The following is a 114,127-nucleotide window of genomic DNA, read 5'->3' on the forward strand; positions in this document are numbered from 1 at the left end:
GGCTTCGGCTTTGCCTGGGGAGATATCCACTTCAGGTCCGAATCGGGCGCGGTGGTCAACAGCCAGCAAAGCGCGCGCGACAATAGCGTGCGTATCGGCCCATCCACCAACAGCGCATTCGGCGGCGGCAACGCGCTGTTCAATGCGCAAGGCAACATCGGCGTGAACATATCCGCGGGCGCGGGCAACGGCCAGTCCAACCAGGCCGCGCTGGCCAGCATCGACGCGTCGGATGTCTTCGCCTCGGCGCAGGTGTTCTCGAGTCAGAAGACCGCGAATAACGGCATGCACATGGTCGGCGCCGCAAACAGCGCCAGCATGGGCGATAACATGCTGGCCGGAGCCAAGGGCAACGTCGGCGTGAACATCGCCGCGGGCGCCGGCAACCTGCAGAGCAACGCGCTGGCGGCCTCGGTCAATATGGGCAGCGGCAGCACCGGCCGCAACGGGGGAGCCCCCGTCGGCGCGCTGGCCAAGGCCACCGCGTCCAATGACCAGGCCACCTACGGCAATGACCTGTCGATGTGTGGCTGCAGGCCGAACAACGCCGCCACGCTCAACGGCGGCGCCCTGGCCAACGCAGTGGGCAACATCGGCGTGAATATCGCCGCCGGGGCCGGCAACGCGCAGAGCAACGGGCTCGCCATTTCCACGGCGACCCACTAAGCACTGCGGCAACAGCACGAACGCGGTAGGAGAGCCGGGACCCGGGGGTCACCGGCTCAACCCGCCCAAGGGGGAGTGTCATGCGCGCGCTATTCCGCGTGGCCGGGGCATGCATGCTGCTAGCGGCGGCATTCGGTGCCAATGGCCAGAGCACGATGACGATCGACATCGACGGACAGCCGATGCTCAGGAAGCCCGTCAAGAGCATGCTCGAGATGCGCTACCAGAACATGATGCGCCAGCAGCTTGACTTCAGTTGCGGCGCGGCCGCGGTAGGCACGCTGTTGCGCTACGGCTACGGCTATGACCTGGCGGAACCCAGGATCGTCGAGGACATGCTGCGCATCTCCGACGCCGACACCGTGGTCAAGAACGGCTTTTCCATGCTCGACATGCGCAACTACGTCGAAACACTGGGCTTGCGCGGGCGGGGGTTCCGCGTGGACTACAGCGCCCTGCGGCAACTCAAGATCCCGGTCATCACCTTGCTCGACGTCAACGGCTACCTGCATTTCGTGGTGGTGCGCAAGGCCATCGACGGGCGCGTGTTCGTAGCCGATCCGGCACTGGGCAACCGCATCATCAAGGAGGAGGATTTCGCGGCGAACTGGAACGGGCTGGTGTTCGCCATCGTCGGCCGGCCGTTCGATCCGAACTCGCCGCTGCTCGATTTCGCCGCGCCCGCCTTGCGCGACCGGACAAACGCCGCGCTGGCGGGGGGCATGGTGCCCGCGGCGCTTGACTTTGGCCTGATACGGATGGACTACTTCTGACATGGACACCGCACGGCGCCTCCTCTGCCTGAGCTGCTCCGCCGGCATGGCGCTGGTCACGCCAACGCTTGCGCTGGCATCCACGGCGGCTGACGATGCCAGCGACGTGATGGCCTCGCCCGCAATGGCGGAACTCGTCTCCGATGCGGAGATGGCCGGCGTGCGCGGCAAGTACCTTGGCGCGAGCCTGGTCAGCGGCTTTGTTGTGGAAATGGTTTCGCGCTGGCAGAACGATACGGCGATCGCCACGGCGACCGCCCGCGTCGCCGCCGCCAACCTCGCCACCAGCAACGCGGTGGCGCAGGCCACGGCGAGCTTGTCGGCTCACGTCCAGAGCCTTGCCCCGGGCAATGTGCAAGGCAATGGCGGCACGGCCAGCTCCGCGGTGCAGGTGGCGGGCGTGGGCCAGGTCGCGCAGATCGTCGGCGATGGCAATTCGGCCAGCAACGTCAGCACCATCGCGACCCAGACCACACCCATCGCGGCGGCGCCCACGACGAACGTGGCAGGCAACAACCCGGCGGCACAAGTGGCACACGCCAACGGCATCACCGCCAGCGCCACGGCCGCGCCAGGCGGCGGCGTGTCGCTGGCCATCCAGTCGGCCGCGGGCAGCGCCACGCAGAATGCGCAAGGCGGCAGCCTGATGCAGACAGCACGCATCACGGGCGACGCGCAGCAAGTGCTCAACCTCACCAACATTACGCTGCAGGTGCAGCAACTGACGATCCGGCAACTGACGCAAACCAGCATGCGGGACGCACTAGCGGCGATCGCAACGATGCGACGATAATCCAGCATGCGCAGGGCTGGCGCACCCGCTTCGCGCCCATTCAGATTTCCGGGGGGAAAGATGAAGACCGAACTCGCTCTGATGGGTACCTTGGCGGGTACGCTGATCTCGGCTGGCGCGTGGGCGCAGGTCAGCGCCCAGCCCAGCGCCGACGAGCGGATCGAACGGCTGACACAACTGGTCGAGCAACAAGACAAGACCATCAAGGCTCTCGAACAGCGCCTGAACGACCTGGAAATGGTCGGGGCGCGCGGGCGGGGGGTAGTAGCAGGAACGGGGAGCAGTGCCAACGGGAACGCCGGTGGCGGAATGACCGCCGCCGGTGTTCCCTCCTTGGCACAAAGCGCAAGCCCTGCCGCGAGCGGCACGGCCACCGCAACGCCCGCTGGCGACACGCCGGTGGTGGGTTCGGATGCGCGCGAGACACAGCAACAGGCGCGCGTGCAGAGCAAGGACCTGGTCTACCAGAGCGAGCATGCGCCATTGTTCGAGCGGCGCCTGACCATCGACAGCGGCTTCATCTACAGCTACTACGACCGGCGCGCGCTGTCGCTGTCCGGCTTCCTGGCGCTGGACGCCATCTTCCTCGGCACCATCAACCTCAACCAGACCAAGTCGCACACGCTCACGTACGACACCATCGCACGCTACGGCCTGTCCGACCGCCTGTCGATGGACTTCGATCTGCCGGTGATGTACCGCAACACCAATTTCATCTCCGGCGGCGCGGGCGGCTCCGCCTCGAGCTTGTCCGATGCCACGCTGAGCACGACGGCGCTGGGCGATATGAGCATGGGCCTGTACTACCAGTTCCTGCGCGAGAGCGGCGCCGCGCCCGATGTGGTCGGCAGCATCCGCGTGCGCGCGCCCACCGGGCGCTCGCCGTTCGGCATCAAGCTGGTGTCGGCGGATCCCAATAACAACAACCTGAACATCGCCGACCAGTTGCCGACGGGCAACGGCGTATGGGCCGTGACGGCCGGGTTGTCGCTGCTCAAGACCTATGACCCCGTGGTGTTGTTCGTCAATGCCAGCTACACCTACAACATCAAGCGCTCGGTGAGCGATATCTCCTCGGTGCAGGGGCAAGTCACGCCGGCCGACGTGAAACTGGGCGACACCATCGGCTTCGGCGGCGGCCTGGCTCTTGCGCTCAACGACCGCACGTCGATGTCAATGGCCTTCAATGCCTCCATCTCATCGAGCACGCAGGTCACCACCGCGGGTGTCACGCAGACTGTGATCGGCAGCCGGGCCAACGTGGCCACCATGACATTCGGCTTCAATCACGTGATCACCAAAGGCTTGTCGGTGAGTACCGCGATCGGCCTCGGACTCACCCCGGATGCGCCGAACTACACGGTGACGCTGCGTTTTCCCTATACGTTCTGAGCGCCCCCCGGCCGGACAAGAAAAGCGGGCCGTAGCCCACTGTACTGTGCTGGCAGGCTAATCGCCGGCGCCGGGATGCGCTTCGATCCGGATATTGTGCTTGTGCATCAGCCGGTACAAGGTGACACGCGAGACGTTGAGCTCGCGCGCGGCGGGTACTACGTGGAAGCCGTGGCTCGCCATCACGGTACGGATCGCCTCACGTTCCGCCTCCTCGCGGATCGCGTCCAGGGTCTTGCGTGGCGAATCGCTGCCGCCGTGCAATTGCAGGTCCTCCGCGGTAATCTTGCGGTTATCGGTCATCACGATCGCGCGCCGTACCCGGTTGATCAGTTCGCGCACATTGCCCGGCCATTCGTATTGCATCATGGCCTGGGTGGAACATGGCGAGAATCCGCGAATGCGCCGATGCGCCTCGTGGCCATGCTCGGCAAGCACCGAGTTGGCCAGCAGCAGGATGTCCTCCCCGCGCTCGCGCAGTGGCGGGATCGACAAGGTCAGAACGCATAGCCGGTGGAACAGGTCGGCACGGAAGCGTCCGTCGGATTGCGCCGCCACCAGGTCCACGTGCGTCGCCGAGATGATGCGCAGATCCAGCGGGATCGACTGGTGCCCGCCAAGCCGGGTAATGGTGCCTTGCTGCAAGAAGCGCAACAGGGCTACCTGGCTTTCCAGCGGCAGGTCGCCGATTTCATCGAGAAACAGCGTGCCGCCCTGCGCCTGCTCAATCCAGCCGATCTTGCGCTGGTTGGCACCGGTGAACGCCCCCTTTTCATAGCCGAACAGCTCGGATTGCACCAGGTGCGGGGGAATGGCGCCGCAGTTGATCGCCACGAACGGGCCTTTGCGCCGGCTCGAGGCTTCATGGATGGCTTGCGCCGCCAGCTCCTTGCCGGTGCCGGACTCGCCGGAGATAAAGACGGGCGCCTCGTTGTGCGCGACCTTGGCGAGCGAGCGGAACATGCTGCGCATCACCGCGCACTCGCCGATCATGGGGCCGTGGCCGATCAGTTCGTGGCTGCGCGCGCCATGCAGGCAGGCCATGCCGTGGGCATGTTTCAGCGTGTAGAGCAGTTCGCTGAACGAAAACGGCGTGCGCACGTAGTCCACGCAGTAGTCGCGTATCAGCCGCCTCACGCGTTCGTCCTCCAGCATGCGCGACGACGTGATCGCCACCCACATCACGTGCAGGTACTGAAGGCTCTGCTCGAGCTGCATCAGCTCGGCATCGCTGTATTCCGTCTCGAGATCGAGCACGCCAGCCATTGGCGCGCTGCCTCGCACCACCCGGCTAAGGTCCCGGATCTGCTGGATGTGGCGAATCTCCCAGCCGGAGCCGAACTGGGCCGGATCAAATCCATAGGGTTCGTGGCGAGATACGACCAACACCTGTGCGGTGCGTGTCGCCGCCTTGCACAGTCGGTCCATAACGTTCTCCCTGACGTTGAGCATCTTGACTACTCCGGCTTGCACCGCGGTCCCGCTCTCGTGCGGGCCCCGTGTGCGGTCAAGCTGAGTCGGTTGGGGGAGATCCCCCACGCGCAACGTCGGCATTACGGCTTGGACAAACTGCGGGACTGCTCTCCAAGAATAGCGCTGTGGTCGCTACCGGCATGGAGCTGGTCGCGAATACGTCGGCGCACCTGGTCTTTTTCGCGCATCAACTCAGCGCGTGGTGCTTCAGGCGATTGGCCGGAATACCGGTAATAGAGCGCCTTGTAGGTCAACTGGCTGAGAATCCATTCCTGCAGCAGCGCGCGCTGGCGGGACAACTCGCCATCCATCGATTGTTGTCGCTGCAGCAACTGTTCGATCGCGGCACGCGCGTAGGCCGGCAACGCCTGTTCCTGGCTCAGGAACGCTTCGACGATACTGGCGGCAGGGTCGCCGCGCTCGCTGGCGCGGCTTCGGTGCGGTGCCTCGGCTGCGGCTTCTCCCAAAGCCGCCCAGGCACGGTGAATGGAAAGACTAGCAGACTCGCTGATGGGCCCCATGGCGGGTCGCCGGATTTCTCCTGCAGTCATGATTGATCCCCGTTGAACAACACCCCCGGCACTACACGTTCGCGATTACCACTTTTGTTTAGTCTTATTGTTTGCTTTTGTCGGGCGGGCGTGTCTCCGCTCGCTCCTTTCGTGGTGGCGAAGCCATCTTGGCGATGGTCTGCTCATTCAGTCCTTGCCCTCTTGCTTGAGATGGACTTGTTGTATCGCTACTGCAGGCCTGAAGACGCTGAGTCAGCTGGCGCAGCCCCGGAATGCCGGAGTCAAGAAGGGGCGCCTTGAAGCGCCCCGCAATCTGCCACGCCTCTAGTTCAGTGCATTTAGGCCGGTTTGTCCAGCCCTCAGTATGGGTACTCAGCCGAATATCATCCTTTAGTATGAGCGCCTTGGCACACACAATCTGCCACGCGAGGTAATTGGTCACTTACATTCCGCGCAGAAATGGGTACGCGAATTTTGTCCCGGGGGTACGCGCCAGCTACGCAGAAACAGGTACGCCGCCGATTCGAAGGGCAGGGCGGGAGGCTCGCGCCCGGCCACGCAGAAACGGGTACGCCTTTCTCGTCACCTGGCCCAGTTCCACCAGTCCGCGCGGCAGGCTGGACACGTAAAGCAGGGCCGGCGCGGTTGAGACGACACCAGCGGCGAATAGGATTCATCTGAAGAACATGATGATCCGACCGTGGCTCGCAGTGGATCCAGGCAGACATCCAGAATGACCCTACCTTGACGCTGGCGCTAATCCGCCGTATAAACCCCGCTAGATTCAAGCGACGAGGCAACAGCACATTCGTTAGCCACCGTCATGGTACTTCCGTTGTCCATGGTGTCCTTTCCTTGAGTTGCTTTGCTCGGATATGCGTGAGCTATCCGTTTCTTTTAAATTTTTCCCAGGAAAAGCAATACCATGCAAACCGGTATCGTTAAATGGTTCAACGACGCCAAGGGCTTCGGTTTCATCAAGCCGGACGCTGGCGGTGACGATCTCTTCGCGCACTTCTCTGAAATCCGCTCCGACGGTTTCAAGTCGCTGCAGGAAAACCAACGCGTGTCGTTCGAAGTCAAGAACGGCCCGAAGGGCCTGCAAGCTGCGAACATCACGCCGCTGTAAGCAGTAGACTGGCACCCCACTAGGGGTGCGCCCAGTCAGGAAAACCCCGCCTCTTGAGGCGGGGTTTTTTTTGTCCAGCAATCCCTCCCGGCCTCGCCCGGATCCCGCGCCACAGCGGGATCGCCATGGGAGCGGCGCCACCGTTCTCACCTGGCGACGCCATCGCCCTGACCCCCACAGAGCACGCAGAAACGGGTACGCACCGATCCCCGCGGCCAATTCGTTTCCGGAATGCCTCCGAATCCCCACGCAGAAATGGGTACGGCCCATCCCCGAAACCGCCATTTCCTAGCCCGTTGCCGCCTATCCTGAGGCCAGGCGGCGATCAAGGCACGCAGAAACGGGTACGCAAGGCGTGGGATTCCACCGCGCGCCGGCATCCGAGCGCTGGGAGCATCTCCACAGGCATCGCGCAAGGGGTTGACTGACGCAATATCGCAACGCAGAAACGGGTACGCCATTTTTTTTTCTTCCCGCTGCCCCAACAGCTCAAACGCCTGAAATTGCGCAGAAACGGGTACGCCTAAGGACCCGGATCGCGTTTTCTGGCACTCAGCGGGCGCCTTCACGCGGCCCCTCGACCGTATTCCACGCCTCCTCCCCTCCCAAAGTCCTTGTCCAAGGGCGACTTGGCTCTTTTCCCGCAGAAACGGGTACGCATAGCCCCCTTTCCGGCCGGGTCGTGGCCGCAGAAACGGGTACGCACAACGGACGGGTGCCCGCGGCGTACGACCGCGTCAGCACCAGCCTCATCGGGAACACGCGCAGAAACGGGTACGCCCACAAAAATCCCTTTGCTTATTCACTATTTTTGAGTGCAAGCACTCGCTTTCAATACAAAGCTTGTGTATAATAGAAAGAAGGGAATTCTGTGTTTGGCGGAACCGGTTCCGAGGGCGCAGAAACGGGTACGCGTGTCGGAAAACGAGGTCGCAGGGAGTCCGCAGAAACGGGTACGTTTTTGGCGCAAGGCGATTCGGAACGCGGGTTCGCAGAATTGGGTACGCCGCAGAAACGGGTACGTTTTGGGTGAGTGGTCCCTGAAAAACGGGTTTTCAAATGCCGCAGCGCAGAATTGGGTACGCAAATGGAACGACAGGGGCGCTCGCTACGCAGAATTGGGTACGCGAGGTGACGGGGCCAGCCTTGGTAAACCTGGGTGCGTACCAAATTCTGCGGGGATAACTACTCCGGAATACCGGTTTACGCGGTATACGTGGTGAAAAGCGCTCGGCGTCCGCAGAAACAGGTACGCTTTTGGTACCTCCGGCTGTGGAAAAGCCTGTGGGAACAGGGAGTTATCCACGCAGAAACCGGTTCGGGCTTTGCGCTGAAACGGGTTCGGTATACCGCAGAATCTGGTACAGCACTTCGCAGAATCGAGTACGGTTTCACGCAGAATCGGGTTCGCAGAGGGTGTTTTTCCTCATAAGAATCAAGGCCCTGGGTCTCCCGTATACGGTTTACAAGTAGTTAACCCGTACTCTTAACGTTTACCGGTAGCTGATGGCTGGCCTTCCGTGGACAACCCTTCGGGATTGCCCACCGCAGTCCACCATGCAATCAGCCATGAGACCCAGCACACCCAAAACACGCGGCATTGCAGGAAATTCGTCAACCGAACCCGTTTCTGCGTGACAAGGCGGATTGCTTCGCGTAAAAAGTCGTGTATTCCGAAGCACGCCAATATGCCCATCAAACGCAGCCAGACCATCCTTGGGTCCCGCGGTCCAGCAGATATGGACAGTGAGCCCTCCCGCATCATCGTTCCCGGCGACGAGAACAGTCTGGTTCCGTCCGAGAAATTCCAGCGCCTGTTCGACGAAGCCCAGGCCATGGAGCGTGAAGATGCGTGGCAAAGCGGCGAAGTCGGCTTTTTGAGCCGAGCCAGTGTGCAGGTCACCTTGCCTTACCGGGCGCCAAAGGGCGCTCCACCCGTGTGGACGCGAACCAGCGGAAATATTTCGCTGATGATCCAGCCTGGATACTTCACCCAGCAGCGTTCAGAAAAGGCCAGCAACGGACGCCAAAAACTCGTGTCCGAAACGGTCTCGCTCGGCTATCCCTACGGCTCCTATCCGCGCCTGATGCTTGCCTGGATCGGCAAGGAGATCATGGCCAAGAAAAAGCGCGGCGAGTTTACCGGTACGGTCGAGGACCGCCGCATCTCGCTGGGCAATTCGCTGTCGGAGTTCATGTACAACCTGGGCATTCCGATGGCCACTGGCGGCAAGCGTGGCACCATGACCCTGGTGCGACAGCAGATGATCCGCCTGTTCTCCGCCACCATTGCGATCGTCCAGAACAAGTCCACGCCGAGCCAGAATCAGAACCAGAGCCACGAGCCGCTTTCGATCGATCGCGTCGGCTATCTGCTGGCAGACCAGCTGTCGACCTGGTGGGATCCCATGCAGCCGGGGCAGGGCTCGATGTTCGAGAGCTTTGTGGTGCTGTCAGAGCCATTTTTCAATGAGCTGGTTAACCGGCCCGTTCCGGTTGACATGCGCGCGCTGAAGGCACTCAAGCAGTCGCCGTTCGCGCTGGACGTATACTCCTGGCTGACCTACCGCTTCTTCACGATCCAGCGGCGTACCGAGATTCCGTGGGAAGCCTTGCAAATGCAGTTCGGCACTGAAACCGAAAGTGAGCGGAAATTCCGTGCACTGTTCCGTAAGGCGCTCAAGGATGTGCTGGTTGTCTATCCGGGTGCCAAGGTGGATGCGGATTCGTCCAAGGCTCTGATTCTGCAGCCTTCCCGTACGAGCGTTCGCAAGCTCGCCTGAGGCTGGCCGCACCATTGCCGAACCCGCCTGCTGAATGAGCTGGCGGGTTTTTCGTTGGGCCCCCAGAAATTGCGTAAAGGTGCCTGGTTGCAGCGCAGACATTGTTTGCCCTGCAAGAAGCACAAAAGGCAAGTGTAAAACGCTTGCCTTTTGCTTTGCCTACCGCGTCAAGCCCGAGAGCCAGGCGCAGTCTGCGATTTCGGCGTGATTCGTGAGATCAGGCCGGCTTGATGGCGGATGCCTGCAAGCCTTTCGGGCCCTGCTTTACTTCAAACGTGACGCGCTGACCATCCTTGAGCGTCTTGAAGCCCGAACCCTGAATTTCGGAGAAGTGCGCGAACAGATCCGCACCGCCGTCGTCCGGGGTAATGAAGCCAAAGCCCTTGGTCTCATTGAACCATTTGACCGTACCGGTTGTCATGTGAATTTCCTTTCGAAGCAAGTTCTTGTACACAACGCAAACAACGCTAACAACCGTTCAAGCACGCTAAGTTCTCGTAGTTACCGAACGGACGCCGCGAGGTGACACGACTTGACTCGACTGTTGCGGGCATCATAACCAGTTTGTCTAGTTGTGTCATGTGCGCCGAAAGACGCACTATCGCTACTTTAGGCGTATTCCGTGCCGCATTTCAAGTGGAAATCTTTCGTTTCCATAACGCGAAATATCTTCGCTAATTTTATATTTAAAATAAAAATTCAAAAAACAGTTGAGCCAGCACGTCACTTTGACTAAAGTTGCGGCTAGCGATAATCGCGCTTTCAGCGCTGAAAGAGAGGTCGTAGTGCCAGCTAAAATCATCACGGTCTTCAACCAAAAGGGCGGCTGCGGAAAGACCACGGTCAGCATGCATCTCGCAGGTACGCTCGGATTGCGCGGCGCGCGATCGATGCTTGTCGATATGGACGAGCAGGGCACGGCAACGCGCTGGGCCGCGCAAGCAAGCGACGAGCGGCCTTTTCCTGCATCCGTGATCGGCCTGGCGCCGTCCGGCGGTGCAATGCACCGCGAAGTGAGGAAATTCATCCAGGACTACGACTACATCGTGGTCGATTGCCCTCCCGCAGTACATTCGGCAGCACCCTCAAGCGCGCTGCTGATATCCGATCTGGCAATCATCCCTGTCGTCCCATCACCTCCAGACCTCTGGGCGGCGGTGGCCGCGAAGACCCTGGCCCAACATGCTCAGGTCCAGAACGAAACGCTGCGTATCCGCGTCATGGCAAACATGGTGCAGCGGCGCGTTTCCATTGCGCGCCAGGCGATCGAGATTCTGGGGGACGATCTGGAAATCCCGCTGATGCAATCGATGATCGGTTCGCGCTCGCCGTTCCGTGAATGCCAGGCGATTGGATGCACCGTGCACGGCGTGGCCGGCGCGCGTGAGTCCGTGCAGGAAGTCGACATGATGGTCGACGAAGTATTGTCTTTGATTGAGCACTAGGTATGGCGACAAAATTGAAAAGCCTTAAAGCAGGCATGTTGGCCGGAATGGCGGCAGAAAAGACACGAGGGGACGCGATCGATCGCTTTGCCCGCGCCGAAGCGGCAATTTCGCAACACCCCAACGGCTTGCTTCAGGCGCGCGGCAGAGAGCCGAGCCCCATTTTCAGCGCTGAAAGTGAGTCTGAGGAGGAGGGCGGCCGGATCCTGATGAAGGTGCCGCTGGCGCAGCTCCACGACAATCCGTTCAACGCCCGCCGCATCTACGACCCTGTGGTGGTGCAGGAACGCGCGGCGTCGATTGCCACCCATGGCCAGAAGACACCGGGCCTGGCGACGCCGGATCCGGCCCGGCCGGGGCACTACATCCTGATCGATGGCCACTACCGCAAGCGGGCGCTAGCCTCCGCGGGCAAGCTCGAGATGGAGTGCTTCATCGAGAGCAACCTGAATGACCTGGATTTCTACCGGCTGTCGTTCCTGCTCAATGAGCAACGCTCGGACCAGTCGGCGCTGGACAACGCGATTGCCTGGCGGCAACTGCTGGACGAAGGCAAGGTCCAGAAAGAGGAAGACATCTGCGAACTGACAGGCATGTCAGCCGGCACGGTTAACAAGACACTGGCGCTGCTCAGACTGCCCGAGTCGGTCCTGGGCGTCATGCGCGAGCGTCCCAGCGCAATCGGGATTGCCACCGGCTATGAGCTGACGCTCTATTGCAAGATTGTTGGAGAGGACCGCACACGGGACTTGGCCACGCGCATCATGGCGGAGGGCCTGTCCAGCCGTGAGGTCGAGGCGATTCGCAAGCACGCGCAGGAAGGCAAGGCACGCAAGATCAAGGAGATCAGCCGCCAGTACAAGATCCGCAGCGACGCTGGGCAGTTGCTGGGCACGATCAAGGAGTGGGATTCCGGGCGCGTGGTGCTGGATGTGCAAGTGAACGACCGAGGCGCGCGCGAAGCGCTGGTCGAAACCCTCAAGGCGCGCTTCGGCCTGGAAAAGACCGCTAGCTGACAGCCTGCATAGTCATAGTCCATAGTCGAGAGGGGAGGGCAGCGATCACCCACCCCGCCCGGTCACTCCGGGGCCGCAACGACATGAACATCATCCGCCGTGCCGGCCCCGGATTGCTCAGGGGCCTCGCCTCCCGCCCCATTGCGCTTCACCCGGGTTCTTCGCCCCGCCAGGTCGCGCGGCGAGCGAGCCGCAAACTCGGCATCTTCGGCTTCCCGATACCGCTCGATCACCTGGCTCAGCAAGGCATGCAATCCCCTTACCGAGTAGCCCGAGCCCGGCGACTTCTCAGCCTTACGCCGGGCACGACCGGTAGGCGGAAGCCGGGGTGGGCCGACGAGCACGATCGGCTGGCCGGCCAGGCTACCCCAATCCAGCCCGCGGTCTTGCCAGTGACGCTCCAGTGAGCCGCGAGCGGCTTCGCTAAGACCCTCGTCCTTGCGGTGTCCATCCCCGGCACCGGGCGTACCAACTTCTTCATGCGTACCAACTTCTTCGTGCACGCCGAGCTTGTCGCGCGTGAACGTCGCCAGGCTTGCAAATCCGATCGGCTGTTCCTGCAACAAGCGGACTGCGGCCTCGGCGGCGCGATACCGAATGCCTTCCGGATCCCGGCCCTGGGCAGCTAGCCAGTCAAGGAATCTGGCCAGCGATTCGGGTTCGAGGGTGCTCCCAGTGGCCACTGGCACAGCCATGCGCAACGCCGCCCTCTTCGACTGGCTCTCGGGCTGCCAGACATGCTCCGCAATATGTCCCTGGCCTTGCAGCCATTCAAACAGCGCGCCCAGGATGCGCGAGGCATGGAGCACGCTGCTCTCCGACAACGGTCCGGTGAATGGCCGCCATGCCACCGACTCCCTTGGTGCACGCGGCCCGACCCACAATCGTACGGGGGCGGGATGACGAAGGAACGCGAAATAGTCCTCGCGATCCTGCCGATCCAGCATGGCCAGCGGCTTGCGCCGCTCCGTTGCCGTCCAAAGCAAAAGCCGCTCGGCCTCCTTGCGGTAGGCTAACCAGGTACTTTGCTGCGCCCGATTCGCTGCGAGCCAAGCCCGAACGGCGGCAAGATCGCTAACAAAAGCGCCTTTTGCATCACTATTAAGCGAAGTCGCGGTTACCGTACCCGATTCTTCTTCGCGCATCAGCTCAAACGGCACCAGCTGGTGCAAGCGCGGGCCAAGCGTGGCTTCGACCAGGCGGCCCCGCGCGAAAACGTGCTCCCGCAGCAAAGGCTCCCCCCGCGCATCTCGGACGACATCGCGATGTTCGGCCAGCCACCGGTTGATCGCCGCCCCGGCAAGGGCGCCGATGCGCGGTACCGAGCGCCACCACGCATTGCCGTGGCGGTTGGCAAGGTCCACTAAAATATGCAGATTAGATATCTTTTGTGCCCGCAAGCGTCTCGCCAGGGCGGGGGAAAACCAGAGCTCGATGCCATGATCGGCTCGGGGCTGGGCGGTACCGAGCCGTTCCAGCTCGGCCAGGGCTTCGACCCGGCGATCCATGCCCCGGTTGGAGCGGCCGGGACCACCTTCCAGCAGTTCAGCCAGATCCTGCCGGCTATGCAGGTGCGCCAACTGCACCATGCGGTCGCGCAGCCCGAGCAGCACCCGCAAGGCGGATTCGCCACCTGCGTCGTCGTCGTCGCTGTCATCACTGAGATAGCGCCCGGCTACCATGGCAGCCGGCATGCCCTGCACGTAGGCCCGCACAGCGGCAAACTCGCTGCGGGTGAGGCTCAGGTTAGGGGCCTTACCGGGTTGCATGACAACGCTCGATTTGGTCGCTAAGATCTTGATTCATAAGGCACTTATTCAATCGCTAAATGCATCCGGGTATAAATGCATAGTGAAGTTCAATGCCGATAATTATACCGGCGAAATGCCCCGTTTTCCTCCTGCTTTCCTCTGTAAGCCGCCCGGGGCAGCCCGATCCGGACGCTTCGCCCAGCGCCGTTGGTATTGCACGACAGGCTTTGCCGGGTGTAACCCTGACTTGCATTCACCCCCGCCAGTGCATATCCTGAGACCCAGAGTTAGATTTTTTAAACTCTGAGTTAAGAAACATCTACAGCGTAAAAAAGCGCAAACGGGGCGATTCGAAAGCGACTCCACGGGATGGTCAGTCGGGCAGCCGGACCTGGACGGGTACGCTGCCACGGCCTGGAGACGAAACGGATCGTATGGAAATGCAACCGCAGCATAGTGGGCATTTCCGTTAGCATGTGCGGGTTGTCGCGGGGCTCGCCATGCCGTAACAAAAAAAGAGAGCGGCCATGGCCACAATCCTCTTGATCGAGCCTCATCCCCTCCTGCGCCTGGGTCTGCGCCATTTGTTGACCCAGGCCGGCCTCCACGGCGACCTTGTCGATATCGATCCAGGCACACTGCCTTATCCTGCCGAGTGGCTCTGCCATGCCGACCTGATGATCTATGGATTGTCGGCGGACCCGGCGTTGAGCTGGCAGGAACTGGACCAGGCCTGCCAGACACTGATGCCGAAGCGGGTTCTGGTGCTATCCGAGCAGATCTTGTCGCCGCAGAACGGCGCCACCATGCCCGACAGCGTGCGCGGCCTGTTGTCCAAGGCCTGCAGCGCAGACATGCTGGATGCGGCGATCCGCCTTGTCCTTGCGGATGGCGAGTGCTTTCCCGCCCGGGCCCAGGCAGCGCGCGCCGACGCGAGTCCTGTGCCGTGGCCCTCGATCCCGGCCAGGCCGTCGCCGGCCACGCTGCATCTGCACGCCGGACCGACCCAGGCAGATGGCGAACATGGCGCTGCCGCCCATGCGGCACAGCACTTGCCGGGCGACGCCGCCCCCGAGCCGGAAACGCCTTCGGCCGGATCGCACCTGCTTAATATTACCGAGCGCCAGTACGAGGTGCTGGCGCTGCTGGCGCGCGGCTATCCGATCAAGACCGTTAGCCGCCTGCTGAACATCTCGGTGGCTACCGCCAAGACCCATGCCTGCACCCTTTACCAGCGGCTGCACGTGCGCAACAAGGGCGAGGCAGTCTACGTAGCGTTGCAGCGTGGCGCTAAGTTGAGCTGGCCGGGCCCGGCAACCGCCGCCGTGCCGGTTGGCGGCGCGGGGCTGTCGCCGGTCGAGCTGGCCGGTGTCTGCCAGGCGGCCTGATTGTTAGTCCCGCCGGGCGCGCGAAGTGGCGCCCGGCGGCCCAGAGCACCAGCGACTCCATCTTCCGCAACACGCCGCCTCATCCGAATGCACGAGGCGGCGTAGTGCTGTACTTGCTACCCTGATCAACAAACACGTGGCTCTTGCGGGAAGCTTGGCCTGGCACTCGCTGGCTTAGCGAAACCCGCGCAGCCAACGCAACCAACGCAACCCGCTGTCGCCCACAGCCGATGACAACGCTCCTGCTTGCCCACAACATGATGCTGCGCCGGGGTGTGCTGCGTCACCTGCGCGAGCTTGCCGCGCTCGCCCCCGTGCTATCGCAGACCCCCGAATGGCTGCTGGAGGCAACCTCGGCCGAATTACCCCCGGGTCCCATCGATTTCGCGCTGCTTGACTGCAGCGGCACCGATACCGATTCTTTCCGCCTGCTCGATGCACTGCACTCCCGCCTGGCGCCCCGGCGCTGGCTGGTCATGTGCGAGTCCCCCGACCCCGAGTTCGCGCGCTACGCCGCTGGCCTTGGCGCTAGCGGCTGCCTGCCGGTGCCAGCCTCGCCCGAGCAAACGCGGGCTGCGGTGGCGCTGGTGCGCGCAGGGGGCCAGTGTTTTCCGCGCCGGGCTTTTGCCATGCCACCGCCCTCCCCCATCGGTTCAGGTGGGTCTACGGCAAGGGGATGATGCGCGCGCCGGTGCGGCTGCCTATGCTGAAAGTGCGCGGATAACGAAGCCGGGACGTTCAATGTCAAGCCGGCCGCCGCGCGATGCACAGGGGGTCGTATGGAAAACGGGCTGGATATCCTGGTCGTGCGCGGCTTTGCCGTGCCGGAGGGCCGGGGCAAGTGGGCGTGCTGCTACGAAATCAGGTTGACTACCGGGCGCGATGAACCGCTGCTGTATCGCGGAGAGTTGCATGGCAGGCGCTACGCCTGCGAGGCCGCCGCGATCGCGGCAGCTACCTTTGCCGGTGAGCAGGAAGCACGCAGGCAGATGGCATCCGTGTGGGCCGGACTGCTCGCGCGCCACGAGTACTGCGTGGTGGTGGCGAGCGAACCGGCGCTGGAGCACGTGCATGAGCCGGCGGCCGGCTAGGCCGCGGCCGCTATTTGGGGTATCCCGGTAGCAGCGCGGGATGCAATCGGCTGTTCATCCGCCGCAAGATAGAGAGAGTAAGGCAAGAGGGGGCGACGACGAGCGCGTGTTCGGGGGACCGGAGCTTTTTCCGGTGCGCATGCCGGCATGGATGCGCGCACGCGTGTTTCGGTCGCAGCACCTGCTGCGCCGGATCTTGATGGCTACGGTCGAGCCAGCCCGCAGAGGCGGCAAACCGTGGCCTGTTTCTTTTGCCGCCGGCGGTGGCTGCCCGCGAAATTGCCGAGATCCGAGGGGGCCGCACAAAAAACCGCACAAAAAAAAGAGTCCGCCGACCGGGGGACCATGCGGACTCTAAAGTGGCCGGCTCGATTCCGCTCGGCGGGCCACTCTCCGACGATAGCCAAACACCGGCGGTAGCTGTATCGACCAGAAGATGCATCTGCCACATGGCTGAAGGGCTGGCCCGCCAGTTCCCACGGAAACCCGCCAGCCCAGCGCATGCTTCGTATTGCCGCATGGCCCGCGGGTGGCACCGTGGCCGCCTCATGCTTCTGGCTGGGTTGAGGCCGACCCGAAAGCCTGCGCAGCAGGCTTGCCTGCTGGCAAGTCCGTTACGCAACTGTGTTACTTTGCTCGCGTGCTCGATCCCCAAACAGCCACCATGATTGCCTGGCATCTCATCTCCCGCTTCGGCGAAACCTCGCTGCTGCTGCCCTGCGCGGTGTTGATCGCCGCATGGCTGTTCCATGCCGGCGCCGTTGCCAGCGCACGCCGGTGGGTGCTGGGTTTCGGTGTGACCGCCGCGGTGGTGCTGGCCTCCAAGCTGGCCTTCATGGGCTGGGGCATTGGCTGCGCGGCGCTTAACTTCACGGGGTTTTCCGGGCATAGCATGATGTCGGCGTCGGTATTGCCGGTGCTGCTCTACCTGATCGTGTCGGCCCGCCATCCTCGTCTAGCCGTTGGCGCCGGCGGGATCGGCCTGCTGCTAGCGTTGCTGGTGGGCGTCTCGCGGCTGAAGCTGCAGGCGCATTCAGGCTCGGAAGTGCTGGGCGGGCTTGCGCTCGGATTTGCCGTCAGCCTGAGCTTCATCTTCCGGGGCCGGCGGCCGGCGCGCTCCGCGCCGGCCCTGGCAGCCGCGCTGGTGGTCGTCCTGATGCTGGGCGTGCCGGCGGTTGGTGTCGCCGCGCCCACGCATCACTGGCTCGAAATCCTTGCCGCCCGGCTGGCCGGGCGCGACAAGCCGTTCCAGCGCGGGCAATGGCGCGAATGGGCCGGGCAGCGCGAGGGATCCGCGGTGCTGGCCTGCCTGCCGCCCGCCTCGCTGCGCTGAGCCGGGAGGCCCGGCCCGCCAGCAAGTGCCCCGTGCGCGTGTGTGCGCAAGCAAACAGACGGTACCGCTGCCGCGGCGCAACCATGATCTGCATAACAAGTCCGGCTCGCCGGATGGAGGCAAATCATGTCGACGGTCCGCGCATTCGTTGCCGAGAGGCAGGCCGCCCTGCAAATCCTGTATCGCTTCGCCGATGCGGCTATCGTTGCCGCCTGCGGCGCGGTGGTTGGCGAGCTGCTGTTCCCCCAAGGCCTGCGTAGCGCCGCCCCCGTCCATGGCTTCATCACCGTGTTGTGTTCGGTCAGCACCTTGCTGGTGTTCCCTGCCTGTGGCCTGTACAACTCCTGGCGGGGCCGCAGCCGCGCCGCGTTGGCGGTGCGCACGCTCGCGGCCTGGGGCGCGGTGTGCATGCTCGGCTTGGTCACTGCGTACCTGATGCACCAGTCGGCCGCGCTGTCCCGGCTTTGGTCGATGGGTTGGGTCCTGAGCGTGGCCGTCATGCTGCTGGCCTCCCGGGTGGTGCTCTACGGCATGCTCGGCAGCGTGCGCGAGCACGGCATCAACGCCAAGCGCGTGGTGATCCTGGGCTACGGATCGCTCGGCCACGAGATGTACCAGCGCGTACGGAACAATCGCGGCGCGGGCTACGACGTGGCCGGCATCTACGACGAAGGCACCGAGCAGCCGGTGCCCGCGGGCGTAACGCGGCTGGATTCGCTGCAGCAGGTCTGCACGTTTGTGCGCAACAACGGCGTGCGCGAAATCTGGCTGACGCTGCCGATGGCTGCGTGCCGCGATCTCTATGACGTGGTGTCCCATTTCCGCAACGACCTGATCGACATCCGCTGGGTGCCCGACATCATGTCGGTCGAACTGCTCGGCCATCGCTTCAGCGACTTCCTCGGCCTGCCGGTCATCGACCTGAACAGCCCGCCGCAGTCGGGCATCACGGGTTTGCTCAAGGGCAGCTTCGACCGCGCTTTCGCGCTGGCGGCGCTGGTCGGGCTGTCGCCGCTGCTGCTGCTGATCGCCGTGCTGGTCAAGCGCTCGTCGCCCGGCCCTGTCCTGTTCCGCCAGACTCGCCTGGGCATGGATGGCCGGCCGTTCCACGTCTACAAGTTCCGCACCATGGTGCAGCACCAGGACGCGGGCAGCGTAACCCAGGCCGTTCGCGGCGATGCCCGCGTCACGCGCATCGGTGCCTTCCTGCGCCGCACCAGCCTGGACGAGCTGCCGCAGTTCATCAACGTGCTGCGCGGCGAAATGTCGGTGGTGGGTCCGCGCCCGCACGCCATCGAGCACAACGAGATCTACAAGGAGGTCATCGATCGCTACATGCTGCGCCACCGGGTCAAGCCCGGCATCACGGGCTGGGCGCAGATCAACGGCTTTCGCGGCCAGACCGACACGGTAGAGAAGATGCGCAAGCGCATCGAGTTCGACATCTTCTACATCCGCAACTGGTCCTTCAGCCTGGACCTGCACATTATCTTGCGCACCGCGCTGCATGGCTGGACGGGACGCGAGGCGTTCTGAGCAATTCGTCCCCCAAACACCCGCGCCGCCAACCCACATGCGAAGTTGGTGGGCCAGCGCACCGAAACGGGCCAGCAGCTGCGGCCCAATGATGAAACCCGACCATCCTCACCGAGGAGAACCAGAGATGAAGGCAACCATTCGACAAATCCTTGCCGATGTGGCGCGGCTCGACGTGTCGGTAGATGCGCTCGACGACCAGGCCGATCTTTACGAAGCCGGATTGTCATCGCTTGCGACCGTCCATGTGATGCTGGCAATCGAGAATGCATTCAATATCGAGATCCCGGACGCCATGCTGACCCGGCAACTCTTTCGCAGCGTCAACTCGCTGGCAGCGGCGGCCGAGCAGCTAAGACAGCAACAGGAGGCAGCATGAGCCCCCCACTAGCCAGCGTGGACCTGGCACGCCCGATGGTCGCGCATACCACCGCCGCCGAGCTGATGGCGGCGGCGCAGCTTGCCGCGCTCGAAGCGGCCAAGCACGCCGATCAGGTTGACCGTGACGCAGCGTTTCCGCACGACGCGTTTGCCGCGATCCGCCAGCACCGGCTGCTCAGCGCCATGGTCCCCGCGGCGCACGGCGGTGCGGGCGCGTCGCTCGACACGGTCGCGGCTATCTGCCGCGTGCTGGGGGCAGCCTGCTCCTCGGCCGGCATGGTCTACGCCATGCACCAGATCCAGGTGGCCTGCATCGTCGAGCACGGCACGGGCAATCCCTGGCATGAGCAGTTGCTTCAACGCATTGCCTCGGAGCAATTGCTGCTTGCCTCGGCCACCTCCGAGGAAGCGATCGGCGGCGCCCTGCGCAACAGCGGCTGCGCCGTCAATGTCGAGAACGACCGCTTCCATCTGCTCAAGATGGCGCCCACGATTTCCTACGGCGCGCATTCCGACGCCATCCTGGCTACCGCGCGCCGCCATGCCGATGCCTCGCCCTCGGACCAGGTCATGGTGTGCCTGCTCAAAGACGATTTCACGTTGCAGAGCCTCAGCACCTGGGACACGCTTGGCATGCGCGGTACCTGCAGCAACGGCTTTCGCCTGGAGGCGCGCGGCGCCTGCGAGCAGATCCTGCCGGTGGCGTTCGGCGAGATCGCGGACGGCACCATGACGCCGGTTTCGCACATCCTGTGGGCCGCCTTGTGGACCGGCATCGCCGGCGATGCCGTGCAGCGCGCCAAGGCTTTCTTCCAGGGCCAGGCGCGTGCGCGCCCGGGCTCGCTGCCGCCATCGGCCACGCGGGTGGCCGATGCGGTGGCGATGGTGCAGATGATGGAAGGGCGGCTTGAGCTCGCATTGGCGCACCAGCGCCAGCGTCACGCGGGGCTCTCGGTGTCGGCGCTGTTCTCGCTCGCCGCGGAGATGAACGGCCTGAAGACCAGCGTGAGCACGATGGCGATCGAAGTGGTGCAGCAAGCGATGATGATCTGCGGCATGGCCGGATACAAGCAAGGCACGCCTTACAGCCTCGGGCGTCACCTGCGCGATCTCTGGTCCGCGCCGCTGATGATCAACAACGACCGGATCCTGACCAACACCGCTAGCTTGCTGCTGGCCGAGCGTTCCAGCTAAGGAGCACGATATGGATGCCAACGTCAGCGTGGAAGATCGCGCCAATTCCGCGCCCGCGGACGCCGCCGGCGCGTCGGCCGCTACGCCTTCGTACAGCGATCCGCAGGCAGGCCAGCGGCGCTACCAGCAAGCCTTGATCGAGGCGGGCCTGCTGATCCCAAGCGGGGTCGATGGCGTCTATGGCCGCAGCGCGGTGTTCGAGGCCATCGCAGACGGCCTGAACGTGGCCGTCACCGCGCTCGGCGCCGACCAGCGTGCGGAAGTGATGCGCTTTCCGCCCGCCATGTCGCGCCAGGATTTCGAGGCTAGCGACTACCTGAAGAGCTTTCCGCAGCTAGCCGGCACCGTGCACAGCTTCTGCGGCAGCGATCGCGACCATCATCGCCTGCTTGCGCGGATGGAGGCGGGCGAGGAATGGGCCGACGAGCAGCGGCCGACCCGCGTGGTGCTCACGCCGGCCGCCTGCTATCCGATCTATCCGGCGGTGGCGCGGCGCGGCCCGATGCCGCCGCAGGGGCTGGTGGTGGACGTGCTGTCGTATTGCTTTCGCCACGAGCCTTCGATCGATCCGGCGCGCATGCAGATGTTCCGCCAGCGTGAGTATGTGCGCCTGGGCAATGCCGGGCAGATCATCGCCTTTCGCCAGTTGTGGATGGAGCGCGGCCAGCAACTGGCCACCATGCTCGAGCTTCCGCACGAGGTGGAGGTGGCCAATGACCCGTTCTTCGGGCGTGGCGGCAAGATCGTGGCGGACAGCCAGCGCGAGCTGAAGCTCAAGTTCGAGTTGCTCATCCCGATCAACGAGGGCGCCCCGCCCACGGCGTGCATGAGCTTCAACTACCACATGGACCACTTCGGCCAGGTGTGGGCGCTGCGCACCGCCGACGGTGAGCCGGCACACACCGGCTGTGTGGGATTTGGCATCGAGCGCCTGACGCTGGCGCTGCTGCGCCACCACGGCTTCGACCTGTCGCTGTGGCCCAAGGACGTACGCGCCACCCTGGGAGGGCTGTAATGCTCGTTGACCCGCGAACCCTGGAGCGCGGCATGCACGTGTCGCACGCCTTGCACAATGGCAATCCCGTCTGGCCGCAGACCAACTGCTATGTGGACTTGTGGATCGAACTGCTGCACGGCTGGGGGCTGGACCCGGTTGCGGCGCTCGGGTTCACCGTGTCGCAGGATTTCGAGGGCGATCAGTTCACCTTCTTCAAATACCCGCCGGACGATCTCGAACGTCTCTACGGCGTGGTGGTGCAGGAGCTGTCGCTGTATGAGTCGATGGAAGACCGCGTCGCCGGGCAGACCTGCCGCGGCCACGTGGTGCTGCTCGAGGTGGATGGCTTTTACCTGCCGGACAACCGGGCTACGTCGTACCGGCGCGAGCATACCAAGACCACCATCGGCATCGATGTGATGATGCCCGAGGCGCAGTCCGTGGGTTACTACCACAACGAGGGCTATCACGTGGCCACCGGCGAGGACTACGCCGGGTTGTTCCGCCGCCTGCCCGCGCTGGCGGACGACGTGAACCTGCTGTTCCCCTACGCCGAGGTGGCGCGCCGCCGGTTTCCCGCGCTGGAAGGAACGATGCTGGTGCGCGCCTCGCTGGCGCTCCTGCGCAAGCACCTGGCACGCCGTCCGCGTCAGAATCCCATCACGGCTTTCCGCACGGCGTTTCCCGCGCATCAGGAAGCGCTGATGGCCGGTGGCGAGCAGACCTTCCATCCCTACGCTTTTAGCGTGCTGCGCCAGCTCGGCGCCAACTTCGAGCTGCTCGGGCAGTACCTGCGCTGGCTGGCGCAGCATGGCCAGCCGATGCCCGAGAGCATAGCGGGTGCGTGCCAGAAGCTCGCGTCCGAGGCCATGGTGATGCAGTTCCGCCTGGTGCGCTCCATCATCAGCCGCCGCGTGGATCGTTGCCAGGATTGCCTGGACCAGCTCGAGGCCTCCTACGAGGCGGCGGTGCCGGCGCTGGCGGGCTACGTGGGCGAAGCCGAGTACTGAGGGCCGCCCGCCATGCATGCGCCGCTTGGCTTGACACCTGTCCCCGGGCGACCTGTGCACCGGCAGCCGATCGCCGGCGACTGGGCCTTGCTGGAGACGCCCGCCGGCGCCGTGGCATCGCCCGCGGCGCTGGCCGGGCGCGGCCCGTGGATGGCGGCCCAGGTGCCCGGGACCGTGGCGCAGGCGCTCCAGGCTGCGGGGCAATGGCAGGCGGCGGCGCCGCGCCCGCTGCACGATCACGACTACTGGTACCGCGTGACGGTGTCCGGCGCGGGCGCGTACCGCCTGCGCCTGCACGGCCTGGCGACCGTGGCCGAGGTCTGGCTGGATGAGGTGCGCGTGCTCGACGCGCAGAACATGTTTACGGCGTTCGAGGCCGAGCTCCATCTCGATGGCGAGCATGTGCTCTGCCTGTGCTTTCGCTCGCTGCACCGCTGGCTGCGCACGCAGCGCGGGCCGGTGCGCTGGAAGCCGCGCATGATCACGCCGCCCACATTGCGCCTGGTCCGCACCACGCTGCTTGGCCATATGCCCGGCTGGTGCCCAAGCGTGCACACGATCGGGCCCTGGCGCGGCATCGACCTGCTGCCCCTTGCCACTGACGCGAGCCCGCTGCTGACGGCGCGCCTGGACCTGCAGGCAAGCCTGGCCGGCGATGCTGCGCAGGGTGGCGTCATCCGGCTGCGTCTGCGTGACGTGGCAGCACTGCCGTCGGCGACGACGATCATGCTGTGCGCCGATGGCCGTGAGGCACCCATGAAGGCAGTGGACGCCGGCACCGGCGGCATCGTCTACGAGGGCGAGCTGTCCGTGGCCGAGCCGCGCTTGTGGTGGCCGCACACGCACGGCGCGCCCGAGCGCTATGCGGTGCATCTGCGGCTGGGCGAAGAGCGCATCGCGTGCGGGCAGGTCGGCTTTCGCCGCATCGAGCTCGACCGAACCGTCCAGGGCAGCACCGACGGCCTGGCGGACCGAGAAGAGGACGCCCAGGGGTTTGCGCTGCGCGTCAACGGCGAGCGTATCTTTTGCCGCGGGGCCTGCTGGACCAGCCACGACCTTGCCAGCCACGCCGACGCTCCCGACGAAATACAGAAGTGGCTAGTGCTGGCGCACGGCGCGGGCATGAACATGGTGCGTGTGAGCGGCGTCACCTGCTACCAGGGAGAAGCCTTCTTCGACGCGTGCGATGCGCTTGGCCTGCTGGTCTGGCAGGATTTCATGTTTGCGAACTTCGATTACTCGGCCAGCGCCGAGGCCGCGCGCCCGCTGATGGCGCAGGCCAAGCGCGAGGTCAGCGAGTGGCTGGCGGCGCATCGCCACCATCCCAGTGTGGCGGTGCTGTGCGGCGGCAGCGAAGTCGAGCAGCAGGCCGCGATGATGGGCACGCCCGCGGCCACCTGGCGCCAGCCTTTGTTCGACGAGATCATTCCGGCGTGCATTGCGGCCTGGCATCCCGACGCGGTGTATGTGCGCAACTCGCCGTGCGGCGGCGCATGGCCCTTCCAGGCCGACAGCGGCGTGACGCACTACTACGGCGTGGGCGCCTACCAGCGCCCGCTTGACGACGCGCGCCGCGCCAATGTGCGGTTTACCTCGGAGTGCCTGGCGTTTTCCAACGTGCCATGCGCGCGGACCATGGCGGACGCGCTCGCGGTGCCGCCCGTGCATGATCCGCGCTGGAAGGCCCGTGTGCCGCGCGACGCCGGCAGCGGCTGGGACTTCGAAGACGTGCGCGACTTCTATCTGCGCGAATTGTTCAAGGTGGACCCGCCGCGCCTGCGCTACGAGGACACGGCACGCTACCTGGCATTGTCCCGCGCCGTGGTGGCGGAGCTGATGACCGACGTCTTCAGCGAATGGCGGCGAGCGGGCTCGACCTGCTCGGGTGGCCTGGTGTGGCAACTGCAGGACCTGCTGCCCGGCGCGGGCTGGGGCATTGTCGATGCGCTGGCCCGGCCCAAGTCGGCCTGGCATGCCTTGCGCCAGGTGTGGCAGCCGCTACAGGTGCTGATCACCGACGAAGGCCTCAATGGCATTCACCTGCACCTGATCAATGAGAGCGCCGCGCCGCGCAATGTGCGCCTGCAGCTGCAATGCTGGCGTGACGGCGAGACCGTGTTGCTCGATGTCGCGCGCGATCTGTGCCTGGCCCCGCGCTCCACGCGGCGCATCAGCGGCGCCGCGCTGGCAGGGGCCTTTTTCGATTTCACATACGCCTATCGCTTCGGACCGCGCCTGCATGACGTGGTGCGCGCCGCGCTGCTCGATCCCTGCGACGGCGCCCTGCTGAGCCAGGCCTGCTACCTGCCCGATCGCAGCGCGGCCGCGCTCGAGCCGCCGGAGCTGACGGTCGGCGTGGCGCGCGAGGACGGCGACTGGTGGCTCACGGTGTCGACCCGGCGCTTTGCGCGCTGGGTGCACATCGACGATATCGCCTTTCGCGCCGAACACGACTGGTTCCATCTCGCGCCCGGCAGCCAGCGGCGCGTGAAGCTCTTACCCGATAACGGCCCGAAAGGTGGAGGCCGTGAAGGCGCGCAGGGTCTAGGCCTTGCGCAGGCAGATCCCATCCCGATGGGGGAGGTCCATGCCCTCAATGCGCGCCGCGCGATTGCCTACAGCGCGCCAGGCGCCTGAAGAGGCGGAAAAGCGCTAGGCGATGGCGGCGCGAAGCGCCGCCTGGCCGTCATTGCCGCGCACCGGCGAAGCGGCCCGGCGGCGCTCTCACACCTACCGAAGGATGATCAGGTTTCAGCCGTGCGGCTACTGTTGGCAGGGCCACATATGGCACTTAATACAAGCACAAATGCCGTGCGAACCAGGGTCAAAGAAAAGGTGGTCGGCGCGGGTCCTCCGGATCACGGTGGGCCGGCTTCGGTCGAGGTGTTCGTACGGCTGGTCACGGGGAGAGAGAAATGATCAGTCAGCGTTCGGATCTGCACGTCAATCATGTGCTTGGCGCCTTGCCGCGCAAGGATTGGGAATCACTGTCGTCGCATCTCGAGCTGGTACGCATGCGCGCCGGACAGTTGCTCACCGATTCCGGCCAGCGCATCCATCATGTCTATTTCCCCACGACGGCCATCGTCTCGATGCTGTCGCTGCTGGAGGATGGCGCCACCGTCGAGATCGCTGCCATCGGCAATGAAGGCCTCGTCGGCATTCCGGTGCTGACCGGTGGCGACACCATGCCCTGCCGCGTCGAGGTACGCACGCCGGGCTTTGCCTACCGCCTCTCGGCCGCCACGCTCAAGCAGGAATTCACGCACTCTCCGGCCATCCAGCGCGTCACCTTGCTCTATGTGCAGGCCGTGCTCACCCAGATCGCGCAGACCGCCGTGTGCAATCGTCACCACTCGCTCAACAAGCAACTTTGCCGCTGGCTGCTGCTGGCCCTCGATCGCATGGCGTCCAACGAGCTGGTGATCACCCAGCAGGTTATCGCCAACATGCTGGGCGTGCGCCGCGAAGGGGTGACGGAAGCCGCCGGAAAGCTGGAGGACCTGGGACTGATCCAGCATAGCCGCGGGCACATCACGGTGCTCGACCGGCATGGGCTGGAGGCGCATTCCTGTGAATGCTACAAGCTCGTCAAGCGCGAGTTCGATCGTTTGCTGCCGGCGCTTGCCAGTGCTTGAGGCGGGAGCGGGGTTGGGTCAGGGAGATTGCCGTGAACAGGTTGTCCTTCGCCGGTGCGTCGCCGGCTGCAAATGAGCCGGCGCAGCCGCGAGCGCGCGGCTCGCGCGCACTTGTCGATCACCTTGGCTGGATCGTTGCGCTGACGCTCGCCGGTGGCGCCATCGGTGCGCTGGTTGCGTTGTCCATGCCGCAGCACTATCGCGTCGAGGCGCTGGTGCAGGTAGAGCCACGCGACGCGGGCCAGAATGCCGGTGGGCGCGGCGGGGTGCAGGCCGGCCCCGCCGCTCCATTCGACGCTGGCATGCTGACCAGCCGCGCGGTGGTCGGGCCCGTGGTGGAGCGGCTGCACCTGGACGTCTCGGCGACGCCGTTGCGCGCGCCGCTGGTGGGTGCGCTGGTGGCGCGTTTTGCCGAGCCCGGGCAGGCCGTGGCGCCTTGGCCGGCGGGCCTGGGCTATGCCTGGGGCGGCGAGCGCATCCAGATCGACAGCCTGGCGGTGCCCGAGCGCCTGCTTAACGTGCCGCTGATGCTGGAGGCCCAGCCGCAGGGCCACTATCGCCTGTATGCCGGCAATGCGCTGCTGTTCGACGGTGTGGTGGGCGAGCCGGCCGCGGGCAACGATGTGGAGCTGCAGGTGGCCAAGCTCGATGCCCTGCCGGGCACGCGCTTCGCACTGATCCGCCATGATCCGCTTTCCACCGTGGATGCCATCTCGCGCGAGCTGGTGGTGGACGAACACACGCGCGACGCCGGCACGGTGCGCATCTCCTGGCGCTACCCCGACCGCAAGCTGGCCGCCGCGCTGGTCAATGGCGTGGCGCAAGCGTATATCGACAGCCAGACCACCCAGCGCCGCGATGACGCGGCCGGCAGCCTTGCCTTCGTCACCGGCGAACTGCCGCGCGTGCAGGGCGAGCTGGAGCGCGCGGAGGCCGCGCTCACGCGCTACCGCACCCGTAGCGGCACCATGGCGCCGACCCAGGACGCACAGTCATACCTGAACGGCAGCATGGACTACCAGCGCCAGATCGCCGCGCTGCGGCTGGAGCGTACCCGCCTGCTGCAACGCTTTACCACCGACAGCAATGAAGTGCGCACGGTCGACACCCAGATCCAGGAGCTCAGCAAGGTGCGCCGCGACATGGATTCGCGCATGCAGAACCTGTCGGAGACGGAGCGCGAGTCCGTGGCGCTGACGCGTGACGTGAAGGTGGCCGAGGACATGTACATGACGTTGCGCAACCGGGCGCAGCAGCTCTCGCTGGTGCAGTCGGATCGCTCCAACAACATGCGCATTGTCGATGCGGCGCTTCCGCCCGCCCGGCCCGACGGCGTTGGCCCGTGGCCGCTGACCGGCGGCGGCGCGCTGCTTGGGCTGTGCCTCGGGCTGGCCGGCGTGGCCGCGCGGCAGCGCTACAGGCCCTCGGTGGCGGATGCCGCTGACGCCGAGGCGCGGCTGGGCATGCCCATGCTCGGCGAGATCGCGTTCAGCAGCGAGCAGACCGAACTTGAGCACCAGTCCGAGGTGCATCGCCGCCTGGGCATGATGATGGGCTTCGCCGCCCAACCCAGCCCGCGCCTGTACGCGCCGGCGCCTGGCAGCGCATTGGCCGAACCCGGCGGGTTCTCCACCGGCGACGCAGAGCGGCTGGTGCGGTGCGGGCTGCATGACCGCTTCCTGCTGGCACGGCGTTCGCCGCATGCGCTCGCGGTGGAGGGCCTGCGCAGCGTGCGCGCGGCCCTGCATTTCGCCGTGCGCAACGCGCCCGATGCGGTGCTGGCCGTGACCAGCCCGGCGCCGGGCACCGGCAAGACCTTTGCCTCCGTTAACCTGGCCGTGCTGTTTGCCGAGGCTGGCCAGCGCGTGCTGCTGATCGACGCCGACCTGCGCCGCGGCAAGGTCGCCAACTGGTTCGACCAGGCCGCCGAGCCGGGGCTGGCCGAACTGCTCGCGGGCCAGGCCGAACTCGCGGCCGTGGTGCGGCCCACCGTGGTGTCGGGGCTCTCGGTGATCACCGCCGGATCCATGCCGCCCAATCCCTCCGAGCTGCTGATGATGCCGGCGCTGGCCGAGACGCTGCAGGCCTGCAAGGCCCGTTTCGACCTGATCATCATCGACACGCCGCCGGTGCTGGCCGTGGCCGATGCCACCCTGGTCGCCAACCTGGCCGGCTCGACGCTGCTGGTGGTGCGCGCCGATGTTACGCCCGCCGCGCAAGTGGATGAGACGCTAAAGCGCCTGGCTCGCGCCGGGGCGCGGCTGGCTGGCGGCATGCTCAATGGTGTCACGCCCCGGCGCAGCACCCGCGCGGACTTCGCCGCAATGAGCCCGTACCTGGGGCTGCCGCTGCCGGCCGCGCAGCCCGAAGCGCTGGCACTGGAGTCGCGCCCGGCCCGGCCCGGCCCGGCAGAGCAGCAGGCGGGCCAGGGCTCCATGCCGGCCTCCTGATATCCGGGGACGCCAGGGAAACCTCCATGAGCGTACCCGTTTCTGCGTGCGGCAGGACCTTGTGAAACGCCGCCTCGCAACCAGCGCGCAACGTGCCCTGCACGTTGCGCGTTGTCGTGAACACCGCAGCCTGTGGTGGCCAATCGGGGCCGTTGGGCGGGCCGCGACACGGATCTTGATGGGTTGTGCCAGGCCGGGAGCCGCCGGCGGGCATGGCGCAAGGGCACGTACAACCAACAACAGAAGGCAAAGCGTACCCGTTTCTGCGTGCGCCAATGCCTGGGGCCAGCGCCCCGTTTTTCCTTGGGAGAGGTCATGAAACCGGTCTTGTTCGAAGGCTGTGCCGGCTGGCTGCACGAGGCTGCAGGCACCACGGGCGTGGTGCTGTGCAACCCGCACGGCCACGAGGCGATGTGGTCGCACCGTGCGTTTCGCCACCTGGCCGCAGACCTCGCCGCCGCGGGCTTGCCGGTGCTGCGCTTCGACTATCCCGGCACCGGTGACTCCGCCGGCACCGACGCCGACGGCGAGCATATCGCCTGGTGCGTGCACGGCATCCTGGGCGCGGTAGCCGCGCTGCGCGAGCAGGCCGGAGTGAGCCGGGTCGTGCTGTGCGGCCTGCGCCTGGGGGCCACGCTGGCCGTGCTCGCCGCCGAGGCGCTGGCCGCGCGCGAGCCCGATGTCGTGGCCGGCCTGGTGCTGCTGGCGCCGGTGGTGAGCGGGCGCGCCTATCTGCGCGAGCTGCGCGCGTTGCACACCAGTTGGGTCAACAACGTTATCCCGGACATCGAGCTCACGCCGCCCACCGACGGATCGCTCGAAGTGCTGGCCTACCGCTTCCAGCCCGACACAGTAACAACGCTCGAAGGCTTGCGCCTGGCCCGCCGCAGGGGCTGCCCCGCGCCGCGCGTGCTGCTGCTGGACGCCTGGCCGGGGGCCACATCCCCCGTCGCAGAAATGGGTACGCTTTATCGCGGATCGGGGGCAGAGGTCACGCTGGGCACCTTTGGCGAGTATCCCGGCATGATGCAAGCCGCCGAGTACGCGCAGGTGCCCGAGAGCGCCTGGCAAGAGGTGCTGACCTGGGTGCGCCCGGCCGTTGCCGCCGGGCGCCGCGGCCTGCCTGCGCCAGGCAACGATAGCCCCGCGCTGGAATGCGAGGTCGACGGCGTGCGCGAGCAACGGGTATGGCTGGACCGCGGCCGCCAGTTCGGCATCCTTTGCCATCCCGCGCGGCGCGGCGCGAGCGATGTCGCGGTGCTCTTCCCCAATACCGGCGGCAACCACCATGTGGGCGACGGGCGGGTCTTTGTGAGCTTGTCGCGCGAATTGGCCCGGCACGGCGTAACTGCATTGCGCCTGGATCTCTCCACGCTGGGCGATAGTCCGGCCCCGGCACGCCAGATGAGCATTCCCGCGGTCTACGCGCAGAGCGCCTGCGACGATGCCAGCGCCGCCGTCGACTGGCTGCGCGCGCAGGGGTACAAGCGCATCGTCATGTCCGGGGTTTGCTCGGGCGCGTTCATCAGCCTGCACGTGGCGTTGCGCAATCCGGCGGTCAACGGCCTGGTTCTGGCCAACCTGGCGAAATTCCGCTGGGACGATGCCGATACCGCTGCCGTGAACGAACGGGTGCAGTCCATGCGGGGTTACGTGGCGGCTGTGCGCCGCGCGCAGAACTGGCAGCGGCTGTGGCGCGGCCAGGTCAAGGTCTGGCCGATCCTGTCCGGCTTCGTCCGCCGGTGCACGCGGCGCGTGGTGCAGCGCGGCGCAGCCGCCGTGGCGCGCTGGCGCGGCGGCGACGACACCACCACCGTGACCGGCTTCGCGCGGGCCGCCATGCGGGAGCTCGACCGGCGCGGCGTGCAGACGGATTTCCTCTACGGCATGAGCGATATCGGGCTGGAAGAAGCCAAGGACCGCTTTGGCAGCAACCTCGAAGCGCTGCAGGGCCTGGGCAACATCCGCGTACGCACCCTGCCAACGTTCGATCATTCGCTGTTTCTTGCCGACAGCCGCGCCGCGCTGGGCGCGCATCTGGTGCGTTACATCGAGGTGCAGCTGGCGCGTGGCGAGCCGGTCGAGGTGAGCGAGGCGAGCGACGACGGGGCCGGCGCGCTGGCGGATGCGGTGTCAGGCACCGCGAGCGCCTGAGCACGGGCGGCAAGCCGGCCGCGCACGACAAAAAGGCGCCGGAAATCCCGGCGCCTTCGATTGCGCGCTGCGCGCGGCAGCCCTACCGGCTTTGCACCGTATCCACGTCCTGGTACCGATAGTTCAGATACCGGTACTTGCCGAAGTTGTAATGCGCCCGATACCATCGCCCTTGCACATTCAACCCGTTGAACAGCACTCCTTTCACTTCCCCGCCCACCTGCCTGATCGCCCTGCCCGCGGCTTCCAGTTCATCCACGGTAGTCGAGTCCGCACGGGCCACCATGAAGACCGCATCCGCCTTGGTGGCGAGGATGCCGGTATCCGAGGCGGCCAGCACTGGCGGCGTGTCGATCAGCACGATGTCGTAGTTCGCCTTTAGCGCATTGAGCAGCGCGTCCATCGCGGGACTCAGCAGCAGGTCCGCGGGATGCTCGGGCAGCGTCCCGGTGGGAATGAAATCCAGCCCGGGCACAACCTGCCTGCGCACGGCGGGCTCCACCGGCGCGCCCTGCAGCAGCTCGGTCAGGCCGGGGCCACGGTCGGTGTCGAAGCGCCGGTTCAGGTTGCCCCGCCGCAGGTCGGCGTCGATCAGCACCACGCGCTTGCCACCGGCGGCGAGCACCGCGGCGAAGTTGGCGCAGATGAAGGACTTTCCGACACCCGGCGCCGGGCCCGTCACCAGCACCACCGGATGGCGGTTGCCAAGCAGCGAGAACTGCAAGGCGGTGCGGAAGCTGCGCAAGCTCTCCATGGCGGGATCGTCGGGCATCCGGCATGCCAGCAGCGCGGCCTTCGGGTTGCCCTGCGTGGCCAGGCGCGACTGTTCCGGGCTGAACGGGATGGTGGAGTACACCGTGAACCCCGTCTGGTTCTCGATATCGTCGGCCTCGGCGACACCGCCGTCCAGCATGTGGCGCAGGCACACGACGATCAGCGCGCCCACGGTGCCAAGCATGGCCGCGAATATCACCAGCAGCGACCGGTTGGGCCGCACGGGTTGCAAGGGCACGTCGGCCGGGTCGACCATGCGCGCGGTGCCCACCTTGCTGGCCTTGGTCAGCTTGAGTTGCTGGGCGTCGTTGAGCAGCGACTGGTAAAGCTCGGTGCTGACCTTGACATCGCGCAGCAGGCGCAGCACGTTTTGCTCCACTTCGGGCAGTTTCTGGATACGCGTGGTCACGCCGGCGAGCGCGGCATTCAGGCTGCCGATCTGCTCGTCGATGATGCCGATGCTGGGATGGTTGCCGGTAAAGCGTGTCACCAGTTCCTGGCGTTTCGCGCGCAGCTCCTGCAGGCGTGTCTGGATCTGCACGGACTGCGAGAGGATCAGCTTCGACTCTTCGCCCAGGTCGATCGTGCCGCGCTGGTTGCGCAGCGCGTTATAGCGCGTCTCGGCGGTTTCCACCTGCTGCTTGACCTGCGGCAACTGCTGGTCGAGGAAGGCCAGGGATTTCTCGGCCTCTTCCGCCCTGCGGCGCACGTTCTGGTCCACATACTCGCTGCCGATCTCGTTGAGCGTTGCCGCGATGAGGTCCGGGTCCGGGCCTTCAAGGGTGATGCCGATCACCCCGCTCGACTTGCCGCGCTCGGCAATCTGCAAGGATTGCTGCAGCTGCGCGATGGCAATGGCCCGAGGCAGCCGCGTCACATTGAAGGTGGCGCCAGGGTTGCCTTCCAGTTCCGTAATGAGGATCTCGACGTTGCCGCGTGAGGTTGGCACGAGCAGCGGCTGGCCGACGGTGCCCGTTGCCATGGTCTGCTCGCCCTTGACGTTCAGCCTATACCGTTTGCCGTCAAGGGCCGTCACCGTCATCCTGGTGCCTTCCAGCCGCGTCGGCATGTCGAGGCGGCCTACCGTAATGCGCTCGTCGCCCCAGACAAAGCCGCCCCAGCCAAAGAGGCCGGGTTCCGACAGGCCAGGGTTGTAGCGTGCCAGCGCCTGGCCGATCACCGGAAAGTAGCTCGGCTTGGCATCGATGAACAGCTTCAGGCTTTCCACGGCCTTGCCCACCACCATGCGCGAGTGCAGCAGCTCGATCTCCGCGGCGGCGGCCGGCTTGACGTCGAAGACCGGCGCCACGCTGCCCGCAAGCTTGGTATTGGCGCTGCTGCCCGTGTCCTCCACCTGCACCACGATATCGGTACGGTAGACGGACTTGGTGAAGAACGCGTAGGTCGCGCCCAGGGTGAAGACCGTGCCTGCGATCAGGATGAAGGTCCAGCGGTAGCGCATCAGCACGTCGAGATAGCCGGTCAGGTCGATCGACTTCTCTCGCTGGACGTGCCCCCCCGGCAATGCCTCGTGTGGATTGAACGTGTTCATGCTACCTCCCCGTGACATTGATCCCGTGCAATGGCGCGAATGCGCACCGACCATGAATCGACCCCTTGCCTGATCAGCCCCAGCACGATCCTGAACATATTCTGCGAACAGCCATAGGGATCGGGCACGTCAGCGTGCATGAACTCGCAAAGGCGGTAGACCTTTCCGCGTGCCTGCGGATACTGGCGCTCAAGCGCTTCTCTTTGTTCTGTGTCCATCACCAGCACCAGGTCGGCGCCGTTGATCATGTCTTCGTCCACGGTGCGCGCGCGGTGCCCTGAGAGATCGAGGCCATCCTCCTCGAGCAGGCGCACCGTATGCGGATCGGCGGCGGCGCCCTCCAGCGGGGCCAGCCCGGCGGAGCTCACCGTGCAGCCGGGCAGCGCGTGGCGTAGCAGGCCCTGTGCCATGGGGCTGCGGCAGGTATTGCCGATGCACACAACCAGGATCGAGCGGATCATCGCGGCCCCGCTTACTTGACCACGCTGGCGGCGCTGAACGCACCGCTCGTCGATGGCAGCAGCAGGTTGACCACGCGGCTCCAGCGCACCAGTTCGCGCGCGTCGACATACACCACGTCTTTTGCCTCGAGCTCGAAGCCTTCGGCGATTGCCAGCGCCACCGGCGACGTGCCGTCCAGGTGATACACCTTGGGCTCGCCGTCCGCCGCCTTGCGGATCACGAAGATCTGCTCTGCGTTGGCGGTGTTCGGGTTCACGCCGCCAGCGTCGCCAATAGCCTCGTTAAGCGTCATGCGGCCATTGCGCATCAGCAAGGTGGTGGGGCGCACCACCTCGCCGGTGACGAAGATCTTGCTGTCCTCGCGCTGTTCCACGCGCACGATGTCGCCGTTCTTGAGCATGATGCGCGAGGGGTCGATGCCGCGCGCGAGCAGTGCCGGGATGTTGACGTGCCAGCTGCGCTCGCCGCGCGTGATGCGGATGCGGCTATTGTCGCCCGTCAGGTTGAGCACGCCGCCCGCGCGGTTAAGCGCCTCGATCAGCGTCATCGGCGCGTCGTCGATCGGTTGCATGCCAGGCGTGCGCACTTCGCCATCCACATAGATGCGCTGGCTGCGAAAGGCGAGCACGCGCACCGTCATCTGGGGATCGCGCACCACGCGCGAGAGCACCTTCGCGATCTGGTCGCGCACGTCGTTCGCGGTCCTGCCCGCGACCTTCATCACGCCAGCGTAGGGAAACTGGATATCGCCCTGCGCGCTCACCACATAGCCGGGCACATTGGAGCCGCCGCCCACCGCGGGGATTTCATATGCGGCGCCGATGCTGTAGGTCTGGTTGGGGAAGACCAGTTCCGGGTGATCCCACACCACCACCGAGACGATATCGCCCGGGCCGATGAGATAGGGCTGCGGCTTGCCATAGAGTTCGTCCAGCTTCTCGACCTCGCGCTGCGCCATGGTGCGCTGGCTGCGCACCACCTCCAGCGTGATCGGCGTGATGTTGGGCATGGCATCGGGCCCGACCGCGCCGATGGGTGCCTTGGGGTCGAAGTGCATGCCTGGCGAGCTTGCGCAGGCGGCGAGCAACAGGGTCGCGCATAGCATGGCGAGGCATGCCAGCGGCCGGCCTTGGCGTTGCGCGTTCCCGTGTTGCCTGTCATGGTCGGTGATCTCGTTCACGGCAGCCTCCGGCATTGGGCGACGGGGACATCGCAACGGCTGCGACAGTCCCCCGATGCTCCCATCCTAGGAGGCGCAGGAGGGGCAATCGGTGCGCTGTCACACATTGCACTGCGATGCCGGAAATGGCGCGCGCGACGCGCCAGGGCCAACGGAGGGGACCGCCTTGGGCAGGCGCAAGGCAAAGGACGGACGCTGGACGCGTGGCCCGGGATTCGGACAAAAGACAACGGCGGCAGGCTTGCGCCTGCCGCCGCCGGTTGGCCGCGCCGCAGGCGCGCCTCAGCGCATCGCGGCGGAAACGCCCGTGCTGTACTCCGCGACCGCGCGTACCGGCCTGGCGCCGGCAGACGACGTGTTGCGCACCGCCGTGCGCGGCGAGGCTTCGTCGCCGCTGACCCATTCCAGCGACGCGCCGCGCTGGAGCGCCGCGTAGACCGCCTCGCCCTTGTTGCGTACCTTGAGCCGCTGGTACAGGGTGCAAGCATGGCTCTTGACCGTCGCCACCGAGATATTGAGCATGCGGCTCACGGTCTTGATGGGATGTCCGCGCGCCAGCAGCACCAGCACCTCATATTGCCTCGGGGTGATCTGCAGCATCTCGGCTTCGTCGTACGCGGTCTCGCCGTGCCCGCCGGTGCCACCGGCATCGGCTGCCACGGCGCTCTGGCGAGACACGGCGGCCAGGGATTCGCGCGAGGATGGCGTGGCCTGGATGCGCATGCCGGCAGGGTTGCACTGCGCGTTGTCAGCCGGTGGCGCCAGCACGGGAACGCGCCCACCTATCGGATAGTTGCCGGCCGAGAGGCCCGGCGATCCGCTGCTTGACGCGCCGGCCTGGCGGTTGTTCTGGCCGCGCACGTATTGCCCGCCAACCATGGCCAGGCGGATGCCGGCTTCCAGCACCGCCAGCGAAGCGGATTTCGGCAGGCAGCCGCAGATCCCTTGCGCCATGGCGAGTGCCGGAATCTGCAGCGGGATCATGTCGGCGAGCAGCAGCAAGCGGTCGGCCGAGAGCACGGAGCGCACCTTGTTGAGCAGTTGCCATCCGGCATCGGTGTCGGCCGGCATGCCGAACACGAGCAGGTCGCAATGGTTGCCTTCCAGCAGGGCGACGTCGGCCGGGTCGACGGTGATGACGTGGTCTACGCCATGAATACGTTCGAGCATTTGCAGCAACCCGAGACGCAGCAGTGGGTGACCCTCGATGAGCAGTGCGTTCATGTTGTTATTCCCCCCGTATGGTTGCGGTAGGAAACAGGTTGAACGCAGCGGAATAATGACCTGCGCGACCCTCGTGGTACTCCACGCGCGCCGCCCTTATTTATCCCCGTACCACCGCCAAGCCGGACCGCCCGTTTTTATTGCCGGGAACTGACCGCAAGCCGGAAGGCTGACCCCCTGAACCCACCCCAAAATGCCATTCGTCTTAAAACGAATTAAGGTCATATTATGGTCTGATCTGCACGAAATCAAGTTGCTTTGGCGGCGCTCCAATTGGGTTGGAGAGGTTTGTTCTCATCATCCGGGAAGCCTTGTTGGTAGCCGCATGGCGGGTTACCCGAACGGGTGATGGATATTTGACGGGATTAAGTTTCAAGACTGAAACAGTTATTGGTCAATAAGGTTTCACCGCTGCAACAGAAAAGGATCTCGCGGGCGCATTCATGGCTTTTCCGGGTGGCGCGCCCGTGTGGCGAATCAATCTTGAAACTCGCGTCGAGGTGGAGTCCGCGACCCACTTTCGCCTTCGGCATGAGCCTCGGGCGAGCGCCGCGCGACAAACGGATGAGAGCCATCTCAGCCATCAGGATGAGGGGAGGTCGCCCGCCCGCACGCGAGCCTGCCCGGGGTGCCGGATGTCCCCCTTGCGCCGCAGGAAAGCGATGCTGGCGGTACCCCACCGCTGCGCCTGAAGCGGGTCCCGCGGACACCTCGCGGCGCCCGCCGATCTTGCCTGTTCCCGCCGTGCCTACCCGTGTGTGGCAACGTACAGAAACCCGAATCCCGCCCCGGCATCCTCACTGCAGGCAGACCGGTCATCTGCCCGGCAAGGCATGCCAGCGGCACGGCTGCGCTTTGGTCCAACGTTCACTCATCTTCACGAGGTGGTCATGGCTTCAGGCACGGCGCAGGATCGCATCAATCAACACGCATGGCGTAGCTGGGGCGCGCGCCGGTGGTTCGGTACCGCCAGCGATTGGACCGACCCTGGCGAGGCCGCTGCGATCGCCTGGGTGGCGGACGAAGTGCGGGGCCAGCCCATCCTCGACGTTGGCGTGGGCGGCGGGCGCACCGTGGCGCTGCTGCGCGCGCTGAGCGACGACTATACGGCGGTCGACTACATGCCCGAGATGGTCGAGATCTGCCAGCGCAATCATCCCGGCGTGCGGGTGATGCAGATGGATGCGCGCAACATGTCGCGCTTTGCGGACAACAGCTTCGCACTGGTGATGTTCAGCTTCAACGGCATCGATGCGGTCGACTACGAGGGGCGCCTTGCTATCCTGCGCGAGTTCGAGCGCGTGCTGCGGCCCGGCGGCCTGATGCTGTTCTCCACGCACAACATGCGTGGCCCGAGCTATCGCGAGAATCTCTCGCGCTTCGTGCGGCTTCCGCATCTGTCAGCCAACCCTATCGCGGTTGGCATCGATACCGCGCGGGTGATCTGCAACCTGCCGATTGCCACCTTCAACTACCTGCGGCACTCGCGCCTGAACCGCGAGTTCGATGGCTATGCCATCCGGGTTTGCGCCGCCCACAAGTTCGGCATCGTGATCGTCTATACCGAGCTCGCCGCGCAGAAGCGCGCGCTCGCGGAGCTGGGGCTGCACACCGATGTGGTGTTTGGCAACCTGAATGGCGAGCCGGTGCGCGAAGGCCAGGACCTGCGCGACGTGTACTGGTTTCATTTCATCGCGCGCAAGGCCGCGGCCGGCGGCTCGTCACCGGCGGCCCGCGGAACCCGGCCATGAAGATCCTGCACGTGATCTCGTCGATCGATCCGGGTGGTGGCGGCCCGATCGAGGGCGTGCGCCAGCTGCGCGCTCCCTTGCGTGAGCGCGGCATACAGGTGCAGGTGTGCTGCGGCGACGCGCCCGATGCGCCCTGCGTGCGCGACAGCGAGCTCGACGTCATCGCGCTGGGGCCATCATCGCTCAAGTACGGCTTCAACCGCCACATGGTGGCCTGGCTGCGCGCGCATTGCGAAGCGTACGACGCGGTCATTGTCGAAGGGCTGTGGCAGTTCCACGCGCTGGCCGTGTGGCTGGCGCTGCGTGGCAAGCGGGTGCCGTATTTTGTGTTTACGCACGGCATGCTGGACCCCTGGTTTCGCGACCACTATCCGCTCAAGCATCTGAAGAAGAGCCTCTACTGGCTGGTGGGGGACTACTGGGTCCTGCGTCATGCGCGCGGCGTGCTGTTCACGTGCAGCGAGGAGAAGCAGCGCGCCAGCGGCGCGTTCTGGCCATATCGGTGCCGCGAGGTGGTGGCAAGCTACGGCACGGCGCAGCCGCCGCAGGACGGCGCGCCGCTGCGTGAGGCCTTCCTTAGCGCCTTCCCGGAGGTGCGGGGCAAGCGCATCGCGCTGTTCCTCGGCCGGATCCACGAGAAGAAGGGCTGCGACCTGCTGGTCGAAGCCTTCGCCGGCGTGGCCGCGGCGCATCCCGCGCTGCATCTGGTGCTAGCCGGACCGCACGACACTGCGCTGCGCGCGATGCTGGAGCAACGCATTGCCGCGCACGGGCTGTCCGCGCGCGTGAGCTGGACCGGCATGCTCAAGGGCGAGCTAAAGTGGGGCGCGTTTCACGCGGCGGAGGTGTTCTGCCTGCCTTCGCACCAGGAGAACTTTGGCGTGGCGGTGGCGGAGGCGCTCGGCTGCGGCGTGCCGGTGCTGATCTCCGACAAGGTCAACATCTGGCGCGAAATCGTCGCCGACGGCGCCGGGCTGGTGGGCCCGGACACGGCGCAAGGCGCCACCGCCTGCCTGCATCAGTGGCTGCAGGCGGAGCCCGCCGCGCAAGCGCGCATGCGCATTGCCGCGCGGCAGTCCTTTGCCCGGCGCTTCCATGCCGGACAGGCCGCGCAGCGGCTGCTGGACATCATCCATGGCGCGACCGAAGCCGCGCAGCCTGTCCACCACGCGGCGGCGGGATAGAGGAGACAAGGCCATGGTCGCGCCGTCATGCCACAGTGTCATCGAGCGGGGAGCGGGACCGCCGTGAAGCTGCTCAGGTTCCTCGTCTATGCGGTGCTGTCGCAGGGGATCGGCGCCATCACCGGCCTGCTGCTGGCCCGTTGGCTTGCTGTGGGCGACTACGCCATCTACACGGTGGTCGGCCTCATCATGGGCGCCATCGCCATCGTCACCAAGGGTGGCATCCAGCTTGGCCTGAACGCGCTGCTGGGCAAGACCTGGCCGGACCGGGAGCGTGCCGCGGAACTGGCCTGCGCGGCCATGGGCCAGCGCTGGAGGCTGTCCGCGTGGCTGTTGCCGGTGGTGCTGGCGATCGCCGCGTGGCTGCTGTATCGCAACCATGCCGGCGCGGTCCTGATCGTGCTGCTGCTGGCGTTGCTGCTGGTGACCTGGTACTTCGACATGCAATCGCGTGTCGTGGACCAGGTGCTGCTGTTTGCCAACCGGGCGCCCGCGCTGCAGGCGCTGGATACCGGTTTGTCCGTGGGGCGCCTGGTGCTGTCGTCCGCGCTCTACGCGATGGGCCTGCTCGGCGTGCTGGGCGCGACCCTCGTCAACGTGCTGTTTGCGGGACTGCGCGTGCCGTTTGTGCGGCGCTGGATCGCACGTGAGATACCGCTGGCGGCGCATGCCGGCAGCCCGGGCAAGGCGGAAGACGGCCAGTACATCGGTCGCATCATGCGGCGGCAATTGCCGCTGGAGGCCTTTTTCTGCGTCCAGGGGCAACTGGTGTTCGCCATCGTCGCCTATCACGGCGCGGTCGGGCAAACGGCCTCGCTGGGTGCGCTGTCGCGCATCGGGCAACTGCTGATGCCGGTGGGCGCCGTGGTGGCCGCGTACGTGATTCCGCGCTTCGCGCAAGCGCGCGACGGCGTGCTGCGGCGCTTTGCCGGCTGGGTGGCGCTGGCTTGCCTGCCCGCCGCCGCGCTGGTGCTTCTTGCCGTGACATGGCCGGGGTTGCTGCTGTGGCTGGTGGGGCCGAACTACGCATCGTTGGGGGCCGAACTGGTTATCGCCTGCCTTGGCGCGGGCTTTGCCAGCGTAGTCGGCATCGCCTGGCAGTTGCTGGCCAACCGCGGCCTGAATCATCTTGCCTTCGTCCAGGTGCCGGTGGTGCTGGCCTGGTGCGCGGCTGCGCCGCGCTTTCTCGATCTCACCACGCTCGATGGCGTGCTGTGGTTCCAGCTTGGGCTGTCGTCGGGGCTGGCCGCGGCCATCGTCTGCGAACTCGCCGCGGCCGTGCGTGCCGGGCGCCTGCTGCCAGGCGACGAGCGCCTTGCCCCCCATGGAGGAAGCACGCAATGAGCAATGCGCCCAGCGTTACGCTGATGGTCCCGACCTATCGGCGCCTGGACATGCTCCAGCGCTGCCTGCAGGCTGCCGCCGCGCTCGTGCCGGCGCCGGTTCAGCTGATCGCGGTGTGCCGCGGCGCAGACGATCCCGACACGGCGGCGTGGCTGGCAAATACTGCACAGGCGCGCTATCCGGCGTTGCGGGTAGTCAAGGTGACCGAGCCTGGCGTGGTGGCTGCCATGAATGCCGGGCTGCCGCACGCAACTGGCGAGCTGCTGGCGATCCTGGACGACGACGCGCTGCCGCGCGCGGACTGGCTGGCCCGCTTGCTGCCCCACTTTGCCGATGCGACGGTGGGCGGTGCCGGTGGCCGGGATGTCGTGCGCGGCGCCGACGGCGCGCCACTGGCCGTGCCGGATGTGCCGCTGGCCGGCTATCGCGACGGCTGGGGCAGGATCATCGGCGAGACACATCGGGTGTGCGGCGCGCCGCGCGCGGCGGAAACGCTCAAGGGCTGCAACTGGATCCTGCGCCGGGCGGCACTGGGCACCGCGCGCTTTGACGAGCGGCTGCAGGGGCAGGGCGCGCAGCCCGGCAACGAGACGTGGATGTGCCAGATGCTGCGCCACGCGGGATGGCGCCTGGTGCTCGATCCCGGCGCCATCGTCGATCACTATCCGGCTGCACGCTACAACTACGAGCGCCAGAGCTACGCGCGCAGGCGCTGCTTCGAAGAGACCTGCAACATGACGGCGATCTCGATGGCATACGCCCCGCCGGCGATGCGCGTGCGGCTGGTGTTGTTCCAGCTGCTGGTGGGGTCGCGCAGTTGCCCGGGCGCTTACTTCCTGGCGCACAGCCTGCTCAAGCGCCCACGCAGCCTGCCGGGGCAATTGCTGGGTGGCTGGGGTGGCTTCGTGCAGGGCGTGCGCCTGGCGGGCACGCTGCGCCTGCAACCGCCCGGCCGGCCCACGCGCTGCGCCGGGCCGCACGCGCAAGCCGTGCCCGCCGGAGCGCGGCTCGATGGCACCCCACGGGGGAGCGAAGCATGAAAGCCCTCGTCACGCATCCCGGCCTGCAGCATTCGCACCAGATGGCACAAGCGCTCTATGAGCACGACATGCTCAAGCAATACTGGTCCGGTGTGCCGGTGCGCGCCCCGGGCGAGGCGCCGCCCTGGTGGCTGCCGGCCGGATATCATGCCAAGGTGCGCGAGGTCGCCATCCCCAAGGCGCTGCGGCGGCACCCTGTGTTTTTTCCGGGTGTGCTCAAGCTTGGCCTCAATCGCTATGTCGGCCGCTCCGGGTCAGCCTACGCGCACCGGATCTTCCATCTGTTCGACCAATGGGTGGCCGCCCGGGTGGAGGCGGTGCGCCCGGATATCGTGGTGGCCTACGAGAACTCCGCGCTGCGGACCTTCCAGGCGGCGCGGCGCATCGGCGCGCGCTGCGTGCTGGAGGCGCCCGCCGTGCATCATCGTGCGGCCGAAGCCATGGTGCCGGTCGAGGACCGCACCTACCTTGCGCAGATCAACGCGCAAAAAGATGCGGAGATTGCGCTGGCGGACATCATCATCACCTGCTCGGAGTTTGCCGCACGCACCTACATCGACGCCGGCGTGCCCCCCGCCAAGCTCAAGCCGATCCTGCTTGGCGCAACGCTGCCGGATGACGTCTGCCGCCAGCGGCTCGCCGGCGGCCCGCGCTTTGTGTTCGCCGGGGCGGTGCGCGTGGGCAAAGGCATCGACCTGCTGCTTGACGCGTTCGCACGGCTGCGGGAGCGGCTGCCGGAGGCGGAGCTGGTGCTGGCCGGCGCGCTCGTGGAGCCGGAGCTGGGAGAGCGCATTGCAGCCATGCCGGGCGTGCTCCAGCTTGGCGCATTGCCGCAGCCGGCGCTGTTCCAGGTATTTGCCGATGCCGATTGCTTCGTGCTGCCGTCGCGCTTCGATTCCTTTGGCATGGTGGTGGCCGAGGCCCTGGCATGCGGCACGCCGGTGCTGCTCTCGGATCGGGTCGGTGCGAAAGAAATCATCGATGAATTCCCGCTGGCCGGGTGGGTGGTGCCGCTTTGCGCGGACGCACTCTACCAACGCATGCTGGCCCTGGCGACAGATCGCGCGCAGCTGGAGCGCGCGCGCGCCCATGCCCGTATCGCCGGGCAGAAGTACACCTGGGCGAGGTACCGCCTGAGTGCAGCCGAAACGGTAGCCGCGCTATGCTGAGCCATTCCCTTCCCTACGCGAAGCCCGCGGTGCCAGCGCGCCGGGCGCGCGTCACCGTGTTCGGGCGGATCTTCATCACGGTCTTCGTGATTGCCGTGTTCGAGGGCGCCGCGCGCAAGTGGGTCTCGGATTCGCTCACCATGCCGCTGATCCTGCTGCGAGACCTGATGGTGGTCTATGCGCTGTACCACGCGGTGCGCTACTCAGGCTTTACCCCGGCACGGCGCACCGTGCGCATGCTGCTGTGGTGGTCGGCCATTGTTTGCTTCTGGGGCTTGCTGCAGCTTGTTGCGGGCATCAACTCGCTGCCCATTTTCCTGATCGGCGTGCGCTTCTGGCTGCTGTACCTGTGGTTTGCCTACGCCGCGGCCGAGCTGCTCGAGGCGCAGGACCTGGAAGCCATCTACAAGGCCGCGCTTGCCATGCTGCTGTTCATGGCGCCGCTGGCGCTGGTGCAGCATTTTCAGCCGCCGGAGAGTTTCCTCAACCGTCAGATCGAGGGCGATCCGGATACGGTCTTCCGCGTGACGGCCGACGTGGTGCGCACCACGGGCACCTTCTCGTTCACGCTGGGCTACACCCTGTTCCTGGCGATCGTCAGCCCCTTCGCGCTGGAGGCGGTGCTGGGCGAGCAGAAGCCGGGGCTCGGGGGCAAGTTGTATTCGCTGGCGGTCATCGGCAGTCTGTTCATTGCCTCGCTGGTCAGCGGGTCGCGTTCGGCCATCCTGTTGTTGCCAATCGTGTTTGGCATCGCGCTGCTGGCAAGCTTGCGCTACGGCAAGGGAAAACGGCGCAGGGCGGCGGTGTCGTGGGGCATTGTCTCCATCCTCATGAGCGTGGTCATCGTGCTGTTCGTCAGCTCGGCGGTGGACGCGACCTTGGAGCGCTTCAGTTCCGCGGCGGAGTCGGAGAGCTTCGGTGACCGGGTGGAGTCGATGTTCTTCGGCGTCAACGATGTCTCGGCCGAGCAGAGCCTGCTTGGCAGCGGGCTGGGGCTTGGCAGCAACCTTGCCAACTACTTCCTGCAGACCGGCCTGCTGTTCGTGATCAGCGAAACCGAGACCGGCCGCGTGATCGGCGAGATGGGCCTGGTCGGCTATCTGAGCATCTTGCTCAAGGCGCTGATCTTCATCAACGGTATGTGGCGCGCATTGCGCGTGGCCAAGCGCACCGGCAACACTTTTCTCATCCTGATGTGGACCATCGCCATCTTCGGGCTGACCTCCTGGCCGGTAGTCGGGCAGTTGACGGCCAATGCGCTTGGCTTCGTGTTTGCAGGCATCACGCTGGCGGCCACGCGGCAAGCGAGCCAGCGCTTGTATCACCCCGGCTAAGCCTTGTCCCGGATTGTCAGGGCGAAGGCACTACCTAAACAACGAAGCGGCAACGCCCGGCTATCCGCACACTTCTCAATCGTCATGAAAATCATCTTGTTGGGTCACCCCGCCTTTTTTGGCAGCCACAGCATGGACCGCTTCGCCGCGATGATCATCGACGGCATGCGCGCACGCGGCCACCAGGCCGAACTATGGACCCCAGCCGCCGTGATGTGCCGCCTGCCGGCGCGCGGCGGGCTGCGCAAATGGCTGGGCTACATCGATCAGTACATCCTGTTCCCGATGCTCGCGCTGTGGCGTCTGCGCAAGGTCGACAAGGACACCTTGCTGGTGCTGGCTGATCATGCGCTGGGCATCTGGATGCCGCTGCTGCGCCATCGTCCGCACGTGGTGCACTGCCATGATTTCATCGCCCTGCGCACGCTCGCCGGCGAGTTCCCCGAGCACGGGCTCTCGGCCAGCGGGCACACCTACCAGTCGCTGATCCGTTGGGGGCTGTTGCAGGGAAAGGCGTTTGTCGCCGTCTCCAACAAGACCATGCGCGACCTGCGGCGGCTGCATCCGTGCGCGCCCGAGGCGGCGTGGGTGGTCTACAACGGGATGAACTATCCGTTCCGCAGGATGGGCACCACCGAGGCGCTGGCCTGCCTGCAGCGCGCCGGCGCGCCTGCCGATCCGCAAGGCATGCTGGTGCATATCGGCGGCAACCAGTGGTACAAGAACCGCGAAGGCGTGCTGGCGCTCTACCTGGCCTATTGCCGGCAGTGCCGCGAGCCGCGGGCGCTGTGGATGATCGGTGGCGATCCCACCGCGGAAATGCGCGAGCAGGGCGAACGGGCGATCGCTCTTGGCGGCAGCGTGCGCTTCCTGACGGGGCTGCCTACCGAGGCGGTGCAGGCAGCCTATTCGCTGGCCGCCGTGATGCTGTTCCCGAGCCTGGAAGAAGGTTTTGGATGGCCCATCATCGAAGCCATGGCATGCGGCGCGCCGGTGCTGACCACCAATCGCGCGCCGATGACCGAGATCGGTGGCGACCAGGTGCAGCTGCTCGAGCCGTTGGCTAGCGGTGACATGGATGCCTGGGCGCAACGCGGCGCGGACGTGCTGGCCGGGATGCTCGCATGGCCGCAAGCGCGGCGCGCCGAGGTGGCCGCGCGCTCGATCGCGTGGGCAGGAAACTTCTCCGCCGAGAAGGCCATCGACCAGTACGAGAGCATTTATCTCACGGTGCTGGCGGCGGCTTCGGTGGAAGACCGCGTGTCGGTGGACGCCTGAGGACCTCCTGACCTCCTGACCTCCTGAACACCTGAATGGTGGCGTGTGCTATTCGCTGCCGGCCCCGACGGTGCTGGGTGCACCGGCGGGCTGATGCCTGATCAGCGCAAACAGCGCTTTCTCCAGTTCGCCCAGCACCATGTCGCGGTCCAGGTGCTGCTCGGCCCAGCGGCGCCCGGCGCCGCCCAGGTGCGCGCGCAGCGCGGGCTGCGCCGCCAGCGTGTCGATGGCGGCGGCCAGCGCGGCCGCGTCGCCCGGCGGCACCAGCACGCCGCACTGCGCAACCACGCGGCCAAGTTCCGTGTCCGGCTCCGCGGTGGCGACCACCGGGCGAGCGCTGGCCAGCATGCCGGTCAGCTTCGAAGGCATCACCAGGTCGGCAGCGCCGGCGCGTTGTGGCAGCAGGTGAATGTCGGCGGCGGCCAGCAGCGAGGCAAACATGCCAGCGGGCTGCAAGGGCAGGAAGCGCACCTGTGGCAGCCCTGCGCAGGCGGCCTCCAGCGCGGGGCGCCCGGCGCCGTCGCCGCAGAAGATGAAGTGCAGGCGTTCATGGCCATCGAGCAGGCGGGCGGCATCAGCCATGACATCCAGCCCCTGCTTGGCGCCCATGTTGCCCGAGTACAGCGCCACCACGGCATCGGCCGGAATGCCCAGCGTGCGGCGCGCCAGCGTTGCGCTGCCGGCGCCGATTTCCCGCAGGTTGACCCAGTTTGGCAGCAAGGCCGCGCGCTCAGGCTCCGTGCCCTTGCCGCGCGCCAGCGAGACCATGGCCTGCGAGATCGACGAGACCCGGTCAAAACGCGTCATCAACTGATGCTCCACGCGCTGCGCCACGCGGCGCAGCCAGGGCCGGCGGAGCAGCCCCAGCGCAAAGGCTGCGTCGATCTCGTAGTCCTGCACATGCAGCCAGGTCTTGCAGCCGCTCCAGTGCGCGAACAGCAAAGCGGCCGGCGCGCACATCAGGGGGGGCTCCACCACGAACAGCACATCCGGGCGCCAGCGCAACTGGGCCATCAGGCTGGGCAGGCTGGATACGGCAAAGCTCGCCAGGTGCAGCAGCCGCGTGATGCCGCCCGGCTTGCGCGGTACCCACAGCGGCGCGCGATACACCTCCACCCAGCGCCGCCGCTCGCGGCTGTACTGCCACGCGCGATAGCCCTCGCCCACGCGCCACGCCGGATAGTAGGGCGGCGCGGTGACCACCCGCACCTCGTGGCCGCGCGCGGCCAGCCACTCGGCCTGCTCGCAGGTGTACTTGCCGATGCCGGTCAGCTCGGGCGCATAGTTCAGGCAGTACATGAGTATCTTCATGGCAACGGTGGCGTCAGTGGCGTCGATGCGCTGTATGGGGTATGCAGCCGTCGCGCCCGCTGCGGCGCGCAGGGTGCGTGGCGGCCATGTCGGAAAATGTCGGCGAATGTCGGCGAATGTCGGCATAGGCCGGCGTGCGCCTAGTCCGTGGCCATGATCCGCACGCAGCCAGCCGCCATGGCCCTGCCCGCGGAGGCGGGAGAGTCCTCCAGCGCGGCGGCCTGGCAGCGCTCGGCGGTGGCGGCGGCATCCGCAAAGTGCTTGGGCACCTGCACCAGGCACCTGGCCAGCGCACCGGCATCGCCCGCCTTGAAATACAGGCCGGTGACGCCGTCACGTATCAGTTCGCCGGCGTCATCGTTGTTCACGCTCACCACCACCGGGCAGCCGTAGCTCAGCGCCTCGCGCACCAGCGGATGCCAGCGCTGCGCGGCATCGGGCAGCACCAGGCAGCTCGCCTTGCGGTACTCCACGGCGAAGTCGGCTGGCGCCATCGCGCCCAGGAAGCGTACCGACGACCCCAGCCCGAGCGCGTCGGCCATGGTGCGCAGCCGGCCATAGGCGCGGCCGGTGCCCACCAGCGATAACGTGGCCGCCGGCCACGCCTGCCGCGCGCCGGCAAAGGCATAGAGCAGCAGTACCAGGGCCGGATCGTGGGTGAGGGCGCCAACATGCAGGAAATGCGGCGCATGCGCCGGCGCAGCGTGCGCGACCCGCTCGCGCCGTTCGGCGGCAGCATCGAAGCCGTCCGGCAGCACCGCCGGTGGGCGGCAGGCAAAGATCTTGCGCGGGGGAACGTCGGCGGCAATGGCGCGCGCGCAGCCGCGCTCGCTGCCCACGAAGACGCCCTGGCAATGGCGCAGCAAGACCGCGTCTGCCAGTGCGCCAAAGCGCCCGGGCACGCTGGCAAAGGCGGCCCCATGGAAGAAGGCCGCGCGCCGCCGCCCCAGCGCCATGCTAGCCAGCAGCATGGCCCAGTTTTCCAGCCGGCTCTGTCCCGCCAGCACCACCAGCGCGCCGGGACTGAGCGAGATGGCGCGCATCTGCTGCAGGCAGCGCCGCCACAGGCCCGCATCCGCGCTGCCCGTGGGAAAGATGACCTGCCCGGGCCAGAGCGCGCCGGGACTCGCTGCCCCGCCGCTGGCGGCCGAGGTAGCCGACGTTGCGCACGCCGTGGCCTGAGGCCGGGCGCGCTTGTCGGGATGGCGGAGCAGGGGTTTCATGTCAGGCCTCCACGTGTTGTGCCGGTGCTGTGCCATGCGCCAGCCTTCCGCTCTGCAGTGCATCCAGGTAGGCCAGCCGCAGGCCGTCGCGCAGCGCCACGGCCGGTTGCCAGCCGGTGGCGGCAAGGGCCGTGCAGTCGAGCCGCTTGCGCGGTGTGCCGTCGGGCTTGCCGCTGTCGAAGACGATGTCGCCGCGAAAGCCCACGGTCTGCGCTACCAGCCCCGCCAGTTCGCGCACGCTGACTTCCTCGCTGCTGCCCACGTTCAGGAATCCGGCCGGCGCGGTCTGGCGGTACACGTCCTCGGGCAGCGCCATCACATGCAGGCATGCCGCGGCCAGGTCGTCCGCGTAGAGGAACTCGCGCAGCGGCGTGCCGCTGCCCCACACCGGCACGTGCTGGGCGTGGGCCATGCCGGCTTCGTGGAAGCGCCGCAGCAGGCCCGGTATCACGTGGCTGTTGTCGGGGTGATAGTTGTCGCCCGGGCCGTAGAGGTTGGTCGGCATCACGCTGCGGTAGTCGGTGCCGTACTGGCGGTTGTAGCTCTCGCACAGCGCAATGCCGGCGATCTTGGCCAGGGCGTAGGGGGCGTTGGTGGGCTCCAGCGGCCCGGTAAGCAGCGCGGCTTCGCTGATGGGCTGGGGCGCGAACTTCGGGTAGATGCAGCTCGAGCCGAGGAATAGCAGGCGCTTCACGCCCGCGCGCCAGGCTTCGTGGATGACGTTGGCCGCGATCATCAGGTTCTGCTGGATGAACTCGGCGGGAAAGGTGTGGTTGGCGTGGATGCCGCCTACGCGCGCGGCTGCCAGGTAGACCGTGTCGATGCCCTGGGTGGCGAAGAACGCGCGCACCTGCTGCTGGTCGGTGAGGTCGAGCTCGGTGTGGCCGCGCGTGACGATATCGGCCTGGCCACGCGCGTCCAGCGCACGCACGATGGCGGAGCCAACCATGCCGCGGTGGCCCGCCACGAACACCCGCGATTGCCCTGCTGGCAGGGGTACGGACGGCGGCGCGGGCTCACTTGACACTGCGGCGCCGGCTTCACTCATGATGGTCATAGGCCCGGAAGCCAGCCAGCTTGACGAACGCATCGCGCCGCGCCGCGGCAAAGTCCGCCTCCATCATTTCCCGCACCAGGGCCCCGAAGCTCGTGCGCGGCGCCCAGCCCAGCTGTTCGCGCGCCTTGCTGGCGTCGCCCAGCAACGTCTCGACTTCGGTCGGGCGGAAGTAGCGCGGGTCCACGCGCACAATCGTGTCGCCTGGCTTGCAGCGCGCTGCCACCGGGCAGGTGGCGGCATCAACGCGCGCCACCACGCCTACCTCATCGGCACCTTCGCCTTCGAAGCGCACGGTGATGCCGAGCTCCAGGGCGGCCAGCTGCACGAACTCGCGCACGCTGTGCTGCTCGCCGCTGGCGATCACATAGTCCTCGGGTTTGTCCTGCTGCAGCATCAGCCACTGCATTTCCACGTAGTCGCGCGCGTGGCCCCAGTCGCGCAGGGCCGACAGGTTGCCGAGATAGAGCGTGTCCTGCAGCCCCAGCGCGATGCGCGCCATCGCCCGCGTGATCTTGCGCGTGACAAAGGTCTCGCCGCGCACCGGGCTCTCATGGTTGAACAGGATGCCGTTGCAGGCATACATGCCGTAGGCCTCGCGGTAGTTCACCGTGATCCAGTAGGCGTACAACTTGGCGGCCGCATAGGGGCTGCGCGGGTAGAACGGCGTGGTCTCCTTCTGTGGTGTTGCCTGCACCAGGCCGTACAGCTCGGATGTGGACGCCTGGTAGAAGCGGGTTTGCTTCTCCAGGCCAAGGATGCGCACGGCTTCGAGCAGGCGCAGCGTGCCCAGCGCGTCCGTGTTGGCGGTGTATTCCGGTTCCTCGAACGACACCTGCACGTGGCTTTGCGCCGCCAGGTTGTAGATTTCATCAGGTTGCGATTGCTGCACCACCCGCACCAGGCTGGCGGTGTCGGTCATGTCGCCGTGATGCAGGATCAGGCTGCGCCTGGGCGCTTGCGGATCCTGGTACAGGTGGTCGATGCGCTCGGTGTTGAACAGCGAACTGCGGCGCTTGATGCCGTGCACCTCGTAGCCTTTGGCAATCAGCAGCTCGCACAGGTAGGCGCCGTCCTGGCCGGTGATGCCGGTGATCAGCGCGCGGCGCGGGCGTTGCGCCCCGCCGCTGCCCGTGTTGCCGCTGGACTCGGGCTGCAGCTCGGTGGCCGCGAGCCGGCCGAAGGGTTCGAGGTCATGTGCGCCCATAGATATCTGCCATCCGGATGATGTCGTCTTCGCCAAGGTAGGAGCCGGACTGGATCTCGATCAGTTCGAGCGGGATCCGGCCGGGGTTTTCAAGGCTGTGCGCCTCGCCGATCGGGATATAGGTGGATTGGTCTTCGGTCAGCAGGTACTCGACGTCTCCGCGGCGCACGCGCGCCGTGCCGGAAACCACCACCCAGTGCTCGGCACGGTGGTGATGCAGTTGCAGCGAGAGCTTGGCGCCAGGTTTGACCGTGATGCGCTTGACCTGGTAGCGCGTGCCGTGGTCCACCGCGTCGTAGGCGCCCCAGGGCCGGTATACCTTGCGATGCTGGGTGGCCTCGGGGCGGCCCTGGGCGCGCACCGTTTCCACCAGCTGCTTCACGTCCTGGCAGTGATCCTTGTGGACCACCAGCACCACGTCCGGTGTTTCCACCACCATCACGTCGTCCAGGCCGGCGACCGCCACCATCCGGTGCGAGGCGTGGACAAGGCAGCCCTGCGCATGGTGCGTGACCACGTCGCCGATGGCCACGTTGCCATCGGCGGTCTTCTCGGCGGCCTTCCAGACCGCGTCCCAGGAGCCCACGTCGCTCCAGTCGGCGGACAGCGGCGCCATTTGCGCGTCACGCAGGTGCTCCATCACGGCGTAGTCGATCGAGTCGGAGCGGCAGGCGGCGAAGGCGTCGGTGTCGAGCCGGAAGAAATCCAGGTCGCGGTGGCCGCGCACCATCGCTTCCTGCGCGGCCAGCAGGATGTCGGGGGCGAACCGCTCCAGCGCGGCGAGATAGACGGAGGCGCGGAACAGGAAGATGCCGCTGTTCCAGAAGCAGTTGCCTTCCTGCAAGTAGCCGGTGGCCATCTCCAGCGAGGGCTTCTCCACGAAGCGTGCGACCGACAGCAAGTCAGCCGTATTGCTGGGCACCGCCTTGATATAGCCGTAGCCGGTGGCCGCGAACGTGGGCACCACGCCCAGCGTCACCACCACGCCGGTTGCGGCCACGGCGCTGGCCTGGCACACGGTCTGGGTGAAGGCGGCGCGGTCGCGGATCAGGTGATCGGAAGGCAGCACCAGCAGCACCGGGTCCGCGCCGTCGCTGCGCGCTTGCAGCGCGGCCACTGCCGCGGCCGGCGCGGTATTGCGCGGATGCGGCTCGAGCACGATGGCGGACAACGCGCAGCCTGCCTCCCGTGCCTGCTCGGCCACCACGAAACGGTGCGCTTCGTTGCTGACCAGGATCGGGGCCTGCGCACCGGGAATCTCCCGCACCCGCAACAGGGTGTCCTGCAGCAGCGAGTCCTGTCCGAGCAGGCGCAGGAACTGCTTGGGATAGCCGTCGCGCGACAATGGCCATAGCCGCGAGCCCGCGCCGCCACAGAGGATGACCGGTACGATCTGCTTGTCGTCTGCCATGGCATGTCTCCTTCACGCAGCACGAAGCCTGGCTCGCGTTCGCGCTGAGCCGGGTGACGGGTAGTGAGGTGACTGTAATGCCGGGCCGCGAGGGGGACTGTTGGCTAGCACACACTCGACGGCGTGCGCCAGGCAAGCACGAAAAAAAAAGCCGTCTGCGCGCAAGGCGGAGACGGCGTACGAGGCTAGATGGCCGGGGAGGATCGGCTTAGCGGGCCCAGTAGCCGGGCTGCATCACCCAGCCGCCGCGCGGGCTTTGCACCCAGCGCTCGGGCACATAGCGGTGACCCGGGCGTTCGCGCTGCCAGTAGCCGCCGCGCCAGGCATAGCTGCCGCCGTTGGCGTTCCAGTGTCCGGGCACCCATGCCTGGCCAGGGCGGCGCGGCGGGCGCGGTTCATAGCGCGGTGGGGGCGGCGCGGGGCGCATGTGCGGGCTGCCGTGGTAGCCCGGGGGATAGGCCTGGGCCTGGGCCGGCGAGATCAGGCCAAGCGCGGCGCCGGCGGCAAGGGTAGTGAGGGCGAGCAGCAGTTGGCGTTTCATGGTTCAACTCCAGGGGTGCGAGCGATGCGTTGGATTTCGGGGGCGGCGCGTGCGTGTTACCTGCAGCCGCTCAATAGCGGTCGTGGTAACGGTACGGCGGCGGGCCGCCACGCGGGGGCACCACGATGCAGGCAGACAGCAGGGACGCTGCGGAGCAGAGCAGGACAACCAGGGCAATGGCGCGTTTCATGTTGGGGACTCCGTGACTGGCTTCGCGTTGAACATGGCCTCACTGTAGCCATCGGGCTCGCGCCGGTGTGCTTGCACTTGTAAGGCGCAATCACACTTTCAAGGGCCTCGGCTTCACCTTTGGCGAGGCTTTCCGGGCCCTTGCGCGTCGCCCGCCAGGCCTTGCCGGCATTGGGCGCACGGGGGGTGGCGCGGGGCCGGCCGCAGCCTCGAAAAGAAAACGGGACCGTGGCCGGTCCCGTAATGTGGCGTTACATCGGAAATGACTCTCGCAAAGATTTGCCCCTGCAGCGGCCCGTTTGCGCGCGCCTCAGCGGGCCCGCACCTCGCGTTGGAACACCGCCAGCGCATGCGCGCGGGTGGCGATGAAGCGCGGATCGGCTACCGCCTGCGCATCGCGCGGGCGCGGCATGTCGAAGTCGATCGCCTCGGCCACGCGCGTGGGCCGGCGCGTCAGCAGCAGGATGCGGTCGGCCAGGAAAACCGCATCTTCCAGGTCGTGCGAGACGATCACCATGGTGGTGCCCTCCGCCAGTTGTACCTCCTGGAGCTTGTCGCGAATGAACAGCGTGGTCTCGAAATCCAACGCAGAAAAGGGTTCGTCGAGGAACAGCACCTCGGGCCGCGGCGCCAGCGCACGCATGATGCAGATCAGCTGCTGCTGCCCGCCCGAGAGCTCGTAGGGAAAGCGGTTGACGTCGAAGCGCACGTCGAAGGTGCGCAGCAGTTCCTCGGTGCGCGCCTTGACCTGTGCCTCCGGCATGCCTTTGCGGCGCAGCGGGTAGGCCACGTTGTCGCGCGCGCAGATCCACGGCAGCAGGGCGTCCCGGTAGTTCTGGAAGACGTAGCCGATCACGGTCTGGCGCAGCGTCTTGCCATCGAACAGCACCTCGCCCCGGTCGAACGGCAACAGGCCCGCCACCATGTTGATCAGCGTCGACTTGCCGCAGCCGTTGGGCCCAAAGATCGAGACGATCTTGCCACGCGGCAGGTCCAGGTCGAGATGCTGGTACAGCGGCACGCCGCCGAAGGCCTTGGACAGGCCGCGGATGGTGACATGGACCTCGCGCCCGGCCGGTGCGGCCACCAGCGCCGATGGCGGCGGCGCGTCGGCCACGCCGGCCCCCGATTGCAGGACTCTCATTTGCCGCTCCAGTGGACAAAGCGCTTCTCCAGCATGAAGAAGGCCAGGTTGAGCACGTAGCCAAGCGCGCCGGTGACCAGGATGGCGGCATACATGCCGCGGATATTGAAGACCTGCTGCGCATCGATGATGCGGTGGCCGAGGCCCGTGTCGGAGCCGATGAACATCTCCGCCACGATCACGATCACCAGCGACATCGACACGCCGGTGCGCAGCCCGACAAAGGTCTGCGGCAGGCTCTCCATCAGCAGCACGTCCTTGAACACGTGCCACTTCGATACGCCCATGGCCTGCACCGCCAGCACGCGCGTCTTCCTGGCGTTCATCACGCCATACGCACTGTTGAACAGGATCAGCAGCACCGCCGCGAAGGCGGCAATAGCGATCTTGTTCGCATCCGACAGGCCGAACAGCAGCATGAACAGCGGAATCAGCGCGGATGACGGCGTGGAGCGGAAGAAGTCGATCAGGAACTCAACGCTGCGATAGGCCGGGACCGAGCTGCCCAGCGCCACGCCCAGCGGCACGCCGATCACCGCGGCGATCGCAAAGGCGTAGAAGGTGCGCGACACGGTGGCCAGCAGGTCCGCGTTGATGGACCCGTCGGCAACGCTTGTGAACAGTACCCCGAGCGTTGCCGCTGGCGATGGCAGCAGCACCGGGTTGACCCATTTGGCCGATACCGCTGCCTGCCACAGCGCCAGCAGCGCCAGTGGGCCGATCAGCGGCAGCAGCCGCGGCGCCAGGTTGGATGCACGCATGTCAGCCCCGGTAGAGCATGTCCGCCACCGGCACCCGGCGGGCAAACAGCTTGCGGTCGTGGAAGACGTCGAAGAATTTCTGGAAGGCCTCGATATCGGCCGGCTTGAACTCGTTGTAGAGCGTGAAGCCCGGCAGCGGCACCTCCTTGGCCAATTGGTCGTCGATGCTGGTGTAGCCCTTCAGGAAGGGGCGCACCTTGACGGGGTCCTTGCGCACCATGTCGATGGCCTGGCCGTAGGCGGCGATAAAGCGTTTCGACAACTCGGGGCTGGAAGAGAGGAAGGCTGAGGTCAGCGAAGCCGAGCCGCCAAACCACGGCAGGCTGGCGTTGCCCAGCACGTAGCGCGAGATCACGCCGTACTCCAGCGCGCGGCAGGTGCCGTTGAGGCGGCCCACGGTGCCCGTGGGTTCCAGCGTGTAGACCGCGTCGAGCTGGCCCGCGGCGAGTGCGGCCACGTGCTGGCCTACCGGCAACTCGACGGGCTTGACGTCGGTGTAGCCGTTCTTCTCGAAGATCACCTTGGCCAGCGTCACGTTCTGGATGCCGGGGCCGCAGCCGATGCGCTTGCCCTTGAGATCGGCCAGGGTCTTGAAGGGGCTGTCCTTGGCCACCAGGATTTCATCGAGCAGCAGTGTGGCGTTGGACGGGTTGGCGGCAAAGATCTTGCACAGGCCGGGCGAGGTGATCTCGCCCAGGCCCAGCGCCGCGGAGGCCGTGCCGTTGGCCGAGCCCTCGATGCGTCCGGCGATCATGGCTTCCACCACCTGCTGCGCGCTGGCGAACTTCACGGCCTCCACCTCCAGGCCGGCCCGCTTGAACAGCCCCGTCTCGATGCCCGCGTACAGCGGGATACCGCCGGCGATCGGCCAGAAGCCCAGGCGGATCTTCGGCGTCTGCGCGCGCACGATGGCTGGCGCGGCCAGCATCGCGCCGGCGGCAAGGCCCTGGCGCAGGGCGAGGCGGCGGCGTGGGTTGAATCGTGAATCGGTCATGGTGATCTCGCGACAAAAGGAGTGGAGGGAAAAAAAAGTCCGCAGACGCCGGGGCGTGCCGCGCCTGTGCGGTGCTATCCCGGTGCATGTCAGGTGCGTGCGCGCGCGCCGTCGGTGCGTATCGTCTGCAAGCGGTGCAGCGTGATCTTGCGCACTTCGGCGCGGCTTTCTTCAATATGGCTGGACAGCAGCAGCACGGCCTGCTCCGCGCGCTGGCGCTGGATCTCGCGCAGGATGGCGGCGTGCTCGTCGTAGGTGGCGGCAACGCGCGCGGCGTAGGTGAAATCCAGCCGGCGGATGATGCGGATGCGCTCGGTCACCTGCCGGTGCACGCTAGCGATTTCGCGGTTGCCCGCCGCCGCTACCAGTGCTGCGTGAAAGGCCTCATCGTGTTGCGCCACCAGGCGGCCGTCGTCCAGGCGCGCGTCCTGCGGCACCTGCCAGAACTGCGCAAGCTGGGCCAGCGCGCCGTGATCCACCGTGGGCGTGGCGTGCGTGCACAGCATGCGCACGGCATTGACCTCGATCAGCTTGCGTAGCTCGTAGAGCTCGTCGAAACGCGTGAAATCCAGTGGCACCACCTCCCAGCCGCTGCGGAAATACACCTGCACCAGCGCGTCGGATTGCAGCCGCAGCAGCGCCTCGCGCACCGGCGTGCGCGACACGCCCAGGCGCTGGGCGATCTCGCCCTCGGTGAAGCGGTCGCCGGGAAGCATGCGGAACTCGAAGATGTCGTCGCGCAGCTGCGCGTAGACCGCTTCGGCGCGCGAGACCACGCGGACCTCGGCGCCGCTCATGCCGCGGCCCGCGCGAGCAATGCGCAGGGCCTCGGGCATGCCGCTACGCCCATGGCCTCCAGCGCCTGGGCGGCGGCAAAGGCCAGGTCCTCGCGCCACGGCGGCGCGATCAGTTGTACGCCTAGCGGCAGGCCGTCGGGGCCGGCCAGCGGCACCGTGAGCACCGGCAGGCCGATGCACGAAATGGGCTGGGTCAACAGGCCCAGGCTGGCGCGCGCTGGCAGTACCTGGCCATTGATCTCGATGCTCTCCTGTCCGGCCAGCGGCGCAGCCACCGGCGTGGCCGGGGCGATCAGCAGCTCGGTGCGCGTGAAGGCGTCGAGCAGTTCCTGGCGAAAGGCCGCGCGCACTTGCTGTGCGCGCACATACCACGCGGCCGGCAGCACCAGCCCGGCGGCCAGGCGGTCGCGCGAGAGCGGCTCCATCTGCGCGTACTGGTGCCGCAGATGCTCGCGGTGCAGGTGCCCGCCCTCGGTGCCGGTGATGACGAAGGCGGCCGAGCGCGCGGCTGCCGCGCCCGGCAGATGGATCACGCCCGTGGCTTCAAGCGCATCGGCCACGCGCTGCGCGGCGGCGCGTGCATCGGCTCCGGCCATGTCGTCGAAGTAGCCGCCCAGGCGTGCCGCGCGCACGCGTGTCGGCGCCTGCCCGCTGACCGCTTCGAGCGGGCGGCGCGCGCAGGCCGGATCCCGGGTGTCGGCGAACTGCAGCATATCGTAGGCTGCCGCGAGGTCCGCCACCGAGCGCGCGAAGTGGCCGACGTGGTCCAAGCTGTGCACGAACGGATAGCTGCCGCGGCGGGACAGCCGCCCATAGGTGGGCTTGAGCCCGAAGATGCCGGTGAGCGCCGCCGGCACGCGGATCGAGCCATTGGTGTCCGAGCCGAGCGACAGCGGCACCAGGCCCGCGGCCACCGCCGCCGCGCTGCCGCCGGAGGAGCCGCCCGCCACCCGGGCCAGGTCGTGCGGATTGCGGCAGGTGCCCCGATGTGCGTTCTCGGTGGTGAAGCCGTAGGCGAACTCGTCCATGTTGAGCGTGCCCACCAGCACCGCGCCCGCCTCGCGCATGCGCGAAACCAGCGCCGCGTCGCGCCGGGCCGGTGCGGCGCCGGCCAGCACGCGAGAGCCCGCCAGCGTGGTGAGGTCGGCCACGTCGAACAGGTTCTTCACCGCATAGGGCACGCCCGCCAGCGGCGGCAGCCGCGCGCCCTGCGCGCGCAGCGCGTCGACGCGGCGCGCCTCGCCCAGCGCGCGCTCGCGCGTCACGGCGGTGAAGGCGTGCAGCAGCGGGTCGCACGCCTCGATGCGCGCGAGCGTGGCGGTGGCCACATCCAGCGCGCTGCGCGCGCCGGTGTCGATGTCGCTGCGGATCGCCAGCGCCGATTCGAACACGGGTTCGCGCGCGTTCATGGCCGGTACACCGGAGCCGGCTCGTCGTGCGCGTCCAGCGGGTGCGCCAGCATGGGCGCCGCGACCGCGGCCACGCGCAGGAATTGTTCGATCACGCGCGCCTCGGCGTCCTTGGGCAGCTCCAGCCCGTGCAGCTTGAGCGCGCTGCGGGCGTAGTGCGCCAGCGTCTCGTCGCAAAGTTGGGTCATGGCGTTTCTCCGGGAGTTCGTGGGTCTCAGGCTGCGGCCGTCGTGCCCTGCTTGTATGCGATCTTGTATGCAAGCAATGGCTGTGCCACGTGCGGCGCGGCGCGAGGCACGGCGTGCGGCAGGATTCCGCCTTTCGTGCTGCACCGCTTGGGGGCGAGAGTGCGATGACAGGTGCGCACGCGCGGCGTGATTCCCCGCGGCAGTGCGTGCGCCGCATCGGCCTTGGTGCGCCCATGTGTAGCCCCCGCGCTTGCAGGCACCGTCTGGCGAAGCGTCCAGTGCCCAGTGCAGTGGCATGAACCTTGCGCGGAGCGCATTGCCACGGGAGTGCGCCCGTGGTCATTCCCACACTGGCACGCGGTGACATATCCTGATGTGTGCCTGAGGCGTGCCGGGCGCGACACCATCCAGTGCGCATGAACCTGCGGAGGTGCGATGCCTATCCTTCTTGTCGTGTTGGCGCTGCAGGCGCTTGTGCCGGGTGCTACGTCCTTTGCCGCGCTGGCGCGATATGACAACGCGCGCACCGCGGCTTGCGCGCGGCTGGACGGGCTTCCCTGACATCGTCCGGCGCTAGTGCCGTCCCGTTGCCGCATCCGTCCTCCCAAAAGTCCCCCCAAAACCAATCCAGAATCCAGAGGAGCGCAAATGAATCGCAGCGATATCACCGACCTGATCATCGAGGCCAAGGTCACCAAAGGCATCCGGTGGTCTGATGTGGCCGAGAAGGTCGGCAAGAGCAAGGAGTGGACGACCGCCGCGTGCCTGGGCCAGATGGCCTTCGACGCGTCCGGCGCGCAGGCCGTGATGGAGATCTTCGGTTTGCCGCCGGAGGCCGAGCCGTGGCTGCGCACCGTGCCTTACAAGGGCTCGTTGCCAACTCCCGTGCCGACCGATCCGCTGATCTACCGCTTCTATGAGTTGGTCAGCATCTACGGGACGACCTTCAAGGCGCTGATCCATGAAGAGTTTGGCGACGGCATCATGAGCGCGATCGATTTCCGCATGGACCTGCAGCGCGAGGCCGATCCGAACGGCGATCGCGTGAAGATAGAGATGTCGGGCAAGTTCCTGCCCTACAAAACCTACTGACCGGGGCCGGCACCCAGGCGCCTTGCGCCACGCAGAAACGGGTACGCCCCCTGTTCCGGGCTGCCGAAAAACACGCAGAAACGGGTACGGAACGGGTTCCGTTGGTCACGCAGAAACGGGTACGCATTGCATTTGCGGCCCGTTTTTGCGTTTGGTTTTCGCTCTATGCCCCATACAGTTGCGCTGCTGTCATCCCTGCCGGCAGGCGCGTGAGCGGCAGCGGCGGCGGGTCCAGCGGCAGGCGCAGCGCCTGGTAGGTGGCCTCGCTCGAAAGCCCGTAGGGCGCGGCGTCGGCATTGTCGAAGGCGTAGTACACCGCCTGCACGCCGGTCATGATCAACGCGGCCAGGCACATCGGGCACGGATGGCCGCTGGCATATACCACGGCACCCTTGAGGCTCGGCCGGCCGAGCTTGCGGCATGCGGCGCGGATGGCCTGCATTTCCGCATGCGTGGTGGGATCAAAGCTGTGCACGATGTCGTTGACGCCGGTCGCCACCTGTTCGCCATCGAGCGTAAGCACCGCGCCAAAGGGGCGGCCGCCGCGCGCGCGATTGGCGTGCGCCAGGCGTACAGCTTCGCGCAGGTGTTGTTCATGGATAGACATGGGGGATCTCCGGGAGGGGAGTGTGGCTAGAGCAGAAGCAGGCAGCCCCTTGCCGCACGCGATACGCGTAAATATGAAACTTTTCGCGCCAGGGTATTTGAAAAAAATGATATACAATGGCGACGCCGAATCCCGCCATTGCGCCTGCCCAAATCCTAGGCTGGCGTGCCAGGGCCGACCTGCAAGGTCACTACCAGCGACTGCAGCACGGACATCGGGATTGGCTTGGAAAAGACACGGATATGCCCGGGAATGCCGCCGCGGTCCGCAATGGCATGCTTGTCCAGCGAAGTCACCACGACGATGCGCGTGGCGGCAAACTCCTGCTGCGCGTCGATGGTCCTGCACAGGCGGAAGCCATCGATGCCAGGCATGATCAGATCGAGCAGGACAAGGTCGGGCTTGCTGCTGCCAATGAGCAGCAGGCCGTCGTATCCGTTCGTGGCCTCGAGTATTTCGACCGACGGGTTGAGGGCTTCCAGCGCCATGCGGTAAATCTGCAGCAGGTGTTCGTCGTCCTCCACCAGCAGTACGCGAAATGCCCTTCCCGCCGGGGCGGCTGCCGCCGTCGCGGGCGCGGCGGTCTGGCTGCGCTGGTCGGCCACCATGCGGTCGACCGAATCGGCCGGGATCCTGCGATGTCCGCCGTCGGTCTTCCACGCGGGCAGCCGGCCATTTTCGACCCAGAGCTGGACCGTGCGCAGGGAGACGCCCAGCATCTCGGCAGCGGTCCTGGTGGAATAAAAGCGCAGATCGGTCATATGGCCTCTTCAACTGACGCAACGCGCGCCGGGCGAGGCTGCGGCGTTACGTATCGTATTGTTTTCATTATTCTTCGGAAAGCTGCCTAAGCGCAACTTAATGCCAGGAAAACACGCAATTATGATAAAGCCTCGCCTGAACCGTCGAAGTTAACGCTTCGCGATGCGCCTGGCCGGCTACGCCGGATATCCCGGGGCGATGGGCCAGTGCGAGCGGACTGGCGCAGCCGAATAGATCATACTGTGAAGTTTTGCCGCAAGCAGGCTGCCTTCAGGCAGCGGCACCCGGAGGGTGCGCGGGGCGCACGCACGCGCGGACTAGTATCGAAGGCTGCGATTCACGGCTGTGATGAACAATATATTCGTTTTTTGGTAGCTTTCCCATGAGGCTGGAAATCTACCGACAGGCATTGGCAGGTGCGCATCGCTGCGCGAGACACCCGTTCTGGTCGGGCATTGTCATCGTGGTCTGCATCTGGTGCGCGCTCGCCGGCTTGGGGCTATGGGACCGTGCGGCCGAATTGCGGCACGTGCATGCCGGCCTGGCCCGCGTGGCCGGGCTGCTTGGCGAACATGCCGAGCGTACGCTGGCCGAGGCCGACCAGATCGCGTCGCTCGTTGGTGGCGCCGTGGTGGAGCGCGGGCCCGCGCTGCCGCTGGCGCAATGGAAGCGTGGCGGCTACCTTGCCGTCGCCCCCTTTCTCGAGGTATCCGTGCTCGACCGCGCCGGCAGGCTGCGCGCATCCACCAGCACGGGCTTCGAGTCGGCGGACCTGAGCGAGCGCCAGTATTTCCGCGTGCACGAGAGCCGTGCGCTGCCGTCGCTGTATGTCGGCATGCCCATTGTCGGGCGTGTCAGCGGCCACTGGTCCATGCCATTGTCCCGAGGCATCGTGGGCGCCAGGGATGGCCGCTTCGCGGGCGTGGTGGTGGTATCGCTCGACCCCGGCTACCTGTCGCAGGTCTACGCCAAGGCGGGCCTGGGTGACTCAGGCACAGTGCTGCTGGCCGGCACCGACGACTTCGTAGTGCGTGCGCGCTGGAGCCAGGAAAGCTGCCAGCCGGGCCAGGTGCTGTTGCCCGGCTCCGCGTTGCGCGAGGCGCTGGCCGGCACGCAGGACAGCCTCATCACGGCCGTCGGCGGGTTGGATGGTGCCCGCCGCATCTACGCCATCCAACGCCTTCCCGGGCGCAATCTCGCGGTGCTGGCCAGCATCAGCAGCGATGCGGCCCTTGCCAGCTACCACGACCGCTTGCGCGCGGGGATCGCGATTGCCTGCGTGGTCACCGTGCTGGTGATGTTCTTTCAGGTCAGGCAGGTCATCGCGGTCGGCCAGCTCGCCGCGCTGGCCGACCGCGAGACCGTGGTGCGCAATATCCTGGCCGAGAAGAAGCAGCATTTGCGCGGGCTGTTTCTGGCCATGCCCGACGGTGTGGCGGTGTTTGGCCGCGACCGTGTGATCGACGAGACCAATACCGCGCTGTGCGAATTGCTGGGCGTGTCGTTGTCGCGGCTGCGCGGCGCCACGCAGCGCGAGTTTGTCCACTGGCTCTACCGTGGCCGGCGTGCGGCGCGGCAGGCCTGCCGCGCCGAGCAGCTGCTGGCGGAGCTGGACCGGGCCGAACCGGCCGGGGAGTTCGCCGGCATCGTCGAGTTCGACATGGCGGTGTCGCCCGCCTACGAGGTGCGCATCGTGCATGCGGCCAGCGGCGGCGGCCTGGTGCTGGTGCTGCGCGACGTGACGACGCAACTGCGCCATGACCGCATGAAATCCCATTTTGTCTCCGCGGCCGCGCATGAGCTCAAGGCGCCCGTGGCGGGCATTGCCGGCTATGCCGAACTGTTGAGTGCCGATGTGGTGCCGGTGGAGCGGCGCAGCGGCATTTATCATGCCATCCACGCCCGTGCCGGCCAGCTCAATGCGCTGTTGTCCGACCTGCTCGACCTGGCCCGCATCGAAGCCCGCAGCAGCGGCATGCTCGAGCGTGAACGCGTGGAGGTGGCCACGCTCGTGCGCGAGACGGTGGCGGGCGAGTTCGCCGAAGCGGGCAGGGTGCGCGTGATCGATGGCGGCGTGCCGCTGCACGTTCTGGCGGACCGCGCGCAATTGACACAGGCGATACGCAACCTGATAGAAAATGCGCTGAAGTATTCTGACGGGAAAGACGAAGTTACCGTCACGGTCGAGCCGCTGCCGCTAGAGCAGGAAAAGGTCTCGGTCAGGGTCGAGGATCGGGGTATCGGCATGACGAAGGAAGAAGCGGGCATGGCGTTCGACAATTTTTACCGGGCCAACCGGCAGGGCAATGCAACGGGGAACGGCCTGGGCCTGGCGATCGTGCGCGAGATCGTGGCGGTGCATCAGGGGCAGATCACGCTTGCCAGTGAGATCGGCAAGGGCACCGTCGTCACCCTCAGCCTGCCGGCAGCAACATGAAGCGCTGGCTGCGGGGAGAAGCGGGCAGCGTGGGGGCGCGGCGGCCCGCCTTGCTGGCGGCGTTGCTTGCCACCGGCCTGGCCCTATGGCTGGTCGTGATGCTGGCCGCGCACGATGCGCGCGAGCGCGTGGAGCGCATGTCGTCGGCGGTGCGTGACAACCTGGAACTCGCGCTGGCCGATACGCTTGACATTGCCTACCAGGACCGCGCGTTGGTGGGTGCGCCGTGCCGCGGCGTGGCGCGCCAGTTGCAGGAGCAGGGTGCCTACACCGCCTATATCCGCGATGTGGTGCTGGTGGCGCGCGGCATGCGCTATTGCTCGGCGGTGCGCGGCGAGATCGCGACCCCCCTGGGCGAACTACTGAACTGGCAGCCCGGGTTGCAGTACCTCCTTGCCAAACCCCCTCGCGGCGGCAGCATGGCGCTTGCCGTGTTCTTAGGCACCGCCCCGGGCGGCGGCGTACTTGTCTGGGTGGAGGGGCGTTACCTGGCCGACATGGTGCAGTCGGCGGGCAAGCTGGGGTTTCCCGGTATCGAGATCGAGGTGGCGGGCACACGTTTCATGCTCAACGGCGGCGTTGGCGGCGTTGGTGGCGAGTTGGGCGGCGCGGGCGAGCATGCCGGTGCCCCAGCCCTGGTGCGGCGTGATGACGCCGGGCAGGGCGCGCATGGCATTGTCGATATCCGGCCACTGACGGGACACCCGATCACCGTCATCGCGAGCGCGCCGCACAGCCTGGTGCTGAATGAGTGCCTCAAGTACATGGTGCTGCCACCGCTGGCCGCGGGCATCGCCGCGCTGGTGGTGCTGGGGCTGCATTCGCGCCGGGCGGCGCGCCGCTCCTTCGCCGCGGAGCTGCAGCGCGGGCTGCGCAACGGCGAGTTCGTGCCTTACTACCAACCGGTGGTCGATCTGGAGAGCGGGCTGTGCACGGGGCTGGAAGTGCTGGCACGTTGGGCGCACCCGCGGCGCGGCTTGCTCGAGCCGGAGCATTTCATCCAGGCCATCGAGCAACAGCATCTGGCGGTCGCGCTGACGCTGCACCTGATCCCCCGCGTGCTGCGCGATCTCGAGCCGCTGGCGTTGCCGCCCGCGTTCCATCTCGCCTTCAACGTCACCAGCGAGCACTTTGACGACGCGGGCTTCTGGGCCGAAGACTCGCCGCTATTCGCGCTGCTGCGGGCCAACGTGACCCCGGTGCTCGAAATCACGGAGCGCGATGCCGTCTCGCTGGTGGAGCACCAGCGCAGTGCGATCCAGCGTGCCAAGGCGCGCGGCATCAAGCTGGCGGTGGACGACTTCGGCACTGGCTACTGCGGGCTGGCCTACTTCAAGCAGTTCGAGGTGGACTTCCTCAAGCTCGATCGCATCTTTGTGCAGGCCGATCCTGGCGACAAGGTGAGCGGGCAGATTGTCGATGTCACCATCAACTTCGCCCATGCCCTGGATCTGGCGGTGGTGGCCGAAGGCATCGAATGCGAGGCGCAGCGCGCGTGGCTGGCGGGCAAGGGCGTGCGCCTGGGGCAGGGCTATCACTTCGCGCGCCCGCTGACGCGGGACGGGCTATGCGAGTGGCTGCCCGCGCATCTCGAGCGCGGCGTGCCGGCAGCGTTGCCTGGCGGCAGCCTGGGTGTGCCGGAGTGCGTCTGACGGTGTTTCGCCGGACCGATCTATGCGCAAATATGAAACATTCGCCCTATTTTCAATTGATAAAAATGATATAGAATTCGCGTGTAGCCTTACTTTCCCCGTCGGGCTATGCGCCTCCCTGCTGGAATCTCCTTGCCGGCCAGCGCCTCGTGTTCCTACGCGAGGCGCTCTTTTGATTTCCCTGTTGATTTTCCTGTCTCCCCTGACGCTGGGCCTCATTCGCGCCTCTATCGCAGACGCGTGGGCATTCGTCCTACAGGGCTTACAGCCGCCGCCTGACACGCAAAGCCGCCGCGACTGCCTAAGCTGATCTCAGCGCCCTCCTGTCCATGCATGTGGGAACGACGCGGGCACGGCGAGATTGCCGGCCCCGCCGCTGGAGGGCGATTCATTCCTGTACCGTCGCTAAAACTGGAGCTGACCATGAACAAGGATCAAGTGAAGGGCCGTATCGAGGAAGCCAAGGGCAAGGTGAAGGAAGTTGCCGGGAAGGTGACCGGCAGCGCCAGCACCGAGATCAAGGGCAAGGTGGAGCAGATCGCCGGCAAGACGCAGGCCGCTTATGGTGACGCCAAGGAAGACGCCAAGCGTACCCGCTAGCGCGTGAGCGCGATGGCGCAATGACGCCATGGAAAACGCCGCCGGTGCCCCGGGGTCATGCGACCCCGGGGCACCGGCGGCGTTGCTGCGTTCAGGGGCTCAGCTGAAGCACTCGCTGTAGAAGCGAGTGGCGGTGCCGACGGGACGGAACGTATACGGCAGCTCGGCAAGTGCCGCTGCGTCGAGCGAGCCGTATGGGATATCGAGGCCGAGGCCGCTGGCGTCAGTGACCGCCCGGTCTTTGCGTTGGGTGTCGTGCGTGGAATTTTGATGCGTGCTCATGTGCGTTCTCGCTGACTCTGACTGGCGTGCCACGGGGAGATGCCTCGTAGCTGGCGCTGGTGAAATGGCGATGCGTGTGGCTGCCATCGGTACGGGCCATGTTAGCTAAACGCGCCGGAAAGATAATCCGGCCCTGGCAAAATACACTGTTGCGCAATCACGTCCAATTGCGCGCTGGCCGAGGCGCCGCCAGCACGTGGCGCGGTGATCGGGCATGCACGGTGCCTTAGCCGTCCCATCCCGCATGCCTTTCCGGATTCCTTTTCCCCATCTCGATTCGCCAGCCTTATCGGTCTATATTTGGCTAGTGCGCGCGCATGCCGCGCTGCCTCGCTGCCGTGGTCGCGTGCTAGCACCGCTGCGGCACTGGCCTGCCCCGGCCCGACCGACCCATTGCAGGAGCCAGCCATGTCCCGCTTCCCGCCATTGCCGCCGTGCTTTGCCGATCGCCGCGAAGCCGGGATCTTTCTTGGACGGCACCTGGCGGAACGCGGCTTTGGCGCCGCCGCGGCTGGCGAGGCGCCACTGGTGCTGGCGCTGCCGCGCGGCGGTGTGCCGGTTGCCTTTGAGGTGGCGCGGATCCTCGAAGGCCGGCTCGATATCCTGCTGGTCCGCAAGATTGGCGCTCCCGGCTATCCGGAGCTGGCGCTGGGCGCGGTCGTGGAGGGCGACGCCGCCGGCAGTGTGCCGCTGACTGTGGCAAACGACGATCCCTGGACGCGCCGCGCGCGTGACAGCGGTGCGTTCGATGCCGAGCGCGGCCGCCAGCTCGACGAGATCGGGCGCCGGCAGCAGCGCTATCGCGGCGGTGCGCCCGTGCCGGCCATGGCCGGGCGCACTGTGATCGTGGTGGACGACGGCGTGGCAACCGGCGCCACCATGCGCGCCGCGCTGGAAGGCGTGCGCCGGGCGCAGGCAAAGCGGGTGGTGGCGGCCGTGCCGGTTGCCTCCATCGAAGGCGAGGCCAGCTTGCGCGCGTCGGCGGACGAGGTGATCTGCCTGAACGTGCCAGCCAGCTTTGGCGCCGTGGGCGCCTTCTACCTGGATTTCAGGCAGACCACGGATGAGGAAGTGATGGCCTTGCTGCGCCAGTGTGCCTGCGGGCGCCCGGCCTGAGGTTACGCGGCTGGCTGCGCTGCCGCCTGTGCGGGCGCCTTTAGCGCTGCGCCGCCAGCCTGGCCTTCAGGTGCGGCACCAGCCCGCCGGCCTGCAGCAGGGCACGCAGGAATTCGGGGATCGGCTCGCAAGCCACGCGGCTGCCATCGGGCAGCACCAGGCAAGCCTGCCCGAGTTCCAGCCTCGCCGCCCCGCCATCCACCAGGCGCGTGGCGTCGTGACAGACCAGCACCGGCAGGCCCAGATTGATCGCGTTGCGGTAGAAAAGGCCTGCAAAAGACGGCGCGATCACTGCGGCCAGGCCGAGATGGCGCAGTGCCTGTGGCGCCTGCTCGCGCGAGGAACCCACGCCAAAGTTACGACCGGCCACCAGCAGGTCGCCGGGGCGCACCGTGGCTGGAAACTCGGGGCGCAGCCCGGCCAGGCAGTGGCGGGCAATCTCTTCGACGCCGCCCTTCATATGGGTGCCGGGTGCCATCTGGTCGGTATCCACGTTGTCGCCAAAGCGCCAGATCCGGCCGCCAGGAAGGGGGGGGATGGGGGCTGGGCTCATGGCAGCAAACCGCGCGGGTCGGTGATGCTTCCGGTGACGGCGGATGCCGCCACGGTCAGCGGTGAAGCCAGCCAGACCGCGCTGCCGCTTTCGCCCATGCGGCCGGCAAAGTTGCGCGCGGTCGAGGCGATGGCGCGGCTGTCGGCAGGAAAGCGGGAAGGGCCATAGCCCGCGCACGCGTTGCACGCATTGGGCAGCAATTGCGCCCCGGCGTCCAGCAGGATGGCCAGCGTGCCCTCGCTCTCGGCCTGGCGCTGGTCGCGCAGCGAGGCGGGCGCCACCTGCAAGGTGACCCCCGGCGCCACGCGCCGGCCGCGCAGCACGCTGGCAGCCATGCGCAGGTCTTCCAGCTTGGCGCCGGTGCAGGCGCCCAGGTAGGCGATGTCCACGCGTTGGCCGGCGGCCTGGTCGACCGGGCCGGTGTTGGCTGGCGAATGCGGCGCGGCCACCTGCGGCGCCAGTGCCGCCGCGTCGAAGCGGTGGCTTGCCAGCACTGGCGCGCCGGGCTCGGTGCGCCAGTGCGAGAGCGCGATGGCGTCGAGCTTCGCGGCGGGCACGCCGGCCTGCGCCAGCCAGGCCCGCGTGGTGGCGTCGGGCGCGATCAGGCCGGTCTGTGCGCCGAGCTCGGCGCTCATGTTGGTCAGCGTCATGCGTTCCTGCATGGGCAGGGCCGTCACGGCCTCGCCGGTGTATTCGATGGCTTCATAGCGGCCGCCATCCAGTCCCAGCCGGCCGCACAGGAACAACATGATGTCCTTGGCGCAAACCCCGGCCGAGAGCTTGCCGTCCCATTGCAGGCGGATGGTATGCGGCACGCGCAACCAGATCTCGCCGGTGGCCAGCACGCCGGCCATCTCGGTCGCGCCGATGCCGAACATATACGCCCCGAACGCGCCGCCGGTGGGGCTGTGGCTATCGCCACCCACGATGAAGCGTCCCGGCAGCACGTGGCCGTGTTCGGGCAATACCAGGTGGCAGATGCCTTCGCCGTCGATGAAGTGAGGCAGGCGTGCCTCGCGGACCCAGTCGCGGGTGAAGCGCACGATCGCCTCTGCCTCGGGATCGGCTGCGGGCAGGTAGTGATCGGTCACCACCACATAGCGCTCCGGGTCCCACACTTTGGCGCCCAGTTCGCGCAGCAGCGGCGCCACCCGGCGCGGGCCACTGGAATCGTGCGACATGGCCAGGTCCACCCGGCATGTCACGATGGTGCCCGGCGTGACTCTCTCGAGACCGGCAGCCCGCGCAACCAGCTTTTGCGCCAACGTGGCCGGCGTGTGGGCGGGCCCGGCGAGTGGTCTCATTCCGGCGTGGCTCCCGAATACTTGACCACCTTGGCCCAGCGCTTGATGTCATTGCGCACGAAGGCGGCAAAGGCCTCTGGCGAATTGCCGACCGGCTGCGCGCCGTCAAGCTCCAGGCGCTTGCGCACCGCGGGCGCCTCAAGGCCCTTCCGGGCGGCCTGGTAAAGCGCCTGCAAGACGTCCGGTGGCAGGCCGGCGGGGCCGAACAGGCCGAACCAGGCGCTGGACTCGAACCCCTTGACGGTGGCGCCGATCGGCGCGACGCCAGGGAACTGCGGCAGCGGCGCCGGGCTGGTGACGCCAAGCACCTTGAGTTTCCCGCTCCTGACGTGCGGGAGCACGTTGAAGGTACTGGCGAACATCAGGTCGACCTGGCCCGAGAGCAGGTCCGTAATGGCCGGCGCGGTGCCCTTGTAGGGGATGTTGACGATGTAGGTGCCCGTCATCATCTTGAACATGTCGCCGGCCAGATGCACGGACGAACCCACCGAGCCGATCGCAAAATTCAGCTTGCCGGGCTTGCTCTTGGCCAGCTGGATCAATTCCGGGATGTTATTCGCGGGCAGGCTCGGCGTGGCAACCAGCACGCTGGGGACGGTCGCCACCAGCGTGATCGGCGAGAAATCCTGGACTGGGTCGAAGGGCAGCTTCTTGTACAGCGTGGCGTTGATGGTGTGGCTGGTGAAGCTCATCAGCAAGGTAGTGCCGTCCGGCGCGCTCTTGGCGACCAGGTCGGCGGCAATATTGCCGCCGGCACCCGGGCGGTTTTCCACCAGCACGGGCTGGTCCAGCTCCCGGGACATCTCCTGGGCGATGGTGCGCGCCAGCGTGTCCGTGGTGCCTCCGGCTGGCGCCCCCACCAGGATGCGGATGGGTTTGCGCCCGGCCACCTGGGCGCGCGCCGATGGCGCCTGCGCAAGCAAGCCAAGGCTGGCGGCGGCGTAGAGCAGCCCGCGCATTGCCTTGCGGCGCGAGGGGCGCGTGAGCGCTTGGGAGAGTGGTCGGCCCATGCGGGGAGCAGGCATCGCGGTTTCCTTCCAGGAAGATCGTGAGCGTGCAGTATCGCTTGCTTTTCTTACTCGCGCAGCCCCGTTCGTGCTTCGCTCTCCACCCACACGTTGGCGCTGTCGCCACCGGCGGGAGAGAGTTCCATGCGGTATTCGTAGCGGTCCGGACGGTATTGGCCAAGCAGGAATTGCACCGGGCGGCCAGCCTTGTCCAGCACCACGCGGCGCACCGCCAGCAGCGCACCGCCCACCGGCACGTCCAGCAACGGCGCCACCACCACGTCGGCCAGCCGGGCCGAGAGCGTCTGGCTGGCGCGCCCAAGCTTCACGCCCGCGCTCTCGAGCAGGCGCAGCATCGGCGTGATCTCGAGATCCTTGCGGTTCAGGCCGCGGCCCAGGTCGGCCGGCAAATAGGCTGTGATGTGCGACAGCGGGCGGCTGCCGTAGTGACGCACGCGCACCACCTTGACCACCGGGTCGCCCGGCTGCAGGCCAAGCGCCTCGGCGACTTCCGGCGTGGCATGCACGTCGTCGATCGAGATCACTTTGACCGAGGTCTTCTGACCCATGTCGATGATGTTGTCGAGCAGGCTGCCGGACCGGTCGCCGAGCGTGACCGGCTTGATCGGATGCGGGTTGACAAAGGTGCCAAGGCCACGGTGACGGCGCACCAGACCCTCCTGCACCAGGCGATCGAACACGCGCCGCATGGTCACGCGCGAGGCGTGAAACTGCTTGGCGAGGTCGATTTCACCGGGCAAGGGGCCTTGACCAAAACGGCCTTCCACGATCTGTTGGCGTAGTACCACGTAAATCTGGTGATACAGGGGAACGACGGCTTCACTCATGGTTTCCCTTGTGATTGGGCGACAGGTTTGAATTAGCCTTAATGTACTTTAAATCAGACATAGAGCCTAGTCATGTTGCCATATGTTGCCTATTAGTTACTTAAACGTTGCGCAGGCGTTGCGTGCGCGCACCGCATAGGCAGCATGCAGCGCAATCTCCACACAGGAAAGCCACTGTCTGGCAGGACAACGCATGCCGTGACGGACTGCAACGGCCGGGTGTCATCCGAAGGGTTGAGACCCGTAGCGAGCGACGACCAGTGCACCGGCAGCGAGGCGTGTTTCACTCGCGATACAGCGCTTGCGGCCAAGGGTTTTCCTTAGGAACCCCGCTAAAGGCCTGATAGCAGGGGATTTTCGGCGGTCCCGGGGAACGTCTGGCCATGCGGTGCGTCCAGCCGTGTCACAGCCGTGTGACATGTCGTGTGCGGTTCACAGCGGCGGCGCCCGCGCCCGTCGTCAGGAAGCTAGAGAAAGGCCGATTGGATGGCTTTGTAGCCCTTGTGTTTCAAGGGATTACGGGATTTGAGCCACTCCCTGGCACTGATTATGCGCAAGGAGAGGCTGGTTTGGCGGAATGCCGGACCTGAGCCTTTAGCCGGCGTTCTCCCCGAGTGCCGGAGCGAGGCTGAGCCGCTGTGACATCCTCCTGGGAGCTTTGTATGAAAAAGACCTTACTTGCGTCGGCGATTGCTTTAGCCCTTGGGGCTGGCGGTCAGGCCTGGGCCAATCCGACCAACACCAATGATCCGACGAAATCGGATAACACCAACACCCAGACAGCCACCGCAACGTCGACCCAGTCGGGCGGCGGCGCGTCGGCGAATGAGAATTCCACGGCAAGCCAAGACAACAGCACGCACAACTGGACCTCCAACAAGACCTCTACCAAGACTTCGACCAAGACCACCACCACCACCAAGACCAACGCCGATAACAAGGGCAAGGTCACCTTCGACGCCGGCTATGGCAACGCTGGCGCCAACAACGGCAGCACGGCCACCGCCAACTTCACCAACTCCTTCAACACTAGCAAAGCCATCGCAATCAGCAAGCTATCTGGCTCGGTGAGCGGCATCTCGATTGGCAATATCGGCAACGTTGCCACCAACAACGGCAGCGCCATGGGTGGCGCCGGCGGCAAGGGCGGCGCTGGTTATGGCGGCACCGGCAAGGGCGGCACTGGTGGCAATGGCGGCAACAGCGGCAACGGCGGCAACGGCGGCAGCGGCGGTTCGGCTACCAACGGCAGCGCCACTGCAGGCTATGCCTCCAACGGCAGCGCCAATGCAGGTGACGGCGGCAATGGCGGCAAGGCGGTTGGCTGGGGCGGCGATGGCGGTAACGCCAAGGGCAGCGGCGGCGGCGCGCTTAGCGCCAGCGTCGGCGTCGGCGGTGACGGCGGCAATGGCAAGGGCTCCGGCGGCGGCGCCCTGGGCGCGAGCCTGGCAGGCTCCGGCAAGGGCGGTAGCGCAGGTGCGGGCGGCGGCAGCGCTGGCGGCCTGAGCGCAGGCGTGGGCGGCAGCAGCGGCTCCATGTCCGGTGGTGGCGGCAATGGTGGCGGCTGGGGTGCCGGCGGCGGAGGCGGAAGCAGCTCGGCAGGCGCTGGCGGTGCCGGCTCTGGCGGCACTACCACCACTACGGCTGGTGCAGGCAGCGCGGGCGGCGGCAATGGCGGCGCGGCTACAGCCGGTGCGGCCAGCCCGACCGGCGGTGCCGGCTCTGGCAGCGGCGGCGCGGGCGGTGCAGGCAGCGGCGGCTCGTCGGTGGCCACCGGCGGAGCCGGCTCCGGCACGGGCGGCGCGGGTGGTGCTCAAACCAGCTTGGCCGGTAACGGCGGCGGCGGCGGCAGCGCGACCAATGGCGGCGCATCGACCATGGCCAGCAATGGCAGCGCAACGGCCGGCAACGGCGCGGTTGGCGCATCGTCCGGCGCCGGTGGCGCTGGCGGCGTGGGCATGGGCGGCACCGGTGGTACCGGCAATGGCGCAGTGGGTGGAGCCGGCGGCGCCGGCGGCACCAACTACGTCGATGCTGGCACCTTCAATATGTCCAACACCATGACCAGCGTTGGTCAGTCGGCAGCGGGCATCATGATCGCCAACCAAAACAGCGGCTTCGCTTCGCTGGTGCAACAAAGCGTCAACGTCCAGGCCAACCTGGCGGTCGGCAAGTAAGGCAAGTGCGTGGCGGTGGCGTGCGCAGCGGGTGGATGGCCCGCGCGCACGTCCCGCCGGCACGGCTTGACTCCGGCAACTTAGGGCATTCCGGCGCGTCGTTCGTGTACGGGATGCCCATTCGACGAAGAGTCCACTCGTCTCTTGTGTGCGCGTCAGGATGGGGATGCCATACGGAAGGCTGAAGGAGACACCAATGCGATCGGTCCGCTCCGCTGTCATCGCGATGACGACAGCAATCCTGGTTTGGCCTGGCCTGCAGGCCTACGCCGAGCCGCAGCCCGCCGGGCCATCTGCCGCAGTGCCTGCGGTCAACACCGGCACCGCCACGGAACACAGCGCGGCGGCCCCGGACCAAACGCCTCTCGCGACCGCGCGTGAGCGCGGCGTTCTCGCCGGTCTCGGCAAGCCTGTCGGCAGCGACAAACTGCAGGATATCCGCGGCGGCTCCGAGCTCGTGGTCAATGACATGCGCCTGGCCGGCACGGTGGCGGACAACAGCGCCAACCGTGTGATCAGCGGCTCCAACAGCATTGCCGAAGGGTCTTTCGCCAGCGCCGCGGGTTTGCCGACCGTGATCCAGAACACGGGTTCCAATGTGCTGATCCAGAACGCGACCATCATTAACGTCCAGTTCAAGCCATGACGTTGCGCAAGCTGCTTTTGCAGGCCGCGCTGCTGCTGGCTTCGGCCAGCGCACCGGTGGCCTGGGCCGACTATGCCGTCGTCACGGGTGATGGCGGCAACTATTACAGCGTGCGGGTGACCAGCCTCAAGGAGGCGCGGTACAAGACCACCATTCGCCAGCAATACGACTTCAGTTGCGGCTCCGCCGCCGTGGCGACACTGCTCACCTACCAGTATGGCTATCCGGTGAGCGAGCAGACGGTGTTCCAGAACATGTACGTCAACGGCGACCAAGCGAAGATCCGGCAGGAGGGCTTCTCGCTGCTGGACATGAAACGCTTCCTGGAGTCGCGCGGCTTCCTGGCCGACGGCTATGAATTGCCGCTTTCCAAGCTGGAGGAAACCCAGATCCCGGCGATCGTGCTGGTGATCGAGAACGGCTACCACCATTTCGTCGTGGTCAAGGGCGTGCATGGCAACCGCGTGCTGGTCGGAGATCCGGCGCTGGGCACGCGCGCGCTGTCGCGCGAGCACTTCGAGCAGATCTGGGACAGCCATTTGCTGTTCGTGATTCACAACCGCGAGGAATCGGCGCGGTTCAATCTCGCAGCCGACTGGCGCATCGCGCCAAGCGGCCCTTATTCGATGGGCATCAACCGGGATAGTCTGTACTTCACCGTCATGCCTTCGCATGGCGGTAGCGACTTCTAAGGAACGTACCATGTTCCAGACATCCTCAAAGCCAGCACAGCGCCGCCGCGGCGGGGCCGGTTCGGCCACCGCAGCGGTGTTGCTGGGCGCCGGCCTGGCCTGCGCCGGGCAAGCGCGGGCCGACGAAGGCACCGGGATCGAGGCGCTCGACTTGCATAGCGCGTCCGGCCCCGCCGGCCTTGCCGCAGCGCCGGCCGTGCCGGAGCAAACCGATAACCGAACCGATAACCCTTACCTGGCTGCCGCGCTCGGCAGCATGGCCGGCCGGACGCCGGCCCAGCAAGAACCCGTTGCGGCGCCCCTGGCGGACCACCCCGCCGAAGTCGCGCCGGATCCCACGACAGATAGCAGCGGCGCGCTTGAGGCCGCATCCGGGCCATCCGAGCCATCCGGCCCATCGGATACCAAGGATATCCAGGCCGCGCCACCACCGCCGGCGGCGCGGGCCGGCACGGTTGCCTGGAAGCCGGTGGCGGACAAAGACCTGCAAGACCTGCGCGGTGGCTTTGCCGCAGCCGCGCGGCCGGCCGCCGAGGCGTCCGGCGACGCCGCCATCGCGGGGCCTGACATCGCGCGCGCGCAAGCACCGGCACAGCAGGTGCACGCGGCTCGCACCACCATGGCGAGCTGGAAACCCGTGGCGCAGGAGCGCCTGGATGACCTGCGTGGCGGCTTCGACGTTGGCAGCGGGCTGCAGGTTTCGTTCGGTATCGAACGCTCCGTGCTCATCAACGGTGCCCTGGTGGTGTCAACCAGTCTTACTATTCCCGATGTGAGCCGCATCACCGCCGATCAGGCGACACGGTTGGCCGCGGCACTCGGTATAGCGACCGGCGCCGGGGCGGCGGCGGCCACGGCCGTGGGCAACGCGCTGGCTTCCAATCCCGTGACAGCCGGCACCAGCGGGGCCAACGGCAGCAGCGCAGCAGGAGGCAGCAGTAGCAGTACCGGCACCAGTGCCAGCGCCAGCGGCAGCGCGGTGACCAGCCTGCCGGCGACAGCGATCGCGGCGGCCGGTGCCGCGGTGACCACCAACGGCGTCCTGAGCCTGATACAGAACGGGCCAGGCAATAGCGCCGCGGCGAGCATGCTGGCCGGTGCGCCGGTGACGGTGATTCAGAACACGTTGAACAATCAGTCGATCCAGAACTTGGTGACCATCAACGCAGGGGTTAACACCTTGCAGGCATTCCGCGCCCAGGTGGCCAACGCGACGTTGAACAATGCACTGCTCAGTGCAGCCGGCAGGCATTGAAGACGGACGACTGGAAGCAAGTTGCGCAAAGCGAGAAGCAGTACGGGTTAAGCAGGTTGCGGACTCCTGTACAAAGTAGTCCGCCGTCCGGGGGAGGAAGGCGAAATGAAAAAAGGGTCGCTGCGAGGCATCCGGCAGGCCGGGTGTTCGACATTGCTGTTGCTGGGCGGGATGGCACAGGGCCAGACCCCGCCTGACGAAGGACCGGCCGCGGCAAAGCTGGAAGCGCTCAAGCGGGAGGTGACCGAGCAGGCCGCCACCCTGGAGCAGATGAAGCGGTCGATGGCGGAGCAGGAGGCCACCATCCGCGAGTTGCGCAGCGTGCTGGGCACTGACGTGTTGGCGAGAAAGCGCGGCGGCCAGCGCGCGCCCGGCACTGGCGGCGTGACCCCTGGCGATACCGCTACCAATGCCGCCTCCGCCGCTGCCGGCTCGGCGGGCACGCAAGGCTTGCCCAATACCAACAACCTGCCGCAAGCCAGCGACAGTTCCCCTGGCAACAACCAGAACAATGCGCAGGACAACACCCAGATGGCGCTCGCCGGCGACGAGCAGCCGGTGGGCAAACCACCCGAGGCCAACACGGCCCCTCCTGCGATCGCGCCGATCTTCGACCAGCCCGGCGTGCTGACACCCGCTGGCAAGCTGGTGGTCGAGCCAAGCTTCCAGTACGGATATTCGTCCAGCGACCGGGTGGCGCTGGTTGGCTACACCATCATCCCCGCGCTCCTGATCGGCCTGATCGATGTGCGCGAGGTCAAGACCTCCACCTACATTGAAGCCGTCGCGTTTCGCTACGGTGTCACCAAGCGCCTGGAGATCGAAGCCAAGGTGCCCTATGTGCAGAGTTCCGGCTCAACGGTCAGCCGTGAAGTCTTCACCGGCACCGCGGTCGATAACGTCTTCAATGCCAGCGGCAAGGGGCTGGGCGACGTGGAGGCGACGGTGCGCTACCAGATCAACTACGGCAACGAGAAAATGCCGTACTTCATCGGCTGGCTGCGCTACAAGTCCGCCACCGGCAAGAGCCCCTTCGATGTGGTGACCGATTGCGTGACGCGCTGCGTGGGCAATACCACCGGCACCGGCCTGCCGCTGGGGCTGCCCACGGGTACCGGCTTCCAGGCAATCCAGCCAGGCATTACGTGGTTGCTGCCGACCGACCCGGCGGTGTTCTTCGGCACCTTCAGCTATCTGCACAATTTCGCACGGGACAATGTCAGCCGTACGGTACTGAACGGGCAGCAGGAGTCGCTCGGCAAGATCGCGCCGGGCGATATCTTCGGCTTCAATTTCGGTATCGGCCTCTCGCTCAACGAGCATGCCTCGTTCAGCATCGGCTACGACCAGAGCATCATCTGGCCGACCAAGCAGAACGGCTCGACCGTGCCGGGCTCGGTGCGGGTGACGCAAGGCACCTTGCTGGTGGGCTATTCCTATCGGTTCAACAGCCGGTACACGCTGAACGTATCGGTCGGCGCCGGGCTTACCACCGATACGCCGAACCTGACGGTAACCGTGCGCTTGCCGATCACATTCTGATGCAAGGCGCGTACACGGACGGGTGGAAAACGGCGCGAGGTGACGCGTGGGCGGCATCGCTGCGATGCGCGCCTTGCGCTCCCCCCGCGACTGGCGTACAAATGAAAAAACCCGTCCCCAGGGCGGATACGGATGCACCTCCACCATCTGGCTTGGCATGGCTGCGTGAAGGCGACTCCGCATGCACACCGCTGCCGGGATAGTCCGAAACGGCCTGACGTGGCCTGAAGCGAGGAGAGAGTCATGCGCAAACGTATCTTCTGGTTGTTGCCCGATCTTGCGAGTGCTCGCCGCACCATGGACGACCTGCTGCTGGCTCGCATCGAGAACAGCCACATCCACTTTGTCGCGCGCGATGGCGCGGATATGAGCGGCTTGCACGAAGCCAACCTGTTCCAGACTTCCGATATCGTCCATGCCGCCGAGATGGGGCTGATGGTGGGAGGTGGCATCGGCATCGTGGCGGGTGCGCTGGTGGCGATGTTCCCGATCGTCAGCGAGACCCCGCAATGGGGCCTGGTTGGCGTGCTGGCGGTGCTGGGCGCGGTGTTCGGCGCCTGGGCGTCCAGCATGATCGGCTGCTCCGCGCCCAACAGCCGGCACAAGGCCTTCGAGAAGGACATCGAGGAAGGCAAGATCCTGCTGATGGTGGACGTGCCGCGTGGCCGCATCGAGGAAATCGAAGCGCTGCTGCAATCGGCCCATCCGGAAGCCCGTTTCGCCGGGATGGATCCCGCCGTTCCCGCCTTTCCCTGAGTTCTACCTTGCGCTTGCCCTCACGGGCAGGACTGCACCCGTTGTCACGCCGAGGCTCGGCGGCCTGAGGGCCGCCTGCCCCGGCGGGCCAGCGCCCGATATTTCCCCAGCCGAGCCCTCCCTCGCCGCTTTTGCAACAGCGATTTGCCGAATCGCCTCGCTTTGAGGTAATTTGCGTGTCGCCGCGCCTATCCGTGGCGGGCATGACAAAGCAAAAGATTCGTAAGCGAACGAGGGGTCGGAGATGAAGACAACATGGATGGCGTGCGGCCTGCTGGCCGCCACGCTGGGTGGGCTTGCGCCGTTGGCGCAGGCCGAGCAAGGGGTCACCAGGACCACCATCAAGATCGGGCAATCGGCTGGGGTGACCGGGCCGGTGGCGGGCTCGGTCAAGGAGCAGATCGCCGGGGCGCAGGTCTACCTGAAAACGGTCAACGCCAACGGCGGTGTAGGAGGGCGGCGCATCGAGCTGGTGACGTACGACGACGGCTTCGACGCCAGGCGCACGCCCGACAATGTGCGCAAGCTGGTCCAGGAAGACAAGGTGTTCGCGCTCTTCATGGTGCGCGGCACGCCGCAGAACGAAAGCATCCTGCCCATCGTCAACACCGAGAAGGTGCCGCTGGTGGCACCGCTGACCGGCGCCATCACCTTGCACCGCCCGGTCAACCGCTACGTGTTCAACGTGCGCGCCAAGTACCAGGACGAGGTGGCCCGCGCAATCAACCATCTTGCCACCTCGGGCATGACCCGCATCGCCATCTTCTACGCCAACGACGGCTTTGGCCAGGACGTGTTCGAAGGCTTCAGCACCGCGCTGCAGGCGCGCGGCGTGCAGCCGGCGGCCAGTGCCTCGTTTGCGCGCCCGATGGGCGATATCCAGGCCGGTGTCGCCGCCATCAACAAGGCCAATCCGCAGGCGGTGCTGGTCATCGGCTCCGGCTCCGAGGCGGCGCGCCTGATCAAGGAACTGCGCCGCGGCGGCAGCCAGGCGCAGTTCGTCACGCTGTCCAACAATGCTGCCGACTCCTTTATCAAGGAGCTCGGCGAGGATGCGCGCGGCCTGATCATCACACAGGTGGTGCCAGGCACCAATTCCAGCCAGATGAGCATTGCCAGCGAATACCGCAGCCTGGCGCGGCAGCAAGGCGTGGACCCGAGCAATGCCGGCATGGAGGGCTTCATGTCGGCCAAGGTGCTGGTGGAGGGCTTGCGCCGTGCCGGGCCGGACCTGACGCGCGAGCGGCTGGTCGGCGCGCTGGAGAGCCTGCGCGACTATGACCTCGGCGGCATCCTGATCAGCTACAGCCCGACGCGGCATACGGGTTCGTCATTTGTCGAAATGTCGATCGTGTCGTCCACCGGCAAACTGATCCGCTAGGCCCGCTGCGGTATAGTCGCCGCATGGCTACCTTACCTTTTTCCCTCGAAGGCCGCGTGGCGCTGGTCACCGGCGGCGCGCAAGGCCTGGGCCAGGCGATTGCCGCCGGGCTGGCGCAAGCCGGCGCCCACGTCATCGTCGCCGCGCGCAACGCCGAGCGCGTGCATGCCGCCGTTGCCGCGCTGGCCGCTGACGGCGGCCGCGCGGAGCCGCTGGTGCTCGACGTCACCGATGCGGCCGCGGTCGACGCCGCCTTTGCCCACATCGATGCCACGCATGGCCGCCTGGATATCCTCGTCAACAACGCCGGTGCGCGCAACCGCAGCAATATGGCGCACCTGGACGCGGCGGACCTGCGCGAGATGCTGGAGACCAACCTGGTGGCGCCTTACGCCTTGTGCCGCCACGCGGCGCAGTTGATGCGGCGCGGGCGCTACGGGCGCATCGTCAATGTCAGCTCGATTGCGGGGCAGGTGGCACGTGCCAACGATGTGCTGTATCCCGCTACCAAGGGTGGGCTCGATGCGTTGACGCGCGCCATGGCGGCGGATCTCGGACGCGACGGGGTGACTGTGAATGCGGTTGCGCCCGGGTATTTTGCTACCGAGCCCAATCAGCCGATGGTGGATGATGCTGGCGTTGCCGAGTGGTTGCGGCAGAGGACCGCGCTTGGGAGGTGGGGGCAGCCGGAGGAGATTGCGGGGGCGGTGGTTTTTCTGGCTTCGGGGGCGGCTTCATATGTTACTGGGCATGTTTTGGCGGTGGATGGGGGGTATCTGGCGCATTTTTGATTTTTGATTTTTGATTTTGGGTTTGGGCTGCGGACTGCTCAAAGTCAAAGTCAGAAGCAGTTTCACCACCCCTGCGGGGCGGCGACCTACTTTCTTGTCTTGCCCAAGAAAGTAGGCAAAGAAGGCGCGCCGGATGGGGCGACTACCCCTCGGGCTTCGACGAAAAGAGCGGCCGGGGGCCAAACTCACATCGCCTTAAGGCGATACTCAGACATGGGTCCCTCTTTTCCGCTCTTTTCGCCGAATCCCGAGGCGCCCCATACGGCCTTGGCACACCTCCACGGCTCGCTTCGCATCGCCGTGGGTGATTCCCGCCCGTCGTGCGGGAATCACGGCTACACCGGATCGCGGGTCTGGCGCCGTGCTTGTGCTGGTTCTCGTCGGTGTGCGGGACCATCTCCTCGATTACCCTGCCTTGCCCTTCTTGAAATGGGCTTGCAGCGCTTCGATCATCGCGGCGGCTGCCGTAGAGTCACCTCTTTCCCTTAGTCGCACCAGGCAGATATCCCGCACCAGCGATGGCAGCTGCATGGGCCGGATGGCCAGGCTTTCTTGCTGGAACTGGAATAGCGCCAGGGCTGGCACCACGGTCACGCCAAGTCCGGCGGCTACCAGCGCGGCTACGGTGGCGAGGTGTTCCACTTCCATGACCCCGTTGAGCTTGAGCGGATGCAGCGCGGCATCCAGGTGCTGGCGCACGCTGCTGGTGCGGGAGAGCTGGATAAAGGGCAGGCCTGCCAGCGCCTGGGGTGTCACGCGCCGCCGGCTGGCCAGGGGATGGTCTGCGGGGCAGACCAGGTGGAAGGTGTCCGTTACCAGGGGCTCGATGCGCAGGTCGCTATCCTGCGCGGGGGCGGGCGCCAGCGCAAAATCCGCGCGGCCGCGCCTGACCAGGTCGATGCAGCCGTCCGCCAGCAGGTCGAATAGTTCGATGGTGATGCCGGGGTAGCGCTGGTGGAAGGCGGCCAGGATCGGTGGCAGGTCGCCTGCCGCCAGCGAGGGCAGCGCGGCGATCGAGACGCGTCCTTTGCGGCGTTCGGCATGGTCGCGCAGCTCGGCGAAGGCGGTCTCGAAATCGGCCAGCAGCCGCGCCGCCACTTCTTCGAAGCGCCGTCCTTCCACGCTAAGCTCCACGTGGCGCGTGGTGCGCTCGAACAGCCGCGTGCCAGCTTGCTCCTCCAGCGTCTGGATCAGCGCGCTGAAGGCGGATTGCGACAAGTGGCAGGCCTGCGCCGCGCGGGTGAAGTTGCGGTGCGTGACCAGGGCCACAAAGGCGCGCAGGTGTTTGACGGAGAGGTTCATTGGCAAGCGCCAGCGGCTTCGATTTAATCTGGAAAGTCGATAGATTAATCCAAATTATCCGCTTTTTGGTTGACGGCGGCGCGTCTAGAATAGCCGCATCGGCCGGCATTCCCGCGCGCGGCCAGCCTTTGTTCACCCGGTTCTCACCAGGCTTTCATCCTATGACCGCCCCTTTGCTGATCGGCTCCGGCGCCGGCTTCTCCGGCGACCGCACCGACGCCGCCCTGCCCGTGGTGCGCACGCTGATCGCAGCGGGCGGGCCGGCCGTGCTGATGTTCGAGACGCTGGCCGAGCGCACGCTGGCGCTGGCCCAACTGGCGCGCCGCAACAATCCCGCCCACGGCTACGAGCCCCTGCTCGACGCCTTGCTCTCGCCGGTGCTGGGGCTGTGCCTGGCCAACGGCATTCCCATCGTCGGCAATTTCGGCGCGGCCAATCCCCATGCCGCGGCGCAGCGCGTGCGTGCGCTGGCGGCGGAGCTGGGCCTGGCACCGCCACGGGTGGCGGTGGTGGAGGGCGACGATCTCTCGCACGATGCGGGCCGGGCGGTGCTGCGCAAGATTGTGGGCGCGGGCTTTCCGCAGGCGCGCTTCGTTTGCGCCAACGCCTACATTGGCGCGCAGGGCATTGCCGATGCGCTGCGCGCCGGCGCGCAGGTCGTGGTGTGCGGCCGCGTGGCGGATCCCGCGCTGGCGGTGGGCCCGGCCATGGCGCATTTTGGCTGGTCGTGGCAGGACTGGGACCGGCTGGCGCGCGCCACCATGGCCGGGCATTTGCTGGAATGCGGGGCGCAGGTCACCGGCGGCTATTTCGCCGATCCCGGCATGAAGGATGTGCCGGATGTGCACGCCGTCGGCTATCCCATCGTGCGCCTGGACGAAGACGGCAATATCGAAGTGAGCAAGGCGGCGGATACGGGCGGCTGCGTGGACCTGCGCACGGTCAAGGAGCAGCTCCTCTACGAAGTGCACGACCCCGCGGCCTATCTGACGCCTGATGTCATCGCCGACATCAGCGCGGCCACCGTCGAGCAGATCGGCCCGGACCGCGTGGCGGTGCGCAATGTGCGTGGCCGCGAGCGGCCCGAGCAGCTCAAGGCCAACCTGTTCTACGAAGGCGGCTGGATCGCGGAAGGCGAGATCTCCTACGCCGGCCCGAACGCGGCGGCGCGCGCGCGCCTGGCTGCGCAGATCGTGCGCAAGCGCATGGACCTGCTCGGCCATGCGGTGCCGATCCGCTTTGACCTGATCGGCGTGCTGAGCGTCTTTGCCGACGATGGTGGCCGCCTGCTGCAACAAACACAACCCGGCGAGGCACAGGCGCAGGACGTACGCCTGCGCGCCGCGCTGGCGCATGAGGACAAGCCCGTGGCCGAAGCGCTGCTGCGTGAAGTCAATGCGCTGTACACCTGCGGCCCCGCCGGCGGGGGCGGTGTGCGTACCGCGTTGCGCGCGCGGCTGAACGCCATGTCCTGCCTGGTGCCGCGCAGCGCCGTCACCGCAAGCCACTCCCTGCTGCCATGAACGCAACCGCTACCTCTACTTCCACCACCATCGCGCTCTACCAGCTCGCGCACGCGCGCACGGGCGACAAGGGGGATCGCTCCAACATCAGCGTGATCGCCTACGACGCGCGCGACTTCGACCACCTTGTCGCGCATGTCACCGAGGACGCGGTGGCGGCGCTGTTCCGCTACCGCCAGCCAGCGGCGGTCAAGCGCTACCTGGTGGCCTCGCTGCAGGCGATGAACTTCGTCATCGACGGCGTACTCGACGGCGGCGTGAACGATGCGCTCAACCTGGATACGCACGGCAAGGCGCTGTCTTTCCTGCTACTGCAGCTGGAGATCCCTTTGCCCCCGCGGCTGGCCGGCGCCGGTTGAAGCACAACACTGAAGCGCAACACAGAAGTAAAGCGACATACCAGAACGACAAACCAGAACGACAAACCAGAACGATTCCAGATTCGAACAGGAGACCAAAGATGTCCGCATACACCAAGCCCGCTTCCCGCCTGAAGGTGGTCACCGGCATCGCCGCCGCGGCGCTCGCGCTGCTGGCCGGCCCGGCGCAGGCGGAGTTTCCGGACAAGCCGATTCGCTTCGTGGTGCCGTTCGCCGCCGGCAGCGCCACGGACCAGCTCGCCCGCGCGATCGGCCAGGCCATTACGGTGGATGCCAAGGTGACGGTGGTGGTCGACAACAAGCCCGGCGCCAACGGCTTTATCGCCGCCAGCGACGTGGCCAAGGCCAGCCCGGACGGCTATACCGTGCTGATCAGCACCAACACCACGCATGCGGCCAACGAGCATCTGTTCAAGAAGCTGCCCTACGATCCGGTCAAGGACTACGTGCCGGTGACCGCGCTGGGCCGTGGCGGCCAGATCATGGTGGTCAACCCGCAGTTGCCGGTCAACAATGTGGGGGAATTCATCGCGCTGGCCAGGAAGGAGCCGGGCAAGCTCAGCTTTGGCAGCGGCAGCTCGTCCTCGCGCATTGCCGGGGAACTGTTCCAGCAGATGGCGCATGTGCAGTTGCTGCACGTGCCCTACAAGAGCAACCCGCTGGCCATCACCGACCTGCTGGGCAACCAGATCCAGATGATGATCACCGATACCGCCACCGGCCTGCCCCAGGTCAAGAGCGGCAAGCTCAAGGCGCTGGGTGTGTCGGGCAAGGCGCGCTCGCCGCTGGCGCCCAATGTGCCGACCATCGACGAGGCCGGCGTCAAGGGCTATGAGATGAGCTACTGGTTCGCCGCCTACGCGCCGGCCAAGACGCCGCAGCCGGTGGTGGACAAGCTCAACGCCCTGATGGTGAAGGCCGCCAGGAGCGAGACGGCGGCAAACTTCTACCAGTCCACCGGCACCGACGTGTTCACCAGCACGCCCGCAGAGCTGGCCAAGTTCCAGGCGCAGGAATCCGCCAAGTGGGGCCGCATCATCAAGGCCGCCAACATCCAGCCTGAATAAGAGGCCATTTCAAAACGATTCTGGCGCCTCGCCATGCGATCCACCTGCACGGCGAGGCGGCCAGGCCAGCTTACTGGGCCAGCGTCGCCTTGTAGCCCACCGCATACGGCAGCTTGCCGGGCTTGGCGCTGCCCACCGGCTGCGACAACGCCGTGAACTCCGTCTCGTTGAGCACCGTCAGCCCGCCCAGCGCCGCGGCGGTCTTGCCGCTGCTCACCGGATCGGCGGGGGCCAGCGCCACCATGGCCGTGGCCGCTGCGCGCACGGCGCTCAGGTAGCTCGTGGTGTCGTCCAGGCGGTAGTTGTCCAGGTTGACACGCTGGCGCAGCCAGTCACCCCAGTAAAACTCCGTGAACTCCGTGGCGTCCGCCAGTTGCTGGTAGCCGATGTCGCGCGTGAAATACACCAGCGAGCGATAGCGGTCGTTGCCCAGGCCGTTGCGCAGGCCGAGCGACGGCGGCAGTTCGGCCGGCGTGGTCGGGCGGTTGGCGGTGTCCTTCAGCCACATCAGCTTGCGCTCGCGCAGCGTGCGGAAGAACGTGGCGCGGTCCTGCGTGGCCAGGTTGTCCTGCACCTTGATCCACATCTTCGCCTGCGGGCCGCCATCGGCCGCTTCCCACACGCTGGTGAAGGTGTGATGGCCATCGGTCAGGTACGGCTTGCCCGCCGGGCCGATCACCATGGTTTTCATATCCGCAGGCTTGTTGCCGACCGCCTTGGTGCAGGTGAAGGAGGCGAGGTTGTCCAGGCGCGAGGCAGCGGTCGTCGCGCTGGCCTTGTTCTGGCCGTTGGCCTCGCAGGCATCATCGAACTTCTTGGCCGGGTCGGCCGCGTAGCGGCCCAGCTTGTAGTAGATCTGGTCGAAGCCGATGGCCGGCTGGGTCGGGCGCAGGTCGGCCAGCGTGACCTGCACGATGTCGCCGGCCTTGGCTTGCAGGTAGGTGGTGGTCGGGGTTTGCGCGGCCAGCGGCGTGCAAACACTCTGGACGCGGCGCTTGGCACCGGGCACGTCGCGCAACTGGTAGGCCAGCTTGGCGGTGACCGGCAGCAGCGCCAGCGACGCGGCTTGCGGCTGCGCGGCGACGGTGTCCTGCCAGGTCCCGGAGATCAGCCCGTTGGCACCGGTGGCGATGGCGCCACTGGCCCCGATGGCCGCGTTGTAGTTCAGCGCGACGTCCGTGGCGATATTGTCGGCGGCGAGCCGGTTGCCCGCGATCGACACGATGTTGCGGCGGGTGCGGCCAGTGGCCGCGTTGCCGTCGTCCAGCTCGGGCTCGGAGCATAGCCAGTCGCCGTCGGCGGCGCTGCCGGCAACGGCCTGCGCGCTCTTGAGCACCCAGCTGCCGTTGCGCGGGCTGCCGTCGGCATTGCTGGCGGCTTCGTCGACGAACAGCGTTGCCTGGCCATCCTGGCGTGCCACGAACAGGCGGCCGATCTTGCTGCCGCCCAGCGTCACGGCGAAGGCGCCGGGGAAGCGCTGCTGGTCGGCGTCGGCGGCGAGCGTGCCGCTTTCGCCGCCGGCGCAATTGTCGGCATAGGCGGCGCCGGCGCAGGCGCGCACCGTCCCGTTCGCGGAGATCTTGACCTGTCCCACGGCGGCCGTGGTGCCTGCCTGGCGCAGATAGTTGTAGACGCCCGCGACATCGCTTAGCTGCGCGCCCTTGTTGGCCGCGCTCACGTGGCCCTGGAGCAGCGCGCCGCCGCCCGCGAGGAGGTTGGGCACCTGGCCCAGCGCACCGGACAGCACGCCGGCATCGACCACGAACTCAAAGCTGATGGCGCTCGCGGCGGTGGCCAGGGCCGCGGGCACGTCGGCACTGGCTGCCGCCAGCTTGGTGACTTTGTAGGTGTCGCCGCTAAGCGTGTAGCTGCCCACCAGCGTGCCGCCCAGGCCAAAGCGGGAATCGAGAAAGCGCAGCGTGACCTGGCCGGCGGCCGGCTGGTCGAGCGCAACGGACACGGTATCGCCGAAGCTCACCGCGCCGACATAGAGCGAGCCGCCCGCCAGCGGCGTGAGCGCGGCCGGCTGCGTCACCGCGCCGCCATTGCCGCCATTGCCTCCAGTGCCGCCGCCCGCTTGCGCAGCCTGCGTCTGGTCGCCGTCGCCGCCGCAGGCGGCCAGCGCTGCCGTTGCCAGGGTACAGGCCACTGCAGCCCATTGCTTTCGCTTGATCATCGATCCTTCACCCGTTCGTTGTTTTCGTTCGTTCTCGTGTGCTCTCGTTTGCCGCCCGCCTGTGGGGGCGGGCGGCGGCAGGGCCACAATCTATGTCGGCTTGATGACGTGCTCGTGACGAAAGGTCTTGAAGCAAAGGCAACCAGGCCGGTGCGATCGCGGGGATCGGCGCATTCCGAAGCAACCTTGCTGGCGGGAGGGCCGCGCCACCGCTGGCGCGGGAGGCGGGCTACCATGCCGCCAACTACACAAAAGGCACGCATGAACGCACCCGCATCGACGTTTCCCGGTTCCCTCGATCCCCAGGCCCTGATCCGCACCTATATCCGCGCCAAGGACGAGAACCGCCCCCATCTGATGGCGCACGCCTTCGCTGCCGATGCCACGCTGGAGATGACGGTCAAGTCCGAGGCAATCGCGTTCCCGGCACGCAGTGAAGGCCTGGCCACGATCAGCGACGTGCTGGTGCGGCGCTTTGGCCAGAGCTACGACAACGTCTACACGTTCTGCCTGGCCGACGCCCCGCCCGCGGCCGACGCGCAACGCTATGGCTGCGACTGGCTGGTAGGCATGACCGACAAGGCCAGCGGCGGCGTGCGCGTGGGCTGCGGCAGCTACGCGTGGGAGTTTTCCGAGCAAGATGGTGCCCGGCGCGTGCAGGCACTCACCATCGTGATCGAGGCCATGGACGTGTTGCCCGCCGACACCGCGCAACAGGTGCTCGACGGCTGGCTGGCCCGCCTGCCATATCCCTGGAGCACAGCCTCGCACGTTTGCGCGCAAGCGCCGGCACTGGCACAGTTGGCACCGGCGCTGGCGTATCTGCGCTCCCGCGCGGCGCAAAACAGCCGTTGATCAGGCAGCGTGCCTGGCTTGCTCTCCCAAAGGATCGACCGATGACGCTGCCCCGTCTTGCTGCCCGCCTGACTTCGCTGTCGATGGTCTGCACCCTCGCCCTTGCCGGCCTGCCCGCGCTGGCGCAGGTCCAGCCGCCAGCGGCCCCGCCGGCCCAGCAGAAGACCCAGGTGCCCGGCTACTACCGCATGATGTTGGGCCAGTTCGAGGTCACCGCGCTCTACGACGGCTATGTCGACCTGGACACCAAGGTGCTCAAGTTCACCAGCCCGGGCGAGGTACAGGGCCTGCTCGCGCGCATGTTCGTGGCCTCCACGCCCGGCATGCAGACCGCTGTCAACGCTTACCTGATCAACACTGGCACCAACCTGATCCTGGTCGACACCGGCACGGCGGCTTGCTTCGGCCCCACGCTGGGCCGCGTTGTCGAGAACCTGCGCGCGGCGGGCTACAACCCCGCCCAGGTCGATACGGTGCTGCTGACCCATATGCACGGCGATCACGCGTGCGGCCTGATGGCCGGCGGCAAGGCCGTCTTCGCCAACGCCAACGTGTATGTCGACAAGGCCGAGGCGGGCTACTGGCTGGACGAAGCTACCGCCGCGCGCGCACCACAGGACGCGCAGTCCTCGTTCGCGATGGCGCGCGCCGCCGTCGCCCCTTACCAGGCCGCCGGCCGGCTGCGCACCTTCGGCGCGGGCGACAAGCTGGTGGCGGGCGTGAGCGCGGTGCCGGCGCGCGGGCACACCCCGGGCCACAGTGGCTACCTGTTCAAGTCAGGCAATCAAAGCCTGCTGGTGTGGGGCGATATCGTGCACAGCCACGCGGTGCAGTTCCGCCGCCCGGAGGTGGCGCTGGAGTTCGACGTGGACAGCACGCAGGCGGTGCGCACGCGCAAGAAGATTTTTGCCGATGCCGCGCGCGGCAAGCTGTGGGTGGCGGGCGCCCACCTGCCGTTCCCTGGGATCGGCCATGTGCGCGCGGAGAGCAAGGGCTACGCCTGGGTGCCGGTGGAATACGGGCCGGTGCGCACGGACCGGTAATGTCGATGCAAGCCTATGTGCCGGAGTTGCCTCTTAGCGCTTGAACCCCAGCACCAGCACGCCGGCGCCGACCAGCGCGATGCCGGCCCACTCGCGCAGGTTGGGGCGTTCGCCGAGAAAGATCACGGCGAACACCGCCACCAGCAGCAGGCTCAGCTTATCCACCGGCGCCACCTTCGAGGCATCGCCAATCTTCAGCGCCCGGAAGTAACACACCCATGAGGCGCCCGTGGCAAGCCCGGAGAGCACGAGGAAGATCCAGGTCCGCGGCGATAGCGCGAGCGGGTTGCTCCACTTGCCCGTGAGCACCACGAAAAAGCTCAGCACCACGATGATCACCGCCGTGCGCACCAGCGTGGCAAGGTCCGAGTTGACGCCTTCCAGCCCGATCTTGGCGAAGATCGCCGTCAGCGCGGCAAAGACGGCCGACAGCAACGCCCAATGAAACCAACCGGTGGAAGAGGCCATGTGTTGTTGTGCACGATGAAGGTTTGAGCGGCAGGCCAGCCCGCGGGGCCCGGCTCAGGTGCGCCGGCGCTCCATGGCCACCAGCGAGGGCACAAAGCCGAGCTGCCCGAAGAAGGCCGCCTCGGACGAGCGCCCGGCGCGCAGCACCCACGTGATGTCGGGATCGTTGCCGACGATGTGGCGCACCAGCGCGCGGCCGATGCCGCGGCGGCGATGGCTCGGCGTCACCGCGACCATCGACAGGTAGCCGTTGGAGATGTCGTCGCACAGCGCCCGCGCGAAACCCACGATCTCTCCGTTATCGACCGCCACCACCACCCGTTGCGAGTTGGCGATCAGCCGGGCGAAGCGTTCCGTGTTGGCAACGCGGTGCGCCCACCCGTTTGCCGCAAGGAGTTGTCTGGCCGCCTCGATTTCTTCTGGCAGCAGATTGCGGATTTCCATCGGGGCTCCCCATGCAAGCAGATACGGCAACTCGGCGCTGCCCTTCTAATGGGGGGCGTCACGAGGCGAGTGCGGCGCGGGGCCGCAAAAAGACTGCAGGCAGTGTAGCGAGCGCGCGAAGGCCCGTCAATTTGCGGCAGGCCATGTTGCTTCCGCTCTGTAGCGGGGTATCATGTTTCCCATGAATGCCTCGATCTTCTCTTCCGCCCATCCGGCCGATCAGCTGGCCGAGTTTTCCGACGCCGACGCGGCGCTGGCTCGCATCCGTGAGATCTACGATGCCTCGGTCGGCGCGATCCGCGCGCGCTTCGACGCCTTCGCCCAGGGCCAGCCGCTGCCGTCCGCGGCACATGCCTGCTATCCCTACCTGGGCATCTCGGTCAATCTCGAAACCATGGTCACCGACAGCCGGCCATCCTGGGGCACGGTTGCCTACCCCGGGGTCTACGGCACCACGGTCACCCGCCCCGAACTGCTGGCCGATTACTACCGCGACCAGATCGAGCGCCTGATACGCTACCACCGCGTGCCCGTGGTGGTCGGCGTCAGCCGCCGCCCGATCCCGTTGCCGTTCGTCATCGAAGCCTCCACCACGGACATCAGCTACACGCAGGCGCGCGAGCTCGAAGCCTCGTTCGTGCTGCCCGAGCTGAGCCGCATCGACGACGCCATCGCCAACGGCACCTATGAGCCGGTGCCGGGCGAAGCCTGGCCGCTCTCGATGTTTCCCGGCGAGCGCGTGGACCTGGCGCTGCAGCGGCTCTATCACTACACCGGCACCGCGCCCCAGCATTTCCAGCGCTTTGTGCTGTTTACCAACTATCAGCGCTACGTCGACGAATTCATTGCGCTCGGCCGCTCGCTGATGGCCGCCGACGACACGCAAGGTGCGGATGGCTACACGCGCTTCGTGGAACCCGGCGATGTGGTGCAAGAGCGCGGCGAGGCCGAGCCCGACGACGCGCTGCGTCCGCGCGCGCTGCCGCAGATGCCCGCCTATCACCTGGTGCGCGAGGACAAGCTTGGCGTCACGCTGGTCAATATCGGCGTGGGCCCGTCCAACGCCAAGACCATGACCGACCACCTTGCCGTGCTGCGTCCGCATTGCTGGCTGATGGTCGGCCACTGCGGCGGCCTGCGCCGCTCGCAGCAACTCGGCGACTACGTACTGGCGCACGCTTATGTACGCGACGACCACGTGCTCGATCACGACCTGCCGCCCTGGGTGCCGGTGCCGCCTATCGCGGAGATCCAGGTCGCGCTGCAAGAGGCCGTGGTGCGCGTGACGGGTTTGTCCGGCAACGAGATGAAGACCCGCATGCGCACCGGCACCGTTGTCTCCACCGACGACCGCAACTGGGAGCTCAAGTCCAAGGCGTTGTACGCCCGCTTCAACCAGTCTCGCGCGATTGCCATCGACATGGAAAGCGCCACGGTCGCGGCCAACGGTTTCCGCCTGCGGGTGCCGTATGGCACCTTGCTATGCGTGTCCGACAAGCCGCTGCATGGCGAACTCAAGCTGCGCGGCATGGCCAATGCGTTTTATCGGCAGCGGGTGAGCCAGCACATGTCGATCGGGCTGGAGGCGATTCGCATCTTGCGCGAGGGCGGTGCCGAGCAACTGCACTCGCGAAAGCTGCGCAGTTTTGACGAGCCGGCGTTCCGGTAGGCTGGCTCCTGCCGGCGTTCCCGTGCGAGCGGGGACGCCGGTGTCTTGCATCCCTCATTCACCACGCGGTCGGGCCGCCACGCGCCTTGGCCAGCTTCCCCTCGAAATGCGCCACCAGGAAGTCAAGGAACGCCCTGACCTTGGCTGACATATTGTGCCGTTCCGGAAACACCGCATAGATGTCGGCGGGCGGCAACGCATAATCCTCCAGCAGCAATACCAGCCGGCCGCTGCGCAGGTATTTCGCGAGATCCCATTCCGCCCGCTGCAGGATGCCTTGCCCGTCGAGTCCCCACGTCAGCGTGACTTCGCCGTCATTGCTGCTCAGCGGCCCGCGCACCTTGACCGCTTCCGTTTTCTTCCCCTTGGTGAACCGCCAGATGCCGTAGGCCGAGTCGTTCTGCCGCAGCACGATGCATTGATGCTGCGCCAGGTCATGCGGCGTGGACGGCGTTCCGTGCGCCTTCAGGTAGGACGGGGCCGCGCACACCAGCCGGCGGTTATCGGCAATCTTGCGGGCGATCAGGCGGGCATCCGGCATCTCGCCAAAGCGGATCCCCACATCGAAGCCCTCGTCGCCCAGGTTGATGGGGCGGTCGGTCAGGTGGAGTTGCACTTCCACTTGCGCATGCCGTTTGGCGAAGGCGGAGATGGCCGGCGCGATGTACGTGCGGCCAAAGCCCAGCGGCGCATTCACGCGCAGCAAGCCGCGCGGCGCGACCCGGCCGCGGGCAAGCAACTGGTCAAGGTCCTCGATGTCGGCGAGGATGCGCTGGGCATGCTCCAGGTACACCTCGCCTTCCGCAGTCACGCCGATGCGCCGGGTGGTGCGGTTGAGCAGGCGCACGCCGAGCCGCGCTTCCAGCTGCGCCAGGCGCTTGCTGACCGCCGCCGGCGTGACGTCCAGCTCCCGGGCCGCGGCCGACAGGCTGCCGGCCTTGACCAGTGCCGAGAAAAACGCCAGTTCGGAGGGCTGTCCCATTTTTAACCTCAGGTTAAAAGTAGATTGAATTTGAGTTGATTCTACGCTGAGGTTTTTCGGCCATAGTCGATGGCAGGACGGCAGTGTCATGCCGCGGCTGGTGCGAACGAGCGCGGCGAGCCTGCCAGGCGTGAACCAAGCAGAGGAGACAGCGCGATGCGCGAATACAAGATTGCGGCCATCCCGGGCGATGGCATTGGCCCGGAAGTCATCTCGGCAGGCCTGCAGGTGCTGCAGACGCTGGCCACCCAGGATGGCGGGTTCAAGCTCAGCGTCGAGCATTTTCCCTGGAGCTCCGACTACTATCTGGAGCGTGGGTACTACATTCCGACCGATGGCCTGGAGCGTCTGAAACAGTTCGACGCGATCTTCTTCGGGGCCGTGGGTGCGCTCAACGTACCGGATCATGTGTCGCTGTGGGGCCTGCGCCTGCCGATCGCCCAGGGTTTCGACCAGTACGCCAACGTGCGCCCGGCACGCGTGCTGCCCGGGGTGCGCAGCCCGCTGGTGAACGGCAAGGATATCGACTGGGTCATCATCCGCGAGAACTCCGAGGGCGAGTACGCCGGCAACGGCGGCCGTACCCATCGCGGGCTGCCCATCGAGACCGCGACCGAGACCTCGGTGTTCACCCGCGCCGGTGTCGAGCGTATTCATCGCTTTGCGTTTGAGCTGGCGCGCAAGCGCCCGCGCAAGCATCTCACGCTGGTGACCAAGTCCAACGCACAGCGCTTTGGCATGGTGATGTGGGATGAGATCTTCTACGAGGTCGCCAAGGACTATCCGGACGTCAAGACCGACCGCGAGCTGGTCGATGCCGTGACCACGCGCATGGTGCTCAAGCCGCAGACGCTGGATGTGGTAGTCGCCACCAACTTGCACGCCGATATCCTGTCCGACCTGGCCGCCGCGCTCTCCGGCAGCCTGGGCATCGCGCCCACCGCCAACCTGAATCCCGAGCGCGTCTTCCCGTCGATGTTCGAGCCCATCCACGGATCGGCTTTCGATATCACCGGCAAGGGCATTGCCAATCCCGTGGCGACCTTCTGGACCGCCGCGATGATGCTGGAGCATCTCGGCGAGAAGGCCGCGGCCGATCGGCTGATGGCGGCGATCGAGCAGATCACGGCGGCCGGTGTCTTCACGCCGGACCTGGGCGGCACGGCAAGCACGGCGAGCGTCACCGAAGCCATCTGCAAGGTACTGGCGCAGCAGGTGAAGCAAGCCGCCTGAGCCAGCCGTCCAAGCCGCGAAGGGGGGCGAGAACGATGGCGGCACAATGTTCTGCGCAAGCGGCCCGCCCCTGGACGGGCCGCTCACAATAGAAGAAATAAAAAAATAGAAAAGCAAAGAGGAGACAAGCATGCAATCCGCATTCCGGACTGCGGCAGCCGTGCTCGCATTCACGCTCGCTGCCGGTACCGCCTTCGCACAAACCAACGCGCAGGCCTATCCCGCCAAGCCGATCCGCCTGATCGTGCCGTTCCCGCCGGGCGGCACGACCGACATCCTGGCCCGCACCGTCGGACAAAAGCTCACGGTGGCGCTGGGCCAGCCCGTGGTCATCGAGAACCGGCCGGGCGCGGGCGCGACGATCGGGGCGGATGCCGTTGCCAAGGCGCCGGCGGACGGCTACACGCTGCTCATGGGCGCGGTTCACCACACCATCGCGCCGAGCGTCTACAAACGGCTCTCGTACGACGTGCAAAAGGACCTCGCGCCGGTATCGGTCGTCGCCATCGTGCCGAACGTGCTGGTGGTCGGCCCGGGCTTCCCCGCCAAAACGGTGCAGGAACTGGTCGCCTATGCCAAGGCCAATCCCGGCAAGCTGACTTATGCCTCCAATGGCAACGGCACCGCGCACCATCTGATTGGCGAACAGTTCAAGGCGCAGACCGGCACCGATATCGGCCATATCCCCTACAAGGGCAGCGCGCCCGCCATCACGGACCTGATGGGCGGGCAAGTGTCCATGATGTTCGACACGACCTCGTCCGCGCTGCCCTACATCAAGGCCGGCAAACTGAGGCCGCTGGCGGTCGCCACCGCGAAGCGCTCGTCCGCCTTGCCGGACGTGCCAACGCTGGCCGAAGCGGGCCTGCCCGGCTTTGACATCGCGTCCTGGTTCGGCGTGATGGCGCCCGCGGGCACACCGCCCGAGATCGTGGCGAAGCTGAGCGCGGAAATCGCCAGGAGCCTCGCCAGCGACGACGTCAAGCAGCAGTTCGCCGCTATCGGCGCGGAGCCGGTGGGCAACACGCCAGCGCAGATGCGCAGTCAGATCCAGGCAGAGATCGGCCGCTTCGGCAAGCTCGTCAAGCAGGCTAATCTCAGCATGGACTGAGGCAGGCGAAGTGCGTGGCCACGAAGGCGGTTCGCCATCAGCTATTGGCGATATGCCTCGGCAGGCATAGAATCTCGCGCTTCGCCCAGCTTCAGCACCATGACTACGAATCCCCATGCGGTTATTACGCTGGCCAGCCTGACGCTCGCTGGCTGCTTGCGTTACCCGCATGCATCGGGCCATCTCGTTCGCACTGCGACGATCGCCGCCTGCCTTGCCGATCTGGTGGGGCTGGATGCGGCGCACTGCGAGCGCATACGGCTCGTCACGCCGGCGCACGACGTGGGCAAGCTCGCCATCCCCGATGCCGTACTGCTTAAGCCTGGCAAGCTGCTCCCCGAAGAGCGGCAGGTGATCGAGCGGCATGCAGAGATCGGCGCGAACATCCTCGCGGGCAGCGCGGACGCGCTGATGCGCCTGGCGTCGCAGGTCGCGCACGATCACCATGAGCGTTTCGACGGCACGGGCTATCCACGCGGCCTGGCCGGCAAGGAGATCCCGCTGGCCGCGCGTATCGTGGCCATCGCCGATGCGTTCGATGCCATGACGGAGTCGCGCTGCTATCGTCCCGGCATGAGCGACGACGATGCGCTGTCGATTGTCTCGGCAGGTTCCGGCTCGCATTTCGACCCGGACGTGGCAAGCGTTTTCCTCGCCAACATCCCGCAGATACTGCGGAGCCGGAAATCGGCGCAAGCGCTGCTGGATGCTGGCTCGGAGATGGCCGTGGTCGCGCGCTTCTATGGCCTGAATCGCAACGCATTGCGGCAGATCCCGCGCCAAGCCAGAGCCTGACGCGGGATCTGCCGTCCGATCGTTGTGCCGTGGAGCGACGTACCGCGATTCGTCAGAAGCGGTAGCCCACACCCATGCTGAACAGCCACGGATCCAGACTCACGTTCGAGACCTTCACGCCGGCCGCCTTCACATCGCTCGACAGCCACACCTTCTTGACGTCGGCATTGAGGAACCAGTTCTTGGTGAGCTTGTAGTCCATGCCGATCTGCAGGGCCGGCGCCACGCTCCAGCTATCGAGCGACAGCGAATTGTTGGCAATGTCGGCGCCCCAGATCCGCGTGAAGTTCAGGCCGGCGCCGATATATGGGCGGAAGGTGCCGTTGGGAATGAAGTGATATTGCACCAGCAGCGTCGGCGGCAGATGCGTGAAGGAGCCGATCTTGTTGCCATCCAGGTAGACGTTCTGCTTCTGCGGCACGGTCAGCACCAGCTCGGCGGCGATGTGCGGCGTGAAGAAGTAGGTGACATCGAGTTCCGGAATCCATTTGTTATTGACCGTGATGCGGTCCGAGGCGCCAACGCCGCCGATCGGGTCGGACTTGCCGGCCATGTCGAGATAGGTGCTGCGCAGGCGCACCATCCAGTTGCCCTGCGCTTCATCGGCAGCAGCAGCGGGCGTTGCGGCAACGGCGCCGAGCACGGCAAGGGTGGCAATGGCGGTGGTGCACAGACGGGTATGCAGGTGCTTCTTCATGATGGTTGGCTCGTGTTTTAGGAAACTTCACGCACAGTTTGGCGCAGCGTTTCCGGTCGAACCTTGACCGAAAGCAAGAAGATGGGCATGGGTGGCGCGCGCATGCGCATGCGTCGCCGCGTTGCGACAGTCCCGGCCCGCGCCGCGCTCTTTCGCATTTCCAATCCCGGGCCGGGCTTCTAAGGACATGCGCAAATATTCGTGGCGGCAAGTTTGCACCCGCCTTACGCTGTGCACACAGTCAAGCAACGAGCATGTCGTGGGCGTCCCGCAAGGGCGTCTTTCCGGGTGTGCCCCGTGGGGGCGGGGCACACCGGTTTTTCTGCGCCGCGGCCTTGAGTCCGGGCGCGGGCGGTATCAGTCGGCCAAGGCTTGTTCGCGCCGTACTTGGCTGGCCGCAAGCAGGTGACGGTTCACGCCCGACACCACGGCCTTGAGCGATGCCGTGATGATGCTGGCGTCGATGCCGGCGCCGAAGCCCGTGGCGGAGTCTCCTACCCGCACTTCCACATAGCAGGCCGCGGCGGCATTGGCACCGGACGACAGCGCATGCTCGTGGTAGTCCATCACGCGCACCGGCATGTCCAGCGCGCCTTTGAGGCCGCTGACGAACGCATCGATCGGGCCGTTGCCCCGGCCGCGCGCGCGCAGCGCTTCGCCATCGCGCAGCAACGTCACTTCGATCTCCACCTGGCCGTTGTTGCCGGACACCATCTGGTGGCCCACATAGCGCAGCGGCGCCTCATGTTCGAGATACTCGCGCTTGAACAATCCATACAAGTCATCGGCGCTGGCTTCGAGCCCGCTCTCGTCGGTCATCGATTGCACCGCGCGGCTGAACTCGATCTGCAGGCGGCGCGGCATATAGATGCCGTGCACCTGTTCCAGCAGGTAGGCCATACCGCCCTTGCCGGACTGGCTGTTCACGCGGATCACCGCATCGTAGCTGCGGCCAAGGTCGGCCGGGTCGATCGGCAGGTATGGCACCTCCCAGATCGCATCCGCCTGCTGCTGCGCGAAGCCCTTGCGAATCGCATCCTGGTGCGAGCCGGAGAAGGCCGTGAAGACGAGGTCGCCCACATACGGGTGGCGCGGGTGCACGGGGAGCTGGTTGCAATCTTCCACGCACTGGCGCACTTCATCGATGTCGGAAAAATCGAGCCCGGGGTCCACGCCCTGCGTGTAGAGATTCAGCGCCAGCGTCACCAGGTCGACATTGCCGGTGCGCTCGCCATTGCCAAACAAGCAGCCTTCCACGCGATCGGCGCCGGCCATCACGGCAAGCTCGGCGGCTGCCACTGCGGTGCCACGGTCATTGTGCGGGTGCACCGACAGTACGATGTCCGCGCGCCGTGCAAGATGCCGGTGCATCCATTCGATCTGGTCGGCGAAGATATTGGGTGTGCTGCATTCCACCGTGGTCGGCAGGTTGAGAATGAGCGGGCGCGTGGCGCTGGGCTGCCAGATCGCCGATACCGCATCGCAAACCTCGAGCGAGAAATCCAGCTCGGTCATGCTGAAGGTCTCGGGCGAGTATTCGTAGGTCCATGCCGTCTCGGGCATGCCGTCGGTCAGCGCCTTGATCAGGCGGGTGCCCGCCAGCGCGATCTCCTTGACCTCCTCGCGGCTTGCACCAAACACGATGCGGCGAAACGCGGGGGCGATCGGGTTGTAGAGGTGCACCACGGCGCGCGCGGCGCCGCGCACGGATTCGATGGTGCGCTGTATCAGGTCCTCGCGCGCCTGGGTCAGCACCACGATGGTCACGTCGTCCGGGATGCGGTCTTCCTCGATCAGCATCCGCACGAAATCGAAATCGGTCTGCGAGGCCGAGGGGAACGCCACTTCGATCTGCTTGAGCCCGATCTTGACCAGTTGCTCGAAGAAGCGGAGCTTGCGCTGCGGGTTCATCGGCTCGATCAGGGCCTGGTTGCCATCGCGCAGATCCGTGCTCATCCAGACCGGTGCGCGCGTGATGCGCTTGGCGGGCCAGGTTCGGTCGGCGATATCTACGGTAGTGGCGGGGCGGTACTTGGTGGCGGGGTTGCGCAACATCATGACGGTTCTCCTTCCTCGCGGGAAGATGCAAGACACAAGAAGCAAAAAAGCAAAACGCAAAAGGCAAAAGGCAGGACGCAAGATCGCCGGGGCGTTGAAACGCTCGATAGCGAAGGCGTCAGAAGGCCAATGCGGAAAAAGGGTGGCGCGAGGCTGCCGAACTGCCACTAGGCACTAGGCCCGGCAACCGATCAGTAGGTCTAGCAGTAGCGAGGAGGAAAGACGCGGCGCCGACAGGGCCGGTGCAACTAGCGCAATGGCGGTACCCAGCGCGCAACCTGCTGCCGGCACGCGCGAGGCTGCAGCGATGCGGGAGGCATCGGCGGCGCGGCGGTGGAAGCAGGTGGCTTGGTGCATTGCGTAGTGTGTTGGAAGCGGTGCGGATGAAGCGGCTTACGCATGCCGAGCCCGCTTTTCGGCAGTCGGCATCCGGCAAGAATAGTCGAGAACGCGAACGGGCGTCAAGGACGAGTGCGCCGAGCCCCCGGCGGATAACCGGATGGCCGGCCACCTCCGCCTGGCCATCCGCACGGACTTGTGATTGAGCCCAGGCGTGCGTCAGCGTACATAAGCGCTGAACTCTCAGCCGTTTGGCTGGTACAGCAGCGTGCACATCGTGACTAGCCTGGATAGCACGCGACCGTCCAATTCCGCCATTTTCCTGGCCGGCCGCGCCAACCTTACGAGTCTGGCCAGCGGCGCCCTGCTTCGGCTTTTGTCGGCAAGGGGCCCGGGATTTAACGCCATACGGGGAGACATCATGAGAAACACGAAGTCGTGGCCAGCATGGCTGGCCTGCGCCGCCATGGCATTGCTGATGGCGGGCTGCGGCGGCGGCGGCGGTGGCGGTGGCTCGGGCGCCGCAGCGCCCACCACCGCGAGCACCGCGGCGGATACCACCCCGGTGAAATACTCGGTGACGCTCACGATGACCTCGGGACAGGTCGGGGTGGGCCGCAGCATCTCGATGTCGGCCTCTGTGGTGGACAGCAAGGGAGCGGACGTAACGTCGTCCAGCACCTTTGCCTGGACTTCGTCCAGCAACGCCATCGCCACCGTGGTGCCGGCCGCAAACGGCAGCGCCACCATCACGGGGGTGGCGGTGGGTACGGCCACCATCCAGGTGGTGGCCACCGTCAAGGCGGCGGACAACAGCACCACGCAACTGCCCGCGCAAACCGCCACGGTGGCCGTGCAGCCCACCGCGGTCAGCTACAACCTGGCACTGTCGAATCCGGTCCTGTCGCTGGTTGACGGGCAAGTGCAGCCGGTCACGGCGACGCTGGTCGATGGCAACGGCAACGACGTCAGCGCGGCCGTGCACGACTGGGCCTGGGCCAGCTCGATTGGCAACGTGCAGGTCAGTGCCGCGCAGAATGCCGCATCGCTGACGGGCGTCAACAGCTCGGATACCACCGCCGCGGTCGGCACGGTCACGGTCTCGGTCACCGCGCCCAACGGCATTGCTGTCAGTGGCCAGATGCTGGTGACGGTGCAGAAGAACACTGGCTACACCTACCGGCTCGAGCTATCGCAAGGGGGCATGCCCATCAACGCGCTGTCTGTGCTCAACGGCTATCCGCAGGTCTTCAACGCGCGCGTGATCCGCAGCGATTCGCACGATTCCACCGCGGACTTCGACGGCACCTGGAGCTACGCCGCCACCTCGCCGACGCTTTCCGTTGCGGCGGATCCAGCCACGCGGCAGGCCACGTTGAGCACCAGCATCGTGATCGGCACGCCCACCGTGCAGAGCCTGCTGCAGGTGAGCGCGGCCAGCAGCAAGATAGCGGGCACGCCCAAGGCCATCCTGACGGTGACGGAGCAGCCGAAGTGGGCGCTGGTCTATAACGGGCCACAACCGCTCAAGCTGCTGCTGTCGCTGCCCGTGCCGATTCCGGTCACCGCCACGCTCAAGAACTTCGGTGCGGACGTTCCCTATCTTGGCTGCACGGGCTGGAGCTGGACCAGCAGCGCCAACGTAGCGTTCGCGGGTGGCGTCAATGCTGCGCAGATCGTGGTCACGCCTTTGGCGCTTGGCAATTTCACAGTGACCGCAACCTGCACGGCCGGCCCTGAACTGCAGCCGGTTTCCATCACGATTCCGGGAACGGTGAGTTGACGCGGCGCCCAGCTTTTGCCTGAGCTTTCACGCGGCGCCTGGCATGTGTTCCTGCCGGGCGCCGTTGTTGATGGAGATCGTGGCGCGCAGGTGCCGACGAAAAGGGGAAGAGGGGGGAGGTGCCGAAGACGCTGTGAACCAGCGCGGCGAACCCAAAGCGTACCCGTTTCTGCGTGGATCAAAAACGTGGCCAGCGATGGGCTTTGGGGCGTGATCGCGCTGCCAATCAGCGCTTGGCCACGAAGCGGATGACTTGCTCGTTGGCCTGCGTGACCGGCGCTGGCTGCGTGCTGCCGGTGGTGCTGGAGCCGCAGGTATTGCACCCGCCGCTGTCGCAGCCGCTCGCGCAACCGGCCGCGGCCTGTGGTGCCAGCCAGGCTGCTGCGCGCCGGCGCCAGCCGGTGGCAGCGGTGCCGCCCAGGCGTGCCGCCAGCCCGGCCTTGATCCGTTCGCGGGTGCGCGGCGCATAGCGGGCCAGCACGGAGATCGTGCAGGCCAGCACGATCAGCGGCACCAGCAGGGTTTCAACGGCGTGGTAGAGGCTCATGGCTGCAATGTCCTCGCGTCAGCCCAGCATCAGGGTGATGTGGTACGTGGCAAAGGCCGCCATGTAGCCGAGCCCGAACAGGTAGGCCGTCGAGGCGGCCATCACCTTCCAGGAGCCAGTCTCGCGCCGGATCACCGCCATCGTGGAGATGCACTGCGGCGCGAACACGAACCAGGCCAGCAGCGACAGCGCGGTGGCCAGCGACCATTGCGCGGCGATCATCGGCACCAGCTGGCTGGCCATGGCGTCCTCGCTGCCGGACAGCGCATAGACGGTGGCCAGCGCGCCCACGGCGACTTCGCGCGCCGCCAGGCCCGGCACCAGCGCGATGCAGATCTGCCAGTTGAAGCCGATCGGGGCAAAGACATGCTCAAGCGCCCGGCCGATCATGCCGGCGAAGCTGTAGTCGATGGCCGGGGCGGTGGCGCCGTCCGGCGGCGACGGGAACGTGGCCAGGAACCACAGCAGCACCGTCAGCGTCAGGATCACCTTGCCCACGCGGGACAGGAAGATGCGGGCACGCTCCCACAGGCCGATCGCCACGTCGCGCGCATTGGGGATGCGGTACGAGGGCAGCTCCATCATCAGCGGGTGGTCGGTGCGGTCGCGGCGGAAATACTTCAGCACGTACGCCACCAGCAGTGCGCTCACGATGCCCGCCACATAGAGGACGAACAGCACCAGGCCCTGGAGGTTGAACATCCCCATCACCGTGCGCGCCGGGATGAAGGCGCCGATCAGCAGCGCGTACACGGGCAGGCGCGCGGAGCACGTCATCAGCGGGGCCACCAGGATGGTCGCGAGGCGGTCGCGCGGGTCCTGGATGGTGCGCGTGGCCATGATGCCGGGAATCGCGCAGGCAAAGCTGGAGAGCAGCGGGATAAAGGAGCGGCCGGACAAGCCGGCGCCCATCATCAGGCGGTCTAGCAGGAAGGCGGCGCGAGGCAGGTAGCCGGATTCCTCCAGCGTCAGGATGAACAGGAACAGGATCAGGATCTGCGGCAGGAACACGACGACGGCACCCAGGCCCGCGATCAGGCCATCCACCAGCAGGCTGCGCAGCATGCCCTCGGGCAGATGGCTGCCGACGATCTCGCCGAACCAGTGCACGCCGCCCTCGATGCCGTCCATCAGCGGGGTGGCCCAGGAGAACACCGCCTGGAACATCAGGAACAGCAGCACGGCCAGGATCACCAGGCCGAACACCGGATGCAGCAGGATGCGGTCGAGCCGGTCGTCCAAGGCCGCGGTACGTGCCGGCATGGTTACAGCAGCATCCAGCAGGCGCTTGACCTCCTGGTGCACGTCCATGTCGGATGCCGGCTCGGGGGCGGCAGCCGGCACTTCCGGCAAGGCCGCGTCAAGCGCGGCCAGCAGGCTGGCGGCGCCATCGCGCTTGACGGCAATCGTCTGGACCACCGGCACGCCGAGCGCGGCGGCCAGCTTGTCGCGGTCGATGTGGATGCCGCGCTTGGCCGCGGCATCGCTCATATTGAGCACCAGCACCATCGGCAGGCCCAGGCGGCGCAGTTCCAGCACGAAGCGCAGGTGCAGGCGAAGGTTGGTGGCATCCACCACCGACACCAGCAGGTCGGGGCGCGGCTCGCCCGGGCGCTTGCCCAGGCAGACATCGCGCGTGATGGCCTCATCCAGGCTGGCTGCGTGCAGGCTATAGGCACCCGGCAGGTCCAGCACACGCACCTGCCGGCCGGCCGGCGAGACAAAATGGCCTTCCTTGCGCTCGACGGTGACGCCGGCGTAGTTGGCCACCTTCTGGCGGCTGCCGGTCAGGCGGTTGAACAGTGCGGTCTTGCCGCAATTGGGATTGCCCACCAGCGCAACGCGCAATGCGGGACGCTGGGAAGCGGAAGTCGGGGTGGCGACAGACATATTCTTGGCGGGTGCCCGGTCAGGCAGCGGAGCGTTTGGCGGCGGGCGCGTCGGGCTGCGCTGCCGGTGTGATGCTGGAGACGGTGGCGCTTAGCGCTTCCACGGTAATGCGGGCCGCTTCGGCGCGGCGCAAGGCAAACCGGGTAAAGCCCACCTGGGCGACAAGGGGATCCATGCCGAACGGTCCCAGCGCGATGACCTGTACAGCTTCGCCCGGCACAAAGCCGAGTTCTCGCAGGCGGCGTGCTACCGGATCGTTAGGAGAATTGTCATCGATCGACACAATGACAGCGGCGGTGCGCCGCGGAAGTTCAGACAACCGCATGTGGCTTCCAGTCCGTTGGCGCGAGGCACGGCACGCGGTCGGCAAACTCACACCAGGGTTGGTAAATGAAAATCGTTCCTATTGTAGCCGATTTGCATGTGGGTGTTTTGATTTCGCGGTGGAAGGCCTGCAGTACATTGTGGGCGTCACAGGAGTGCGCAACTCACCCCCGAAGATTTGCTGGCTTGGGTTTCACCATGGGGTGTGCCGTAAGCTGCGCACGGGACTTGGCGGGCCACCAAATCGAATCCATAGAAGGTCCGCCCCCCTTTCTAAGGGGGAACTATCATGAGCAAGACTGTTCGATTCTGCGCCGCTGCGTTGTTGGCTGTGGCTACTTTGCAATCATTTGCGGCACCCCCTAGGCCGCGCGACTGCGACTCCTACTGCTGCGGTCAACACCAAGCCGACTGGGGCAGCAACAGCAGCAGAGCTTAGTCTACGGCGAGTCCAAGTGGGCCGCCAACGATTCAAGGGCGTGGGATGCGGGGACACGCGACACCTTCATTGGGGCAGGGTAGGACACTTGCCGACAGCCCGGGTCGAGCCCCGGCAGCTCGGAATGTCTGCATGAGTAACCCCACAAACTCAGGAGAACTGTATGTCCGGAATGAACGTGACGTTCTTGGGCCTTGGGAACATGGGGGCTCCCATGGCCCGCAATCTACTGAGCAGCGGCTTTGCCGTAAATGTCTTCAATCGTTCAAGAGCGCGTGCAGAGGGATTGGTAGCAGATGGTGCGATTGTCTCGGATACACCCGCTGACGCCGTTGTGCCAGGTGGAATCGCTGTAACGATGTTGGCTAACGATGCCGCGCTTGAAGCTGTGACGCTGGGCCAAGACGGTATCTTGAAGAAGCTTGGGACGGGCGGGCTGCATATATCGATGAGTACTGTGTCGCCCGAGACATCAAGGAAGCTGGCCGCGAAGCACGCCGAGGTGGGCGGGCTGTTCTTGACCGCTCCCGTCTTTGGACGCCCCGAGGCTGCAGCGGCCAAGACACTGTGGATTTGCCAGTCGGGAACGGCGCAAGCCAAAGAGCGAGCCAAGCCAATTCTGGATGCCTTGGGGCAGGGAGTCTTTGATTTCGGCGATGACGCTGGCGCGGCCAATGTCGTGAAGCTGTCGGGGAACTTCCTGATTCTGGCGGCGATTGAGGCGCTCTCCGAGGCGTTCGCTCTCGGAGAGAAGAACGGCATTGACCGGAGTGCCCTGGCCGGCTTCTTCGGACAGACGATTTTTTCTTGTGCGATTTACCAGAACTACGGACGTATCCTGGCGGCACGTGCCTATGAACCGGCAGGATTCAAGCTGGAGCTAGGCATGAAAGATATGCGACTGGTGCGGGATACCGCCGAGGAGGCGACTGTACCTATGCCTTTGGCCGACCTGCTGCACGCTCGACTGCTCACCAGCTTGGCACAAGGCCGTGAAAGTCTGGACTGGACCGCAATTGAGCTCGCCACAGCGGAGGATGCAGCACTGCGCTGAAGCATCTTCGATACAAGGTATTCCGAGCAGGTAAGAAGTGTAATTGCTTCAGTAAGCGGTACTGTTTGTAGTTCACATAGTGCGCGCTTGCGTGCATGGCGCGCGACAATGCCGGCGATTCTGCAATCGCCCCAACGCGCACGTCAGGCAACAATCGGTTGCGCCCGACCATGCGGCACCCTGTGCGGGTGCCGCGCCTTGCTCGCTGTGCCGCAGCCCGCCCGGCCTAGAACTTGTGCCGGATGCCCGCCACCGCGCCAAGCTGGTTCAGGCCCGGGCCGATGCTGGCCTGGATGCCGTTCAGGCCAACGCGCGAACCGTCCTTGTTCTTGACGTATCCGAGCGTCAGGTAGCCATCGGTGCGCTTGGACAGCGCGTAATCCAGCGTGCCGACGAGGCTCCAGGGATCCTGCGCGCTGCGCTTGTCGTTCATCACGTAGGCCGACGCACTCAACGTCAACGCCGGCGTAAACGCATAGCTCGCGCCGAGCCAGAACAGGTCGTTCCGGCGCGCCGCCACCGTGGGGGTGCTGCCAATGTCGCCGCTCAGCCAGCGATAGCCCGCGAACACCTTGGCGCGAGCGAACGCATAGCTGCCGGCAACGGCGATGCGCCGGTCGCGCTGTGCCGGGTTTTGGCCGGGCAGGCCGGTGGTGCCCTGCTGCTGGTCGTAGATGATTGTGGCCCCGGCGTTGCCCGTGGTGTATTCCAGCGCGGTGCTCCAGGCGCGGTCGTTCCGCGCGTTGCCGGCGGTCTCGCCAGTGATGGTGCTGGTGGCGCCGGTGGTCACGGAGGTCCCGCGCGCGAACGCGTACATCGCGCTTGCCGTCAGCCCGCCGAACTTCCCTACGTACTTGGCGGCGTTGTCATAGCGTCCCGCGAGTGAGCTATCCATCAGGAACGCGGAGTAGCGCGGCGCGATGGCCATGGCGTCGTAGTTGATCAGGATGTCGTAGAGCAGGTTGTTCTGGTGGCCCGCGGTGATCCGCCCATAGGGCGAGTTCAACCCGGCATAGGCCTGCCGTCCGAATAGCCGGCCGGCCTGGCCCAACGTGCCCGCATCGATATCGAAGCCGCTCTCGAGCACGAACAGCGCGCTGGTGCCGCCGCCGAGATCTTCCGTGCCACGCAGGCCCCAGCGCGAGCCGGACAGGTTGCCCGAAGCCATCCGGGCGAGGGCGTTGCCGCTGGCGTCGGCGTGGGTGAGGTATTCGATGCCGACGTCGGCGACGCCATAGAGCACCAGGCCGGACTGCGCCCAGGCGGGGGCGGACAGCGTGAGTGCCGCGATGGCGAACGCGAATACGGGCGTCAGCCGGGAGATGCCTTTCGTTGCCTTGATGTCCTTCATTTCCTTCATGTCTTTTCCTTACGGCAGGTGCAAACCAGGTGCAAACGCAAGGCGCAAGCGGTCGCACGGGATCCGTGATGGCCGTGGCGTAGCGGTGCTGCAATGGGATTGGGTGGGGCGGGCGGCGCGCGTTGCCCCGTGGGTCTCAGTTGGCCTTGGCGAGCTTTAGCAGGCTTCTGTTGGCTTCCGTGAGTTTTTGTTGGCTTTTTGCGGGTCTTAGTCGACCCGCAGGCCAATCTGCGCGGCGAGCTTCTTCCAGCGCTCGATATCGGTGTTCACCACTTTCTGGAATTCCGCCGGGGTGCTGCTGGCCGTAGCAAATCCCAGTTGGGCGAGATTGGCCTTGACCTCCGGCTTGGCGACGGCCTTGGCAATGGCCGCGTTGAGCTTCTGCACGATGTCCGGTGGCGTATGCGCCGGGGCCAGGATGCCAAACCACTGGTCGACGTCATAACCACTGACCCCAAGCTCGCTCACCGAGGCCACGTCGGGCAGCAGCGGCGACCGGCCTTTGGAGGTGACGGCCAGCGCGCGCAGCTTGTTGGCCTTGAGGTAAGGCACCGTGTTGCTCAGCGTGTTGATGCTGACGTCGGCCTGGCCGCCCAGCACGTCGGCGAGCGCCGGAGCGCAACCCTTATAGGGCACGTGCAGCAGGTCGATCCTGGCCGAGATCTTGAGGAGTTCGCCGGCAAGGTGCTGGGGCGTGCCGTTGCCGCAGGAGGCGTACGTCGGCGGCTTGCCCGAGCGCCCGGCCGCAAGCAGGTCATTGAACGTCTGGATCTTCGAAGAAACGGGTACGGCGATGACGGATGGCACGGATGCCACGGAGATCACGGCGCTGAAGTCCTTGCCCGGATCGAACTGCAGGTTGCGGAACACACCGGGGTTGATGGCAAAGCTGCTGTTGACCACCAGCAAGGTATAGCCGTCCGACGGGCTCTTGGCGACATACTCGGCGCCGATATTGCCGCTGGCGCCCGGCCGGTTGTCGACCACCACGGGCTGGCCCAGGCTGCGGCCCACCTCCGTGCCGATCACCCGCGCCAGCGTGTCGGTGCCCCCGCCTGCCGGGAACGTCACCACCAGCCGGATCGGCTTTTGTGGAAAGTCGCCGCCGATATTGGCGCTCGCCTGCGCGGGCAGGCCGAACAGCGTGGCCCCTAGCAAGGAGATCGATGCGAGACTGCGTACCACGGATAAGGATGTCATTTGTTGCCTCATCGGTTGAAGGAAATGATAGATCAGTGCGGCAGTGCAGGCGGCGCGCTCGGACGCGCTGCTAGTCCGGCCGGATAAGAATCGGTGGCCCGGAGAGCTCCGCCGAAGCGTGGGCCCGTACGCCCGCCTCCAGATCGCCGGCGGTCTCGGCGTGGATCCTGAACAGCGCTTGCCCGGCAACGAGCCGGTCCCCCACCGTGCACAGCAGGTCCACGCCAGCGCCTGGCCGGCGTGGCGCGCCGGCGCCGCGTGCAATGCCGGCAATGGCAAAGCCGTTGATATCCGCGACGACGCCCGCTGCGCTGGCCGGTACGGTGTGGACATGGTTGCCCGGTGCATCCGGCGCCGCCCTTGCGCCCTGCGCGGCCACGATCCGGTCGAATGCGGCGCTTGCGGCCCCGCAGGCAAGCAATTCGCCCGCAATCCGCCGTCCCTCGGCGGGAGATCCCACGGCCGGGTCGAACGCAAGAATCTGTCCGGCAAAGAACAGGGCCTTTTCGCGCAGGTCCGCGGGTGCGTCGGGGCCGCCGTTGAGTACCTGCAGCACATCCCGCACTTCCAGTGCCGGGCCCACGCCGCGCCCGATGGGTTTGCTGCCGTCCGTCGCGAACGCGCGCACCTGCATGCCCAGCCCCGCGCCCACCGCCTCGAACAAGACGCCCAGGGCTTGTGCTTCGGCTTGCGACTTGAGCTTCGCCTGCGGGCCGAAGGGCAGGTCGACGATCACGTGGGTCGAACCCGCGGTGTATTTCTTGGAGAGGATGGATGCCACCGACCACCGGTTGGCGTCCAGGCCGAGCGGGCGCGTAATGGCATTCATCACATCGTCGATAGCCGAGTGATTAAGGCGGCCATTCCAGGCAATGCAGGCTCGCGCTTGCTCCACGCAGCGGCGCACGTCGTCGATGTCCAGGTCCACCCGCGCCACCGTCTCCATGGCCTCGGCGGTGCCGGCTGCGGAGGTGATCGCGCGCGACGAGGTTTTGGGCATCGCCAGCCCGAACGCCGCGACGATCGGCACCACGATCAGCGTGATGCGGCTGCCCGGCACGCCGCCCATCGAGTGCTTGTCCACCACGATGCGTTCGTTCCATTCGATCCTGGGGGCAAAGCGCGTGCGGGCACGCGCGACGCTGACCACTTCCGCATCGGTGAGGTGCTGCGAGGCAGCTACCAGGAACGCGGTCAGCTCGATCTCCGTATAACGGCCCTCCACCGCATCGCGCAGCACGGCTTCGTACTCGGCCTCGCTCAAGGCCTCGCCGCGCAGCTTCTTGCGCAGCACATCGCGGCTGACAGGGCCGGGAATCCGGCGCAGGCGCACGATGCTGCCGGGCGCAACGCCCAGGCGATCGAAGAGGGCATCGGACAGGCCGATGTCTTCGTCTTGCAGCAAGGCCGGGTTCTCGACCACATGCAAGGCCGCGGGGATTTCGGCTGTTCCCGAGCGCACGGCCATGCGGGTCTGGCCAGCGGCAAAGGCGGGCGACACATAAGCAATGTGCGCGTCGCCGGTGGCAATCGGCATGCGCCTTGCCTTGAGTGCTGTCGACGTCGTGCGCAGCGCTTCCAGGAAGCGCGCGATGCCCACCGCCAAGGCCGCGTCGTTCGATACGCAGACGCTCGCCACGCCTGCGGGAATCGGATCGGGCATGCGCTCCAGCCTGCGCAGCACCGCGTCGCCGGATTCGCGTCCGCGTGCGGCAATGCGCTGTGCCAGCACCTGCAGCGGCGCCGTGACATGGATGACGACGAAGTTGTGCAGCTGGCCAGCCAGCGCGGCAGCAATGCCGCGCGAGCCGTTGGCGATGACGTGCCGGCCGCGCTCCAGTTCATCCAGCAAGCCGGCGGGCAGCCCATAGCGCAAGCCATGCGCTGCCCACGTGATCAGGAAGGCGTTGGCCGCCTCGCGCGCCGAGAACTCGGCCTGCGTCACACCCTCGTGGTCCTCGCCCGGCGAACCCGTTGGCCGCGTGATGACGCGCCTGGCAAACACATAGCGCGGATCGGCCAGCAGCGCCGCCCTGGCACCGTCCATCAGCGAGTCCTTGCCCGCGCCGCTGGGGCCAACCACAAGGAAGAAGGTGCCGGCAGCTTGCACGGGCCTATCCCGCGCGGTGGAGACCGCCGCCAAGGCCGATGGCCCGACGCGGTTCGGATGGCGGGAGGCTTCCAGGCTGCTTGTGCATGTGTCGTTCCAGGTCTCGGGGTTCTTCATGGTCATCCTCTTCTTTCTCTTGGTCCATTCCTGGTCCCATTTCGTCGACCGTGCCGCATACGTCCTCAGACAATATGCTTAGATATCGAAGTACAAAGGCAATGCTAGCACCAGATGAAACCTTGTCAAGATAAGTTCGACATCTAAGAATATGCAAGAGTCAGGCCATGGCCGGGAAGGGCCGTATCCACGGCCTTTGGCGGAGATTCCAGTAATGTCTAGCAGGGAAATCCCTCTGCAGGTGCGTTGCTGCATCGTCGTGGCGCAAGCCCGCACTGATGTAGTGAGCACTACATCAGGACGAGGAAAAATGGTTAGCTGGCGAATATCCGCCGGGAGAGCGGCGTGGCGGATCATACGGCCGCTTTGCTAACGCGTTATCATGTTTTCCATCATCGGGCGCGGGCATGGCCGGCGCCGACAAGGACTCCCACACCGTCTTATGGCCACTTCTAAACTGACTGAAACGCAGGTGCCCGCCCAGCCAGGCGACATCGCCAACGAGCGCCTTGCGCATATGGTGAAGGACGCCGCCCGGGCCTATATCCGCGCCCTGCAGATGCGCCTGGCCGAACACACAGTCTCCTATGGGCACTGGACCATCCTGCGGATCCTCTGGGATCACGACGGTTTGTCGCAGCGGGAGCTGAGCGACCTGGCGGGCGTCACGGAGCCGACCACGTTCGCGGCGGTCAAGGCGCTGGAAGCGCTGGGCTATATCGAGCGCACGCACCTGCCCGGCAACAAGAAGAATGTCCATGTGTTCCTGACCAAGACGGGACGCGCCCTCAAGCGCAAGCTGGTGCCGCTGGCCGAGGAGGTCAACGAGATCAGCGTGGAGGGGGTCTCGGCCGAGGACGTCGCGATCGCGCGCAAGGTGCTGATTGCCATCAACCGCAACCTGGCCAAGGACGAGGAAGAGGCCCAGGGCACGGCACGGCGCGTGCCGTCGACGCGCGAGCTGGGGCGGCTGCTGGCGGATCTTTGAGCCAGCGCCGTCACTGGCGGCGAGCGCGGCATGAAAAAAGCGCGCCAGGCAGCAGCCAGGCGCGCGTCAAAGTGGCGGGAAGGAGTGACTCCCGCTCACACGGTATTTCTCACACGGTATCTTTACACCGCCTGTTCACAGCGCGTCTTCACACCGCATCGTCCAGCCCGATATCCACGGCCGGCGCGGACTGGGTGATCTTGCTGGTGGAGATGTAGTCGACGCCGGTCTCGGCGATGGGGCGGATGGTCTCCAGGTTGATGCCGCCGGACGCCTCCACCTTGGTGCGCCCATTGACGATGGCAACGGCTTCGCGCATGTCGGGCACGGACATGTTGTCCAGCATGATCACGTCGACGCCCGCCTTCAGGGCTTCATGCACCTGGTCCAGCCGGTCGCACTCCACTTCCAGCTTGGTCAGCACGGGCAGTTGCCGGCGCGCGCGCTCCACGGCGGCGGCAATGCTGCCGCACACGGCGATATGGTTGTCCTTGATCATCACGCCGTTATCGAGGCCCAACCGGTGATTCAGGCCGCCACCGCAGGTTACCGCGTGCTTCTCCAGCACGCGCAGCCCCGGCGTGGTCTTGCGGCTGTCGATCAGGCGCGCCTTGGTGCCGGCAATTGCCTCCACGTAGCAGGCGGTATGGTTGGCGACGCCGCACAGCCTTTGCATGATGTTCAGCGCCGTGCGCTCGGCGGTCAGCACGCTGCGCGCGGAGCCGCTCACGGCGATCAGGATGGCGCCCTTGGCGACCTTGTCGCCATCGCTCACGCGCACATCCACATGCAGTGACGGATCGTAGCGGGAGAACACGCGGGCGGCCACATCCACACCGGCGATCAGCATCGGCTCGCGTGCATTCATATAGAACGAACCCGTCTCGCCCTTCTCGATCATGGTGTGGACCGTCAGGTCGCAGGCGCCGATGTCTTCGGTCAGCCACAGGTCAATCAGCTTGTCGGTTGCAAATGGGTCGTACATGCTTGGCTCCAGGGTTCCGGGGGTCCGGTGGGTTGGTGTCGCGGTCTTGATGTGAATGCAAAAAATACTTAGATATCGAAGTACGTATGGCAATCCTAGCATTTGCCGTGGCCTTGTCAAGTAATGTTCGACATCTAAGAATAATTTCGCGGCGACGCGCGATGTCCCGGCCTGTCATAGAATGCTTGTCGACGCACGGCCGGGCCAGGCCCCGGCCTTCCTGACACGCACAGACGGAGCACAAGACATGATTCTCGAAATAGCGCAGTTCCAGATCAAACCGGGCACGGAGTCGGACTTCGAGGCAGCGGTTGCCAAGGCAGCGCCGCTCTTCAAGCGCGCCCGCGGCTGCCACGCCATGCGGCTGCTCAGGTCGATCGAAAACCCCTCGCACTTCACGTTGGAGGTCAAGTGGGAAACGGTCGAGAACCACATGGTGGATTTCCGCGAATCCGCGGACTTCGCCGAATGGCGCAAGCTGGTTGGCGACTACTTTGCCGCCGCGCCCAACGTGGGCCATGTCAGCGTGGCGGTCGAGGGGTTCTGAATCCGGGTTGACGGGGCCAACCTCCCCCCGCTTGAGTAGGGTCCCGAATAACGCAATTGCGTTATTGGTGGGGGAAAGTGCAGCAGGTAAGCTGCTTGCACGCTGAACACCCCGTTCCATGCGTATTTGACATGCCACCTGCCGGTAAAGCAGGTGGCATTTTCTTTGTGAGCCTGGTGTTTACCCTGAGTGCATTCGCCGTCGCAGGCGCTTGCCGCATCTTCGGGTGAGCCGGGAGGGTCCGGCCCGCCTCCTGCACCAGCTCCTTATTTCTCCTCCCGCATCTTCTCCAGGAAGCGGTCGCGCGCGGGCTCGTCCGTTCCCGCCTTCCAGACGCAATACACCTCCGACGGCACCGTCGCCTGCGCCAGCGGCAAAAACACCGCCCCCGCCATTGCCGACCTCTGCAGCGCCGCCGGCACCAGCGCCACGCCGGTTCCTTGCGACACCAGGGACACCACCGACAGCCAGTGCCGCACCTCATGCCGGATCTGCGGATAGAAGCCTTGCGCCGCGCACATCTCGAAAATGCGGTTGTAGTAGTCGGGCGAGGCCTTGCGGGAGAACAGCACGAAGGGCTCGCCGCGCAGCTCGCTCAGCGCCACGGTGGCTTGCCGTGCCAGGGGATGGTCATGCGGCACGCAGCACAGGAAGGGTTCGCTATGGACCAGCGCGGTGGCCAGTTCGTTGGGCACGCGGTTGGTGTGGATGAAGCCGGCATCCAGGCCGTCATGCAGCAGCGCGTCGATCTGCTCCTGTGAGTTGAGTTCCGTCAGCGCTACCTGGATGCCGGGGTAGCTGGCCTGGAACTCCCGCAGGCGCTGGGGCAGGCCGCGGTACAGCATGGAGCCGACGAAGCCGATGCGCAGCCGCCCGACGGCGCCGGCCTCGATCTCGCGGGCCAGCAGGCGGGCTTCTTCAGCCTGGGCCAGCAGCGCGCTGGCCGATTCGCGAAAGGCCCGGCCGGCGGCGGTCAGGCGCACGCCGCGGCTGTCGCGCTCGAACAGGCGGGCGCCCACCGAGGCTTCCAACTGCTGGATGTTTAGCGATAGCGGCGGCTGCGAGATCGACAGGCGGCGGGCGGCCCGGCCGAAGTGGAGTTCTTCGGCGAGGACGAGGAAGTAGCGCAGGTGACGGAATTCCATGGCGATATAAAAAATATATGGACCAAGCCAATTTTAGAATTAGACACGAATCGCCGGACTTTGAATAATGCAGACAAAGTATCCGGCGCCAAGTGCCGGCACACACAGGAGATACCCCATGCAGACCAGCGCAGCGCGCCAAACTGTCGTTTCGGCCACTTTGTCCGCCTCGTCCGCCTCGCCCGCCTCGGCCGTGCCCGCACCCTCTGCCACGCCCGCGCATCCGGTGCCGGATCAGCAAGGCGTCAACCTGTTTGCCAGCGACCCGGACCTGCGCGCGCTGCTGCCGCTCTACCTCCCGCCCGACCTGTTCGCCCACCTCTTGCCCCACCTCGATCGCATGGGCGCGCTGGCCGGCGGCGTGCTGGACGAACTCGCGCATATCGCCGACCAGAACAAGCCCACCTTGTCGCACCGGACCCGCACCGGCATCGATGCCCAGCGCATCGACAAGCATCCCGCTTACGTGGAGCTTGAGAAGGTGGCGTTCTCCGAGTTCGGGCTGGCGGCGGCATCACACCGTGGCGGCGTGCTGGGCTGGGACAAGCCGATGCCCGCCGCGGCCAAGTACGCGCTGACCTACCTGTTCGTGCAGGCCGAGTTCGGCCTGTGCTGCCCGCTGTCGATGACCGATTCGCTGACCCGCACCTTGCGCAAGTTTGGCGACCCGGCGGTGGTCGAGCGCTTCCTGCCGAACCTCACCACGCAGGTCTTCGAGGACCTGTACCAGGGCGCCATGTTCATGACCGAGCAAGGCGCGGGCTCCGACGTGGCCGCCACCACCACCCGCGCCGCGCGCGATGCGCAGGCCGAGGGCGGCTGGCGCCTGTCGGGCGACAAATGGTTCTGCTCCAACCCGGACGCCGCGCTGGCGATGGTGCTGGCCCGCGTCGAGGACGAGAATGGCGAGGCCGCGCCCGGCATCAAGGGTGTGTCGCTGTTCCTGCTGCCGCGCACGTTGGCCGATGGCAGCGCCAACCACTACCGCATCATCCGGCTCAAGGACAAGCTTGGCACGCGCTCCATGGCCAGCGGCGAGATCCGCCTGGAAGGCGCGCATGCCTACCTGGTGGGGGAACTCGGCCGGGGCTTCGTGCAGATGGCCGACATGATCAACAACTCGCGCCTGTCCAACGGCGTGCGGGCGGCCGGCCTGATGCGCCGTGCCTTGTCGGAGGGCCAGTTCATCGCGCGCGAGCGCCGGGCCTTTGGCAAGCGCCTGCTTGACATGCCGCTGATGCGCCGCCAGTTGCTCAAGCTCGTGCTGCCCACCGAGCAGGCCCGCACCATGGTGTTCCAGACCGCCGAGGCACTGCGCCGCGCCGATGCCGGCGAGGCCGATGCTTATCCGCTGATGCGCGTGCTGACGCCGCTGATCAAGTTCCGCGCCTGCCGCGATGCGCGCAAGGTCACCGGCGACGCCATGGAAATGCGCGGCGGCTGCGGCTATATCGAGGAATGGAGCGACCCGCGCCTGGTGCGCGACGCGCATCTCGGCTCGATCTGGGAAGGCACCAGCAATATCGTTGCCCTTGACGTGCTGCGTGCGATCCGCCGCGAAGGCGCGTTGCCGGTGCTGGAAGCCCACCTCGCGGGCTTGCTGCAAGCCACGCCGATGCATGCCGGGGCGCGCGCCACGTTTACCGCGGCGATTGCCAGGGCCGCGAAGCTGGCCGCCCGCGCCGCGGAAGCCGGCGCCGATGGCGACGTGCTGGCGCGCCAGGCCGCTTCCGCGCTGTACCACGTGACCAGCGCGGTCGCCATGGCCTGGGAAGCCGGGCGCATCGGCTCGGTACGGCGCATGCGCCTGGCCCAGCTGGTGCTGCTCCATCGCGTGCTGCCCCAGGATCCGCTGGCCGGCGAGGCCGAACCCTACTGGCTGGCCGACACCATCGCCCCGCCCGCCGACGGCGCCGTGAGCGCCACCGGCGAGGTGGCGCAGGTCAACCTCTTCTGACGCCTTACCGCAGCCCTACCGCACCCTTACCGCAAAACCGACAAGCCCCCGCGGCGCCCCTACGGCGCCGCACACGCCGCCGCAGCACCGGCTGGCCGGCGCAAGAAGACCTAAACCTGGAGACAACCATGACCCTCTGGCAACGCCTCGCCGCTGTCGCCGCCTGCACCCTTTGCGTGGGCATTGCCCCCGCGCTGGCGCAGAAGGACTACCCGTCCAAGCCCATCATGATGATCGTGACCTACCCGCCCGGCGGCCCCACCGACGTGATGGCGCGCACCCTGGCGTCCGCGCTCAAGGGCAGCCTTGGCCAGACCGTGGTGGTGGAAAACCGCGCCGGCGCCGGCGGCAATATCGGCGCCGAAGCCGTGGCGCGCGCGGAGCCGGATGGCTACACGCTGATGTTCGGCACCTCGGCCCCGCTGGCGATCAATGTCAGCCTGTACCGCAAGATCAACTACGACCCGGTCAAGAGCTTCGCGCCGATCATCCAGATCGGCCAGTTGCCCAATGTGCTGGTGGTGAACCCCTCGGTGCCCGCCAAGACCGTTGGTGAGCTGATCGCCTACGGCAAGGCCAACCCGGGCAAGCTGACCTATGCCTCGTCCGGCAA

99 protein-coding genes (2 of these 99 only partly in view) are annotated in these 114,127 nt (G+C 66.4%); 57 read left to right on the forward strand and 42 right to left on the reverse strand.

From position 1 onward, the window contains the following. The 4 genes from A9975_RS22290 to A9975_RS22305 all read left to right on the forward strand — a co-directional run. Positions 1-666, forward strand: partial view of a hypothetical protein gene (locus A9975_RS22290; protein ID WP_183034713.1) — the 3' portion only. Its footprint begins 141 nt before the window's first position; only the last 666 of its 807 coding nucleotides appear in the window; its start codon lies beyond the left edge, outside the window; its stop codon occupies positions 664-666. 80 nt (positions 667-746) lie between these two features. Further along, entirely contained in the window at positions 747-1,439 is a 693-nt protein-coding gene (locus tag A9975_RS22295; RefSeq protein WP_183034714.1) for a C39 family peptidase, read from the forward strand. A gap of 1 nt (position 1,440) precedes the next feature. After that, positions 1,441-2,232, forward strand: coding sequence for a hypothetical protein (locus tag A9975_RS22300; protein ID WP_183034715.1), 792 nt, complete (start codon positions 1,441-1,443; stop codon positions 2,230-2,232). Between the two features lie 60 nt (positions 2,233-2,292). Continuing rightward, on the forward strand, positions 2,293-3,624 hold the full coding sequence (locus A9975_RS22305) for a transporter (protein ID WP_255503373.1): 1,332 nt from the start codon (positions 2,293-2,295) through the stop codon (positions 3,622-3,624). A gap of 57 nt (positions 3,625-3,681) precedes the next feature. Here the strand turns inward: A9975_RS22305 and A9975_RS22310 are convergent, their stop codons facing one another. Beyond that, positions 3,682-5,052: a sigma-54 dependent transcriptional regulator gene (locus A9975_RS22310; protein WP_183034716.1), complete on the reverse strand. Its 1,371-nt coding sequence runs from the start codon at positions 5,050-5,052 to the stop codon at positions 3,682-3,684. A gap of 125 nt (positions 5,053-5,177) precedes the next feature. Then, entirely contained in the window at positions 5,178-5,648 is a 471-nt protein-coding gene (locus A9975_RS22315) for a hypothetical protein (RefSeq protein ID WP_183034717.1), read from the reverse strand. A gap of 886 nt (positions 5,649-6,534) precedes the next feature. On the opposite strand from A9975_RS22315, the gene A9975_RS22320 reads away from it, so the two are divergent. After that, positions 6,535-6,738, forward strand: a complete 204-nt coding sequence (locus A9975_RS22320; RefSeq protein WP_006159057.1) for a cold-shock protein — start codon at positions 6,535-6,537, stop codon at positions 6,736-6,738. Between the two features lie 1,688 nt (positions 6,739-8,426). Beyond that, a complete protein-coding gene (locus A9975_RS22325) occupies positions 8,427-9,521 on the forward strand; it encodes a replication protein RepA (protein WP_150989192.1) in 1,095 nt (364 codons plus the stop codon). 217 nt (positions 9,522-9,738) lie between these two features. Here the strand turns inward: A9975_RS22325 and A9975_RS22330 are convergent, their stop codons facing one another. Then, the gene (locus A9975_RS22330; protein ID WP_043352637.1) at positions 9,739-9,942 is read right to left on the reverse strand and encodes a cold-shock protein; all 204 of its coding nucleotides are present in this window, start codon (positions 9,940-9,942) and stop codon (positions 9,739-9,741) included. Between the two features lie 364 nt (positions 9,943-10,306). On the opposite strand from A9975_RS22330, the gene A9975_RS22335 reads away from it, so the two are divergent. After that, on the forward strand, positions 10,307-10,966 hold the full coding sequence (locus A9975_RS22335; RefSeq protein WP_006159055.1) for an AAA family ATPase: 660 nt from the start codon (positions 10,307-10,309) through the stop codon (positions 10,964-10,966). 2 nt (positions 10,967-10,968) lie between these two features. Beyond that, positions 10,969-11,982, forward strand: a complete 1,014-nt coding sequence (locus A9975_RS22340; RefSeq protein WP_174425751.1) for a ParB/RepB/Spo0J family partition protein — start codon at positions 10,969-10,971, stop codon at positions 11,980-11,982. Between the two features lie 62 nt (positions 11,983-12,044). On the opposite strand, the gene A9975_RS22345 is transcribed toward A9975_RS22340, so the two are convergent. Then, positions 12,045-13,751 carry a phage integrase family protein gene (locus A9975_RS22345; RefSeq protein WP_183034718.1) on the reverse strand — a complete coding sequence of 569 codons (1,707 nt, stop codon included), beginning with the start codon at positions 13,749-13,751 and terminating at the stop codon, positions 12,045-12,047. A 509-nt stretch (positions 13,752-14,260) separates the two neighbouring features. Here A9975_RS22345 and A9975_RS22350 point away from each other — a divergent pair. The 13 genes from A9975_RS22350 (at position 14,261) to A9975_RS22410 (ending at position 30,905) form a co-directional block, all read left to right on the forward strand. Continuing rightward, complete coding sequence (locus A9975_RS22350; protein WP_183034719.1) at positions 14,261-15,121, forward strand: LuxR C-terminal-related transcriptional regulator; 861 nt, start codon at positions 14,261-14,263, stop codon at positions 15,119-15,121. Between the two features lie 230 nt (positions 15,122-15,351). Continuing rightward, positions 15,352-15,801: a response regulator transcription factor gene (locus tag A9975_RS22355; RefSeq protein WP_183034720.1), complete on the forward strand. Its 450-nt coding sequence runs from the start codon at positions 15,352-15,354 to the stop codon at positions 15,799-15,801. A 99-nt stretch (positions 15,802-15,900) separates the two neighbouring features. Further along, the gene (locus A9975_RS22360; protein WP_183034721.1) at positions 15,901-16,212 is read left to right on the forward strand and encodes a hypothetical protein; all 312 of its coding nucleotides are present in this window, start codon (positions 15,901-15,903) and stop codon (positions 16,210-16,212) included. A gap of 664 nt (positions 16,213-16,876) precedes the next feature. After that, positions 16,877-17,545, forward strand: coding sequence for a phosphatase PAP2 family protein (locus A9975_RS22365; RefSeq protein WP_183034722.1), 669 nt, complete (start codon positions 16,877-16,879; stop codon positions 17,543-17,545). Positions 17,546-17,671: 126 nt separating this feature from the next. Continuing rightward, entirely contained in the window at positions 17,672-19,081 is a 1,410-nt protein-coding gene (locus tag A9975_RS22370; RefSeq protein WP_183034723.1) for an undecaprenyl-phosphate glucose phosphotransferase, read from the forward strand. Between the two features lie 127 nt (positions 19,082-19,208). After that, positions 19,209-19,460, forward strand: coding sequence for an acyl carrier protein (locus tag A9975_RS22375; protein WP_043352647.1), 252 nt, complete (start codon positions 19,209-19,211; stop codon positions 19,458-19,460). Further along, positions 19,457-20,656: an acyl-CoA dehydrogenase family protein gene (locus A9975_RS22380; RefSeq protein WP_150989166.1), complete on the forward strand. Its 1,200-nt coding sequence runs from the start codon at positions 19,457-19,459 to the stop codon at positions 20,654-20,656. Before A9975_RS22375 ends, A9975_RS22380 begins: the two co-directional genes overlap by 4 nt. Positions 20,657-20,666: 10 nt before the next feature. Then, positions 20,667-21,671, forward strand: a complete 1,005-nt coding sequence (locus tag A9975_RS22385; RefSeq protein ID WP_183034724.1) for an amino acid--[acyl-carrier-protein] ligase — start codon at positions 20,667-20,669, stop codon at positions 21,669-21,671. Further along, positions 21,671-22,663 (forward strand): DUF1839 family protein, encoded by a 993-nt coding sequence (locus A9975_RS22390; RefSeq protein WP_183034725.1) that lies wholly within the window; start codon positions 21,671-21,673, stop codon positions 22,661-22,663. Before A9975_RS22385 ends, A9975_RS22390 begins: the two co-directional genes overlap by 1 nt. A gap of 12 nt (positions 22,664-22,675) precedes the next feature. After that, positions 22,676-25,300 carry a glycoside hydrolase family 2 protein gene (locus A9975_RS22395; RefSeq protein WP_183034726.1) on the forward strand — a complete coding sequence of 875 codons (2,625 nt, stop codon included), beginning with the start codon at positions 22,676-22,678 and terminating at the stop codon, positions 25,298-25,300. A gap of 278 nt (positions 25,301-25,578) precedes the next feature. After that, entirely contained in the window at positions 25,579-26,301 is a 723-nt protein-coding gene (locus tag A9975_RS22400; RefSeq protein ID WP_174425762.1) for a Crp/Fnr family transcriptional regulator, read from the forward strand. Between the two features lie 41 nt (positions 26,302-26,342). Beyond that, positions 26,343-28,751, forward strand: coding sequence for a polysaccharide biosynthesis tyrosine autokinase (locus A9975_RS22405; RefSeq protein WP_255503387.1), 2,409 nt, complete (start codon positions 26,343-26,345; stop codon positions 28,749-28,751). A 315-nt stretch (positions 28,752-29,066) separates the two neighbouring features. Beyond that, positions 29,067-30,905: an alpha/beta fold hydrolase gene (locus A9975_RS22410; protein ID WP_183034728.1), complete on the forward strand. Its 1,839-nt coding sequence runs from the start codon at positions 29,067-29,069 to the stop codon at positions 30,903-30,905. Between the two features lie 82 nt (positions 30,906-30,987). Here A9975_RS22410 and A9975_RS22415 read toward each other — a convergent pair whose 3' ends face one another. From A9975_RS22415 to A9975_RS22430, 4 genes are all read right to left on the reverse strand, one after another. Then, on the reverse strand, positions 30,988-33,231 hold the full coding sequence (locus tag A9975_RS22415) for a polysaccharide biosynthesis tyrosine autokinase (RefSeq protein WP_183034729.1): 2,244 nt from the start codon (positions 33,229-33,231) through the stop codon (positions 30,988-30,990). Further along, positions 33,228-33,692, reverse strand: coding sequence for a low molecular weight phosphotyrosine protein phosphatase (locus tag A9975_RS22420; protein WP_150989143.1), 465 nt, complete (start codon positions 33,690-33,692; stop codon positions 33,228-33,230). Before A9975_RS22420 ends, A9975_RS22415 begins: the two co-directional genes overlap by 4 nt. Before the next feature lie 11 nt (positions 33,693-33,703). Then, the gene (locus A9975_RS22425; protein WP_183034833.1) at positions 33,704-34,798 is read right to left on the reverse strand and encodes a polysaccharide biosynthesis/export family protein; all 1,095 of its coding nucleotides are present in this window, start codon (positions 34,796-34,798) and stop codon (positions 33,704-33,706) included. A 357-nt stretch (positions 34,799-35,155) separates the two neighbouring features. After that, entirely contained in the window at positions 35,156-36,097 is a 942-nt protein-coding gene (locus A9975_RS22430; RefSeq protein ID WP_183034730.1) for a response regulator transcription factor, read from the reverse strand. A gap of 890 nt (positions 36,098-36,987) precedes the next feature. Between A9975_RS22430 and A9975_RS22435 the strand changes: the two genes are divergently transcribed. From A9975_RS22435 to A9975_RS22465, 7 genes are all read left to right on the forward strand, one after another. Continuing rightward, entirely contained in the window at positions 36,988-37,848 is an 861-nt protein-coding gene (locus A9975_RS22435) for a class I SAM-dependent methyltransferase (protein WP_183034731.1), read from the forward strand. Then, entirely contained in the window at positions 37,845-39,032 is a 1,188-nt protein-coding gene (locus A9975_RS22440) for a glycosyltransferase (RefSeq protein WP_183034732.1), read from the forward strand. Before A9975_RS22435 ends, A9975_RS22440 begins: the two co-directional genes overlap by 4 nt. 63 nt (positions 39,033-39,095) lie before the next feature. Then, complete coding sequence (locus A9975_RS22445; protein WP_183034733.1) at positions 39,096-40,376, forward strand: hypothetical protein; 1,281 nt, start codon at positions 39,096-39,098, stop codon at positions 40,374-40,376. After that, a complete protein-coding gene (locus tag A9975_RS22450) occupies positions 40,373-41,416 on the forward strand; it encodes a glycosyltransferase family 2 protein (protein ID WP_183034734.1) in 1,044 nt (347 codons plus the stop codon). The genes A9975_RS22445 and A9975_RS22450 overlap by 4 nt, the downstream gene beginning before the upstream one ends. Further along, a complete protein-coding gene (locus A9975_RS22455) occupies positions 41,413-42,585 on the forward strand; it encodes a glycosyltransferase family 4 protein (RefSeq protein WP_183034735.1) in 1,173 nt (390 codons plus the stop codon). Before A9975_RS22450 ends, A9975_RS22455 begins: the two co-directional genes overlap by 4 nt. Then, a complete protein-coding gene (locus tag A9975_RS22460) occupies positions 42,579-43,919 on the forward strand; it encodes a hypothetical protein (RefSeq protein ID WP_183034736.1) in 1,341 nt (446 codons plus the stop codon). Before A9975_RS22455 ends, A9975_RS22460 begins: the two co-directional genes overlap by 7 nt. A gap of 132 nt (positions 43,920-44,051) precedes the next feature. After that, a complete protein-coding gene (locus tag A9975_RS22465; protein WP_183034737.1) occupies positions 44,052-45,197 on the forward strand; it encodes a glycosyltransferase in 1,146 nt (381 codons plus the stop codon). A gap of 48 nt (positions 45,198-45,245) precedes the next feature. On the opposite strand, the gene A9975_RS22470 is transcribed toward A9975_RS22465, so the two are convergent. From A9975_RS22470 to A9975_RS22525, 12 genes are all read right to left on the reverse strand, one after another. Then, positions 45,246-46,508 (reverse strand): glycosyltransferase WbuB, encoded by a 1,263-nt coding sequence (locus A9975_RS22470; RefSeq protein ID WP_183034738.1) that lies wholly within the window; start codon positions 46,506-46,508, stop codon positions 45,246-45,248. A gap of 140 nt (positions 46,509-46,648) precedes the next feature. Beyond that, positions 46,649-47,731 carry a glycosyltransferase gene (locus A9975_RS22475; protein WP_183034739.1) on the reverse strand — a complete coding sequence of 361 codons (1,083 nt, stop codon included), beginning with the start codon at positions 47,729-47,731 and terminating at the stop codon, positions 46,649-46,651. A 1-nt stretch (position 47,732) separates the two neighbouring features. Beyond that, positions 47,733-48,680: a GDP-L-fucose synthase family protein gene (locus A9975_RS22480; RefSeq protein WP_370565299.1), complete on the reverse strand. Its 948-nt coding sequence runs from the start codon at positions 48,678-48,680 to the stop codon at positions 47,733-47,735. Between the two features lie 91 nt (positions 48,681-48,771). Then, complete coding sequence (gmd, locus tag A9975_RS22485) at positions 48,772-49,992, reverse strand: GDP-mannose 4,6-dehydratase (protein ID WP_183034740.1); 1,221 nt, start codon at positions 49,990-49,992, stop codon at positions 48,772-48,774. Further along, complete coding sequence (locus tag A9975_RS22490) at positions 49,979-51,403, reverse strand: mannose-1-phosphate guanylyltransferase/mannose-6-phosphate isomerase (RefSeq protein ID WP_150989110.1); 1,425 nt, start codon at positions 51,401-51,403, stop codon at positions 49,979-49,981. The genes gmd and A9975_RS22490 overlap by 14 nt, the downstream gene beginning before the upstream one ends. A 208-nt stretch (positions 51,404-51,611) precedes the next feature. Beyond that, positions 51,612-51,944 carry a YXWGXW repeat-containing protein gene (locus A9975_RS22495; RefSeq protein WP_183034741.1) on the reverse strand — a complete coding sequence of 111 codons (333 nt, stop codon included), beginning with the start codon at positions 51,942-51,944 and terminating at the stop codon, positions 51,612-51,614. 499 nt (positions 51,945-52,443) lie between these two features. Further along, positions 52,444-53,277 (reverse strand): ABC transporter ATP-binding protein, encoded by an 834-nt coding sequence (locus A9975_RS22500; RefSeq protein WP_183034742.1) that lies wholly within the window; start codon positions 53,275-53,277, stop codon positions 52,444-52,446. After that, complete coding sequence (locus A9975_RS22505; RefSeq protein ID WP_183034743.1) at positions 53,274-54,038, reverse strand: ABC transporter permease; 765 nt, start codon at positions 54,036-54,038, stop codon at positions 53,274-53,276. Before A9975_RS22505 ends, A9975_RS22500 begins: the two co-directional genes overlap by 4 nt. A 1-nt stretch (position 54,039) precedes the next feature. After that, the gene (locus A9975_RS22510) at positions 54,040-55,032 is read right to left on the reverse strand and encodes an ABC transporter substrate-binding protein (RefSeq protein WP_183034744.1); all 993 of its coding nucleotides are present in this window, start codon (positions 55,030-55,032) and stop codon (positions 54,040-54,042) included. A gap of 89 nt (positions 55,033-55,121) precedes the next feature. Continuing rightward, the gene (locus tag A9975_RS22515) at positions 55,122-55,868 is read right to left on the reverse strand and encodes a GntR family transcriptional regulator (RefSeq protein WP_370565247.1); all 747 of its coding nucleotides are present in this window, start codon (positions 55,866-55,868) and stop codon (positions 55,122-55,124) included. Beyond that, complete coding sequence (locus A9975_RS22520) at positions 55,826-57,238, reverse strand: AtzE family amidohydrolase (RefSeq protein ID WP_183034745.1); 1,413 nt, start codon at positions 57,236-57,238, stop codon at positions 55,826-55,828. The genes A9975_RS22515 and A9975_RS22520 overlap by 43 nt, the downstream gene beginning before the upstream one ends. After that, the gene (locus A9975_RS22525; protein ID WP_174425783.1) at positions 57,235-57,426 is read right to left on the reverse strand and encodes a DUF4089 domain-containing protein; all 192 of its coding nucleotides are present in this window, start codon (positions 57,424-57,426) and stop codon (positions 57,235-57,237) included. The genes A9975_RS22520 and A9975_RS22525 overlap by 4 nt, the downstream gene beginning before the upstream one ends. Before the next feature lie 435 nt (positions 57,427-57,861). Here A9975_RS22525 and A9975_RS38155 point away from each other — a divergent pair, with 435 nt between their 5' ends. Beyond that, on the forward strand, positions 57,862-57,987 hold the full coding sequence (locus A9975_RS38155; RefSeq protein WP_255503374.1) for a hypothetical protein: 126 nt from the start codon (positions 57,862-57,864) through the stop codon (positions 57,985-57,987). 87 nt (positions 57,988-58,074) lie between these two features. Next, complete coding sequence (cynS, locus tag A9975_RS22530; protein WP_183034746.1) at positions 58,075-58,518, forward strand: cyanase; 444 nt, start codon at positions 58,075-58,077, stop codon at positions 58,516-58,518. Positions 58,519-58,681: 163 nt separating this feature from the next. On the opposite strand, the gene A9975_RS22535 is transcribed toward cynS, so the two are convergent. Together A9975_RS22535 and A9975_RS22540 are read right to left on the reverse strand one after the other, a co-directional pair. Continuing rightward, positions 58,682-59,125 (reverse strand): nucleoside deaminase, encoded by a 444-nt coding sequence (locus tag A9975_RS22535; protein WP_183034747.1) that lies wholly within the window; start codon positions 59,123-59,125, stop codon positions 58,682-58,684. Between the two features lie 155 nt (positions 59,126-59,280). Beyond that, complete coding sequence (locus A9975_RS22540; protein ID WP_183034748.1) at positions 59,281-59,886, reverse strand: response regulator; 606 nt, start codon at positions 59,884-59,886, stop codon at positions 59,281-59,283. 383 nt (positions 59,887-60,269) lie between these two features. On the opposite strand from A9975_RS22540, the gene A9975_RS22545 reads away from it, so the two are divergent. The 3 genes from A9975_RS22545 (at position 60,270) to A9975_RS22555 (ending at position 64,576) form a co-directional block, all read left to right on the forward strand. After that, positions 60,270-62,324 (forward strand): ATP-binding protein, encoded by a 2,055-nt coding sequence (locus A9975_RS22545; protein WP_255503375.1) that lies wholly within the window; start codon positions 60,270-60,272, stop codon positions 62,322-62,324. Next, complete coding sequence (locus A9975_RS22550) at positions 62,321-63,976, forward strand: EAL domain-containing protein (RefSeq protein ID WP_255503376.1); 1,656 nt, start codon at positions 62,321-62,323, stop codon at positions 63,974-63,976. The genes A9975_RS22545 and A9975_RS22550 overlap by 4 nt, the downstream gene beginning before the upstream one ends. A gap of 423 nt (positions 63,977-64,399) precedes the next feature. Further along, on the forward strand, positions 64,400-64,576 hold the full coding sequence (locus A9975_RS22555; RefSeq protein WP_183034749.1) for a CsbD family protein: 177 nt from the start codon (positions 64,400-64,402) through the stop codon (positions 64,574-64,576). 99 nt (positions 64,577-64,675) lie between these two features. Here A9975_RS22555 and A9975_RS22560 read toward each other — a convergent pair whose 3' ends face one another. Beyond that, positions 64,676-64,858 carry a hypothetical protein gene (locus A9975_RS22560; protein ID WP_183034750.1) on the reverse strand — a complete coding sequence of 61 codons (183 nt, stop codon included), beginning with the start codon at positions 64,856-64,858 and terminating at the stop codon, positions 64,676-64,678. Between the two features lie 408 nt (positions 64,859-65,266). Here A9975_RS22560 and A9975_RS22565 point away from each other — a divergent pair, with 408 nt between their 5' ends. Continuing rightward, entirely contained in the window at positions 65,267-65,974 is a 708-nt protein-coding gene (locus A9975_RS22565; protein ID WP_183034751.1) for a phosphoribosyltransferase, read from the forward strand. A gap of 40 nt (positions 65,975-66,014) precedes the next feature. On the opposite strand, the gene A9975_RS22570 is transcribed toward A9975_RS22565, so the two are convergent. From A9975_RS22570 to A9975_RS22585, 4 genes are read right to left on the reverse strand one after another with little or no spacing between them, the layout of a single operon-like run. Further along, a complete protein-coding gene (locus tag A9975_RS22570; protein WP_183034752.1) occupies positions 66,015-66,527 on the reverse strand; it encodes a 3-isopropylmalate dehydratase in 513 nt (170 codons plus the stop codon). Then, complete coding sequence (locus A9975_RS22575) at positions 66,524-67,831, reverse strand: 3-isopropylmalate dehydratase large subunit (RefSeq protein WP_174426171.1); 1,308 nt, start codon at positions 67,829-67,831, stop codon at positions 66,524-66,526. The genes A9975_RS22570 and A9975_RS22575 overlap by 4 nt, the downstream gene beginning before the upstream one ends. After that, positions 67,828-68,856: a tripartite tricarboxylate transporter substrate binding protein gene (locus A9975_RS22580; RefSeq protein ID WP_370565254.1), complete on the reverse strand. Its 1,029-nt coding sequence runs from the start codon at positions 68,854-68,856 to the stop codon at positions 67,828-67,830. The genes A9975_RS22575 and A9975_RS22580 overlap by 4 nt, the downstream gene beginning before the upstream one ends. 50 nt (positions 68,857-68,906) lie before the next feature. Beyond that, positions 68,907-69,686, reverse strand: coding sequence for a GntR family transcriptional regulator (locus tag A9975_RS22585; protein WP_183034753.1), 780 nt, complete (start codon positions 69,684-69,686; stop codon positions 68,907-68,909). A 662-nt stretch (positions 69,687-70,348) separates the two neighbouring features. On the opposite strand from A9975_RS22585, the gene A9975_RS22590 reads away from it, so the two are divergent. From A9975_RS22590 to A9975_RS22625, 8 genes are all read left to right on the forward strand, one after another. Then, on the forward strand, positions 70,349-71,863 hold the full coding sequence (locus A9975_RS22590; protein ID WP_183034754.1) for a hypothetical protein: 1,515 nt from the start codon (positions 70,349-70,351) through the stop codon (positions 71,861-71,863). A 196-nt stretch (positions 71,864-72,059) separates the two neighbouring features. Further along, positions 72,060-72,509, forward strand: a complete 450-nt coding sequence (locus tag A9975_RS22595; RefSeq protein WP_183034755.1) for a hypothetical protein — start codon at positions 72,060-72,062, stop codon at positions 72,507-72,509. Then, the gene (locus tag A9975_RS22600; protein ID WP_183034756.1) at positions 72,506-73,201 is read left to right on the forward strand and encodes a C39 family peptidase; all 696 of its coding nucleotides are present in this window, start codon (positions 72,506-72,508) and stop codon (positions 73,199-73,201) included. The genes A9975_RS22595 and A9975_RS22600 overlap by 4 nt, the downstream gene beginning before the upstream one ends. A 10-nt stretch (positions 73,202-73,211) precedes the next feature. After that, a complete protein-coding gene (locus tag A9975_RS22605) occupies positions 73,212-74,456 on the forward strand; it encodes a hypothetical protein (protein WP_183034757.1) in 1,245 nt (414 codons plus the stop codon). Positions 74,457-74,561: 105 nt separating this feature from the next. Further along, a complete protein-coding gene (locus tag A9975_RS22610; RefSeq protein ID WP_183034758.1) occupies positions 74,562-75,998 on the forward strand; it encodes an acetate kinase in 1,437 nt (478 codons plus the stop codon). Between the two features lie 243 nt (positions 75,999-76,241). Beyond that, positions 76,242-76,754: a DUF1269 domain-containing protein gene (locus tag A9975_RS22615; RefSeq protein ID WP_183034759.1), complete on the forward strand. Its 513-nt coding sequence runs from the start codon at positions 76,242-76,244 to the stop codon at positions 76,752-76,754. Between the two features lie 244 nt (positions 76,755-76,998). Next, entirely contained in the window at positions 76,999-78,135 is a 1,137-nt protein-coding gene (locus tag A9975_RS22620; RefSeq protein ID WP_150986445.1) for an ABC transporter substrate-binding protein, read from the forward strand. 23 nt (positions 78,136-78,158) lie between these two features. Then, positions 78,159-78,926 (forward strand): SDR family oxidoreductase, encoded by a 768-nt coding sequence (locus A9975_RS22625; RefSeq protein ID WP_183034760.1) that lies wholly within the window; start codon positions 78,159-78,161, stop codon positions 78,924-78,926. A gap of 405 nt (positions 78,927-79,331) precedes the next feature. Here the strand turns inward: A9975_RS22625 and A9975_RS22630 are convergent, their stop codons facing one another. Continuing rightward, the gene (locus A9975_RS22630) at positions 79,332-80,228 is read right to left on the reverse strand and encodes a LysR family transcriptional regulator (RefSeq protein ID WP_183034761.1); all 897 of its coding nucleotides are present in this window, start codon (positions 80,226-80,228) and stop codon (positions 79,332-79,334) included. Positions 80,229-80,389: 161 nt separating this feature from the next. Here A9975_RS22630 and A9975_RS22635 point away from each other — a divergent pair, with 161 nt between their 5' ends. From A9975_RS22635 to A9975_RS22645, 3 genes are all read left to right on the forward strand, one after another. After that, the gene (locus tag A9975_RS22635; protein WP_183034762.1) at positions 80,390-81,751 is read left to right on the forward strand and encodes an acyclic terpene utilization AtuA family protein; all 1,362 of its coding nucleotides are present in this window, start codon (positions 80,390-80,392) and stop codon (positions 81,749-81,751) included. Continuing rightward, positions 81,748-82,110 (forward strand): hypothetical protein, encoded by a 363-nt coding sequence (locus tag A9975_RS22640; protein WP_183034763.1) that lies wholly within the window; start codon positions 81,748-81,750, stop codon positions 82,108-82,110. The genes A9975_RS22635 and A9975_RS22640 overlap by 4 nt, the downstream gene beginning before the upstream one ends. Before the next feature lie 101 nt (positions 82,111-82,211). After that, positions 82,212-83,198, forward strand: a complete 987-nt coding sequence (locus tag A9975_RS22645) for a tripartite tricarboxylate transporter substrate binding protein (protein ID WP_183034764.1) — start codon at positions 82,212-82,214, stop codon at positions 83,196-83,198. A gap of 70 nt (positions 83,199-83,268) precedes the next feature. On the opposite strand, the gene A9975_RS22650 is transcribed toward A9975_RS22645, so the two are convergent. Beyond that, complete coding sequence (locus A9975_RS22650) at positions 83,269-85,374, reverse strand: ParB/Srx family N-terminal domain-containing protein (protein ID WP_255503377.1); 2,106 nt, start codon at positions 85,372-85,374, stop codon at positions 83,269-83,271. A gap of 261 nt (positions 85,375-85,635) precedes the next feature. Here A9975_RS22650 and A9975_RS22655 point away from each other — a divergent pair, with 261 nt between their 5' ends. Next, complete coding sequence (locus A9975_RS22655; protein WP_183034765.1) at positions 85,636-86,229, forward strand: hypothetical protein; 594 nt, start codon at positions 85,636-85,638, stop codon at positions 86,227-86,229. A 41-nt stretch (positions 86,230-86,270) separates the two neighbouring features. Further along, complete coding sequence (locus A9975_RS22660) at positions 86,271-87,272, forward strand: MBL fold metallo-hydrolase (protein ID WP_183034766.1); 1,002 nt, start codon at positions 86,271-86,273, stop codon at positions 87,270-87,272. A gap of 33 nt (positions 87,273-87,305) precedes the next feature. Here A9975_RS22660 and A9975_RS22665 read toward each other — a convergent pair whose 3' ends face one another. Together A9975_RS22665 and A9975_RS22670 are read right to left on the reverse strand one after the other, a co-directional pair. Next, positions 87,306-87,740, reverse strand: coding sequence for an EamA family transporter (locus A9975_RS22665; RefSeq protein WP_150986453.1), 435 nt, complete (start codon positions 87,738-87,740; stop codon positions 87,306-87,308). Between the two features lie 54 nt (positions 87,741-87,794). Further along, positions 87,795-88,184 carry a GNAT family N-acetyltransferase gene (locus tag A9975_RS22670; protein WP_174426156.1) on the reverse strand — a complete coding sequence of 130 codons (390 nt, stop codon included), beginning with the start codon at positions 88,182-88,184 and terminating at the stop codon, positions 87,795-87,797. Positions 88,185-88,356: 172 nt separating this feature from the next. On the opposite strand from A9975_RS22670, the gene A9975_RS22675 reads away from it, so the two are divergent. Continuing rightward, positions 88,357-89,853, forward strand: coding sequence for an AMP nucleosidase (locus A9975_RS22675; protein ID WP_150986455.1), 1,497 nt, complete (start codon positions 88,357-88,359; stop codon positions 89,851-89,853). A gap of 58 nt (positions 89,854-89,911) precedes the next feature. Here A9975_RS22675 and A9975_RS22680 read toward each other — a convergent pair whose 3' ends face one another. Further along, complete coding sequence (locus tag A9975_RS22680; protein ID WP_183034767.1) at positions 89,912-90,835, reverse strand: LysR substrate-binding domain-containing protein; 924 nt, start codon at positions 90,833-90,835, stop codon at positions 89,912-89,914. 156 nt (positions 90,836-90,991) lie between these two features. Here A9975_RS22680 and A9975_RS22685 point away from each other — a divergent pair, with 156 nt between their 5' ends. The 3 genes from A9975_RS22685 (at position 90,992) to A9975_RS22695 (ending at position 93,974) form a co-directional block, all read left to right on the forward strand. Then, positions 90,992-92,068: a tartrate dehydrogenase gene (locus A9975_RS22685; protein WP_183034768.1), complete on the forward strand. Its 1,077-nt coding sequence runs from the start codon at positions 90,992-90,994 to the stop codon at positions 92,066-92,068. A gap of 130 nt (positions 92,069-92,198) precedes the next feature. Further along, on the forward strand, positions 92,199-93,179 hold the full coding sequence (locus tag A9975_RS22690; RefSeq protein WP_183034769.1) for a tripartite tricarboxylate transporter substrate binding protein: 981 nt from the start codon (positions 92,199-92,201) through the stop codon (positions 93,177-93,179). 99 nt (positions 93,180-93,278) lie between these two features. Then, a complete protein-coding gene (locus A9975_RS22695) occupies positions 93,279-93,974 on the forward strand; it encodes an HD-GYP domain-containing protein (protein WP_183034770.1) in 696 nt (231 codons plus the stop codon). A gap of 52 nt (positions 93,975-94,026) precedes the next feature. On the opposite strand, the gene A9975_RS22700 is transcribed toward A9975_RS22695, so the two are convergent. Then, positions 94,027-94,671: an OmpW family protein gene (locus tag A9975_RS22700; RefSeq protein ID WP_150986460.1), complete on the reverse strand. Its 645-nt coding sequence runs from the start codon at positions 94,669-94,671 to the stop codon at positions 94,027-94,029. A gap of 357 nt (positions 94,672-95,028) precedes the next feature. Beyond that, positions 95,029-96,726, reverse strand: a complete 1,698-nt coding sequence (gene leuA / locus A9975_RS22705) for a 2-isopropylmalate synthase (protein ID WP_183034838.1) — start codon at positions 96,724-96,726, stop codon at positions 95,029-95,031. A gap of 763 nt (positions 96,727-97,489) precedes the next feature. On the opposite strand from leuA, the gene A9975_RS22710 reads away from it, so the two are divergent. Then, complete coding sequence (locus A9975_RS22710; protein ID WP_183034771.1) at positions 97,490-98,851, forward strand: hypothetical protein; 1,362 nt, start codon at positions 97,490-97,492, stop codon at positions 98,849-98,851. 226 nt (positions 98,852-99,077) lie between these two features. Here A9975_RS22710 and A9975_RS22715 read toward each other — a convergent pair whose 3' ends face one another. The 3 genes from A9975_RS22715 to A9975_RS22725 are packed head-to-tail and all read right to left on the reverse strand — an operon-like array spanning position 99,078 to position 101,613. Further along, on the reverse strand, positions 99,078-99,398 hold the full coding sequence (locus tag A9975_RS22715; protein ID WP_183034772.1) for a DUF6587 family protein: 321 nt from the start codon (positions 99,396-99,398) through the stop codon (positions 99,078-99,080). Positions 99,399-99,416: 18 nt separating this feature from the next. After that, entirely contained in the window at positions 99,417-101,288 is a 1,872-nt protein-coding gene (gene feoB / locus A9975_RS22720; RefSeq protein ID WP_183034773.1) for a ferrous iron transport protein B, read from the reverse strand. Positions 101,289-101,307: 19 nt separating this feature from the next. Continuing rightward, positions 101,308-101,613, reverse strand: coding sequence for a FeoA family protein (locus A9975_RS22725; protein ID WP_174426149.1), 306 nt, complete (start codon positions 101,611-101,613; stop codon positions 101,308-101,310). 601 nt (positions 101,614-102,214) lie between these two features. Here A9975_RS22725 and A9975_RS22730 point away from each other — a divergent pair. Continuing rightward, positions 102,215-103,105, forward strand: a complete 891-nt coding sequence (locus tag A9975_RS22730) for an NAD(P)-dependent oxidoreductase (RefSeq protein WP_183034774.1) — start codon at positions 102,215-102,217, stop codon at positions 103,103-103,105. 226 nt (positions 103,106-103,331) lie between these two features. On the opposite strand, the gene A9975_RS22735 is transcribed toward A9975_RS22730, so the two are convergent. The 3 genes from A9975_RS22735 to phnN all read right to left on the reverse strand — a co-directional run bounded on the left by A9975_RS22735 (position 103,332) and on the right by phnN (position 107,775). Continuing rightward, on the reverse strand, positions 103,332-104,465 hold the full coding sequence (locus A9975_RS22735) for a porin (RefSeq protein WP_370565267.1): 1,134 nt from the start codon (positions 104,463-104,465) through the stop codon (positions 103,332-103,334). Between the two features lie 207 nt (positions 104,466-104,672). After that, positions 104,673-105,665, reverse strand: coding sequence for a tripartite tricarboxylate transporter substrate binding protein (locus A9975_RS22740; protein WP_150986466.1), 993 nt, complete (start codon positions 105,663-105,665; stop codon positions 104,673-104,675). A 70-nt stretch (positions 105,666-105,735) separates the two neighbouring features. Then, the gene (gene phnN / locus A9975_RS22745) at positions 105,736-107,775 is read right to left on the reverse strand and encodes a phosphonate metabolism protein/1,5-bisphosphokinase (PRPP-forming) PhnN (RefSeq protein ID WP_370565301.1); all 2,040 of its coding nucleotides are present in this window, start codon (positions 107,773-107,775) and stop codon (positions 105,736-105,738) included. Positions 107,776-108,334: 559 nt separating this feature from the next. Here phnN and A9975_RS22750 point away from each other — a divergent pair. Then, entirely contained in the window at positions 108,335-108,880 is a 546-nt protein-coding gene (locus tag A9975_RS22750; protein ID WP_174426145.1) for a MarR family winged helix-turn-helix transcriptional regulator, read from the forward strand. Between the two features lie 148 nt (positions 108,881-109,028). Here A9975_RS22750 and nadC read toward each other — a convergent pair whose 3' ends face one another. After that, positions 109,029-109,865, reverse strand: a complete 837-nt coding sequence (gene nadC / locus A9975_RS22755) for a carboxylating nicotinate-nucleotide diphosphorylase (RefSeq protein ID WP_183034776.1) — start codon at positions 109,863-109,865, stop codon at positions 109,029-109,031. 247 nt (positions 109,866-110,112) lie between these two features. On the opposite strand from nadC, the gene A9975_RS22760 reads away from it, so the two are divergent. Further along, entirely contained in the window at positions 110,113-110,412 is a 300-nt protein-coding gene (locus A9975_RS22760; RefSeq protein WP_174426143.1) for an antibiotic biosynthesis monooxygenase, read from the forward strand. Between the two features lie 266 nt (positions 110,413-110,678). On the opposite strand, the gene A9975_RS22765 is transcribed toward A9975_RS22760, so the two are convergent. After that, positions 110,679-111,557 (reverse strand): LysR substrate-binding domain-containing protein, encoded by an 879-nt coding sequence (locus A9975_RS22765; protein ID WP_183034777.1) that lies wholly within the window; start codon positions 111,555-111,557, stop codon positions 110,679-110,681. Between the two features lie 118 nt (positions 111,558-111,675). Here A9975_RS22765 and A9975_RS22770 point away from each other — a divergent pair, with 118 nt between their 5' ends. After that, the gene (locus tag A9975_RS22770; protein WP_183034778.1) at positions 111,676-113,514 is read left to right on the forward strand and encodes an acyl-CoA dehydrogenase family protein; all 1,839 of its coding nucleotides are present in this window, start codon (positions 111,676-111,678) and stop codon (positions 113,512-113,514) included. Positions 113,515-113,642: 128 nt separating this feature from the next. Next, on the forward strand, positions 113,643-114,127 hold the start of the coding sequence (locus tag A9975_RS22775; protein ID WP_183034779.1) for a tripartite tricarboxylate transporter substrate binding protein. The gene runs 496 nt beyond the window's last position; 485 of the gene's 981 nt are visible here — the first part of the coding sequence; its start codon is at positions 113,643-113,645; its stop codon lies beyond the right edge, outside the window.

This window comes from Cupriavidus sp. UME77 (assembly GCF_014170355.1).
Taxonomy (GTDB): Bacteria; Pseudomonadota; Gammaproteobacteria; order Burkholderiales; family Burkholderiaceae; genus Cupriavidus; species Cupriavidus basilensis.

Bases quoted from the DNA above. Each gene is read 5' to 3' on its own strand.
- A9975_RS22295 (WP_183034714.1), top strand. From the start codon at position 747: ATGCGCGCGCTATTCCGCGTGGCCGGGGCATGCATGCTGCTAGCGGCG.
- A9975_RS22300 (WP_183034715.1), top strand. From the start codon at position 1,441: ATGGACACCGCACGGCGCCTCCTCTGCCTGAGCTGCTCCGCCGGCATG.
- A9975_RS22305 (WP_255503373.1), top strand. From the start codon at position 2,293: ATGAAGACCGAACTCGCTCTGATGGGTACCTTGGCGGGTACGCTGATC.
- A9975_RS22310 (WP_183034716.1), bottom strand. From the start codon at position 5,052: ATGGACCGACTGTGCAAGGCGGCGACACGCACCGCACAGGTGTTGGTC.
- A9975_RS22315 (WP_183034717.1), bottom strand. From the start codon at position 5,648: ATGACTGCAGGAGAAATCCGGCGACCCGCCATGGGGCCCATCAGCGAG.
- A9975_RS22320 (WP_006159057.1), top strand. From the start codon at position 6,535: ATGCAAACCGGTATCGTTAAATGGTTCAACGACGCCAAGGGCTTCGGT.
- A9975_RS22325 (WP_150989192.1), top strand. From the start codon at position 8,427: ATGCCCATCAAACGCAGCCAGACCATCCTTGGGTCCCGCGGTCCAGCA.
- A9975_RS22330 (WP_043352637.1), bottom strand. From the start codon at position 9,942: ATGACAACCGGTACGGTCAAATGGTTCAATGAGACCAAGGGCTTTGGC.
- A9975_RS22340 (WP_174425751.1), top strand. From the start codon at position 10,969: ATGGCGACAAAATTGAAAAGCCTTAAAGCAGGCATGTTGGCCGGAATG.
- A9975_RS22345 (WP_183034718.1), bottom strand. From the start codon at position 13,751: ATGCAACCCGGTAAGGCCCCTAACCTGAGCCTCACCCGCAGCGAGTTT.
- A9975_RS22350 (WP_183034719.1), top strand. From the start codon at position 14,261: ATGGCCACAATCCTCTTGATCGAGCCTCATCCCCTCCTGCGCCTGGGT.
- A9975_RS22355 (WP_183034720.1), top strand. From the start codon at position 15,352: ATGACAACGCTCCTGCTTGCCCACAACATGATGCTGCGCCGGGGTGTG.
- A9975_RS22360 (WP_183034721.1), top strand. From the start codon at position 15,901: ATGGAAAACGGGCTGGATATCCTGGTCGTGCGCGGCTTTGCCGTGCCG.
- A9975_RS22365 (WP_183034722.1), top strand. From the start codon at position 16,877: ATGATTGCCTGGCATCTCATCTCCCGCTTCGGCGAAACCTCGCTGCTG.
- A9975_RS22370 (WP_183034723.1), top strand. From the start codon at position 17,672: ATGTCGACGGTCCGCGCATTCGTTGCCGAGAGGCAGGCCGCCCTGCAA.
- A9975_RS22375 (WP_043352647.1), top strand. From the start codon at position 19,209: ATGAAGGCAACCATTCGACAAATCCTTGCCGATGTGGCGCGGCTCGAC.
- A9975_RS22380 (WP_150989166.1), top strand. From the start codon at position 19,457: ATGAGCCCCCCACTAGCCAGCGTGGACCTGGCACGCCCGATGGTCGCG.
- A9975_RS22385 (WP_183034724.1), top strand. From the start codon at position 20,667: ATGGATGCCAACGTCAGCGTGGAAGATCGCGCCAATTCCGCGCCCGCG.
- A9975_RS22390 (WP_183034725.1), top strand. From the start codon at position 21,671: ATGCTCGTTGACCCGCGAACCCTGGAGCGCGGCATGCACGTGTCGCAC.
- A9975_RS22395 (WP_183034726.1), top strand. From the start codon at position 22,676: ATGCATGCGCCGCTTGGCTTGACACCTGTCCCCGGGCGACCTGTGCAC.
- A9975_RS22400 (WP_174425762.1), top strand. From the start codon at position 25,579: ATGATCAGTCAGCGTTCGGATCTGCACGTCAATCATGTGCTTGGCGCC.
- A9975_RS22410 (WP_183034728.1), top strand. From the start codon at position 29,067: ATGAAACCGGTCTTGTTCGAAGGCTGTGCCGGCTGGCTGCACGAGGCT.
- A9975_RS22415 (WP_183034729.1), bottom strand. From the start codon at position 33,231: ATGAACACGTTCAATCCACACGAGGCATTGCCGGGGGGGCACGTCCAG.
- A9975_RS22420 (WP_150989143.1), bottom strand. From the start codon at position 33,692: ATGATCCGCTCGATCCTGGTTGTGTGCATCGGCAATACCTGCCGCAGC.
- A9975_RS22425 (WP_183034833.1), bottom strand. From the start codon at position 34,798: ATGCTATGCGCGACCCTGTTGCTCGCCGCCTGCGCAAGCTCGCCAGGC.
- A9975_RS22430 (WP_183034730.1), bottom strand. From the start codon at position 36,097: ATGAACGCACTGCTCATCGAGGGTCACCCACTGCTGCGTCTCGGGTTG.
- A9975_RS22435 (WP_183034731.1), top strand. From the start codon at position 36,988: ATGGCTTCAGGCACGGCGCAGGATCGCATCAATCAACACGCATGGCGT.
- A9975_RS22440 (WP_183034732.1), top strand. From the start codon at position 37,845: ATGAAGATCCTGCACGTGATCTCGTCGATCGATCCGGGTGGTGGCGGC.
- A9975_RS22450 (WP_183034734.1), top strand. From the start codon at position 40,373: ATGAGCAATGCGCCCAGCGTTACGCTGATGGTCCCGACCTATCGGCGC.
- A9975_RS22455 (WP_183034735.1), top strand. From the start codon at position 41,413: ATGAAAGCCCTCGTCACGCATCCCGGCCTGCAGCATTCGCACCAGATG.
- A9975_RS22460 (WP_183034736.1), top strand. From the start codon at position 42,579: ATGCTGAGCCATTCCCTTCCCTACGCGAAGCCCGCGGTGCCAGCGCGC.
- A9975_RS22465 (WP_183034737.1), top strand. From the start codon at position 44,052: ATGGACCGCTTCGCCGCGATGATCATCGACGGCATGCGCGCACGCGGC.
- A9975_RS22470 (WP_183034738.1), bottom strand. From the start codon at position 46,508: ATGAAGATACTCATGTACTGCCTGAACTATGCGCCCGAGCTGACCGGC.
- A9975_RS22475 (WP_183034739.1), bottom strand. From the start codon at position 47,731: ATGAAACCCCTGCTCCGCCATCCCGACAAGCGCGCCCGGCCTCAGGCC.
- A9975_RS22480 (WP_370565299.1), bottom strand. From the start codon at position 48,680: ATGGTTGGCTCCGCCATCGTGCGTGCGCTGGACGCGCGTGGCCAGGCC.
- gmd (WP_183034740.1), bottom strand. From the start codon at position 49,992: ATGGGCGCACATGACCTCGAACCCTTCGGCCGGCTCGCGGCCACCGAG.
- A9975_RS22490 (WP_150989110.1), bottom strand. From the start codon at position 51,403: ATGGCAGACGACAAGCAGATCGTACCGGTCATCCTCTGTGGCGGCGCG.
- A9975_RS22495 (WP_183034741.1), bottom strand. From the start codon at position 51,944: ATGAAACGCCAACTGCTGCTCGCCCTCACTACCCTTGCCGCCGGCGCC.
- A9975_RS22500 (WP_183034742.1), bottom strand. From the start codon at position 53,277: ATGAGAGTCCTGCAATCGGGGGCCGGCGTGGCCGACGCGCCGCCGCCA.
- A9975_RS22505 (WP_183034743.1), bottom strand. From the start codon at position 54,038: ATGCGTGCATCCAACCTGGCGCCGCGGCTGCTGCCGCTGATCGGCCCA.
- A9975_RS22510 (WP_183034744.1), bottom strand. From the start codon at position 55,032: ATGACCGATTCACGATTCAACCCACGCCGCCGCCTCGCCCTGCGCCAG.
- A9975_RS22515 (WP_370565247.1), bottom strand. From the start codon at position 55,868: ATGCCCGAGGCCCTGCGCATTGCTCGCGCGGGCCGCGGCATGAGCGGC.
- A9975_RS22520 (WP_183034745.1), bottom strand. From the start codon at position 57,238: ATGAACGCGCGCGAACCCGTGTTCGAATCGGCGCTGGCGATCCGCAGC.
- A9975_RS22525 (WP_174425783.1), bottom strand. From the start codon at position 57,426: ATGACCCAACTTTGCGACGAGACGCTGGCGCACTACGCCCGCAGCGCG.
- A9975_RS38155 (WP_255503374.1), top strand. From the start codon at position 57,862: ATGCCTATCCTTCTTGTCGTGTTGGCGCTGCAGGCGCTTGTGCCGGGT.
- cynS (WP_183034746.1), top strand. From the start codon at position 58,075: ATGAATCGCAGCGATATCACCGACCTGATCATCGAGGCCAAGGTCACC.
- A9975_RS22535 (WP_183034747.1), bottom strand. From the start codon at position 59,125: ATGTCTATCCATGAACAACACCTGCGCGAAGCTGTACGCCTGGCGCAC.
- A9975_RS22540 (WP_183034748.1), bottom strand. From the start codon at position 59,886: ATGACCGATCTGCGCTTTTATTCCACCAGGACCGCTGCCGAGATGCTG.
- A9975_RS22545 (WP_255503375.1), top strand. From the start codon at position 60,270: ATGAGGCTGGAAATCTACCGACAGGCATTGGCAGGTGCGCATCGCTGC.
- A9975_RS22550 (WP_255503376.1), top strand. From the start codon at position 62,321: ATGAAGCGCTGGCTGCGGGGAGAAGCGGGCAGCGTGGGGGCGCGGCGG.
- A9975_RS22555 (WP_183034749.1), top strand. From the start codon at position 64,400: ATGAACAAGGATCAAGTGAAGGGCCGTATCGAGGAAGCCAAGGGCAAG.
- A9975_RS22560 (WP_183034750.1), bottom strand. From the start codon at position 64,858: ATGAGCACGCATCAAAATTCCACGCACGACACCCAACGCAAAGACCGG.
- A9975_RS22565 (WP_183034751.1), top strand. From the start codon at position 65,267: ATGTCCCGCTTCCCGCCATTGCCGCCGTGCTTTGCCGATCGCCGCGAA.
- A9975_RS22570 (WP_183034752.1), bottom strand. From the start codon at position 66,527: ATGAGCCCAGCCCCCATCCCCCCCCTTCCTGGCGGCCGGATCTGGCGC.
- A9975_RS22575 (WP_174426171.1), bottom strand. From the start codon at position 67,831: ATGAGACCACTCGCCGGGCCCGCCCACACGCCGGCCACGTTGGCGCAA.
- A9975_RS22580 (WP_370565254.1), bottom strand. From the start codon at position 68,856: ATGCCTGCTCCCCGCATGGGCCGACCACTCTCCCAAGCGCTCACGCGC.
- A9975_RS22585 (WP_183034753.1), bottom strand. From the start codon at position 69,686: ATGAGTGAAGCCGTCGTTCCCCTGTATCACCAGATTTACGTGGTACTA.
- A9975_RS22590 (WP_183034754.1), top strand. From the start codon at position 70,349: ATGAAAAAGACCTTACTTGCGTCGGCGATTGCTTTAGCCCTTGGGGCT.
- A9975_RS22595 (WP_183034755.1), top strand. From the start codon at position 72,060: ATGCGATCGGTCCGCTCCGCTGTCATCGCGATGACGACAGCAATCCTG.
- A9975_RS22600 (WP_183034756.1), top strand. From the start codon at position 72,506: ATGACGTTGCGCAAGCTGCTTTTGCAGGCCGCGCTGCTGCTGGCTTCG.
- A9975_RS22605 (WP_183034757.1), top strand. From the start codon at position 73,212: ATGTTCCAGACATCCTCAAAGCCAGCACAGCGCCGCCGCGGCGGGGCC.
- A9975_RS22610 (WP_183034758.1), top strand. From the start codon at position 74,562: ATGAAAAAAGGGTCGCTGCGAGGCATCCGGCAGGCCGGGTGTTCGACA.
- A9975_RS22615 (WP_183034759.1), top strand. From the start codon at position 76,242: ATGCGCAAACGTATCTTCTGGTTGTTGCCCGATCTTGCGAGTGCTCGC.
- A9975_RS22620 (WP_150986445.1), top strand. From the start codon at position 76,999: ATGAAGACAACATGGATGGCGTGCGGCCTGCTGGCCGCCACGCTGGGT.
- A9975_RS22625 (WP_183034760.1), top strand. From the start codon at position 78,159: ATGGCTACCTTACCTTTTTCCCTCGAAGGCCGCGTGGCGCTGGTCACC.
- A9975_RS22630 (WP_183034761.1), bottom strand. From the start codon at position 80,228: ATGAACCTCTCCGTCAAACACCTGCGCGCCTTTGTGGCCCTGGTCACG.
- A9975_RS22635 (WP_183034762.1), top strand. From the start codon at position 80,390: ATGACCGCCCCTTTGCTGATCGGCTCCGGCGCCGGCTTCTCCGGCGAC.
- A9975_RS22640 (WP_183034763.1), top strand. From the start codon at position 81,748: ATGAACGCAACCGCTACCTCTACTTCCACCACCATCGCGCTCTACCAG.
- A9975_RS22645 (WP_183034764.1), top strand. From the start codon at position 82,212: ATGTCCGCATACACCAAGCCCGCTTCCCGCCTGAAGGTGGTCACCGGC.
- A9975_RS22650 (WP_255503377.1), bottom strand. From the start codon at position 85,374: ATGATCAAGCGAAAGCAATGGGCTGCAGTGGCCTGTACCCTGGCAACG.
- A9975_RS22655 (WP_183034765.1), top strand. From the start codon at position 85,636: ATGAACGCACCCGCATCGACGTTTCCCGGTTCCCTCGATCCCCAGGCC.
- A9975_RS22660 (WP_183034766.1), top strand. From the start codon at position 86,271: ATGACGCTGCCCCGTCTTGCTGCCCGCCTGACTTCGCTGTCGATGGTC.
- A9975_RS22665 (WP_150986453.1), bottom strand. From the start codon at position 87,740: ATGGCCTCTTCCACCGGTTGGTTTCATTGGGCGTTGCTGTCGGCCGTC.
- A9975_RS22670 (WP_174426156.1), bottom strand. From the start codon at position 88,184: ATGGAAATCCGCAATCTGCTGCCAGAAGAAATCGAGGCGGCCAGACAA.
- A9975_RS22675 (WP_150986455.1), top strand. From the start codon at position 88,357: ATGTTTCCCATGAATGCCTCGATCTTCTCTTCCGCCCATCCGGCCGAT.
- A9975_RS22680 (WP_183034767.1), bottom strand. From the start codon at position 90,835: ATGGGACAGCCCTCCGAACTGGCGTTTTTCTCGGCACTGGTCAAGGCC.
- A9975_RS22685 (WP_183034768.1), top strand. From the start codon at position 90,992: ATGCGCGAATACAAGATTGCGGCCATCCCGGGCGATGGCATTGGCCCG.
- A9975_RS22690 (WP_183034769.1), top strand. From the start codon at position 92,199: ATGCAATCCGCATTCCGGACTGCGGCAGCCGTGCTCGCATTCACGCTC.
- A9975_RS22695 (WP_183034770.1), top strand. From the start codon at position 93,279: ATGACTACGAATCCCCATGCGGTTATTACGCTGGCCAGCCTGACGCTC.
- A9975_RS22700 (WP_150986460.1), bottom strand. From the start codon at position 94,671: ATGAAGAAGCACCTGCATACCCGTCTGTGCACCACCGCCATTGCCACC.
- leuA (WP_183034838.1), bottom strand. From the start codon at position 96,726: ATGTTGCGCAACCCCGCCACCAAGTACCGCCCCGCCACTACCGTAGAT.
- A9975_RS22710 (WP_183034771.1), top strand. From the start codon at position 97,490: ATGAGAAACACGAAGTCGTGGCCAGCATGGCTGGCCTGCGCCGCCATG.
- A9975_RS22715 (WP_183034772.1), bottom strand. From the start codon at position 99,398: ATGAGCCTCTACCACGCCGTTGAAACCCTGCTGGTGCCGCTGATCGTG.
- feoB (WP_183034773.1), bottom strand. From the start codon at position 101,288: ATGTCTGTCGCCACCCCGACTTCCGCTTCCCAGCGTCCCGCATTGCGC.
- A9975_RS22725 (WP_174426149.1), bottom strand. From the start codon at position 101,613: ATGCGGTTGTCTGAACTTCCGCGGCGCACCGCCGCTGTCATTGTGTCG.
- A9975_RS22730 (WP_183034774.1), top strand. From the start codon at position 102,215: ATGTCCGGAATGAACGTGACGTTCTTGGGCCTTGGGAACATGGGGGCT.
- A9975_RS22735 (WP_370565267.1), bottom strand. From the start codon at position 104,465: ATGAAGGAAATGAAGGACATCAAGGCAACGAAAGGCATCTCCCGGCTG.
- A9975_RS22740 (WP_150986466.1), bottom strand. From the start codon at position 105,665: ATGACATCCTTATCCGTGGTACGCAGTCTCGCATCGATCTCCTTGCTA.
- A9975_RS22750 (WP_174426145.1), top strand. From the start codon at position 108,335: ATGGCCACTTCTAAACTGACTGAAACGCAGGTGCCCGCCCAGCCAGGC.
- nadC (WP_183034776.1), bottom strand. From the start codon at position 109,865: ATGTACGACCCATTTGCAACCGACAAGCTGATTGACCTGTGGCTGACC.
- A9975_RS22760 (WP_174426143.1), top strand. From the start codon at position 110,113: ATGATTCTCGAAATAGCGCAGTTCCAGATCAAACCGGGCACGGAGTCG.
- A9975_RS22765 (WP_183034777.1), bottom strand. From the start codon at position 111,557: ATGGAATTCCGTCACCTGCGCTACTTCCTCGTCCTCGCCGAAGAACTC.
- A9975_RS22770 (WP_183034778.1), top strand. From the start codon at position 111,676: ATGCAGACCAGCGCAGCGCGCCAAACTGTCGTTTCGGCCACTTTGTCC.